The organism is Polyangium jinanense, from assembly GCF_028435365.1.
On record NZ_JAGTJJ010000029.1, the window covers coordinates 1 to 115,343 of the forward strand.

Annotated in this window: 93 protein-coding genes (1 of these 93 running past the window's edge); 43 read left to right on the plus strand and 50 right to left on the minus strand. The window is 68.0% G+C overall.

The window, feature by feature from the left end:
- Nucleotides 1-129: 129 nt before the first annotated feature.
- Nucleotides 130-1,059 carry a class II glutamine amidotransferase gene (locus KEG57_RS33620; protein ID WP_272428224.1) on the minus strand — a complete coding sequence of 310 codons (930 nt, stop codon included), beginning with the start codon at nt 1,057-1,059 and terminating at the stop codon, nt 130-132.
- Nucleotides 1,060-1,175: 116 nt separating this feature from the next.
- Between KEG57_RS33620 and KEG57_RS33625 the strand changes: the two genes are divergently transcribed.
- From KEG57_RS33625 to KEG57_RS33645, 5 genes are all read left to right on the plus strand, one after another.
- Entirely contained in the window at nt 1,176-1,853 is a 678-nt protein-coding gene (locus KEG57_RS33625; RefSeq protein ID WP_272428225.1) for a hypothetical protein, read from the plus strand.
- Between the two features lie 26 nt (nt 1,854-1,879).
- Nucleotides 1,880-2,554 carry a hypothetical protein gene (locus KEG57_RS33630; RefSeq protein WP_272459198.1) on the plus strand — a complete coding sequence of 225 codons (675 nt, stop codon included), beginning with the start codon at nt 1,880-1,882 and terminating at the stop codon, nt 2,552-2,554.
- A 33-nt stretch (nt 2,555-2,587) separates the two neighbouring features.
- On the plus strand, nt 2,588-4,783 hold the full coding sequence (locus KEG57_RS33635) for a hybrid sensor histidine kinase/response regulator (RefSeq protein ID WP_272428227.1): 2,196 nt from the start codon (nt 2,588-2,590) through the stop codon (nt 4,781-4,783).
- A 400-nt stretch (nt 4,784-5,183) separates the two neighbouring features.
- Nucleotides 5,184-6,809 (plus strand): S8 family serine peptidase, encoded by a 1,626-nt coding sequence (locus KEG57_RS33640; protein ID WP_272428228.1) that lies wholly within the window; start codon nt 5,184-5,186, stop codon nt 6,807-6,809.
- A gap of 174 nt (nt 6,810-6,983) precedes the next feature.
- Complete coding sequence (locus tag KEG57_RS33645; protein ID WP_272428229.1) at nt 6,984-8,063, plus strand: hypothetical protein; 1,080 nt, start codon at nt 6,984-6,986, stop codon at nt 8,061-8,063.
- 341 nt (nt 8,064-8,404) lie between these two features.
- Here the strand turns inward: KEG57_RS33645 and KEG57_RS33650 are convergent, their stop codons facing one another.
- Nucleotides 8,405-9,733, minus strand: coding sequence for a TldD/PmbA family protein (locus KEG57_RS33650; protein ID WP_272428230.1), 1,329 nt, complete (start codon nt 9,731-9,733; stop codon nt 8,405-8,407).
- Nucleotides 9,734-9,742: 9 nt separating this feature from the next.
- Nucleotides 9,743-11,335 (minus strand): TldD/PmbA family protein, encoded by a 1,593-nt coding sequence (locus tag KEG57_RS33655; RefSeq protein ID WP_272428231.1) that lies wholly within the window; start codon nt 11,333-11,335, stop codon nt 9,743-9,745.
- 233 nt (nt 11,336-11,568) lie between these two features.
- On the opposite strand from KEG57_RS33655, the gene KEG57_RS33660 reads away from it, so the two are divergent.
- From KEG57_RS33660 to KEG57_RS33670, 3 genes are all read left to right on the plus strand, one after another.
- Complete coding sequence (locus tag KEG57_RS33660; protein ID WP_272428232.1) at nt 11,569-13,911, plus strand: DNA polymerase II; 2,343 nt, start codon at nt 11,569-11,571, stop codon at nt 13,909-13,911.
- Nucleotides 13,912-13,957: 46 nt separating this feature from the next.
- Nucleotides 13,958-14,929: an aldo/keto reductase gene (locus tag KEG57_RS33665; RefSeq protein ID WP_272428234.1), complete on the plus strand. Its 972-nt coding sequence runs from the start codon at nt 13,958-13,960 to the stop codon at nt 14,927-14,929.
- A gap of 395 nt (nt 14,930-15,324) precedes the next feature.
- The gene (locus KEG57_RS33670) at nt 15,325-17,403 is read left to right on the plus strand and encodes a glycosyltransferase family protein (RefSeq protein WP_272428235.1); all 2,079 of its coding nucleotides are present in this window, start codon (nt 15,325-15,327) and stop codon (nt 17,401-17,403) included.
- Between the two features lie 12 nt (nt 17,404-17,415).
- Here KEG57_RS33670 and KEG57_RS33675 read toward each other — a convergent pair whose 3' ends face one another.
- Nucleotides 17,416-18,246: a mechanosensitive ion channel family protein gene (locus KEG57_RS33675; protein WP_272428236.1), complete on the minus strand. Its 831-nt coding sequence runs from the start codon at nt 18,244-18,246 to the stop codon at nt 17,416-17,418.
- A 207-nt stretch (nt 18,247-18,453) separates the two neighbouring features.
- Between KEG57_RS33675 and KEG57_RS33680 the strand changes: the two genes are divergently transcribed.
- The gene (locus tag KEG57_RS33680) at nt 18,454-19,014 is read left to right on the plus strand and encodes a helix-turn-helix domain-containing protein (protein WP_272428237.1); all 561 of its coding nucleotides are present in this window, start codon (nt 18,454-18,456) and stop codon (nt 19,012-19,014) included.
- A 363-nt stretch (nt 19,015-19,377) separates the two neighbouring features.
- Here KEG57_RS33680 and KEG57_RS33685 read toward each other — a convergent pair whose 3' ends face one another.
- Together KEG57_RS33685 and KEG57_RS33690 are read right to left on the minus strand one after the other, a co-directional pair.
- The gene (locus KEG57_RS33685; RefSeq protein ID WP_272428238.1) at nt 19,378-20,076 is read right to left on the minus strand and encodes an OmpA family protein; all 699 of its coding nucleotides are present in this window, start codon (nt 20,074-20,076) and stop codon (nt 19,378-19,380) included.
- Between the two features lie 46 nt (nt 20,077-20,122).
- Nucleotides 20,123-20,695 carry a hypothetical protein gene (locus KEG57_RS33690; protein ID WP_272428239.1) on the minus strand — a complete coding sequence of 191 codons (573 nt, stop codon included), beginning with the start codon at nt 20,693-20,695 and terminating at the stop codon, nt 20,123-20,125.
- Nucleotides 20,696-21,051: 356 nt separating this feature from the next.
- On the opposite strand from KEG57_RS33690, the gene KEG57_RS33695 reads away from it, so the two are divergent.
- Both KEG57_RS33695 and KEG57_RS33700 read left to right on the plus strand, forming a co-directional pair.
- Nucleotides 21,052-22,224 carry a 6-phosphofructokinase gene (locus KEG57_RS33695; protein ID WP_272428240.1) on the plus strand — a complete coding sequence of 391 codons (1,173 nt, stop codon included), beginning with the start codon at nt 21,052-21,054 and terminating at the stop codon, nt 22,222-22,224.
- Nucleotides 22,225-22,238: 14 nt separating this feature from the next.
- The gene (locus KEG57_RS33700) at nt 22,239-23,096 is read left to right on the plus strand and encodes an HAD family hydrolase (RefSeq protein WP_272428241.1); all 858 of its coding nucleotides are present in this window, start codon (nt 22,239-22,241) and stop codon (nt 23,094-23,096) included.
- Nucleotides 23,097-23,456: 360 nt separating this feature from the next.
- On the opposite strand, the gene KEG57_RS33705 is transcribed toward KEG57_RS33700, so the two are convergent.
- Nucleotides 23,457-24,311 carry an HAD family hydrolase gene (locus KEG57_RS33705; RefSeq protein WP_272421536.1) on the minus strand — a complete coding sequence of 285 codons (855 nt, stop codon included), beginning with the start codon at nt 24,309-24,311 and terminating at the stop codon, nt 23,457-23,459.
- A 334-nt stretch (nt 24,312-24,645) separates the two neighbouring features.
- On the opposite strand from KEG57_RS33705, the gene KEG57_RS33710 reads away from it, so the two are divergent.
- From KEG57_RS33710 to KEG57_RS33730, 5 genes are all read left to right on the plus strand, one after another.
- Nucleotides 24,646-26,037 (plus strand): AAA family ATPase, encoded by a 1,392-nt coding sequence (locus KEG57_RS33710; RefSeq protein ID WP_272421539.1) that lies wholly within the window; start codon nt 24,646-24,648, stop codon nt 26,035-26,037.
- Nucleotides 26,034-26,858 (plus strand): HNH endonuclease family protein, encoded by an 825-nt coding sequence (locus KEG57_RS33715; RefSeq protein ID WP_272421541.1) that lies wholly within the window; start codon nt 26,034-26,036, stop codon nt 26,856-26,858. The genes KEG57_RS33710 and KEG57_RS33715 overlap by 4 nt, the downstream gene beginning before the upstream one ends.
- Before the next feature lie 8 nt (nt 26,859-26,866).
- Nucleotides 26,867-27,811, plus strand: a complete 945-nt coding sequence (locus tag KEG57_RS33720; RefSeq protein WP_272421543.1) for a hypothetical protein — start codon at nt 26,867-26,869, stop codon at nt 27,809-27,811.
- Between the two features lie 71 nt (nt 27,812-27,882).
- Nucleotides 27,883-30,024, plus strand: coding sequence for a beta-propeller domain-containing protein (locus KEG57_RS33725; RefSeq protein WP_272421544.1), 2,142 nt, complete (start codon nt 27,883-27,885; stop codon nt 30,022-30,024).
- A 294-nt stretch (nt 30,025-30,318) separates the two neighbouring features.
- Nucleotides 30,319-31,467: a porin gene (locus tag KEG57_RS33730; protein ID WP_272421545.1), complete on the plus strand. Its 1,149-nt coding sequence runs from the start codon at nt 30,319-30,321 to the stop codon at nt 31,465-31,467.
- A 12-nt stretch (nt 31,468-31,479) separates the two neighbouring features.
- On the opposite strand, the gene KEG57_RS33735 is transcribed toward KEG57_RS33730, so the two are convergent.
- From KEG57_RS33735 to KEG57_RS33755, 5 genes are read right to left on the minus strand one after another with little or no spacing between them, the layout of a single operon-like run.
- Entirely contained in the window at nt 31,480-32,487 is a 1,008-nt protein-coding gene (locus KEG57_RS33735; RefSeq protein ID WP_272421547.1) for a sigma-54 interaction domain-containing protein, read from the minus strand.
- Between the two features lie 17 nt (nt 32,488-32,504).
- Entirely contained in the window at nt 32,505-33,563 is a 1,059-nt protein-coding gene (locus tag KEG57_RS33740) for a sulfate/molybdate ABC transporter ATP-binding protein (RefSeq protein ID WP_272421549.1), read from the minus strand.
- Entirely contained in the window at nt 33,560-34,675 is a 1,116-nt protein-coding gene (locus tag KEG57_RS33745; protein ID WP_272421550.1) for a sulfate ABC transporter permease, read from the minus strand. The genes KEG57_RS33740 and KEG57_RS33745 overlap by 4 nt, the downstream gene beginning before the upstream one ends.
- Entirely contained in the window at nt 34,665-35,480 is an 816-nt protein-coding gene (gene cysT / locus KEG57_RS33750) for a sulfate ABC transporter permease subunit CysT (protein ID WP_308215654.1), read from the minus strand. Before cysT ends, KEG57_RS33745 begins: the two co-directional genes overlap by 11 nt.
- Before the next feature lie 15 nt (nt 35,481-35,495).
- Nucleotides 35,496-36,542 carry a sulfate ABC transporter substrate-binding protein gene (locus KEG57_RS33755; RefSeq protein WP_272421553.1) on the minus strand — a complete coding sequence of 349 codons (1,047 nt, stop codon included), beginning with the start codon at nt 36,540-36,542 and terminating at the stop codon, nt 35,496-35,498.
- Nucleotides 36,543-36,688: 146 nt separating this feature from the next.
- On the opposite strand from KEG57_RS33755, the gene KEG57_RS33760 reads away from it, so the two are divergent.
- Complete coding sequence (locus KEG57_RS33760; protein WP_272421555.1) at nt 36,689-37,816, plus strand: cyanophycinase; 1,128 nt, start codon at nt 36,689-36,691, stop codon at nt 37,814-37,816.
- A gap of 6 nt (nt 37,817-37,822) precedes the next feature.
- Here KEG57_RS33760 and KEG57_RS33765 read toward each other — a convergent pair whose 3' ends face one another.
- From KEG57_RS33765 to KEG57_RS33775, 3 genes are all read right to left on the minus strand, one after another.
- Entirely contained in the window at nt 37,823-39,874 is a 2,052-nt protein-coding gene (locus KEG57_RS33765) for an esterase/lipase family protein (RefSeq protein WP_272421556.1), read from the minus strand.
- Between the two features lie 224 nt (nt 39,875-40,098).
- Nucleotides 40,099-40,689 carry an NAD(P)H:quinone oxidoreductase gene (wrbA, locus tag KEG57_RS33770; protein ID WP_272459199.1) on the minus strand — a complete coding sequence of 197 codons (591 nt, stop codon included), beginning with the start codon at nt 40,687-40,689 and terminating at the stop codon, nt 40,099-40,101.
- Nucleotides 40,690-40,796: 107 nt separating this feature from the next.
- A complete protein-coding gene (locus tag KEG57_RS33775; protein WP_272421559.1) occupies nt 40,797-41,495 on the minus strand; it encodes a pirin family protein in 699 nt (232 codons plus the stop codon).
- A gap of 158 nt (nt 41,496-41,653) precedes the next feature.
- Here KEG57_RS33775 and KEG57_RS33780 point away from each other — a divergent pair, with 158 nt between their 5' ends.
- Nucleotides 41,654-43,297, plus strand: coding sequence for a sigma-54-dependent Fis family transcriptional regulator (locus tag KEG57_RS33780; RefSeq protein ID WP_276073332.1), 1,644 nt, complete (start codon nt 41,654-41,656; stop codon nt 43,295-43,297).
- Nucleotides 43,298-43,300: 3 nt separating this feature from the next.
- On the opposite strand, the gene KEG57_RS33785 is transcribed toward KEG57_RS33780, so the two are convergent.
- Genes KEG57_RS33785 through KEG57_RS33795 form a run of 3 tightly spaced genes read right to left on the minus strand, consistent with a single transcriptional unit; the run spans nt 43,301 to nt 46,394 of the window.
- Entirely contained in the window at nt 43,301-43,933 is a 633-nt protein-coding gene (locus KEG57_RS33785) for a hypothetical protein (RefSeq protein ID WP_272459200.1), read from the minus strand.
- 57 nt (nt 43,934-43,990) lie between these two features.
- Nucleotides 43,991-45,037, minus strand: a complete 1,047-nt coding sequence (locus KEG57_RS33790) for a hypothetical protein (protein ID WP_272459201.1) — start codon at nt 45,035-45,037, stop codon at nt 43,991-43,993.
- Entirely contained in the window at nt 45,021-46,394 is a 1,374-nt protein-coding gene (locus KEG57_RS33795) for a serine/threonine-protein kinase (RefSeq protein WP_272459202.1), read from the minus strand. Before KEG57_RS33795 ends, KEG57_RS33790 begins: the two co-directional genes overlap by 17 nt.
- 253 nt (nt 46,395-46,647) lie before the next feature.
- Here KEG57_RS33795 and KEG57_RS33800 point away from each other — a divergent pair, with 253 nt between their 5' ends.
- The 3 genes from KEG57_RS33800 (at nt 46,648) to KEG57_RS33810 (ending at nt 51,020) form a co-directional block, all read left to right on the plus strand.
- Nucleotides 46,648-49,677, plus strand: coding sequence for a hypothetical protein (locus KEG57_RS33800; protein WP_272421563.1), 3,030 nt, complete (start codon nt 46,648-46,650; stop codon nt 49,675-49,677).
- A gap of 102 nt (nt 49,678-49,779) precedes the next feature.
- Complete coding sequence (locus KEG57_RS33805) at nt 49,780-50,370, plus strand: hypothetical protein (RefSeq protein WP_272421564.1); 591 nt, start codon at nt 49,780-49,782, stop codon at nt 50,368-50,370.
- Nucleotides 50,371-50,387: 17 nt separating this feature from the next.
- Nucleotides 50,388-51,020 (plus strand): hypothetical protein, encoded by a 633-nt coding sequence (locus tag KEG57_RS33810; RefSeq protein WP_272421565.1) that lies wholly within the window; start codon nt 50,388-50,390, stop codon nt 51,018-51,020.
- Nucleotide 51,021: 1 nt separating this feature from the next.
- Here the strand turns inward: KEG57_RS33810 and KEG57_RS33815 are convergent, their stop codons facing one another.
- The 3 genes from KEG57_RS33815 to KEG57_RS33825 are packed head-to-tail and all read right to left on the minus strand — an operon-like array spanning nt 51,022 to nt 54,292.
- Nucleotides 51,022-52,200, minus strand: coding sequence for a ferritin-like domain-containing protein (locus tag KEG57_RS33815; RefSeq protein WP_272421566.1), 1,179 nt, complete (start codon nt 52,198-52,200; stop codon nt 51,022-51,024).
- A gap of 29 nt (nt 52,201-52,229) precedes the next feature.
- Complete coding sequence (locus KEG57_RS33820) at nt 52,230-52,991, minus strand: MerR family transcriptional regulator (RefSeq protein WP_272421567.1); 762 nt, start codon at nt 52,989-52,991, stop codon at nt 52,230-52,232.
- Nucleotides 52,991-54,292, minus strand: coding sequence for a ferredoxin--NADP reductase (locus KEG57_RS33825; RefSeq protein ID WP_272421568.1), 1,302 nt, complete (start codon nt 54,290-54,292; stop codon nt 52,991-52,993). Before KEG57_RS33825 ends, KEG57_RS33820 begins: the two co-directional genes overlap by 1 nt.
- Before the next feature lie 243 nt (nt 54,293-54,535).
- Between KEG57_RS33825 and KEG57_RS33830 the strand changes: the two genes are divergently transcribed.
- A complete protein-coding gene (locus KEG57_RS33830; protein ID WP_272421569.1) occupies nt 54,536-55,312 on the plus strand; it encodes a hypothetical protein in 777 nt (258 codons plus the stop codon).
- 1 nt (nt 55,313) lies between these two features.
- Here the strand turns inward: KEG57_RS33830 and KEG57_RS33835 are convergent, their stop codons facing one another.
- Nucleotides 55,314-57,629 (minus strand): M28 family peptidase, encoded by a 2,316-nt coding sequence (locus tag KEG57_RS33835; protein ID WP_272421570.1) that lies wholly within the window; start codon nt 57,627-57,629, stop codon nt 55,314-55,316.
- A 111-nt stretch (nt 57,630-57,740) separates the two neighbouring features.
- On the opposite strand from KEG57_RS33835, the gene KEG57_RS33840 reads away from it, so the two are divergent.
- Both KEG57_RS33840 and KEG57_RS33845 read left to right on the plus strand, forming a co-directional pair.
- The gene (locus KEG57_RS33840; RefSeq protein ID WP_272421571.1) at nt 57,741-59,729 is read left to right on the plus strand and encodes a CocE/NonD family hydrolase; all 1,989 of its coding nucleotides are present in this window, start codon (nt 57,741-57,743) and stop codon (nt 59,727-59,729) included.
- Between the two features lie 63 nt (nt 59,730-59,792).
- The gene (locus KEG57_RS33845; RefSeq protein WP_272421572.1) at nt 59,793-61,682 is read left to right on the plus strand and encodes an OPT family oligopeptide transporter; all 1,890 of its coding nucleotides are present in this window, start codon (nt 59,793-59,795) and stop codon (nt 61,680-61,682) included.
- Between the two features lie 21 nt (nt 61,683-61,703).
- On the opposite strand, the gene KEG57_RS33850 is transcribed toward KEG57_RS33845, so the two are convergent.
- Together KEG57_RS33850 and KEG57_RS33855 are read right to left on the minus strand one after the other, a co-directional pair.
- A complete protein-coding gene (locus KEG57_RS33850) occupies nt 61,704-63,575 on the minus strand; it encodes a ribonuclease R family protein (RefSeq protein ID WP_272421574.1) in 1,872 nt (623 codons plus the stop codon).
- On the minus strand, nt 63,572-63,814 hold the full coding sequence (locus KEG57_RS33855) for an amphi-Trp domain-containing protein (RefSeq protein WP_272421575.1): 243 nt from the start codon (nt 63,812-63,814) through the stop codon (nt 63,572-63,574). The genes KEG57_RS33850 and KEG57_RS33855 overlap by 4 nt, the downstream gene beginning before the upstream one ends.
- Nucleotides 63,815-63,893: 79 nt before the next feature.
- On the opposite strand from KEG57_RS33855, the gene KEG57_RS33860 reads away from it, so the two are divergent.
- Both KEG57_RS33860 and KEG57_RS33865 read left to right on the plus strand, forming a co-directional pair.
- On the plus strand, nt 63,894-64,949 hold the full coding sequence (locus KEG57_RS33860; RefSeq protein ID WP_272421576.1) for a nucleotidyltransferase domain-containing protein: 1,056 nt from the start codon (nt 63,894-63,896) through the stop codon (nt 64,947-64,949).
- Nucleotides 64,950-65,002: 53 nt separating this feature from the next.
- The gene (locus KEG57_RS33865; protein ID WP_272421577.1) at nt 65,003-66,490 is read left to right on the plus strand and encodes an MDR family MFS transporter; all 1,488 of its coding nucleotides are present in this window, start codon (nt 65,003-65,005) and stop codon (nt 66,488-66,490) included.
- A gap of 24 nt (nt 66,491-66,514) precedes the next feature.
- Here KEG57_RS33865 and KEG57_RS33870 read toward each other — a convergent pair whose 3' ends face one another.
- Nucleotides 66,515-67,567: a hypothetical protein gene (locus KEG57_RS33870; RefSeq protein ID WP_272421578.1), complete on the minus strand. Its 1,053-nt coding sequence runs from the start codon at nt 67,565-67,567 to the stop codon at nt 66,515-66,517.
- On the minus strand, nt 67,564-68,796 hold the full coding sequence (locus KEG57_RS33875) for a hypothetical protein (RefSeq protein WP_272421579.1): 1,233 nt from the start codon (nt 68,794-68,796) through the stop codon (nt 67,564-67,566). Before KEG57_RS33875 ends, KEG57_RS33870 begins: the two co-directional genes overlap by 4 nt.
- 285 nt (nt 68,797-69,081) lie before the next feature.
- Here KEG57_RS33875 and KEG57_RS33880 point away from each other — a divergent pair, with 285 nt between their 5' ends.
- Nucleotides 69,082-70,785, plus strand: a complete 1,704-nt coding sequence (locus tag KEG57_RS33880; protein WP_272421580.1) for an alpha/beta hydrolase domain-containing protein — start codon at nt 69,082-69,084, stop codon at nt 70,783-70,785.
- A 9-nt stretch (nt 70,786-70,794) separates the two neighbouring features.
- On the opposite strand, the gene KEG57_RS33885 is transcribed toward KEG57_RS33880, so the two are convergent.
- From KEG57_RS33885 to KEG57_RS33935, 11 genes are all read right to left on the minus strand, one after another.
- Nucleotides 70,795-71,430, minus strand: coding sequence for a DUF4145 domain-containing protein (locus KEG57_RS33885; RefSeq protein ID WP_272421582.1), 636 nt, complete (start codon nt 71,428-71,430; stop codon nt 70,795-70,797).
- A 111-nt stretch (nt 71,431-71,541) separates the two neighbouring features.
- Nucleotides 71,542-72,141 carry a hypothetical protein gene (locus KEG57_RS33890; RefSeq protein ID WP_272421583.1) on the minus strand — a complete coding sequence of 200 codons (600 nt, stop codon included), beginning with the start codon at nt 72,139-72,141 and terminating at the stop codon, nt 71,542-71,544.
- Nucleotides 72,142-72,181: 40 nt separating this feature from the next.
- Nucleotides 72,182-73,207 carry a TolB-like translocation protein gene (locus KEG57_RS33895; RefSeq protein WP_272421584.1) on the minus strand — a complete coding sequence of 342 codons (1,026 nt, stop codon included), beginning with the start codon at nt 73,205-73,207 and terminating at the stop codon, nt 72,182-72,184.
- Nucleotides 73,192-73,497 (minus strand): immunity protein Tsi6 family protein, encoded by a 306-nt coding sequence (locus KEG57_RS33900; protein ID WP_272421585.1) that lies wholly within the window; start codon nt 73,495-73,497, stop codon nt 73,192-73,194. The genes KEG57_RS33895 and KEG57_RS33900 overlap by 16 nt, the downstream gene beginning before the upstream one ends.
- Nucleotides 73,498-73,503: 6 nt before the next feature.
- The gene (gene tssI, locus KEG57_RS33905; RefSeq protein WP_272421586.1) at nt 73,504-76,074 is read right to left on the minus strand and encodes a type VI secretion system tip protein TssI/VgrG; all 2,571 of its coding nucleotides are present in this window, start codon (nt 76,072-76,074) and stop codon (nt 73,504-73,506) included.
- Nucleotides 76,075-76,094: 20 nt separating this feature from the next.
- A complete protein-coding gene (locus tag KEG57_RS33910; protein ID WP_272421587.1) occupies nt 76,095-76,607 on the minus strand; it encodes a hypothetical protein in 513 nt (170 codons plus the stop codon).
- A gap of 30 nt (nt 76,608-76,637) precedes the next feature.
- Complete coding sequence (locus KEG57_RS33915; protein ID WP_272421588.1) at nt 76,638-77,963, minus strand: alpha/beta hydrolase family protein; 1,326 nt, start codon at nt 77,961-77,963, stop codon at nt 76,638-76,640.
- Nucleotides 77,964-77,966: 3 nt separating this feature from the next.
- On the minus strand, nt 77,967-78,881 hold the full coding sequence (locus KEG57_RS33920; RefSeq protein ID WP_272421788.1) for a DUF4123 domain-containing protein: 915 nt from the start codon (nt 78,879-78,881) through the stop codon (nt 77,967-77,969).
- Between the two features lie 16 nt (nt 78,882-78,897).
- Nucleotides 78,898-80,184, minus strand: coding sequence for a PAAR domain-containing protein (locus tag KEG57_RS33925; RefSeq protein WP_272421589.1), 1,287 nt, complete (start codon nt 80,182-80,184; stop codon nt 78,898-78,900).
- Between the two features lie 9 nt (nt 80,185-80,193).
- On the minus strand, nt 80,194-82,038 hold the full coding sequence (locus KEG57_RS33930) for a type VI secretion system Vgr family protein (protein ID WP_272421590.1): 1,845 nt from the start codon (nt 82,036-82,038) through the stop codon (nt 80,194-80,196).
- Nucleotides 82,039-82,256: 218 nt separating this feature from the next.
- Nucleotides 82,257-82,670: a YkgJ family cysteine cluster protein gene (locus KEG57_RS33935; RefSeq protein ID WP_272421591.1), complete on the minus strand. Its 414-nt coding sequence runs from the start codon at nt 82,668-82,670 to the stop codon at nt 82,257-82,259.
- Between the two features lie 265 nt (nt 82,671-82,935).
- Here KEG57_RS33935 and KEG57_RS33940 point away from each other — a divergent pair, with 265 nt between their 5' ends.
- Nucleotides 82,936-84,468, plus strand: a complete 1,533-nt coding sequence (locus KEG57_RS33940; RefSeq protein ID WP_272421592.1) for a right-handed parallel beta-helix repeat-containing protein — start codon at nt 82,936-82,938, stop codon at nt 84,466-84,468.
- On the opposite strand, the gene KEG57_RS33945 is transcribed toward KEG57_RS33940, so the two are convergent.
- The gene (locus tag KEG57_RS33945) at nt 84,428-88,105 is read right to left on the minus strand and encodes an IPT/TIG domain-containing protein (RefSeq protein WP_272459203.1); all 3,678 of its coding nucleotides are present in this window, start codon (nt 88,103-88,105) and stop codon (nt 84,428-84,430) included. The genes KEG57_RS33940 and KEG57_RS33945 overlap by 41 nt on opposite strands.
- A gap of 118 nt (nt 88,106-88,223) precedes the next feature.
- Nucleotides 88,224-89,117, minus strand: coding sequence for an NAD-dependent epimerase/dehydratase family protein (locus KEG57_RS33950; RefSeq protein WP_272421594.1), 894 nt, complete (start codon nt 89,115-89,117; stop codon nt 88,224-88,226).
- Nucleotides 89,118-89,225: 108 nt separating this feature from the next.
- Here KEG57_RS33950 and KEG57_RS33955 point away from each other — a divergent pair, with 108 nt between their 5' ends.
- On the plus strand, nt 89,226-90,236 hold the full coding sequence (locus KEG57_RS33955) for a LysR family transcriptional regulator (RefSeq protein WP_272421595.1): 1,011 nt from the start codon (nt 89,226-89,228) through the stop codon (nt 90,234-90,236).
- 26 nt (nt 90,237-90,262) lie between these two features.
- Here the strand turns inward: KEG57_RS33955 and KEG57_RS33960 are convergent, their stop codons facing one another.
- Complete coding sequence (locus tag KEG57_RS33960) at nt 90,263-91,168, minus strand: LysR family transcriptional regulator (protein WP_272421596.1); 906 nt, start codon at nt 91,166-91,168, stop codon at nt 90,263-90,265.
- 167 nt (nt 91,169-91,335) lie between these two features.
- On the opposite strand from KEG57_RS33960, the gene KEG57_RS33965 reads away from it, so the two are divergent.
- Nucleotides 91,336-92,319, plus strand: coding sequence for an aldo/keto reductase (locus KEG57_RS33965; protein ID WP_272459204.1), 984 nt, complete (start codon nt 91,336-91,338; stop codon nt 92,317-92,319).
- Between the two features lie 55 nt (nt 92,320-92,374).
- On the opposite strand, the gene KEG57_RS33970 is transcribed toward KEG57_RS33965, so the two are convergent.
- The 5 genes from KEG57_RS33970 to KEG57_RS33990 form a co-directional block, all read right to left on the minus strand.
- Nucleotides 92,375-92,665 carry a hypothetical protein gene (locus tag KEG57_RS33970; protein WP_272421599.1) on the minus strand — a complete coding sequence of 97 codons (291 nt, stop codon included), beginning with the start codon at nt 92,663-92,665 and terminating at the stop codon, nt 92,375-92,377.
- A gap of 67 nt (nt 92,666-92,732) precedes the next feature.
- Nucleotides 92,733-93,119 (minus strand): hypothetical protein, encoded by a 387-nt coding sequence (locus KEG57_RS33975; RefSeq protein WP_272459205.1) that lies wholly within the window; start codon nt 93,117-93,119, stop codon nt 92,733-92,735.
- Nucleotides 93,120-93,343: 224 nt separating this feature from the next.
- Nucleotides 93,344-94,195 (minus strand): hypothetical protein, encoded by an 852-nt coding sequence (locus KEG57_RS33980; RefSeq protein ID WP_272421601.1) that lies wholly within the window; start codon nt 94,193-94,195, stop codon nt 93,344-93,346.
- A gap of 393 nt (nt 94,196-94,588) precedes the next feature.
- Nucleotides 94,589-95,413: a hypothetical protein gene (locus KEG57_RS33985; protein ID WP_272421603.1), complete on the minus strand. Its 825-nt coding sequence runs from the start codon at nt 95,411-95,413 to the stop codon at nt 94,589-94,591.
- 42 nt (nt 95,414-95,455) lie between these two features.
- Nucleotides 95,456-96,070 (minus strand): TetR/AcrR family transcriptional regulator, encoded by a 615-nt coding sequence (locus tag KEG57_RS33990; protein WP_272421604.1) that lies wholly within the window; start codon nt 96,068-96,070, stop codon nt 95,456-95,458.
- A 106-nt stretch (nt 96,071-96,176) separates the two neighbouring features.
- Here KEG57_RS33990 and KEG57_RS33995 point away from each other — a divergent pair, with 106 nt between their 5' ends.
- From KEG57_RS33995 to KEG57_RS34010, 4 genes are read left to right on the plus strand one after another with little or no spacing between them, the layout of a single operon-like run.
- A complete protein-coding gene (locus tag KEG57_RS33995) occupies nt 96,177-96,305 on the plus strand; it encodes a hypothetical protein (protein WP_272421605.1) in 129 nt (42 codons plus the stop codon).
- Complete coding sequence (locus tag KEG57_RS34000; protein ID WP_272421606.1) at nt 96,302-96,856, plus strand: Coq4 family protein; 555 nt, start codon at nt 96,302-96,304, stop codon at nt 96,854-96,856. Before KEG57_RS33995 ends, KEG57_RS34000 begins: the two co-directional genes overlap by 4 nt.
- Before the next feature lie 10 nt (nt 96,857-96,866).
- A complete protein-coding gene (locus tag KEG57_RS34005; RefSeq protein ID WP_272421607.1) occupies nt 96,867-98,252 on the plus strand; it encodes a cytochrome P450 in 1,386 nt (461 codons plus the stop codon).
- Between the two features lie 10 nt (nt 98,253-98,262).
- Nucleotides 98,263-98,946, plus strand: a complete 684-nt coding sequence (locus KEG57_RS34010; protein ID WP_272421608.1) for a glutathione S-transferase family protein — start codon at nt 98,263-98,265, stop codon at nt 98,944-98,946.
- A 12-nt stretch (nt 98,947-98,958) separates the two neighbouring features.
- Here the strand turns inward: KEG57_RS34010 and KEG57_RS34015 are convergent, their stop codons facing one another.
- Entirely contained in the window at nt 98,959-99,861 is a 903-nt protein-coding gene (locus KEG57_RS34015; RefSeq protein ID WP_272421609.1) for a 2-hydroxyacid dehydrogenase, read from the minus strand.
- Nucleotides 99,862-100,054: 193 nt separating this feature from the next.
- Between KEG57_RS34015 and KEG57_RS34020 the strand changes: the two genes are divergently transcribed.
- Entirely contained in the window at nt 100,055-101,578 is a 1,524-nt protein-coding gene (locus KEG57_RS34020) for a serine/threonine-protein kinase (RefSeq protein ID WP_272421610.1), read from the plus strand.
- A gap of 351 nt (nt 101,579-101,929) precedes the next feature.
- Here the strand turns inward: KEG57_RS34020 and KEG57_RS34025 are convergent, their stop codons facing one another.
- Complete coding sequence (locus KEG57_RS34025; protein WP_272421611.1) at nt 101,930-102,589, minus strand: hypothetical protein; 660 nt, start codon at nt 102,587-102,589, stop codon at nt 101,930-101,932.
- Nucleotides 102,590-102,686: 97 nt separating this feature from the next.
- Nucleotides 102,687-103,583, minus strand: a complete 897-nt coding sequence (locus KEG57_RS34030; protein WP_272421612.1) for an alpha/beta fold hydrolase — start codon at nt 103,581-103,583, stop codon at nt 102,687-102,689.
- A 66-nt stretch (nt 103,584-103,649) separates the two neighbouring features.
- On the opposite strand from KEG57_RS34030, the gene deoC reads away from it, so the two are divergent.
- The 6 genes from deoC to fmt all read left to right on the plus strand — a co-directional run bounded on the left by deoC (nt 103,650) and on the right by fmt (nt 110,194).
- Complete coding sequence (gene deoC / locus KEG57_RS34035; RefSeq protein ID WP_272421613.1) at nt 103,650-104,594, plus strand: deoxyribose-phosphate aldolase; 945 nt, start codon at nt 103,650-103,652, stop codon at nt 104,592-104,594.
- Nucleotides 104,595-104,603: 9 nt separating this feature from the next.
- Complete coding sequence (locus tag KEG57_RS34040; protein ID WP_272421614.1) at nt 104,604-106,142, plus strand: aldehyde dehydrogenase family protein; 1,539 nt, start codon at nt 104,604-104,606, stop codon at nt 106,140-106,142.
- Nucleotides 106,142-107,107, plus strand: a complete 966-nt coding sequence (locus KEG57_RS34045) for an aldehyde dehydrogenase family protein (RefSeq protein WP_272421615.1) — start codon at nt 106,142-106,144, stop codon at nt 107,105-107,107. The genes KEG57_RS34040 and KEG57_RS34045 overlap by 1 nt, the downstream gene beginning before the upstream one ends.
- A gap of 543 nt (nt 107,108-107,650) precedes the next feature.
- Complete coding sequence (locus KEG57_RS34050; protein WP_272421616.1) at nt 107,651-108,613, plus strand: AAA family ATPase; 963 nt, start codon at nt 107,651-107,653, stop codon at nt 108,611-108,613.
- 7 nt (nt 108,614-108,620) lie between these two features.
- A complete protein-coding gene (locus KEG57_RS34055; RefSeq protein ID WP_272421617.1) occupies nt 108,621-109,244 on the plus strand; it encodes a DUF3226 domain-containing protein in 624 nt (207 codons plus the stop codon).
- Nucleotides 109,245-109,261: 17 nt separating this feature from the next.
- Nucleotides 109,262-110,194 carry a methionyl-tRNA formyltransferase gene (gene fmt, locus KEG57_RS34060; RefSeq protein ID WP_272421618.1) on the plus strand — a complete coding sequence of 311 codons (933 nt, stop codon included), beginning with the start codon at nt 109,262-109,264 and terminating at the stop codon, nt 110,192-110,194.
- Here fmt and KEG57_RS34065 read toward each other — a convergent pair.
- Complete coding sequence (locus tag KEG57_RS34065; protein ID WP_272421619.1) at nt 110,191-111,075, minus strand: formylglycine-generating enzyme family protein; 885 nt, start codon at nt 111,073-111,075, stop codon at nt 110,191-110,193. The two genes, fmt and KEG57_RS34065, sit on opposite strands and share 4 nt — an antisense overlap.
- A gap of 310 nt (nt 111,076-111,385) precedes the next feature.
- Here KEG57_RS34065 and lon point away from each other — a divergent pair, with 310 nt between their 5' ends.
- On the plus strand, nt 111,386-113,836 hold the full coding sequence (gene lon / locus KEG57_RS34070) for an endopeptidase La (protein WP_272421620.1): 2,451 nt from the start codon (nt 111,386-111,388) through the stop codon (nt 113,834-113,836).
- Between the two features lie 142 nt (nt 113,837-113,978).
- Nucleotides 113,979-115,241, plus strand: coding sequence for an FHA domain-containing protein (locus KEG57_RS34075; protein ID WP_272459206.1), 1,263 nt, complete (start codon nt 113,979-113,981; stop codon nt 115,239-115,241).
- 56 nt (nt 115,242-115,297) lie between these two features.
- Here the strand turns inward: KEG57_RS34075 and KEG57_RS34080 are convergent, their stop codons facing one another.
- Nucleotides 115,298-115,343: the 3' end of a hypothetical protein gene (locus tag KEG57_RS34080; RefSeq protein ID WP_272459207.1), read on the minus strand. The gene runs 1,205 nt beyond the window's last position; 46 of the gene's 1,251 nt are visible here — the last part of the coding sequence; its start codon lies off the right edge, out of view; its stop codon occupies nt 115,298-115,300.

Here is a 115,343-nt window from a genome sequence, read left to right on the forward strand (position 1 = left end):
GAAGAACTGCGCATCGCGCAGTTCTTCCACAAAAGGTCCAGCGCTTGCGCTGGTCCGGGTCGAGGGGCGGACAGCCCCCGCGGGGTCCGGGGCAGCGCCCCGGCGCGACGCCTTGCGATGGGTGAAGGATCACTCGACGTCGAGTGGCACGACCTCGACGGAGGGCGGCCTTTCGCCGCCGCGCTTCACGTAGACGAGGTGCTGGAGCGGCACGGCGTGCCAGGTCCCGTGATCCCGCGTGAGCGGCTCGGAGGCGATGATGCACGAGCTTGCGTCCTCGTCTGCCGAGAGCATTCGCCATTCGCCGTCGTACAGGCCGTACGATTTTCCGATCGTGTACCAGATCCGGAGCACCCGCTCCTCTGGCGGGTGGAAATCGTCTCCGAGCCCGTCGTATTGGCCGAGCCCGTACGTATAACAGACGGCGACGAGGTCGTTGCCGTCCGAGAGAAAGAGGTTCATCGGGGAAAACGTGCGGATGCCGAGCTCGCGCCGGATCCCCGCCACGATCCGCAGCGCGGAGGTGACGCCGCGGGCGATGTCGAGCGCGCTGAGGTCCGCGTGCGGATCGGGCAGTTGCGAGAGCAGGAGCGCGTAGAACCACTCGCTGTCGGTCGTCCCGCGGATTGCGCGCGCGATCTCGGGCCGGATCTTCGGCAGGAGCGCGAACTTCATCTCGTCGAACCGCGCGAGTTGCCCATTGTGGGCGAGGGCGAGCCGCGCGCCCTCGAACTGGAACGGATGCAGGTTCTGCTCGTGGATGATGGCGCGCGTGTCGTATGGCACGCCGCGCAGGTGCGCGAGCAGCGCCGTCGCGCGCACCTTCGCTGCGAGCGCGCGCAGGTTCCGGTCATAGATCGCGAGCTGCGTGCTGCGGTAGGCGAAGGGTAGATCCGGGCGCTCCGAGCGCGCGTCCCACGCGAGCAGCCCCGAGCCTGCGAGGTTCAGTCGCGTGTAGAACGCGGCCTGATGCGTTTGGTTCACGAACGAAACATCGGGCTTGTAGAGCAGATCTTCGAGGAAGATCGGCTCGCCGAGGTAGGCGAGGACGCGACACATGGGAGACTCATGTCGCCCGGGACGCCCGCGCTTGCAAGCGCCAACGACGAGCGTTTGCGAGACCGCATCGTTGGGAAGTGGTATCGTCTCGGCCGAAGGGGAAGGGGCGAGGACGCGTGCAGGAGCGACGACGACGCATCGGTGGGGCCGCGGGCGCGCTCACGCTCGCATGCATTCTCATGGGCCCTTTGCCTGCGCGGGCCGGGGATCCTTCCCACGTCGCGCTTTGGCGCATGGAGGTGCACGGCGCGTATCTCCAGGGCGATCAGCGGCTCGGAGCGGGCACGCTCGCGCCGTACAACGGCTACGGGCTCTGGGCGCGGGTCGGCATCTCGGAGTTTCCTTGGAAATGGCTCGGGTACGACGTGCTCGGGCAGATTGGCGTGGTCGGCACGCCGCAGAGCAACTTCGACGTGGTCGCCGAGGCCGCCGTCGCGTTCGCGCCCGCGCGCTGGAAGGGGAGCGTGGATGGCTCGATCGTCCTCGGCGTGGGCGGCGGCTTCGGATTCGAGCGCCCCGTGTGGCTCGGCCGCGGGGGCACGGGGTATCCGCTGCTCCTCGCGCGGCTGACGCTCCTGCCGAAGAAGAAGATCCGCTTCTTTGCATCCTTTCGGTTCACGCCCATCACCCCGGACGACGGCTGGGTGCGCTCCTACGACATCGAGGTCACGGGAGGGTATCAATGGTGGTATCTCGGCCTCCGTGGGCGCATCGACGACGTGACGCAGGGCGATCCCGAGCGGTTGTACCGTACGTACTGGCTCGGGCCGACTGCGGGCTTGGTGCTTCGATGAGCCGCGCTTGGGCAAACGGGTTTTTCTTGGTCGCCCTCCTGCTCGCCGGCTGCGGCCTCGACCCGGTGCGGGTCTCGGATCGGGTCTCGACGCGGGACATGCTCGTCGGCGTGACGGCGCTCGACGACGGCGCGGCGGCGGCGATTGACGTGCGGGTCGGCAGCCCCATCGGCACGGTCGAGCTCACGGGCGGCGATGCGCTGTTCGTCACGGTGGACGGGACCCGCCGACCGATGACCGAGGGGCAAAGCAATGGCGCCCCGATCTATTCGGTCAACCTCGACGCGCTGCCGGGTGATTTCCTCCTCGACCTCGAACGGCAAAACGATCGCGACGTGCACGGCGTCGTCGTCGAGGTCTCGCCCCCGTTCACGCTTGCCGTCGAGGGCCTCACGCAGGACCTCCCGCTCTCGCTCTCCTGGGATGCCGATCCCGAAGGCGGCAAGGTCTCGATCTCGGTCCAGGGCGATTGCATCGACGCGCTCACGCGTTCGCTCGACGAGGACACGGGCGCGCTCGTGATCACGCAGGCCGAGCTCCGCCCGCCGCCTGCGGGGCCGCCTCTCGCGCCTTGTGAGGTCCAGATCACGGTCTCGCGGACGAACACTACCCGCGACGCGCTTTTCTCGACGAACCCCGGCGGAAACGTCACCACGAGCGCCGAGCAACGTCGGACGATCGCGGTCACCTGGACGCCCTGAAGCCCCATCCACGGACGCCCGACATTCCTTCGCATGCGCATTCGTTCGCACCTGCTCCTCCTCGCGTTCGGCGTCATCTTGCCGGTCGCGGCGTTCTCCGGGTACCTGACGGCGCGGCTCGCCTTGCGCGAGCAACAGACCTTCGCGCAAGGCTCGATCGAGCGCCTGCGGTCCACGATGAGCGCCATCGACGCGCAGGTGCAGGGCCAGATCACGGCGCTCCACGCGCTCGCCTCCCTGCGCGCGCTGGAGACCGGGGACATCGCGACGTACCACGAGGAAGCCGTTCGCGTCCTCCGCTCGCAGCCCGCCTGGATCAACGTGATCCTCGCGCGCCCCGACGGCGAGATCGTCGACAACGCGGTCGCCCCGGAGGCATTGACGAGCCACCGGTATCTGGTCGAGCCCGAAGTCGCGCTGCGCGCGGCGACCACGCGCGCGCCGGCGATCGGCTCCATGGTCACGTCGCCCTCCGTGAAAACGCGGGGCGTCAACGTCGTCGTGCCCGTGATCTACGACGGCCAGGTCCGGTACGTCCTACTCGCTTTCGTCAAGCCCGAGTTTTTCCTCACGCCGATCGAAAAACAGCGCATGGGTCAGGGCTGGGTCAGTGGGCTCATCGATTCCCACGGGACGTTCATCGCGCGCGTCCCGGCCATTCCCAAGGAAAAAGCAGGCGGACCGTTCCTCGCGGCAGTCGCCCGCGCGCCCGAAGGGTGGTATCGCGGCCTGACCACGGAAGGGTACGACGCGTATACGGCCCACATCACCTCGGGGTTCACGAACTGGAGCATCGGGCTCGGCATTCCGGCCGAAGAGGTGCTGAGCGGCGCGAGGCGCACGGGGTGGGCGATGGGCGGCGGCATTGCGAGCTCCCTCGCCCTCGCCTCCCTCCTCGCATTGTGGCTCGGCCGGCGCGTCTCGCGCCCCGTCGTCGCGCTCGCGCGGGCGGCGCCTGCCATTGCGACGGGCACGGCCATGAATACGCGCGGCATGGAGCACGTCGCCGAAGTCCGCACCGTCGCCCTCGCGCTGAACGAGGCGGCGGCGGCCGTGCGCGAGCGTCAAGCGCTGCTCGAACGCGAAAAACGAGCCTTGCAGGAGGGCGACCGCGCGAAGGACGAATTCATTGCCATGATGAGCCACGAGCTCCGAAATCCGCTCGCGGCGCTCACCTCGGCCAGCCACCTCCTCGACGTGGTCGATCCGCAGCACCCCGCGGCGAAGCATGCCCGCGAGGTCATCAAGCGCCAGACCAAGCACACGGCGCGCCTCGTGGAGGATTTGCTCGACATGAGCCGCATCGTCATGGGCAAGGCCCACCTCCAGCCGGAGGTCATGAACCTCGCCGACGCGGCGTCCGCGGTCGTTCAAACCTGGCGCTCCTCGGGTCGGTTCGAGCATCACCGCGTCACGCTGCACGCGGAGGCCGCGTGGATCCGGGCCGATCGTTCCCGCGTCGAGCAGATCCTCTCGAACCTCCTCGACAATGCGCTCAAGTTCAGCCCGAAAGGCTCGGCCATCGACGTGCGGGTAAAGGGCGACGATCGCGGCGCCGTGCTCGAGGTCGCCGATCAGGGGCCGGGACTCTCGGCCGCCATGATGGAGCATGTCTTTGATCTTTTCGTGCAAGGCGCGCAGGGGCTCGCTCGCAAATCCGGGGGCATGGGGATTGGCCTTGCCCTGGTGAAAAAACTCGCGGAGCTCCAGGGCGGGAGCGTCTCCGTCGCGAGCGAGGGTGAGGATCGCGGCGCCGTCTTCACCGTGCGTTTCCCTCGGGTCCCGGCGCCCACGACGACGGCCGCCTCGCCGCGCGCGCCGAAAGCGATCACCCCCAGGCGAATCCTGCTCATCGACGACAACGACGACATGCGAAAGACGCTCGCCACGTCGCTCTCGATGCAGGGGCACGAGGTGTGTGAGGCCGCGGATGGAAAGGCCGGCGTCGAGCTTGCCGGCAGCGTCGCGCTCGATGTCGCCGTCGTGGACCTCGGGCTCCCCGAGATCGATGGTTATGAAGTGGCGAGGCGGCTCCGGGCCCATCCTTCGACGCGCCACCTCGGCCTCGTCGCGCTCACCGGATATGGTCAGCTCGAGGACAAGCGCAAGGCGATCGAGGCTGGATTCGACGAGCATTTGACGAAGCCCGTCGATCTGGAAGCGCTGGAGGAGGCGATTGCGTTCGCAGCCTCGCGCGACCGTCCTCCGCGCGACGCCGAGCACGAATGAGCCTGCGGGCGGCGTGCGTCCACGTCGCCATGCGCTGGTCACGTGCGTGACCTGGGTGCGCACGAGATCTGGTTATTACGGGAACCAGGTTTTGCGTACATTTATTTTCGAAATGGAAATCGCTTGCAATGCTGCCCGAAGCAGAATAATGTTGAAGTTCACGCGGGCGGCTCCGGTTCCCGAAGGGGTTTCGTTGGATCTGCGTCACAGCCCACCTTGGTGAGCCCCTCGCGCGTTGACCCAACCACGGCGTGACGCTGCAAGACAATGTCGAGGCGCGCGATTGTACGCGTGACCCACGGACGTGCGCGTGCGGCGCTTCTCGACGTAATGACCATGTCGCCAGTCGTATTTTCGACCGGCGACGGTACCTCATTTCCATATCCCAGAAGGAACCGACATGACGCACAACCTTCGTTATTCCCTCGCGCTCGTCCTTGCTTCGCTCGGCCTCGCCGCTTGCGCCATCGGCGCGGACGAGGGCGAGGAGGACGTGGGAGCCGCTCCGGTCGCCCTCTCGGCCGAGGGCCGGTACATCATCAAGTTCAAGGATTACTCGCGGCGTGGCGCGTCGATCGCGGCCGCGGGCGGCAAGGTCGCGCGGGATCTGCCCGAGCAAGCGGCGAGCGCCGTGTACCTGCCCGACGTCGCCGTCCAGGCCATGGCGAACAATCCGAACGTCGAATACGTCGAGGTCGATCAGCGCCGCGAGCTTTACGGCCAGACGACGCCGTACGGCATTTCGATGGTGCAAGCGACCGACGCCGCTTTCTCGAGCGCGAGCGGCAGCACGAAGGTCTGCATCATCGACTCGGGTTTTCATGCCGGCCACGCCGATCTCCAGGGCCTGCCCGTCACGGGCGAGAGTGGCACCTCGTGGAACACGGATAGCTGCGGCCACGGCACGCACGTCGCCGGCACGATCGCCGCGGTGAACAACTCGCTGGGCGTCGTGGGCGTCGCGCCGGACAACGTCTCGCTCCACATCGTGAAGGTCTTCGACGGCGCCGATTGCGCCTGGTCGTACTCCTCGGATCTCGTGGCCGCGCTGAACGAATGCCGCAGCGCGGGCGCGAAGGTCGTGAGCATGAGCCTCGGCGGAAGCTTCTCCAGCAACACGGAGAACGCTGCGTTCGACAGCGCCTACGCCGCGGGCGTGCTCAGCATCGCGGCCGCGGGCAACGGCGGCAACAACAGGACCTCGTATCCGGCCGGTTATGCGTCCGTCATGTCCGTGGCGGCCGTCGACTCGGCGAAGGCCAAGGCGGACTTCTCGCAATACAATGCCGACGTCGAGATCACGGCACCGGGCGTGCAGGTCCTCTCGACCGTGCCCTGGACGACGCCGACCCTCACGGTGGGCTCGGGCTCGTATGCGGGTTCGATCATCGACGGCGCGGCGGCGAAGAGCGTCTCGGGCGCGCTCGTCGATGGCGGGCTGTGCGACGCGGTCGGCTCGTGGGCGGGCAAGATCGTGCTTTGCCAGCGCGGCACGGTCAGCTTCGCCGACAAGGTCAACAATGCGCAGGCCGGCGGCGCCGCAGGCGCGGTCATTTACAACAACGTCTCCGGCGGCTTCGCGGGCACGCTCAATGGCACGAGCGCGATCCCGGCCATTGGCATCAGCATGGAGGACGGCCAGGCCCTCGTCGCGAGCTCGCTCGGCGCGAGCGGGGCGCTGAACACGGTGCAACAGATCCCGGGCACGGGGTACGAGGCGTGGGACGGCACCTCGATGGCGACGCCGCACGTCTCGGCCGTCGCGGCGCTCATCTGGAGCCAGAAGCCCGCGGCGACGAACAACGACGTCCGCAATGCGCTCACCTCGACCGCGGAGGACCTCGGCGCGGCCGGCCGCGACGTGAACTTCGGGTATGGCCTCGTGCGCGCGAAGAATGCGCTCGATGCACTGCTCAGCGGCAGCGGCGGCGGGCCCACGTGCGGCGCGTCCGGCGCGACCTGCGCGGTCGGCTCGGATTGCTGCTCGGGCACCTGCGGCGTCAAGGGCAAGAAGGTCTGCAAGTAAGCCGCTTGATCAGCGGGGATCCGGCACCCGGATCCCCGCACATTCTTCGCGTTTTTCCCGCCTTCCCTGCATTCGCGCCCCCCCGATGAATTGCCTGGCACCATTCCCCGGTGACGGGCGTGCCCACGCGAAAATATATTTACAAAGGACAAACTCGTTCGATAGGGTTTGCCCATGACTTTCGCGAAATCACGACACCGAGTTTTCCCTTGGCTGGCCCTCGCGGCATTGGCTGTGCCCGCGGCCGCTTTCGCCTCGGCTTGCTCCGGGACCGCCACGCAACCCGCGCCGGAGGACACCTGCACGCCGGACCTCGCATCCATTCAGGAAACGGTCTTCGCGCGGGCTTGTTCACAAGCGGGCTGCCACGCGTCCGTCGAGCCCGCGGGGTTCCTCGACCTCGTATCGCCGGGGCTCGAACAGCGGCTCGTCGGGGCGCCCTCGAAGACGTGCGAAAACAAGCTCCTTGTGACGCCGGGGAATCCGGATGCCTCGTTCCTGATCGAAAAGCTCAGGCTCGCGATGCCTGGTTGCGGCCTTCGCATGCCGCCCACGGGCGCCCTCCCGGCGGACGAGGTCGCGTGCGTCGAATCCTGGATCGCCGGGCTCCCCGAGGGCGGGGGCGGGCCCGACGCTGGACCCGACGGCGAGGCCGACAGCGGGACCGATGCGCCGTCCTGCGAGACGTGCGGCGGCGCGAATTGTGTCGATCTCGCCACGGATGCCTCACATTGTGGCATATGCGGCCATGCCTGCGGCGCCGGCGAAGTCTGCAATGCCGGCACGTGCGCCGCGACGTGTGGCATGCTCGACGTGTGCGGGGCCTCCTGCGTCGATACGCAGACCGACCCGAACAACTGCGGCGCTTGCGGCCACGCGTGCGCGACCGGGCAAACCTGCGCGGGCGGGACCTGCACGTGCGGCAGCGGGAGCGTCTCGTTCGCCAACGACGTCCAGCCCCTCTTCACCGCGAACTGCGCTTCCGCTGGCTGCCACAAGGGAGTCAACGCGCAGGAAGGACTCGATTTGAGCGCCGGAAAGGCGTATGCCGAGCTCGTCGACGTCGCCGCCTCGCAATGCAACGACGGCCGCAAGCTCGTCCTGCCCGGCGACCCCGCGCAGAGTTACCTCATCGACAAGATGATGAATGTCGAGCTCTGCTCGGGGACGAAGATGCCCAAGCTCGGGCTGCTCCCTTCGCCGCAGGTCACCACGGTGGCGAACTGGATCTGCGCCGGCGCGCCGAACAACTGAGAGGGGGTACCGCAGCGTAGCGCCGGGGTTTCACCCCGGACCCGACCAGGGGTTGTCCACCCCTGGACCCGGACCAGCGCAAGCGCTGGACCCGGGGCGACAGCGCGCGATGCGCGCTGTCGACAGGGAAAATGCTTCTGGCGAGCAGGGCAGCGCTGCTGTCTCAGCTGGCAACGCCGCTCGTGGTCTTGCCCCGGGTCCGTCCGAGAAACCGGGCATCGCGCGGTTTCTCGGCCCTCGGTCCAGGCCGTGCCTGGTCCGGGGTGAAGGGGGCGGACAGCCCCCTTCTGGGGTGCGGGGCAAAGCCCCGCGCATCCCTGTGGAACACCCTCTGAGAGGGATCAGGTCCCTGCGACCTGCAGACCGTCGAAGACGAGCGTGGGGGCGCGGCCCGAGGAGTAGAGGAAGGGATCGTTCCCGACGGCGATGAGGCGCTTCCACACGTCGACGTGGCGACCGGCGATGTTCATCTCGGCGATCGGCTCGGCGATCTTGCCGCCGCGGATCACGAAGCCCTGCACGCCGAGCGAGAAATCGCCGGTCGCGTCGTTCGAGTTCCCGCCGAGGAACGACGTGACGAGCAGGCCATCCTTCACGTCGAGCGCGAGCGCGGCTTGTGTCTTCGTGCCGAGCTTCCAGGCGAGGTTCGTCGAGCTGCCCGTGGTCGGGGCCATGCCGAGCTTCTTGCCGTAATACGTGTCGATGTAATGGTTCTTGAGGACGCCCTTCTCGAACATCGGCAATCGCCGCGCGGCCATGCCCTCGCTGTCGAACGGCCGCGTGCCGAGCCCCTTCGGCAGGAGCGGGTCGTCCGCGAAATCTAGTTTGTCGCTGCCGAACGGTTTGCCCACGAACCCTTCCAGGAACGAGCGCTTCTGCTGCAGCGCGGCGCCGCTGAGCGGGCGGAGCAAGTAACTCACGAAGCGGCCCGAGGCGCGGTTGTCGATGATCACCGGCATCACGGCCGAGGGGCCCTTCTTGGAGCCGCGCCGCGCGAGCGCCCGCTCGGTCGCGCGGCGTCCCACGGAGGCCGGGTCGGGCAGGTCCGCGTACATCCGCACATAGGCGTACTCGCCCTCCTCGGGCCGCCGCCCGTCGTCGTCCTTGATGCTCACGTCGGCCGAGATCGAGAACTCCGTGCCCGCGAAGCTCGCTTCGAGCCCGTTCGAATGCACCTGCGTCGTCTCGTTCCGCGCATGGTAGCCATTCGTGGAGACACTCAGGATCGCCTCGCTCCCCTTGACGGATCGCGCCGCCTCTTCAATGCCCTGCGCCGTGCGGCGCAGGTCGAGCGCGGTGATGCTCTCGATCCGCGGATCGGCGAGCGACAGGCCCTCCGGCGCCGCCTTCGAATAAAGCGCGGGATCCGGCAGGCTCCGGTGCGGATCTTTCGCGAGCGTGCGCGTGAGGCCGATGGCGTTCTCCAGGAACGACGCGAGGCCCTCGGGGCGCAGATCACTCGTCGAGCAGGCCGAATACCGCCCGTCGACGAAGAGCCGCACGTCGAGCCCGCGGCTCGTCGCCTCCGTGATCTTCTCCAGCTTGCCGTCGCGCCACGTGACGTCGACCTCCCGCTTCACCCGCGCGACGGCCGCGACTTCGGTCGCGCCTTTTTGTTTGGCAAGAGAAACGGCATCCCTGGCGATCTTCAGCATGGCTTCGTTCGTCATGACGCTCCCTCAGCCTTTCGCGCTCGCCTTGTCGCCCTGGCCGCCCACCGTGATCGAGGAGACGCGCACCGTGGGAAGGCCCTGCGAGACGGGCACGCTCTGCACGTCCTTGCCGCAGGTCCAGCCGCCCTCGTCGATGACGAGGTCCTTGCCGACCATGTCGATGCGCTCGAGCACCTTGGGGCCGTTGCCGATGATGTTCACGTCCTTGATCGGCCGCGTCAGCTTGCCGTCCTCGATGAGGAAGCCGTTCTTCACGTAAAACGTGAAATCGCCGGCGCCGATCTGGACCTGGCCGTTGGAAAAACTCTGGCAGTAGATGCCGCGCTTGACCGAGGACAGGATCTCGTCGTGCTCGTGCGGCCCGGGCAGCATGTACGTCGCGCGCATGCGCGGCATCGGCGGGTGTTGGTAGCTCTGCCGCCGGCCGTTGCCCGTGGGCTTCAGGCCGTAGTGCTTCGCCGAGATGGAGTCGTGCATGTACGTCGCGAGGATGCCCCGATCGACGAGCGTCGTCGTGCCCGCGGGGTTGCCCTCGTCGTCCACGTTGATCGCGCCGCGCGCGTAGGGCTGCGCCGCGTCGTCGACGATGTTCACGAAGGGCTTGGCGATGGGCTTGCCGATCTTGTCCGCGTAGATCGAGGTGCCCTTGCGATTGAAATCGGCCTCCATGCCGTGGCCGATCGCCTCGTGCAGGAGGATGCCCGACGAGCCGGCCGCGAGCACCACGGGCATCTCCCCGGCCGGCGCCGGGACCGCTTCGAAGAGCACGGTCGTCCGCGCGACCGCCTCGCGCACCACGCGACCCACGGTCTCGGCCGAATAAAAATCGAGCCCCCGCCGGCCCGCCACGTTGTAGCCGTTCGTCTCCTTGCGACCGCCTTGCTCGGCGACGCACGAGACGCCGAGGATCGTCATCGGCTGGAAATCCTCGACGAGCCGCCCCTGGCTGTCGGCGATGAGGATCGCGCCCGCCTCGTCCATGAAGGTGACGCTCACCTTCTTGATGCGGCCATCCGCCTTGAAGATCGCCGCGTTCACGCCGTCGAGGATCGGAAGCTTCTGCCCGGGCTTGATGCCGTCCCAGGGCACGTCGAGCGCGTACCTCTGCGGCAGCGCCGTCCCGACCGCGAACGCCGTGGGCACGGGCCGCGCCGGCCCGTCCGCGACCGCCGCCGCCGTCTGCGCCGCGCGTTTGATCGCCTCGCGCGTGAGCTCCTCCGTGTACGCGTAGCCCGTCTGATCGCCGCGCACCACGCGCACGCCCACGCCGAGCTCGACGCGCGTGTAGGCGCGGTTCACCTCGCCGTCTTCGAGCTGCAATCCATTGGTGACGCGGTGCTGGAAGAAGAGGTCGGCGTGATCGGCGCCGCGCGAGAGCGCCTCCGCGAGCGCGTCGCGGATCATCCCCTCGTCCACGCCGAACCGGCTGAAATACGAGACCCGCGGCGCGTCGGCCGAGGGCACGGCCGCGGCCATGGTGGGCTTTTCGAGCGCCTGCCCCGCGCAGCCGAGCAAGAACCCGCTTGCCGAGGCCGCCGCGATGCTCGACGCTCCCATCTCGATGAATTGCCTCCGGTTCAGGCGAAGATCGTGGCCCATCGTTTGAGCTCCAGGTGAAAGTACGGTCACGACGATACACCCACGTCCACACGCGAGCACGCGGATTCAACAGGTGAGCCGCGTTTCGACGTCTCCGTCCGGGTGGTTCGTCCGGGAACTTCGATCCATAACGTCATGCCGCAGCGCGGCACGGCCTGCCGCTTGCAACCAATGCCGTGCCGTGGTCTACAGCGTCGTACCATCGAACGGGTAGACGCTCCGGGACGACGCGTGTGAACGCCGAACGCGGATTCATCCTGACTCCGACCTACCGGATCCACGACGATCGGACCGAGGTGCATTTGTACGCCGTCCTCGCGTGCGGCGAGCCCGCGCTCCTCGTGCACGATCAGCATCGGCCGTATCTGTTCGTCCGCGTGGAGGACGCGACCGTGGCGCGCCGCGTCGCGAGCGAGCGCCTGTCCGAAACGCCCCTCGTCTCGTTCGCCGGAGATCCCGTCTTGCGAATCGAGGCCCCGAACCCCGAGCGTCTCGCCGCGCTTCGATCGTCCCTCGTCGCGAGCGGCGTGATCCCGCTCGAAGCGGACGTGCGTTTCGTGCAGCGTTTCCTCGTGGATCACGGCATCCGCGGCGCCTTCTCCGTCGAGGGCCCTTTCGAGCGCCGCCGCGGCGTCGGGCGCGTCTACGTGAACCCGCACATCGAGCCGGCCTCGTTCGTCCCGCGCCTCTCCGTGCTCTCGTTCGACATCGAGACGAGCCTCGACGGCGCCCACCTCTTCTCCATCGCCGCCGCGGGGCAAGGCGGCGAGCGCGTCTTTCTGATGCAAGGCGGCGCTGCGACGAACTTGCCCGCCTCGGTAGACGTTTTCCCCGACGAACGTTCCCTCCTCGCCGCTTTCTTCGAGCACGTACAAAAAGCCGACCCCGACGTGCTCACCGGCTGGAGCCTGCCCGATTTCGACCTCCCGCAGCTCGTCGCGTTCGCCCGCCGCGCGCGCCTCCCGTGCTCGCTCGGCCGCGCCTCGGGCAACCCCACGATCCGCCGTGATCCCGGCTTCACCCGCGAGGCGCGCGCGTTCGTCCCCGGCCGCGTCGTGCTCGACGGGCTCGCGCTCGTGCGTGGCGCGTTCGTGCGGCTCGACGACTATCGCCTGGAGACCGCGGCGCGCGCCATCCTCGGCCGCGGAAAACTGTTTGGCCCCGAGGGACGCGCCGACGCCATCGAGACCGCCTTCCGCGACGACCCCGCCGCGCTCGCCGCGTACAACCTCGAAGACGCTCGGCTGGTCCTCGAGATCGTGCAGAAGCTCGGCCTCGTCGAGCTCGCCGTCGAGCGCAGCCTGCTCACGGGCATGCCGCCGGATCGCGTCGGATCGCAGATCGCCGCCGTGGATTCGCTCTACCTCGGCGAGCTCCGGGGCCGCGGCCGTGTCGCGCCTTCGGTCGTCCGCGATGACGACCTCGAAGCGACCCCGCTCGCGGGTGGCCTCGTCCTCGATGGAAAACCCGGGTTTTTCCGGAACGTCCTCGTCTACGATTTCAAGAGCCTCTATCCGAGCATCATCCGCACCTTCAACATCGACCCCTTCACCTTCGCAGGCGAGGGCAAACCCGGGGATGCGAGCGTCGTCCACGTCCCCGGCGGTGCGACGTTCCGGCGGGACGAGCGCGGCATCCTGCCCGATCTCGTGGCGCGGCTCGGCCACGAGCGGCAGGAGGCGCGGCGGAGCGGCGACGAGCGACGCGCGCAGGCCATCAAGATCCTCATGAACTCGCTCTACGGCGTCCTCGGCTCGCCCGCGTCGCGCCTCTTTTCGCCGCCCGTGGCGAGCGCGATCCCGCTCGCTGGGCAATGGGTCATCCGCGTCGCGGCCCGCGCCGCCGGCTCGCTCCCCGGCCATCGCGTGCTTTATGGCGACACCGACTCGCTCTTCGTCGACGTGGGCGAGCCCGATCCCGAGAAAGCCGCGGCGTACGCGCACGTGCTCCGCGAGCACATCGCCGGCGAGGTCGATCGCGCGATCGGCCACGCGTTTTCTGTCGAGAGCCACCTCGATCTCGCCTTCGCGAAGATGTACGCGCGGTTTTTCCTGCCCGAGATGCGCGGCCGCGCCGAGGGCAGCAAGAAGCGGTACGCGGGGCTCGTGTATCGACCGAGCGGCGACGGCGAGGTCGAGATCGTCGGCCTCGAAGCCGTCCGGCGCGATACGAGCGCGATCGCGCGCAGGTTCCAGCGCGAGCTTCTGGATCGCGTCTTTCACGATCGCCCCGTCGAGCCATTTGTTCTCGCGTTCGTCGAGGACCTCCGGGCGGGCCGCTTCGACGCGGAGCTCGTCTACCGCAAGGCGTTACGCAAGCCGCTCGACGCGTACACGAAGACCACGCCGCCGCACGTGAAGGCGGCGCGCAGGCTCGGCGGGGACGCGGGCCGCGTCGTCTCGTACGTGGTCACGAAAAACGGCCCCGAGCCCACGCGCGCGCGTTCGTCCCCATTGGACCACGAGCATTACGTCGAGCATCAGATCAAGCCGATCGCCGACGCGGTGCTGCGTCTCTCGGGCGGGCGCGATTTCGACGACGTCACGGGCGCGCGGCGCCAGCTCTCGCTCTTCTGACGTGCCCCGGTGACAGACCCACGCGCGGGGAGTATCGTCCCGCGCCATGCAATACACCCGACTCGGCCGCACGGCCCTCAAGGTCAGCCGACTTTGCCTCGGCACGATGAACTTCGGCCCCCAGACGAGCGAAGAGGACTCGTTCCGCATCATGGACCGCGCCCTCGAGCTCGGGATCAACTTCTTCGATACGGCCAACGTGTACGGCTGGAAGAAGGGCGAGGGCTGGACGGAGCAGATCGTTGGCCGCTGGTTCGCCCAGGGAGGCGGGCGCCGCGAGAAGACCGTGATCGCGACGAAGGTCTACGGCGGCATGGGCGACTGGCCGAATACCTCGCGTCTCTCGGCGCTGCACATCCGGCAGGCGTGCGAGGAGTCGCTCCGGCGACTGCAGACCGATCACATCGACATCTACCAGATGCACCACGTCGATCGCGATGCGCCGTGGGACGAGATCTGGCAAGCGATGGAGGTCCTCGTCCAGCAGGGCAAGGTGATCTACGTGGGCTCGTCGAATTTCGCCGGCTGGCACATCGCGCAGGCGAACGAGGCCGCGAAATCGCGCCATTTCCTGGGGCTCGTCTCGGAGCAGAGCCTCTACAACTTGATCGACCGCACGATCGAGCTCGAAGTGATCCCTGCCTGTGAGCACTACGGGCTCGGCCTCATCCCGTGGAGCCCGCTCAAGGGCGGCATCCTCGGCGGCGCCCTCAAGAAAGAAAAAGAAGGGCGGCTCGCCACCGATTTCGCGCAGAAGAACCTCGCCAAATACCGCGAAAAACTCGAGCAGTTCGAGGCGCTCGCGGAAGGTCTCGGCAAGCCCGCCGCCGACGTCGGGCTCGCGTGGCTCCTCGCGCAGCCCGTCGTGACCGCGCCGATCATTGGACCACGTACGATCGAGCAGCTCGACGGCACCGTGCGCGCGCTCGATCTGAAGCTCGACCCGGCGACCCTGAAGAAGCTCGACGAGATCTTCCCCGGCCCCGGGGGCGCCGCGCCCGAAGCGTATGCGTGGTGAGTGACGGCATCTCGTCTCTTCCTGGGGCCGCCGCGCCGGGGCGCCGCCCCGGACCCCGCGGGGGCTGTTCGCCCCTCGACCCGACCCAGCGCAAGCGCTGGACTCGGGTTGGAAGAACCGCGCGATGCGCGGTTCTTCCACGAGCCGGTGGCAAGACCAGGGACGGCGTTGCCCATCGAAATGGCAGCGCGGCTGTCTCGATGGGCAGCGTCGCTCGCCGGTCTTGCCTCGGCCTGTTCGATGAACTGCGCATCGCGCAGTTCATCGACCCTGGGTCCAGCGCTTGCGCTGGTCCGGGCCCCGGGGCGGATAGCCCCGGGTGGGGCCTGGGGCAACGCCCCAGCGCAGCGCCTCCCAGATGAGACCCATGGTCAGCGATCGAGTACGCTCGGCCCGTGACGTTTCGCCGGGCTGCCCTGTCCTTCCTGCTGTTCGTCCTTGCGCTCGTTTCCTGGGCGCCGCGCGCCCTCGCGCATCCGTACATGCTGCCGGGCGGGCGCGAGAAGGACGTGCTCGCGCTCTTCGCCCCCTTCATGCTCGGCAAGGAGGTCGCCGCGGGGTTCGCGCTCTGGAACGTCTCCATCGAGCCGCAACGGATCGTCGTCGGCCTGCGTGAGCCGAAGGGGCGCGAGGTCCGCGTCACCCTGGTTCACCCCGAAGACGAGGCCACGCGCCCCACGTCCCCGCGCTCGTCGAGCTTCGTGGCCGTGCAGGATCCCACGGAGGATCCCGCGGCCGAAAAGGCGGTCGCGACGCTGATCGAAGCTCTCGCGCGAAACGATCGAGGAGGCTTGTGGATCGAGCCGCCGCGCCCGAAGCCCACGTCGATCGTGCCCGGCGTGACCACGAGCTCGCCGCGCGTGGCGGCGTATTCTGCGGGGCAATGGGGGGATCTCGATGGGATCGTCGCGCTCTTCGGGTTCGTCGTGCTCGCCACGATCCTCGCCGCGCGGCTCACGCGAGACGAGCCTGCGTGGATCCGCGGGGCGCTCGTCGCGATCGTCCTCGCCGGCGCGGCCACGCGGTTCTGGCTCTCGCCGATTTCGTTCCTCGGCGCCTGGCCCTGGACGCGCCTCTGGCCGAACGTGCGCGCCGTCGCCGATGGCCCCGTGCTCGAAGCGATCGCCGCGCGCGCGGGCGGCCCGTTTTACCTGACCGACGTCATCGCGTGGACGAACTTCGGTTACGCGGCCGCGATGCCGCTCGTGCTCTTCGGGCACGCGACGTATCTCCTCCGCGATCCACGCGCCGGCCTCTTCGCCGCGTTCGCCGTCGCCTTCTTGCCGCAGCACATTCGTTTCTCGCGCTGCGAGGACGCGTTCGTCCCCTCGCTCGTGATCACCTCCCTCTCGTTCGCGCTGATCCACGCGTGGCTGCGGGATCCCTCGCGTGTCTTCCGCATCGTCGCGATTGCCTGCCTGCCGGCCGCGCTTTACACGGGGTATCTGCTCCGGCCGCTGAACATCCTGTTCATCGTCGTCTACATGGCCGCCGTCGTCTCGCTCCACCCGGAGACGGCGCCTCCGGTGCGTCGCGTGCTCGGCCTGCTCGTCGTCGCCGGAATGGGCATGCTCGTGTTTCCGGTGTTTCTCTCGACGAACGAGGCGGCCGTGAAGACAGCCCTCTTTTCCCCGGGCTGGCTGTTCGACACGGGGCGCGCGTTTCTCGTGCCGAAGCTCTTCGTGCTCACCGATCCCGCCGTGACGCCGCCCGTGCTCGTGGTGCTGGCGGTGGCCGGCGCGATCCTCGGGTATCGCGCGGGGGAACGCAGGCTCGTCGTGTTTCTCCTCGGCTGGATCGCGATCTTCACGATCGCGCACGCCTTCGTCATGGAGGAGACGATGCGCCCGCGGTATCACCTGCACCTCGTCGTGCCCTTCCTCTTCCTCGGCGCGATCGCGGTGTCGTGGCTCTGGCAGCGGAGGCGCATGGGTGTCTACGTCGCGTGCGGGGCGCTTCTCGTGGCGCCCTTGCTGCATCGGGGGTGGATCCAGGACATCGGGTATACCGAGATGCGCGAGCACGCATTCGTGCAGAAAGCCCGCGAGATCGTGCCCGAGGGCTGCACCGTGATCGAGTACGCCGGCGCGGATGCCCAGGCGAAAGAGCTTCGCTTCGCCCGGATCGGCGCGCGCGCGCGGCGTGATCGCGGCAGCGATCGTTATCGTGTCGTCCCCGCGTTCGCCCCGGGGGTGAGCCCCGAGGTGAAGATCGAAAAGCCGCTCGAAGAGCTGCTCCGTGACCCGCCGGCCTGCCTGTACCTCTACGAGGGCTTGCCGTGTTGGTCCCAGAAAAACGCGGACGAGGCGTACGCGGGGATGTGCAGCGAGCTTCGGCAAACGCTCGACGCGGAGGTCGTGATGCAGGGGGAGGTGCCGCTCGTGATGTACGACCGGCAAAACACGCCGCCCGGTCGCCGCGATGGGCCGAACGTCACATTCTGGTTGTCGCGGGCGCGCGTGGGGGCGAGATAAACGAAGCGGAAATCAGGCGGCGGCCGCCTTCTTGTGCTCGGTGATGACGATCGGGTTCGCCGGGGCCGGGAAGCCGAGCTTGCCGATCTCCTCGTTGATGATCTGGATCGCCGCGGAATACACGGCCCCGTAATGACTCTGGTGGGCGAAGGGCCGCACGACGATCACAGGGCCGGCGAGCGTGAAGGTTTGCAGCTCGACGACCGGCGTCGGCGTCTTCGCGATGTTCGGGATCGTCGCGATCTTCTCCTTGAGCACCGCGATGGCCTTGTTCACGTCGGCCTGGCCCGAGAGCTGCACGGTGAGATCCACGCGGCGGTAGGAGTTCTCGGAGAAGTTCTTGATCGTGTCGCCGAAGATCTTGCCGTTGCCCACGAAGGTCCGGACGTTGTCGGGCGTGTCGATCGTCGTGACGAAGAGGCCAATCGAGTGCACCGTGCCCTCGACGCCGCCCGCGATGACGTCATCGCCGACCTTGAAGGGCCGGAGCACGATCATGAAGACACCCGCCGCGAGGTTCGCGAGCAAGCCCGACCACGCGACGCCAATCGCCACGCCCGCCGCCGCGAGCAGGCCCGCGAACGTCGTCGTCTCGATGCCGAAGATGCTGAGCACCGAGAGGAGGAGCAGGATGTTGAGCAAGACGCCCGCGACCGAGCTCAGATACTTGCTGACCGTGTCGTCGATCTTCCGCGCCCGGAGGTTGCGATCGAGAATGCCGCGCACCGCGCGAATCACGAGGCGGCCGACGATCCAGAGGACGATTGCCCCAAGGATCTTCAATCCCACGTTCATGCCGAGCTGCACGGCCACGTCGATGTATTTTTGAATCGTCTCGTTCATGATGATGTTCCCCGCCAGCAATCCCTGTGCCGGGAACGTATCCGGGACGATCTTCCGTTACAAGGGCTCGATCGGGATGCGCGAGGGGTCTCGATCCGAGGAGGCAAGGCATCACGTCGCGGCCCGAGGTGAGGAGACCTGTCCTCAGCGTGCGCCGAGTCGTTGGAGCTTGCGCCAAGGGGTTGGAATCTGCTCTGCTTCGGGCCCATGGATGGGGATCGGGATCTCGCGGGCCGGCTCGCCAAGAACGTCAAGCAGCTCCGGGAGGCGCGGGGGCTCACGCAACAGCAGATGGCCAAGCTCGGCGGGGTGCCGCGCGCGACATGGGCGCACCTCGAGTCCGGCGAGGCGAACCCAACACTCGCGGTGCTGAACCGCGCCGCATCCGCGCTCCAGGTGTCAATCGAGGAGCTCTTGAGCGCCCCACGGAGCGTCGCGCGTCACTATGCCCGCGAGACCTTGCCCGTGCGCACGCCGGGGCAAGCCCTGGTGCGGAAGCTCCTGCCGGACGCCATTCCCGGGATGGAGATCGATCGCATCGAAGTCGCCCCGTCCGGCCGAATGACGGGCGTCCCGCACACGCCGGGGACGCGTGAATACCTCACGGTCGAGGCAGGCGAGATCCAGCTCTGGGTCGCAGGCGAGAAGTTCCAGGTCGCCGAAGGCGACGTCGTGGTCTTCCGCGGCGATCAGCGGCACTCGTACCACAACCCAGGCCGCATCCCGGCCGTCGGGTACTCCGTCGTGGTGCTGGCGCGGGGGGATTGACGCTCGGTTGTCCTGCCAGACGTATCCTCTGGGAGCCGTGTCGCTGGGGCGTTGCCCCAGGCCCCACCGGGGCTATCCGCCCCTGGACCCGGACCAGCGCAAGCGCTGGACCCGGGGTCGATGCACTGCGCAACGCGCAGTTCATCGAACAGGCCGAGTCAAGACTGGCGAGCGACGCTGCCAATCGAGACAGCCGCGCTGCCATTTCAACTGGCAACGTTGTCCCTGGTCTTGCCACCGGCCCGTTGGAAGAACTGCGCACCGCGCAGTTCTTCCACCACGAGTCCAGCGCTTGCGCTGGTTCGGGTCGAGGGGCGAACAGCCCCCGCGGGGTCCGGGGCAGCGCCCCGGCGCGGCGGCGATCTACTGGCAGGTATCCCCGGCGACGCGTCCGCCGCCGTCGACCGGCATGTTCATGACGGGCCGGCCTTTGATCGCGGCCACGACGAATTCCATGCGCCGGTTTTGCTTGCGCCCCTCCTCGGTGCGGTTGTCGGCGATGGGCTTTACCTCGCCGAAGCCCACGGCGATGAGCCGTTTGCAATCGACGCCGCGCGACACGAGCGCCCGGGCGAGGGAGAGTGCGCGGCGGCTCGAGAGCTCGAGGTTCATGGCCGAGCTTCCGAGGCTGTCGGAATGGCCTTCGATGCGGAGGAGCGTGAGGTCGGGTTTGGCTTGGAGGAATGCGGTCACGAAATCGAGGGCTGGCCCGCTCGTGGGCTTGAGGCTGTCTTTGCCCGTGTCGAATTCGATGGGCTCCTTGACGACGAGCCGGCCGCCTTCGAGCGCGAACGAGCCGGGGCTCGTGGGCCCGGCGAGCCATGGCGAGGTTGCGGGGTTTTCTGCGGGATTGCTCGGCGCGGGCGGCGGCTCCGGTTTGGGCTCGGGGTCGGGCGCGGGCGGATCCTCGGCCGCGAACGCCGCGGAGGGCGCAGGCGGCGGCGCCTTCGGGGTGTCCGTGAGGACCACGGGCGGCGGCTCGGGCGACGGGTTCGTCGCGCCGCACCCGGGTCCGAGCGCGGTGAGGACGAGGGGCAGGGCGAGAAAACGAGGCGAGCGCACGAAGGGAACGATGCGCTTTGGAGGGTGGGACGGGGAAGGAAAATCGTCAGCGGGTGAGGTTCACGGTGTATGTGCCGTATTCGGACGTCGCGGTCCCGGTGATCTTCGTCGTCCCCGGCTTGCGCTCGATCTTCATCGGGTCGGCCATCGTGGGCTGAAGCTCGCCGCTGAGCGTGAGGTCCAGCGTCACGCTTCCTTCGAGAGCGCCCGACATGGTGAACGAGCCCTTGAGCGTGCCGTTGAGCGTGCCATCGGGAATGCCGGCAAGCTTCAGGTCGAGGACCGGCGCCGTGCCCGAGGTGTTATACGTGACCTCGCCGTCGTCGGAGTAATCCTTCAAGGCCTCGTTCAGGGTCATGGTCTTGTTGGGCGAGTCGCCTTGATCCACCTTGCCGCTGATGGTGATGGTGCCCGTCCTGTCACCATTGGCCATCTGCGGGTCGATGTTCGCGCTCGACGCGGCGTTGAAGCCCTGGAAGCCGAGCTGCATGGCCTTGTCGATCGATTTGTCGAGGCTTTCGTAGGCGCGGCGCGCGTCCTCCTCGGAGGCCACGTCGTCGCCACAGCCGGCGAGCCCGAGGACGAGGGCGAAAAGCGGCAAGAACATGCGTCGTTTCAAGGTCGTCACCTCCAGGGGCAGAATACACGCCCCGCCTCGAAAACGTGTATAATCTTTTCAAATTCGGGCGATAACTTCATTGACCAGGATCGCTTGCCGTCCTCGACGCATCGGTATCAAGACCTTGCCAGCTGAAACAGCAGCGCTGCCTTGCCTGCTAGGAACCTTCTCCCTGTCGACAGCGCGCATCGCGCGCTGTCGCCCCGCGTCCAGGGCTTGCCCTGGTCCGGGTGCAGGGGCGGATAGCCCCTGCTCGGGTCCGGGGTGAAACCCCGGCGCTACGCCGCGGGAACCCCCGGCTCGTCCGTGCCGGTCGATCTTCCAACACACACCCCGTTCGTGGTACGCGCCTCCGCATGACGAACCTCGTGGAGTTCGGGACGCCTGCTGCGATGCCGCCGTCGGAGCGGCGCCTGCTCCTCGTGTTTGATGGCGGCAACGCGCCGGGGTACGCGTCGGTCGCTGTCGCGCTCACGGAGGAGGCTTCGCGGCGTGGCTACGAAGTCTGGGCTGCGACCGAGGGCTTCCGCTCGCTCACGCACGACGCGACGAGCGAGCCTCGCTTCGAGCGGCTCATCGTGAGCCGTCGGGAACGTTACGCTCTGCTTGCCAAGGGCATCCCTGCGCGCAGCATGGGCCGCCGCGTCCTCGACGCGGGCAGCGACTTCCGCAGCGAGCGCTACCTCGGCTTCCACGACGGGCAAAACCGCCGCGCGGCTGCGGACACCCTACGAACGCAGGGGTTTTCCCACCTCGTCGGCGTGGGCGGCAATGGCACGTTCGAGGGCCTGCGCGCGCTGCTCGGCGAGATGAACCCGCGCCTGCCCACGGGGTTCATGAACGTCTCGATCGACAACGACCTCGCTGGGGATCGGGCGATCGGCTTCCTCACGGGCGTCGAGGCGGGCGCGACGATCGCGCGCGGGCTCTACGAGGACGCCTACACGCACAAGCGGATCTACCTGCTCGAGATGATGGGCAACCGGAGCGGCCGGCATGCGCTGCACTGCGGCGTGGCGGCGCGCGCGCACCTCATCGTGCTGCCGTTCTTCCAGTTCCCGGATGCCGTGCTGCGCGAGACCGCGGCGGCGCTGTCGCGGGCCGACTACGCGCTCGTCGTGGTGGCCGAGGGCTACGAGCGCGAGCGGCGGGCGCGGGAGATGCCTGGCGCGAGCGCGAGCGAGTTCTTGCGACGGCAGCTCGAGGCGGCGGGGCTCGCCGATTCGGCGCAGAAGCGCGTGATCGCCGAGCCGTTCAGCCGGTATTTGCGCGGCGTGCGGCCTGCGTTCCTCGAGATCTCGGCGGCCTACGTCAAGGCGTCGCTCCTCTTCGATGCGTTCGAGGAGGGCCGGACGGAGGTCATGCCCTTCGTGCTCGCGTCGAACGACGTCGGCGTGCGCCCGTTCCACCTCGTCGCGCGGGAAGACCGCGTGGAGCGAGCGTTCCTGCCGCTGCTCGCGCGGCTCCAGATCCCCGGCTTCTCCACGTGGATCCGGGACAATTTCACGAGCGAGAAGACCAGTCTCTGAGCAGAGGTAGCGTCGTGACAACGAAATGCATCATCCTCGATTTCGACGGCACGTTCACCGACGTCGAGCGAGAAGCCGCCCCGTTCGTGGACGTGTACCGGGATGCGGTCTTTGATCTCCTCGGTCGAGAGGACGTTGCTGTCTGGGAAGAACGCGCCGCCGAGATCGCGCGAAATCCCGGCCGTTACGGCTGGGTCCACGACGGGCGTATCGTCGCGCCCGCCGGGGCCGATCCGTACATCCGCTCGACCACCATCGCGCAGCTCCTCTTCGAGAAGCACGGCGTGCTGCGCGGCGAAGCGACCCGCGCGGCCGTGTTGACGGTCCTGTATCACCTCGCCTACGAGCACACGTTGACCGCGTTTCGGCCGCGCGCGAAGGAGGTCCTCGAGGCGCTCGCGGCGTCGGGTCTGCCGACGTTCGTCGTGACGAATGCGCGCACGGAGGCGGCGCTGAAGAAGCTCCGGACGCTCGCGCCCGAAGGGCTCTCGAAGATCGAGGTGCACGGCGACGCGCGCAAATACGTGGTGGCCGAGCCCGAGACCGAGGACGCGCGGTTCTCCACCGTGCCCGCGGAGATTCGCTTGCCGGGCCTCGAACGGCCCGTGTATCCGCGGCGCGGCCGTTACTGGGAGACGATCGCGCGTATCCTGCAAAAGACGCGGGTTGCGCCCGAGGAGGTGCTCGTCTGCGGCGACATCTACGAGCTCGACCTCGCGCTTCCGCTCGCGCTCGGCATGCAGGTGCACATGGTCACGGGCCCGCGCGCGCCCGCGGCGCACGAGGTCGCGCTGTTCGAATCGCTCGGCGCGCGCGCGAGCCACGGCGACGATCTCGGACAGATCCTCGCGCGGGTCGGGCTCTCCGGTTGACGCGCGGGCGAAGACCCAGATTGGGGACGCCGCGCCGGGGCGCTGCCCCGGGCCCCGCGGGGGCTATCCGCCCCTCGACCCGGACCAGGGCAAGCCCTGGACTCGGGTTGGAAGAACTGCGCGATGCGCAGTTCTTCCACGGGCCGGTGGCAAGACCAGGGACAACGTTGCCAGGCACGGCGGTCTTGGTTGGCAGGGCCTTCGCTGGTCTTGCCTCGACCTGTTCGATGAACTGCGCATCGCGCAGTTCATCGACCCCGGGTCCAGCGCTTGCGCTGGTCCGGGTCCAGGGGTGGATAGCCCCTGGTGGGGCCTGGGGCAACGCCCCAGCGCGGCGGCCGTGCTCGAGCGGACGCTCCTTCAGCCCTGCGCGGGCGCGTCTTCGGCCCGCTTTCGGCTCGAAACGAAGAGCCTTCGCGTTGCGATGGGCGTGAGCCTCGGGATCGACGGGTCCCGCTCGTGCGCGCGATTGAATACCTTCATCACGCGCTCCATCTGGGAGAGGCAAATGCCGTCTTGTAGGTCGAGATCGGCCTGCGTGATCGGACCCTTGGTTCGCGCGCCGGACGCGAGCTCGCCGGTGGATTTCACCTTCGCGGCCATGTCCTCGAACGCGATGATCTGCGCGGTGTCGAGCCCGCCGTCCTCGAGCTGCTTGGCCGCCTTCGACAGGGGGTTCTGCCGGATGTCCTTCGCGACCTTGAGGAGGGACGTGAGGGATTGGGCGAGCGTCGTGAAATCAGTGACGCGGCCGGTCGCTTTCGTGACGCGCTCGTCGAGCCCCGGTTCGAGGTGGGAAACACCGTCGAGCGCGGTGACGAGGCGATCGCGTTCTTCCATTCCATCTCGATAGGCCTGGTCGGCGACGGCAATGGCAGCGGCGCGGCTCGCCTCGCGAGCGTCCGTGGCTCCGTCGAATTGGGCCACCATGTCGGCGAGCTTCTTCCCTTCATGCACGAAGACCTTGAGGAGCGGCTCGGAGAACCCGAGGAGGTGCCGCTTTTGCGCGGGCGTGGCCTTGGGCCAGAACTCGCCGACGATGCCGCCGAAACGAACGAGGTCGGTGAGGATCTTCTCGCTGCGGATCTGCGAGCCCCGCTCCATCAAGTCGGCGTGGGGGATCTCGACAGCATAACGTTCCGTTTCATCCTGAGTAGGTGCGGACACCATCGCGAGGACGGAGGCCCAGGTGTAGGTGGGGGTGGATGTAGTCACGCTTGCCAAGGTAGCCGAGGGAGATCTCGAAGGAAAGGGGGAAGATTACGGAGAGGACGCGCGGGGGGGACGGGGGAGAGTGTTGCCGGTCACCGGAGACGGGATCTCGGTGGCTTGGGACGGGATCGCGGTGGTGGGTGACGGGATCGCGGTGGTGGGTGACGGGATCGCGGTGGAGAGGTGGGCTGGAGGCGCCGGGTTCAGGATGCCCGGGCGGTGGAGGGGGCGGGCGGGGCCGAGGGGCGTGGACGCGGTGGGGGAGTCGCGGGATGCGGCATGCGTCTCCCTTCGGGGATTGACACCAGCGAAGGAACCATGACTAACCTACGCAGCCATGCACATCCGCAAGATCCAGATTGAGAACATCCGATGTTTCGGGGCGGGCGAGCGGGGAGTGCATCTCGATCTGAGTCGTCCCGACGGATCGCTCGCTGGATGGACGGTGTTCGCTGGGCGCAATGGGACCGGCAAGACAACGCTCCTACAAGCGATAGCGCTCTGCCTGACGGGCCCTTCCGAGGCACGACAGCTCCTGCCGTCCTTCTCCACGTGGCTTCGAGGCGGCGCACGGGAAGGGAAAGTCGATATCGAGTTCGAATTCGATGACGCCTCTCTAGGGGAGATACTTCCCGGGAGCGGCGGGCGCTTCGAAGCGGCTCTTTTCTGGGAGCGCAATGGGGGGCGGGAGCCCGTACTGCAGTTTCGCGGACCGAGCATCGAGGAAGGCGTCACCGGGAAGGCGGAGCTTCTGGGTCCCTGGAAGTGGGACGCGGACCGCTGGTTCTGGTGTGGTTATGGTCCAGGCAGACGGCTTGGGGGCGCGAGCATCGTACCGGAACGCGGAGCTTCCCACAAAATAGGGCGTGTCGCTACCTTGTTCGATGAGGAAAAGTCCCTCGTCGAGGGGCTCGACTGGTTGAGGGAGTTGTACTCGGATCGGTTGGATCTGGCGGAGCGTGCGCGGAACGCAGACGCCAGTCGAAAATCAGAATTGGAGCGCCTCGCCGCCGAGCTTCGAGTGTTGCAAGAAAACGTCATCGGTTTGCTGAACGATGGCCTTTTGCGCGATGGCATGCGCGTCGTCGAGTTCAACCGAGAAGGTTTGTGGGTCGAGCAGGGCGGCGTGAGCCTGGCGCTACACCAGCTCAGCGGCGGCTCTCGTTCCGTCGTCGCCCTCGTGTTCGACATCCTGCGTCGCATGCATGAATGTTTCGGTGAGCTCCGCATCGAGCACGACAAGGAGCATAACGTCATCACCGTGCCTTATGAGGGCGTGATCCTGATCGACGAGATCGAGTCCCATCTTCACGTCTCCTGGCAGCAAAGCATTGGATTCTGGTTGAAGCGACATTTCCCGAACGTTCAGTTCCTGGTGACGACACATAGTCCGTTCGTGTGCCAGGCTGCCGATCCCAACGGCCTCGTGCGCCTCGCCGCCCCGGGCGAGAAGCGCTCCACGGAGATCATGCCGGAAGAGACGTATCTGCGGGTCGTCAACGGCGGCCCCGACGATGCCGTGCTCACGGACCTCTTCGGCCTCGAGACGGTGTACTCGGAGTCCGCAGAGGAGCTCCGCAGCCGCATCTCCAGGCTCGATGTCAAGCTGATCCGGGGAACTGCAACCGCGGAGGAGAAGGAAGAGCGTGACCACCTCGTCAAGATGTTACCGGGCGGCGGAAGCGCGATGGTCGAGCAAACGCTCCGAAAGCTGGAGGCGTTGGGGTGAGGAAACTCGACCGATTGCCGTTGAGCAAAGATGCCCAGTCGAGGCTGGAAAGCCGCACCAAGCAGATCCGCGAGGCCGCCTCGGACCACGAGGATGACGAACAGCGCTTTCTCGTACAGAAGAAAGAGGCCCAGCGTCTATGGGCACAGGAGAACACGGTCGCGTTTCTCGAAATTGAAATGGTGCTGAAGAGGATGGCTCCCGACGAGGGCCGCTGCATGTATTGCCAGTACAATGAAGGCAGCGCCATCGACCACTTCTGGCCGCTAGCGGTGTTCCCCGTTCGGGCATACGATTGGCATAATTATTTGTGGTCTTGCTCCGTATGCAATAGCAACTACAAGGGCGATCGCTTCCCTCGTGATCGGAACGGCTATCCTCTTCTCCTCGACCCGACGGTAGATGAGCCTCGCGACCACCTTTATCCGGCTCCCAGCACGGGGCAGGTCAGGCCTCGGACATGCAAAGGTGCCAAGAGTATCCGCACGTTGGGCCTCAATCGCGGGATGCTCTGCAAGGACCGGAAAGCTGCATGGGACACCGCACAGAAGGTGGTCGAGCTCTATGCGCGATATTGCGCCGAAGGAAATGGCGACGGAGCTGGAGCCTGCAAGTCGGATTTGCAGCGGCACCCGCTGTCGAGTGGATTGCGAGACCTTCTCGGCATCTTGAAGACACCTGGAGCGAAGCACTTCATCGGACCCCGGTGCCTCGCGGCCCTTCGAGACCATCCTGAAATCGAGCAATGGGTCCAGCCCGCAGGACAGGAGGCAGCGTCGCAGCCGACGCTCGCGGTGGACGCGCGTAACGCGACGCGGTAGCCTGCGCCGTGCCCGAGGATCGCCCCCCCGTACCCCGACAATCCCAAGCCCCCGCGCTGCTCGCGCTTCTCCTTTCCACCGCCGCCTGCGGCCGCGTCGGCTACCGCGCCCTCGAACCACGCCCGAACGCTGGCCTCTCCACACGCGCCGCCCGCATCTCGGCCCGTGTCGAGCGTATCCACGTCGGGTACTGGCAACAGAGCGCGAACACGCGCGTCGACGTGCACGTCGTCAACGAGGGGAAAACGCCCCTCCACGTCGAGCCCGAGAGAATCGATCTCGCCGTGCTCGGGAGGCCGTCCGCGCTCGTCGACGCCGCCGTCCAGGAGGGCGACAAGGACCTCGATCCCGGCGAAGGTGGCACCTATCGCCTCACGCTCCCGCGCGCGCCGATCGAATCTGGCGCCCCGTACGTCCTCCGCCTCCATCCTGCCGTCAACGCCCCTGCCGACGCGATCGAACCTTTGCCCCTCGTCAATCCGGCAAAGCCTCATCTCGGGTATGGCCCTCCGGCTGATTCCACGTGGGTCTTCGTCGCCCGCATCGGTGGCGGCGCCATTCGACGTGATGACGTCACGGCGGGGCTCGGTGGGATCGAGGTCTTCACCGGGCCCCAGTTTGGTCGATTCTCCTTTGGCCTCAGCGCGATGATCGGCGCGGGCTCGATCGGCGGTGAGGTGCGTTATCGTTTCGAGCCGGCGAAGGTGCTCGCGATCGTCCCGTTCGCCGGGTACGGGTATTATCCCATCGCGGGGATCGTTGGCCTGAATGTGGGTCACGGCGGCCGCGTCGGCGCTGAGCTCCAGTTCTCGCTCGGTAAGGCCACGCGCTTCGGCTGGGCCCGGAGCGGCGGACGCATGGGCCTCTTCGCCCATGCCGGGCCCGTCTACCTGCGTGTCGTCGATTCGGTGGGCATCGCTGCACAGGGTGGCCTCACCTTCGGTTTTTTCTAGCGTCCTTCCAATCGGAATCGCCCCGGACATCTGGTAGCATGGTCTGTCGGATTGCTTCGGAGGTCTCCTTCATGACGCGTGACAGGCTCTGGTTTCTTTTCCTCGCGGCCGCCGTTTCCTCCGCGGGCGCGATCGCCGCTTGCGGCGGCGGCGGCGATACGAGTGGCGGCGCGGCGGGCAGCGGCGCTTCGGGTCCGGACGCGGGTTCGTCGTCTGGCGGCGGCGGTTCGGGCGGTGACGGTGGCTTGTTCAATTTCCCGGACGGCGGCGAGCAGGCGCTCGTGATCGAGCCGCAGGATCCGATCCTCGACGTGACCGGCGCGCCCGGCTCGCTCCCCTTCAACGCGAAGCTCACCGACGGCTCGAACCCCGGCGCTGTCGATTGGTTCCTCGACGATGTCACCGTCGGAACGATTGGCACCGACGGTGTCTTCGCTTCCGGCGGCTTCGTCGCGGGCAAGGCCAAGGTCACTGCGAAGAGCGGGCAGCTCGAAGCGAGCACGACGATCACGGTGCGCGTGAAGATCGCCGACAATGCCGGCAATCTCTCGACCGACGATCAGACGAAGCTCGACACCGGCGGCAATGCCGATCCGGGCTTCCGGTGGCTCTATCCGTACGACAAGACGGTCTTTCCCCGTGGCCTCGCGGCCCCCACGCTTCAGCTCGCCGGCAATGCGGATGCCGTGCTCGTGAAGATCAACGTGGGCGATTTCGAGTACAAGGGTTACTTTGGCGCCTCGGCCCCGGCGCGCGTGGACCTGCCCGCGGCCGTTTGGAAGGGCGTCACGCAGAGCGCCGGCCCGAGCGACATGGTCTCCGTCACGGCCACGAAACTCGCCGGCGGCGCCGCGACCGGCCCCGTCACGCAATCGTGGCGCATCGCGCAGGGCAGCTTGAGCGGCATCGTTTATTACAACACGTACGTCTCGAAGCTCGCGAACGGCGGCGCGGTGATGCGCATCAAGCCGGGCTCGAATGCGGAGGTTCTTCTCGGCGGATGCAACGTCTGCCACTCCGTCAGCGCGAATGGAAACGTGCTCGCGGCAGGCGTCTCCTGGGGCGACGGCAACCCGCTCGACAGCGCGACCTACGATCTCTCGCAGGACGGCACCGCCTCGCAGCGCTACCTGGACACCGACGGCCGCAAGTTCTCCTTCGGCGGGCTCACGCCGGACGGGACGTACATGATCACGAACGGCATCCCGGCGAGCGGTTCGCCCGTCCGTGGTTTGGCCGGGGATTACCCGTCGCGGCTCCTCGACACGAAGACGGGCGCCGACGTGGGGGCGTCCTCGTTCACGAGCGCCGTGAAATACGCGCTGACGCCGACGTTCTCCCCGGACGGCAAGCACGTCGCATTCACCTGGTACGACGCCAGCCCCGGACGAACCCTGGCCATGATGGACGTCGACCTCGCGCAATCGCCGCCGGCGTTCTCGGCGATCAACGAGCTTCTCACCGTGCCCTCGGGCATCGTCGGCTGGCCGAGCTTCACGCCCGACGGCGGCGCGGTGCTCTACCACGCGGGCGATCGCTTCGACACCGCGGGTGGCGGCGCGACGCCTTCATACGCCGAGGTGCTCCTCGTCGAGACGGCCACGAAGGCGGTGAACAAGCTCGCGGCGCTGAACGGCTACGACGCGAATGGGCAGTTTTATCTGCCGTTCGGCGACGCCGAGGAAGCGCGTCTGAACTACGAGCCGACGATCCTGCCCGTCGCGGTCGGCGGGTATTACTGGGTCTTCTTCACGAGCCGGCGCGTCTACGGCAACACGATCGGCCCAGGCGGCACGGTGCCGGAAGGCGACAACAAGTGGGGCACGTACGTGAACGGCGCCGAGACCCCGAGCCCGCGCAAGAAGCTCTGGGTGGCCGCGATCGACATCGATTACCAAGGCAAACCCGATCCGAGCCACCCCGCATTCTACCTGCCCGGTCAGGAGCTCGAAGCGGGCAACATGCGCGCATTCGCCGCGCTCGAGCCCTGCAAGGATCTCAACCAGCCTTGCGAATCCGCCGCCTCGTGCTGCAACGGCAACGTCTGCCGTCCGGCCGACGTGAACGGAGACGGAACGAAGGAGCTCGTCTGCGTGCCGCCGCCCGTGAACGAATGCGCGCAGGAGGGCGAGTCCTGCGAGACCGCGGCAAACTGCTGCACGCCCGGCTCCTTGTGCATCAACAATCGCTGCGCGGCCCCCACGCCGAAGTGAGGTCGAGGCGCACGCCTCCGGCCTGATCCACCACGGAACCAGGGCGGCTCCCGGCGCACCGGGGCGCCGCCCGTCACGTCACCCAGCATATTTCACGGGCAGCCGTGAGGGGTCACGGGTTCTCTGGACGCCCGTCCGTTTCAGCGGATGATGCGTCGGAAGAAACCGACGCGTCTTTCCTGGCATGCAAGATGCTCATCGGTTTTTTGCATGTCGTCCCTGAGAAGACGCTTGGTGTCGTGTGGCGCCTTCGCTCTGGGAGTGGCGCTCGGGCTGCCCGGGAGCGCTGCTGCGGTGGAACCGAAACCTCCGGTGGAGATCTCCGGCTCCCCCGGCAATGGGGTGACGGTCAAGGTCGGGGACGTGTTCTCGTTTAATGCCCGGAGCCGGATCCAGCTTCGCTACCAGATCAACGTGCCTCCTGCGGATGATCAGGGCGAGCGGGATTTCCAGCAGATCGTCAACATCGGGACGGCGCGCCTCTGGTTCTCTGGCCACGTCTATCGGCCTGAGCTGACATACATGATTCAGCTCGCCATTGCTGGACGTGACTATCGTGACGGCGCGACGTCACCGATCTTCGACGCCTATGTCGACTGGAAGATCCACCGCGATTTTAATGTGCGAGCCGGGCAGTTTTTCGTTCCGTTCGATCGATTGCGGACGGTTCGCGAGTTCGCGCTGCAGATGGCCGACCGGCCGGTGCCCGTCGCCGAGTTGACGCTCGACCGCGATGCGGGCATCACGTTTTATTCGGAGAATTTTCTGGGGAAAGAATCGCCGGTCGCGTGGCGGCTCAGCGCTTTTGGCGGAGGTGGGACGAACCTCACCACGTCGCGAGAGCCCGGTGTGCTCCTCGTGGGGCGGCTCGAGCTTCGTCCGCTCGGCAAGATCGACGATGATTCCGAGGGCGATCTCGACCGCAGGAAGAAGCCGGGCCTGGCGCTCGGCGGCGCGTTTGCGGCGAACTACAATACGAACCGGTTGCGGAGCACGACGGGCGCGACGTTCCTCGGGGGAACGACGGATTATCTGCACGCTGCCGCCGATCTCGTGTTCAAGTGGCGCGGGTTCGCGCTCCAGGGCGAATATTTGTGGAAACGCGCGGACGTCGATCGGATCGAGTCCACGGACGAGGACGGCAATCCGCGCACCGAGTATACGCGTTCGGGCCAGGGCACCGTGTTTCAGGCCTCGTACGTGTTCGATCCGCCGATCGAGATCGTGGCGCGGTTCTCACGATTGTACGCGTTCGGAGGGACGGACCCGAAGCTCGTCTCCGAGGTCGAGAGCCGCGGACAGGAGATCGGCGTCGGGCTCAACTATTACTTCAACAAGCACAAGATGAAGCTGCAAGCCGACTGGATCGCCCGGATGCCGCACGATTTCGATTTCGAGAGGGCGAACCACGCGGCCCACCTCCTGCTCGACGCGACGTTTTGAGGGATGCTGCGCCTAGCGCTGCATCGAGGGGGGGCCAGCGGAAGGCTCGCGGAAATGCGACCACTCGATGCCGAGCTTGCGCATGCGCGCGCGCAGCGTGTGCGGGTTGATGCCGAGCAGGCGCGCCGCGCCGAACGGGCCCTCGATGCGGCCGCCGCGCGCGGCGAGGGCGCGGCGAATGTGCGCGGCCGTTGCCTCGTCGAGGGTGACGATTTCCTCTGCGTCGCGGACAGGTGTCGAGGGGCGCGAGGGCGGTTTTACGGTCGGGCCCCCGAGCGCGGCCGCGAGTTCGAGTCGCTTGCCATTGCCGAGGATCGCGCCGCGTTCGATCACGGCCGCGAGCTCGCGCACGTTGCCCGGCCACGTGTATCGACGGAGCAGCTCGATGTCGTCGGGTGTCGGCGTGAGCCCGGGTCCGCCGAGGCGTTTGCCCGCGCGCTCGGCGAAATGCGCGGCGAGGGCCGGGAGGTCTTCCATGCGGTCGCGCAGCGCGGGCAATCGAATGGGGAAGACGCTCAGGCGATACCAGAGGTCCTCGCGGAACGTCCCTTCGGCCACCATGCTTTCGAGGTGCCTGTGCGTGGCCGCGACGATTCGCACATCCACGTGGATCGTCTCGTGGCCGCCGACCCGCTCGATCGTGCTCTCCTGGAGCACACGGAGCAGGCGCACCTGCGCCGCGCGTGGCAGTTCGCCGACTTCGTCCAGAAAAAGCGTGCCGCCGTCCGCGCGCTCGAACCAGCCTTTGCGTGTGCCCACCGCGCCGGTGAATGCCCCACGCTCGTGGCCGAAGAGCTCGGAATCGATGAGCTCGGAGGGAATGGCGCCGCAATTGACGCGTACCACGGGCCCATGCGCGCGTCGCGAGCGCGCGTGGATCGCCCGCGCGATGACCTCTTTGCCGGAGCCGGTCTCGCCCAGCACGAGCACCGGCGCGTCCGTGGGCGCCACCTGAAGGACGCGCTCCATCACCGGTTTGAGCCCGGAGGATTCTCCGATCACGAACTCGCTCATGTCCATGGTTTCCCTCGGGAGGTTCAGATCTCGTAATCGGGCACGAAGACGCGCACCCTGCGTGGGGCGACATGGACGGTGTCGCCCGAGCGCAGCCCGAGCGCGGCGAACCGCTCGGGCGTGAGCTCCACGTTGATCAATTGATTCGAGTCGAGCGCGCGGAGCTCCACCTTGGTCCGGGATCCGGTCGGATTCACGTGCAGGACCTTCGCCGCGAGGCTGCCTGCATCGGTGGGATGACGCTCGACTTCGAGCTCGTGCGGCCGCACGTAGACGGCGGCGTCGCGCGCCTCGGGATGTTGGTAATCGGGGTACGCCACCGTGAGGCCCGAGACGACGGCCTGGCCGCGCTCGACGCGGCCGTGGAACACGTTCACGTTGCCGAGGAAGTCCATGACGAACGCATTCGCGGGGCGCTCGAATACGTCGGCCGGCGTGCCGACCTGCTCGATGCGGCCTTCGTTCATGATCACCACGTGATCGGCGACCTCGAAGGCCTCTTCCTGGTCGTGCGTGACGAAGACGCTCGTGACCTGGATCTCCTCGTGGAGCTTGCGCAACCATTGCCGGAGCTCCGTGCGCACCTTCGCGTCGAGCGCGCCGAACGGCTCGTCGAGCAAAAGGACGTTCGGCCGCGCCGCGAGCGCGCGGGCGAGCGCGACGCGCTGCCGTTGCCCGCCCGAGAGCTGCGCCGGATAGCGTGAGCCCAGGCCTTCGAGGCGAATCAACTTGAGGAGCTCGTCGACCCGGGTTTGTCGTTCCTGCTTGGGCACCCCGCGCACGCGCAGGCCGTAGCCGATGTTCTCGGCGATCGTCATGTGCCGGAACAGAGCATAATGCTGGAAGACGAAGCCTACTTTTCGATCGCGGGCCTCGTAATCGGTGATGTTCTCGTTGTGGTAGAGGACCGTGCCCCGGTCGGCGACCTCGAGGCCCGCGATGATTCGTAACAGCGTGGTTTTTCCCGAGCCGGACGGGCCGAGCAGGGCGAGGAGCGAGCCGCTCGGGACGTCGAGGCTGACGTCGTCGAGGGCCCGGAAGCTGCCGAAGTTTTTGGATACGCCCTGGATGCGGATGCTCATGGATGCGCTCCCGTGCGGCGGCCCTCGTCGGATTGCGGGATGCGATCTTCGAGCTTGCGCTTGACGACGAGCGTCAAGATGGCGAGCAGCGTCAGCACGGACGCGACCGCGAACGATCCCGGCATGTTGTACTCCTGGAACAGCTTTTCGATCCGGAGCGGCATGGTGTCGGTCTCGCCGGCGATGTGCCCGGAGACCACGTACACCGCGCCAAACTCGCCCATGGCGCGGGCGTTGCACAGAATGATGCCGTACACGAGCCCCCATTTCACGTTCGGCACCGTGACGTGCCAGAACATCTGCCAGCCGCTCGCCCCGAGGCTCAGCGCCGCGAGCTCCTCGTCCGCGCCAATGGCGTTCATGACGGGGATGAGCTCGCGCGCCACGAAAGGAAAGGTCACGAATGCGGTGGCCAGGACGAGCCCCGGCGTGGCGAAGATGATCTTGAGGCTCTTGTTCGAGGGCCACACCTCGAAGGCCTGCTGCCCGAGGACGAGGAGCACGAAGACCGTCGCACCCGCGAGGGCCAGGGCGAAGGGAGGCGTTTTCCAGAGGCCACGCCGCGCGCGCGGGTGGCTCGGCCGAAAGACGAAATAGGCGACGGCGAGGAGGAGGACGAGGAGGGCCGCGACGAGGTACGGCATGATCGCATGGCCGTCGCGGCGGAGGAAGGCACCGAAATAGCCTTGCAGGCCGAAGATCAGCACGAACATCAGGCCGGCGACCACGGGGGAGACCGAAAAGGGCAGGTCGATGAGGGCCGTCAGCAACGTGCGTCCCGGGAAGGAAAACCGCGCGATTGCCCAGGCCGCCGCGACGCCGAAGACCACGTTCGCCGTGACCGCGATGGGGACGACGGTGAGCGTCAGGCCAATCGCGTGGCGCGTGTCCGGATCGTCGACGAGGTTTTTCCAGTAGACACCCGCGCCCTCGGCCAGGGCCCCGGCGAATACATGGGCCACGGGAATCACGATGAGCACGCCGACGACGGCGACGGCGAGTCCGGTGAGGCTCCATCGCAGCCACGCGGGATCCTGCTGCGCCCGCCGGATCTTCGCCGCTGTGGCCTTCGTTCGAGGCGCGTTGCGGACCTCCGCCGTCTCAACGGTCATGGCGCCGGCTCCAGCTTTCGAGGAAGTTGATCACGAGCAGCATCGAGAACGAAATGACGAGGAGCACGACCGCGATGGCCGTCGCCTCGCCATACGCGAACTCCTCCAGGCGCGCGACGATCAAGATCGGTGCGATCTCCGTCTTGAAGGGCATGTTCCCCGAGATGAAGACGACCGAGCCGTATTCGCCGATGGAGCGGGCGAATGCGAGGGCAAACCCCGTGATCAACGCCGGATAAAGCGTCGGAAGGATGACGAACGCGAACGTTTGCCAACGCGTCGCGCCCAGCGAAGAAGAGGCTTCCTCGGCCTCCGGATCGATGTCTTCGAGAACCGGCTGTACGGTCCGCACCACGAAGGGCAGGCCGACGAAGACCAGGACGAGCACGATCCCGAGCCGCGTATACGCCCCGCGGATTCCGAGGGGGACGAGGTATCGACCGAGCCAGCCACTTTCCACGTACAGGCTCGCATAGACGAGCCCGCCCACCGCGGTCGGCAACGCCAGCGGCAGGTCGACGAGCGCGTCGATGATACGTTTGCCCGGGAACGTGTAGCGCGTGAGGACCCAGGCGATGAGGCCGCCGAGAACAACGTTCACGAGCGCGGCGACGAACGAGGTCCCGAAGGTCAGGAGATAGGCGGCGCGCGCGCGCTCGGTCCACACCGCGCCCAGGAAATCGTGCAGCGAGAGCGACCCGGCCTTGACGAAGACGGCCGTGATCGGCAGGAGCACGAGCAGGCCGAGGTAAAAGACCGTATACGCCAGGGTCAGGGAAAACCCCGGGAGCACTCTGCGGTTCACGCTCGCCATCCGCGGCTACTTCTTCGGGCTGTAGATGGTGTCGAAGACGCCGCCCTCGCCGATGAACTGCTTGTGCGCGTCGGGGAAGTCTTTCGCGATCTCGGTGATGGCGAAGAGCCGGAGCTCCGGAAAGATCTCCGCGTGTTTCTTCAGGATGGCCTCGTTCGTCGGCCGGTAGAAATGCTTTGCTGCGATCTCCTGACCCTCGTCCGTGTACGCGAATTTGAGATAGGCCTCGGCGGCTTTGCGGGTGTTCTTGCGGTCGACGTTGCCGTCGACGATGGCCACGTGGGGCTCGGCGCGGATGCTGATGGGCGGATACACGAGCTCGAGCTCGCCCTTGGCTTCGCGTACTTCGAGGTGGGCCTCGTTTTCCCACGCGAGGTGGACGTCGCCGATCTTCTTCTGGACGAACGTGGTCGTCGCGCCGCGCGCGCCCGAATCGAGGACCGGGACCTGCTTGTAGAGCTCTGTGACGTATTTGATCGCGTCGTCGCGGGAGCCGCCGCGCAGGACCACGGAGCCCCACGCGCTGAAGAAGGAGAGGTAGCCGTTGCCCGAGGTTTTCGGGTTCGGCGTGATCACCTCGACGCCGGGCTTGATGAGGTCCGGCCAATCCTTGATTCCCTTCGGATTGCCCTTGCGCACCACGAAGACGACCGTGGATGTATACGGCAAGGAGCGCGAGGGGAACTCGTCGACCCAGTTCGGCTGGATGAGCCCCTTGTTGCGGATCGCGTCGGTATCGAGGAAGGAGGCGAGGGTGACGACGTCCGCTTCGAGCCCGTCGATGACGGCGCGCGCCTGCGTGCTGGATCCGCCGTGCGATTGCTTGATGGTGACCTTCGTGCCCGATTCTTTCTCGTAGGCGGCGATGAACTTCTCGTTCAGATCCCGCCAGAGCTCCCGGGTCGGGTCGTACGAGACGTTCAGGAGCTCGACCTCCTTGGCCGCGCCCCCAGGCTGTGACTTGCCGCAGGCCAAGAGCCCGAGCGCGCCCACGATCAAGGCGGTGATCGCCGCACGTCGGCCCGCCTTCCCACCAGTCGGAATGTGCGCCACGATGACGAGGGTATGTCCGCTATAACGGACGTGTCCAGTGAAATTTGCATGCTGTCCGTCATGGCGGATGATATTGTGTGGTGTGGGACACTGCGCAAGCGACGGCGTCGATTGACGTGGGGTCGTAGTCCGGGTATTCGGGGGGAATGCCGACGCGCACCGAAAAGCTCGCCGCCTCGCTGGTCGTCCTCTTGCTGCTCGCCGGTTGCGGGGGCGGGGAAGGAGGCGCGGGCGGCAGCGGCGGCGCAGGCGGAAGCGGAGGCGCAGGCGGAAGCGGCGGCGCGGGCGGAAGCGGCGGCGCGGGCGGAAGCGGCGGCGCGGGCGGAAGCGGCGGCGCGGGCGGTAGCTCCGTGAGCCCCGAGCCGCCCGCGGAGCTCGAGCATTACGTGACGGGCAACGACGCGGACGCCGACGTGATCCCCGCGGGGCCGGGCCTCGTCTTGATGGGCGGCTCGACGGACGTGGACGCCGCGTTCACCTGGTGGAAGCCACGTATCGCGGGCGGCGACATCGTCGTGATCCGCACCTCGGGCGCCGACGGGTACAACGAGTATCTGCAGGCACTCTCCGCCTCGGATTCGGTCGAGACGATGCTCGTCACGAGCAAGGAGCTCGCGAACAGCGAGTACGTGAAATGGCGCGTCGAGCACGCCGAGGGCGTTTTCATGGCCGGCGGCGATCAGGCCGATTACGTGAACTTCTGGCGAGGCACGGCCCTCGCCTCGGCGATCACCTCGGTCTGGCAGCGCGGCGGCGTAATTGGTGGTACGAGCGCAGGCTGCGCGGTGCTCGGCGAATTCGCCTTCGCGGCCTACGAGGGCACCGTGTACTCGGACGAGGCCCTGCTCGATCCGTACAACGTCTACATGACGATCGAACGTGATTTCTTCGCGTTCCCGCCGCTCGCCGGGTTCATCACGGACACCCATTTCGTGCCTCGCGATCGCATGGGCCGCCTCGTCGGCTTCCTCGGGCGGATCCTCGCGGACGGCTGGGCCCCGAAAGCCAAGGGAATCGGCGTCGACGAAGAGACCGCCGTCGTGATCGATGCCCAGGGCAAGGGAGAAGTGATAGGGGAGGGGAAAGCGTATCTCGTGGTGGCGAACGACAAACCCACGACCTGCGAGGCCGGAAAGCCGCTCGTGTATTCGGGGTTGTCGTACCACCGGCTCGCGGCCGGCGATACCTTGGAATTCCCGTCGGGCGAAACGAGCGTGCCCGCCGAGCCCCTCAGCGCCGCGAACGGCGTGACGAGTCCGGCAAACCCGTACTGATTCGAATCAGGGCAGCGCCTTGAACTGCGTGATCATCTTCGCCCAGACCGCGGGCGTCACGCCGACCTCGAGGTGGCCGTAAGGCACGCCTTCCTGCTTCGACTTGGCCGTCTTGTTCGTGCTGGTCCAGCCCTGCGTGAGCTGATCCCGCGCCGCGACGCTCACGTCGAAGAGCACGCCGTCGCCCTTGGGATCACAGGTCGGGCAGGCCATGCCGTCGATCTCGAAGACCTGCCCGCTCGTGCCGCCCGAGGTGCCGTGCAGCACGTACAGGTAATCGAGGCTCGTGCTCAGGCCCCGCGCCCGGAGCCTTTCGATGAGATTGCCGCCCATCTCCATGACGGCCTTGATGCCGATGCCGTCCATCAGCTTGTACTGCGCATAGCCGAGCGAATACGACTCCGCCGTGAGGCTGTCGTAATAGAGGTGCTTGGCGCGGCAGGCGGACGCGGGATCGTACGCGGTGGCGCGGCAGGTCGTGTGCCCTGCGTCATCCATGATCCAGCCGGCGCCGCCGAAGACGTTCGCCGGGTTGTAGTTCGTCTTGATGGCGATCCAGTCGCGCCACTTCGTCTCGTCCGTGTCGAGCGTGGACCAGTCGTAGCTCACCGGATCGTCCTGCCGGTTCGGCAGCGGGTAATACGGGCGCAGATCGTAGGCGACCTGCATCTGGCCGAGGTACGCCGAGACGAGCTTGCCCTTGTCGTCGACCGAGCCCCACAGCGCCAGGTTGTACTTGTCGAACGTGTAGCCCGTGGCCGAGGCGCCTTGCTCGGTGTTCAGCGTCTTCAGCGACTTCGGAGCGAGGGGGAGGCCGGTCGAATCGAGGCCCGTGATGTTCGACGTGTAAATGCGGCGCCAGTAATCGAGCCACGTGCCGCCGCGGTTCTCGCAGACCGAGTACGCATACGGGTTCGGGAAGATGTCGTTCGGCGAGTCCGCATACCCCCACGTCACGCATTGCACGGCGGACATGTAGCTCCACGTCACGGGCCCCTGGCCGAGCGGCGCGTTCTCTGCCGTGCTGTAGATGAGCAGCGGGTTGAACGGGTGGCGGAAGTTCAGGTCGATACCGAGGTGCGGGCCGGAGAGCGCGACGTACGTGCGCACGTCCTTGCGGAAGTTCGGCACGCCCTTCGACTGGAGCGCGGCGAGCTGCTCGAAATACTTCGGGCCCCAGTCGGTCCAGAGCGCGGGGCTCTGCATGTAGAGGTCCGCCGCGACGACGCCCTTGCTCCAGGCGACGAGGTTGACCTTCGGCTGGCCCGTGAGCGAGCGGATGCGCGAGAGCGCGTTCGCGATGTGAATGGCCTGGTTGAAGTTGTCGCCGTGGAAGTTGCCGAACGTCGTGGCGTACGTGCAGAACCCTTCCGCCTCGAGCGCGTGCACGAAGCCCGTCGCCTGTGTCATGCCGGGGTAGAGCTTGCCCGTGCCGTCGTTGCCGCTCGGCCGGAGCCAGACGTTTGCGTTCTGCATGGCGCCGTGCACGAGGAGTACGGGGCTCTTCGTCTTGTCACACTGATCGAGCGCCGTCTTCGGGCCGTGATGCAGGAGGACGAAGCGGGCCTCGGGGCGCGTGGGGCCCTTGTCCGGACAAGCGGCGGCCGAGGTCGAGCCGACGGTGCCGGCGCAGGCGTTGTTGTAAAAGAGGTTGAACCCGTCGACGAGCTGCTGGTTCAAGGCGCCGAAGTAGGTGCGCAGCGGATAGGTGGAGTCCTCGAACGTGTCCTGCCACCGCCCCTTCGCCGTGCGCAGGTTGTAGCCCTCGGTGCGGAACTTTTGCCGACCTTGGAGGAGCTCGATCTTGCCCCAGGACCAGCTCGGGGGCGTGATGGATCCGACAACCCCGTAGCTCTGCGAGAACGTCGTGGTCGCGGGGGGATCGAAATAGGCCTCGTAATCGGAGATGAACGTGATGGCGGAGGAGACGTCGCCGATCTCGTCGTCCTCGTCCTGCGCGAGGTCAGAGTCGGACGACGCCACGCAGCCCATGGCGGAGAGTGCCGCGACGAGGGCCGTGAGCGCAAACGAACGACGGGGAAGCGAAGATTGCAGCATGGAAACCTCCTGGGCAGCGCCCGCCAGGGAACCCGGGTTGTGCAACCGCAGCAACCACGGGTCGTCCATGCCTATCGGTGTTGCGAGGGGTTTTCAAGCATCGTTCGAACCGGAAGGTCCGTTTGATGCTGCGCCTGCGAAGAAGTGTCGGTAGGGAAGCAATTGCCGCACTGCAAAACGACGCCCAGTGTGCGTGCTGCGATGCAGCATGGAGCGGCGCGTCGTCAGCCGCGGATCTTCTTCGCCATTTCGGCGACGCGCTTGCCGAGGTACTTCGCGTGCGCGATGTCGTGCTCGGTGGGCGCGCCGTTCGCCGTGACGGAGGGGCCGTAGGGGTTGCCGCCGGACGCGAACACGAGCGGATCGGTGTAGCCGGGCGTCACGATGACGCCGCCCCAGTGGTAGAACGTGTTGTAAAGCGCGAGCAGCGTCGACTCCTGCCCGCCGTTCACGTTCTGCGCCGAGGTGAAGCCCGCATACACCTTGTTCGCGAGTTTGCCCTGGAACCAGAGCCCGCCCGCCGTGTCGATGAACGACTTCACCTGCGCCGACACGTTGCCGAAGCGCGTGGGCGTGCCGATGACGACGGCGTCGGCCCAGTCGAGGTCCTCGAGCGAGGCCTTCGGCTCGTTCTTCGTCTTGTCGACGAACGCGCGCCACGCGGGGTTTCGGTCGATGGCCGCGTCCGGCGCGGTCTCGGCGACGAGACGGAGGCGCACCTCGGCCCCCGCCGCGCTCGCGCCCTCGCCCACGGCGTTCGCCATGGCGTGGTTGGTCCCCGTCGACGAATAATAGATGATCGCTACGTTCGGCATGGTGGCTATCTACTCCGTCCAGTCGGATAGTCGGATGGTCGGGGGTTCGGGGGCGTAGCTCGGCTTGTCCGAGCTACGCCCCCGACCATGGAAAGGCGCGTACGGTATCACGCAAGGTCGAAGAGGAGCACCTCTCCTTTTCCGAGACCGGTGAAGACGAGCTCCTTCTCCCCGCTCACGGCCGCGCCGTCGCCCGCGCGGAGCACGGTTCCGCCGAGCTGCACTTCACCCTTCGCGACGTGCACGTAGGCGTGCCTGCCGTCCGCGAGCGTGTGGCGCGCCTCTTCGCCCTCGGAGAAAAGACCGGCATAAACGCTCGCGTCCTGATGAATCGTGACGCTGCCGTCGCGGCCGTCGCGGGAGGCGATGAGGCGGAGCCGGCCCTGTTTGTCCGCGTCCGAAAAGTTCTTCTGCTCGTAGCTCGGCGCGATCCCGCGCGCCTCGGGCACGATCCAGATCTGCAAGAAATGGACGCGGTCCTTGCGCGAGCCGTTGAACTCGCTGTGCGTGACGCCCGTGCCGGCGCTCATGCGCTGCACGTCGCCCGGCCGGATGACCGAGCCGGTGCCCATCGAGTCCTTGTGCTCGAGCGCGCCGTCGAGCACGTACGAGAGGATCTCCATGTCGCGATGCGGGTGCGTGCCGAAGCCCTGCGCCGGCGAAACGCGGTCCTCGTTGATGACGCGGAGCGACCGGAAGCCCATGTGGGCCGGATCGTAATAGTTGGCGAACGAGAACGTGTGGTACGAGTCGAGCCAGCCGTGGTTTGCGTGTCCGCGGTCTTCCGAGCGTCGCAGCGTGATCATGGTGGTCTCCTTCGGTCCCCGGCTTCGTGCGGGGCGCTGTCCGTTCGCCCATCGAGCTTTGCACGACCCGGGCCAAGCCGGGGCAGGCGCTTTTTCCGCGGGAAACGCGAGGCTCGTTCCTCCGGGGCTCTCAAAATGATAGACTCGCGGCTCTCAAGATGAAAACCACGGGCATGCGGGCCGCCGATCTGCGGCTCTCCGATCTGTTCTCGTTCAGCCCGAAGGGCGGCGTCATGCGCTTCGCGGGCGAGCGCGTGCTCCTCTTCGACGCCGTGGCGCTCGGGCTCTTGCGCAAGCAGCTCATCGAGAGCTTCGGCTACCACGCGGCGCGCGCAGTGCTGACGCGTTTCGGCTACGGCCACGGCTGGCGGACGGCGGAGGCGCTGCGCGAGGAGATCCCCTGGGCCGACGAGCGTGAATGGCGCATCGCGGGCGGGCGGCTCCACCGGCTCTGGGGGCTCGTGACGTTCGAGCCGGTCGAGCCCGCGGGGCGCGAAGGGCCCGAGCCTTTCGCCGACGCGATATGGCACGATTCGTACGAGGCCGAGCAACATCTCTTGCACCTCGGGCAAGCGACGGAGCCGGTGTGCTGGACGCTCGCGGGATTCGCGAGTGGATACCTGAGCCGCGTGAATGGTCGGCCCATTTTCGCCCTGGAGGAGTCGTGCCGCGGGAAAGGTGACGCCGTCTGCCGGATGATCGGGCGGAGCCGCGAGGAATGGGGCGACGCGATCGAGCCGCACCTGCCGTTTTACGAGACGGACTGCCTCGACGCGTCGCTTCGGCACGTGCAGCGAGCTTTGCGGCGGGCCGAGACGCGGCTCTTGCGCGCCGAGCGGTTGCTCGCGGCGGGCGACGACGAGGCGGAGGTGCCGGGGATCGTTGCGCGGAGCGAGGCCATGCGAGGCGTGGTTGCGATGGCCCGGCGGGTCGCCCGGACGAACGCGACGGTGCTCTTGCTGGGCGAGAGCGGCGTGGGCAAGGAGCGGATCGCGCGGCTCGTGCACGACGCGTCGCCGCGCGTGGGCGGGCCGATGGTGGCGATCAACTGCGCCGCGGTGCCGGAGAGCCTGCTCGAGAGCGAGCTCTTCGGGCACGCGAAAGGCGCATTCAGCGGAGCCGTGACGGAGCGGGCGGGGCTTTTCGAGGCGGCGCGGGGCGGGACGTTGTTCCTCGATGAGGTGGGCGAGATCCCGCTCGCGATGCAGGCGAAATTGCTGCGGGTGCTGGAGGAGCGCGAGGTGCGGCGGGTGGGCGAGAACCGGACGCGACCCATCGACGTGCGGATCGTGGCGGCGACGCACCGGGATCTCGCGGCGGCCGTGGCGCAGGGGCGTTTTCGGCAGGATCTTTATTTTCGGCTGCGGGTCGTGGAGATCGCGATTCCGCCGCTCCGGGAGAGGCCGGACGACATCCTGCCGATCGCGCGGCGGCAGCTCTCGGAGGCGGCGGCGCGGGAAGGGGAGGCGCCGAAGGAGATCGGCAAAGCGGCGTGCCGCGCGCTGTTCGAGCACGCCTGGCCGGGCAACGTGCGCGAGCTCGTCAATGCAATGGAACGGGCGCGGATCCTGTCGGAGGGGCCGACGATCGAAGTGGTCGATCTGCCGCCGGAGATCGGAGGCACGGCGGCTGTGAGCCCGAGCGGAAAAGATTTTTCGCCGCGCCCGCTGGCCGAGGTCGAGCGGGAGCACATTCTCGCGACGCTCGCGGCCGAGGGAGGCAACCGCAAGGAGGCCGCGGCGAAGCTCGGGATTGGCGTGGCGACCCTGTATCGAAAGCTCAAAGAATACGCCGAGGGCTAGGCGTCACTGGCAAGCGCCGCCCAGGAGATCCGCGCCGAGGCATTGCCCGCTCTCGCAATCGGCGTTCGCGTAGCAGTCGACGCCCGGCCCGCCGAGCTTGCAGATGTTCGCCTCGCACGTACCGCCGAGGCAATCGGCGTGCGTCTGGCACGCCTTGTCGTGCCGGCACGGATGACAGACGTCGCCGCCGCAATCGACGTCCGTTTCGTCGCCGTTCTGGATGCAATCGCCGCAGCTCGGGCCCGCTTCGCCCTCCTCGCCGCACGTGACGCGTCCGTCCGCCGGCGCGCAGAGCTGCCGCACCGAGCAGAAATGGCTCACGCAATCCGACTCGACCCCGCACGCAGCGCCGTCCTGGCACGCCGGACACGAGGTGCCGCCGCAATCGACGTCGCTCTCGTCTCCGTCCTGCACGCCATTGCTGCACGGCGCGGCGCCGCCTTCGCCGCCTTCGCCGCCTTCGCCCCCTTCGCCGCCCCCCGCGGCGTCGCTCTCTTCCTTCGCCCCGGCCCCGTTGTTCCCGCTGCCATCCGCGTTCGCCGGGTCCTTCCATGCCTCGATGCCGAGGAGGTCGGCGCAGCCGGTCACGGACAGAAGCAAACCCAATCCCGCTGCTGTGAAGAAAATGGAACGCATGTTCAGTATTCTACCGAGCGGAGGCAACGCGCCGCAAGGTAACTCGCAGCGGTCGGATCAGAATTTTCCGATGAGAAGCGCCCCGCCCCCGGTTCGATCGGCCCAGGGCGCCACTTCGTACTGGAAACCCGTTCGCGATGCGGGTTTGGGTGCCTCGGCGCGCTCGGGGAGCAAGGCGAGCACGAGCGCCGTCACCGCGCCCGCCGCGCCGATGCCAAAGGCGACGTTCGCCACCGTGGCAGACCGGAGCGCGTCCTCGCGGAGCTCGCGCCCGCGCTCGCAGGAGGCCGCCGTCGTGCAGGACTCCTGGATCGAGATCGACGCGGCATTCCGGCTCCCAGCCGAGAGCGCGAAGGCCGCCGCGACCGAAAATCCCGTGAGCCCCACCCCGCCCGCCACGATCGCAAAGACCTTGCGCGGGCCAAGTCCCTTGGAGGTCGAAAGGTTTGAGGTCCCAGGATCCAGTCGCGCCGGATCTTTCTTCGGTGTGTCGACGGGCGCGGGGCGATTGCCGTCGGGGACCTCGACCTCGGCGATCTTGCGCGGCTCGGCCGTGACCGTGGCCCGGAACTCGGGCCGGCCCGGAAGGCGCGCGACGATCTCGTACGTGCCGGGATCGATGGGCTGGGCGACCCCGAGCTCGTCCGGCGAGAGGCGCACGCCGTTGCGGAAGACCGCGATCCCTTCAGCGCCCTTCGGCAGCCGCACGAGCAGGCGCGGCAGCTCCGGTTCGAGCGCGCTCGCGCGCTGCCGGGCAAACGCGCCGCGCTCGTCGTTCACGGCCTCCGCGCGCCGGGCCGTCTCGCCGTACTCGCGCCAAGCGGTCGCGGTGCGGCCCTCCTGCTCGTGGCAGGCCGCGAGCAGCCCGAGCGTGCCGATGGCCGGATCGAGCGCGTCGCTCTGGGCGAGTTTCGTGCAAGCCTCGACGAACGCGCCCTGTTCGAGCAGGCGCTTGCCGTCCTGGAAAAGGGTCTCGGCGAGCGTCGCAGCCGCGGTGGGATCCGCGGGCGACGTGAGCAGGGGCTCTTCGTCCGCGCGGGCCGCGGCGGGCACGAGGGCGAGAAGCGACGCAGCGACGAGGACGAACCTATTTGCGCTTGCCACCAAAAATCCCCACGGTTTGCTTGATTGTTTGCGTTTGTTTCGAGGTCTTCGTCGTCGTGGGCGACGTCTTCGTGGACTTCGCCGTGCTCGTGGTCGTCGTCGTGGGCGACGCCGCGGAGGCGAGCGGCTCCGCGGCCGTCGGAGGCGGCGCGGGCGGCGTCGTCGGCTCGGGCGCGCGCGCAGCGGGCGTGGCCTCGGGCGGCGTCGTCGCGGCTGCGGGCGGCGCTGCCTGTTGCGTGATGACGACGAGCGAGACGACGAGGGCGGTGGCGACGAGGCCCGAGGCCGCGAACAACGCCGCGCGTTTTTTCCGGCCCCGGACGTTGCTACCGAAGTCGACAGAGCTCGTGAGGCCCGCGTGCGTATGGGCGAGCGCGCGCGGGAGCGTGACCGCTTGGTCCGTGGGCACGCGCGAGGGGCGCGGCGGTGCGGCGGTCTCGACGCTCGCAATGCCCGCGAGCATGTGGACGATACGCGTGGCCCGCGCGCTCGCCTCGGGGCCGCCGAAGGGCGCGATCGCCTCCGCGAACGCGCCGAGGTCCGGGAACCGCTCGTGCGGACGCTTCGCGAGGGCGCGCAGGATCGCCTCTTCGAGCCGAGCCGGCACCTCGGGGCGTTTTTCGCGCACGCGCGGCGGCGGCTGCGTGGCGATGACGACGATGAGCTGCGTGATGCTCTCGGCCTCGAAGGGCGGCGCGCCCGCGAGCATCTCGTACAGGATCATCCCGAGCGCGTGCTGATCGCTGCGTGCGTCGACGTTCTTCGTCGACTGGATCTGCTCGGGGGACATGTACTGCGGGGTGCCGAAGACCGCGTCGGTGCCGGTGATCGAGGCGCTCTGCCCCGGCGCCTCTTTCGAGAGGCCGAAATCGAGCACCTTGAGCACGCGCGGGCGGAGCGGGCGCTCGGCGAGGAAGAGGTTCGCCGGCTTGAGATCCCGGTGCACGAGGCCCTGCGCGTGCGCGGCCGCGATGCCCTCGCAGGCCTCGAGCGCGAGGTCCGTGGCCTCGGTGACGGGGAGTTTTCCACGGCGCGTCAGCTCGGCTTCGAGGTCGTGCCCGTAGAGCCGCTCCATCACGAGGTACGGCGTGCCCGTCTCCGTTTGCCCGACGTCACTCACGCGCGCGATGTGCTCGGAGGGCAAGGTCGCGGCGATGCGAGCTTCACGGAGGAAGCGCGTCACGACGTCCGAGGAAAGCACGAGCGACGGGTTCAGGAGCTTGATGGCGACGGTCTGGCCGAGCGCGAGGTGCGTGGCTTCGAGGACCACACCCATCCCGCCGCTGCCGAGTTCTTGCTCGACACGGTACTTGCCCAGCAGGATGGTCCCGGGCAGCGGCGCCACCATCATACTCATCACGGACGCTATCACGGCTCGTGTCCGGCCGAAACAAGGTCGTCGCGTATGCGTCGGGACGGACGTGTCGGAAATCTGTCACCCGCATCCGCGCGCGGGTGTCCGCGGACGAACCGTTGCCATTGGCGACGCACGGGGAGGGGCCGCCGGCGGAGGCTCGAAGGGCCGGACGACGCCGAAAAAGGAGGTGTCCGCGATTTCCGACGCCGGTTGGTTCGTGGACAAAGGCCCGAATCCGTGTTTCATGATTGACATGCCGAGTCGAGCTTACCGCACCACGATGGGCCTCCTCTTTTCCTCCGCCTGGCTCAGCCTCGCGGCATTTCAAGCGGTTTCGTGCGCGGAAGGGGGAGAGGTCGGCACGGGCGCGGCCGGCGCGAGCGGATCGCAGAGCGGGAGCGGCGGCCGCGGCGGCGACGGGGGCAGCAGCGGGACCGGGGGCGACGGCGGTTCCGCAGGCATGGGGGGCGCAGGTGGGACAGGCGGCGCAGGCGGCGGCGCGGGCATGGGCGGAGCCGGCGGCGTAGGCGGAGCCGGCGGCGCGGGCGGCGTCGGTGGCGTCGGTGGCGAAGGCGGCGGCGGCGGCGGCGGCGGCGGTGCCGGGGGTGGAGGCGGCGCAGGGGGCGCGGGCGGCGCGGGCGGCGGGCCCGTGGTTGGGCTCGAGCTTTGCGTGCTGAATGACGCGGGCCCGGAGGGCGCTTGCGCGAGCCCTGAGGAACTCGCGTATGGCGTCGTACCCGCGGGGACGACCCGGATGCGGCTCTTCCGCGTGGACAATGCCTCGAACGCGACTGCGTCGTTCGCGTCGGTGAACGTGGCGAACCCCGACTTTTCCGTCGCGGTGGTCCGGTACGTGCCCGATGCGCCGAACCCGCCGATTCGCGTGCCCGTCACGTTGCCGTTCGACCGGCCGCCTGGCACGTCGCTTCATTTCGAGGTCACGTATACCTCGCCCGGCCTCGCCGAGCCGCTCGATCCGCTCGACGTGCAGGTCACGGCGACGATCGGCGGCGCCCCCACGCCCGACGTCCTCGTGCCCATCGTCGGCACCGCGGAGGGCTGCCCGCAAGGCGAGGCCGTCTGCGACGCGGATCCGACGAACGGCTGCGATACCGACATCATGACGAGCACGGACCATTGCGGTGGCTGCGACCAGGCGTGCAGCTTGCCGAACACCACCGCCGTCTGCGTGGCCGGATCCTGCAAGCCGGGCGCGTGCACCACGGGGTTCGGGGATTGCAACGACGTGGCCGGCGACGGCTGCGAGACGGACGTGACGAGCAACGTGCAGCATTGCGGCGCCTGCAACGCCGCCTGCGATCTCCCGAACGCGACCGAGGCGTGCATGGGGGGCACCTGCGTGCCGGCCGCCTGCGCCGCGCCGTTTGGCAATTGTGATCAGATCCCCGGCAATGGCTGCGAGACGGATCTGCAAACGAGCCTGGCCCACTGCGGCGCGTGCAACGCGGCCTGCGACCTCGCGAACGCCTCCGAGTCCTGCGTGTCCGGCACCTGCACGCTAGGCGCCTGCGACGGCGGGTTCGGCAACTGCGACGGCATGAGTGCGACCGGCTGCGAGACGAACGTGCAGACGAGCCTCGCCCATTGCGGCGGGTGCAATGCGGCCTGCGACCTCGCGAATGCCTCCGAGTCCTGCGTGTCCGGCGCCTGCACGCTCGGCATGTGCGCCGTGGGATACGGCAACTGCGACGGCATGCCCGCGACCGGCTGCGAGACGAACTTTCTCAACGACGCGTCGAACTGCGGCGGCTGCAACAACAACTGCGGGATGCTCATCCCCAATGCGCAATCGACGTGCTCGGCCGGCATGTGCCAACTCGTCTCCTGCTTGCCCGGCTATTTCGACGTCGACGGCTCCTCGCAGAACGGCTGCGAGTGCCAGTTCGTCGGGGCCGATCTGCCCGACGACGGTTTCGCCGACACGAACTGCGACGGCATCGATGGCGACGCGTCCGCGGCCGTGTTCGTCGCGAAAACCGGCAGCGACCTGAACCCCGGCACGCGCGAGTCCCCGATGGCCACGATTTCCGCCGGGATCTCGAAGGCGGTCGTGCTCGGCAAGAAGCAGGTGTACGTATCGCAGGGGCTCTACGACGGGCGCATCGTGCTGGCGAACGGGGTATCCTTGTACGGCGGGTACTCGGCGCAGAACAACTGGGCGCGGAGCACGGCCTACGTGGCCACGATTCAATCGAGCACCGTGCTGAACGGCCGCGTGAGCGCGGTCGAGGGCAAGGACCTCGTCACGGCGATGACCGTCGACCGGATGACGATCCAGACGCTCGACACGAACACGGCGGGTATCTCGAATTACGCGATGTATTGCAACAACTGCACGTCGCTCGTCCTGAAAAACAGCTCGCTCTCCGCCGGCGCGGCGGGGCCCGGGGCGGCCGGCGCGGCGGGGACGGCCGGCGGCATCGGCGGCAACGGGGCCGCAGGAGGGCCCGGCGGCTGCGATTCGAGCTCACCGGCCGCCGGCGGCTCCGGTGGGACGAGCGTGTGCAGCCGGACCGGCGGCCTCGGTGGCAAGGGCGGCGACGCGGTCGCCGGCGGAACGGGGCTTTCGGGCGTCGGAGGCACGCCCGGCGGAATCGGCGGCTCGGCGGGCAACACGGGAACGGACGGCGGGGGCGGTCAGAATGGCGCGGCGGGGACGAACGGCGGGAACGGGGCGGGCGGCAGCGGCGGATCGACCGCGAGCCTGTTCTGGGTGGGCACCGCGGGCGTCATGGGCGTGACCGGCACGCACGGCAATGGCGGCGGCGGCGGCGGCGGCGGCGGCGGCCAGACCGGGCCGTTCGTCATCAATGGCACGGGCAACGGCGGCGGCGGCGGCGGCGCGGGCGGATGCGGCGGCACCGGCGGCACCGGCGGCGGCGCGGGCGGCGGATCGTTTGGGCTCTTCGTCATCAATTCGAACGGATTGGTCCTGTCGGCCAATACGATCAAGAGCGCGAAGGGCGGCAATGGCGGCAGCGGCGGCGCGGGTGCCGCGGGCGGGGCCGGCGGTGGCAGCGGGACGGGCGCGGCGACGTGCACCGCCGAGGTGGGCAAGGGCGGCAATGGCGGCACCGGGGGCAAGGGTGGCAATGGCGGGCACGGCGGCGGCGGCGCGGGAGGCCCCTCGTTTGCCGTGTATCGTGTCGGCAGCGCCCTGGTTTCGGTTACCGGCAACACGCTCACGCCCGGCACGGGCGGCTCCGGCGGCACCTCGCCCGGCAACGCGGGCACCGCGGGCGCGTCCGGGCAGGTGCTCTGAGCACGTTCCCGCGCCTTTTTCCCGAGGGCCAAGGTTTACGGCCGGCGCGCCCGTCGCCTAGACTCGCGCGCCGGGGCGCTCGTGCGCCCGAGGGAGGTGTCCGTGTCCATTCGTTCGTTGCCTGCGATATCGCTGGTCGCGGTGATGCTCTGCGCTGTCGGGTGCAACAAATCCGACCCAGCCGCCGGCGGAGAGGTGAAGCCCGAATCCCGGGCCGGTGCCGAGGGGAAGGCCGCGTCGGGGCAGAAGCCCGCGGACACGGACGCGGCGAAGGCGCTGCTCGAACAGTTCTTGAAGCCCGGCGTCGATCACGCGGCGCTCACGAAGCCGCTCGAGCCGACGGCCGAGGATTACAAGGCCGTCTTCAAGGAAGAGGCCGCGGGCAAGCTCGAATCGCATTACAAGAAGATGTGGTCCGACCCGAACGCGGCCATCAAGCCGAACGAGGGACAAACCCAGCTCCTCCTCTACTCGGCGACGACGGAGGAGATCGCGGCGGGCGATGGCGACGGCCCGAATTTCCCCGGCGGATACAAGAAGGCGGTGGAATCGATGAAGCCGGGCGTGCGCTGGTATCGGTTCAAGTTCGTCAAGCCTGGCGAGACGCTCGGCATGGCATTCGACGGGCTCACGTTCGTGAATGGCAAATGGCGCTTCTTCCCGAAGCCGTGGCGCGGGCTCGAGGGATCGTGATGGGCACGGAGAGACACATGATCAAAAAAGAATGGATGTTTCTGTTCCTGGGGCTCTCGGCGGCACTTTCCGGCTGCAGCGGCGGCGAGGGAGGCTCCGGGACGAACGAGCCGGCCGACGTTTGCGCGCCTTTCATGTCGGAGGCCTCCGCGGGCGAGGTCGAGATCGTCGTCCGGAACGACCGCTCCACGCCCGTCTACCTACGCAACGGTATGTGCGACGCGCGGTTCTCCCTCCAGCCGCTCGGGGCGCCGGCGGGGGAGACATCCCGAAGGGCCGAGCTCACGGTCCTCGACGTCACGTGTGACGACGCCCGAACGCTCGAAGCGTTCCCGCTCGATTGCTTCGACTCGTCGTTGCCTCCGATCGCGCCAGGCGCGACGGTGACGTTTCCCTGGAAGGGCCTGCTCTACGAGCGCGTCGGCATGCCGGCGAGCTGCTACAACGAGAAGGCGACCCCGCCCCTACCGTCCACGTGTTCCCAGGGCTTCGCCGTCGCGCCGGGCATGGTGGAGGCGACGATACCGCTCTTCGCGAACGCCATGGAGAACTGCGAGGGCGGCTGCCAGACCGGGCTCGATCCGTTCGAGGTCAAAGGAACGTTCAGCTACCCCGACGAAAAGACCGTCACGATCCCCGTCCCGCCCTGACTCAATGTAGATCCGCGAGGAGCTTGTCCGCCGTGAGTTGGTCGGCGGCGAGCCCGCCGAAGTACTGCATGAGACCCACCTCCTCGTACCGCGGCATGATCCGCGGCGAGAGCAGGCCGATCTCGCGCAGGTTCGGCACGAGGCGGCTGAACATCACGGTCCGGAACTCGTTCATTCCCTTCGACCGGTACACCACGTTTCGCCACTCGGCGCGCGTCATCCGGCCCTCGAACCACTCCTCGTAGACCTCGTACGCGGCGAAGCGGTTGCGCATGAGCAGCGCGATCTCGAACGACCAGTCCTCGCGCTCCTGCCGCTCGCGCTCCGTGATGTGCTTCGTGAAATGCTCGCGCAGCGCGCACACGCCGTAATGCACGTGCCGCGCCTCGTCCTGGATGACCATCTTGAGGACCTCCTTCAAGAGCGGCTCCTTCGTCTCCTTGTACAGCGTGCTGAACGCGCCGAGCGCGAGGCCCTCGACCATGATCTGCATGCCGAGGAACTTCATGTCCCAGCGGCCGTCGGTCATGAGCGAGTCGATGATCACGAAGAGGTTGTCGTTGATCTGGTAGAGCTTGTTGAGCTTCGTATCGAGGTAGCGATTGAAAACCTCGACGTGGCGGCCCTCGTCCATCACCTGCGTGGCGCCGTAGAGCTTGCCGTCGAAGAACTGGACGGCCTCGGTCACCTGCGCGGCGGCGAAGAGCGCGCCCTGCTCGCCGTGCAAGAACTGGCTGAGCATCCAGGCGCACATGCTGTAGCCGAGCTCCGCCCGCTCCTTCTTGTCGAGCTTGATGCCGAGCGCCTCGATCTCCTCGAAGCAGAGGAACTCCTCGGGGATGAGCGGTCGCGTGGGATCGAGCGGGTCGACGCTGATGTTCCAGGGCAGGTCGTCGCCGTTCCACTGGCCGACCTTCGCGCGGCGGTAGAGGTCCGCCATCTCGGGCTGATCGTTCGGATAACTCCAGTCGAAATGAGCCGTATGCGTCGCGGGCATGTCCGTCGGCGTGCCTTGCTTGCCGCGGTGCAGGAGCAGGCCCCGCACGCTCGAGGGGCCGAGCGCGGTGAGCACCTTGGGATCCCTCACCGAAAACAGGACCTCCATGGCCTCGAAATACGCGTCGATCTGCGATTGCATCCTCGGCGGGAGGAACCTCGTGAGCCGGCTCGTGTCGAACATGGTGTGTCTCCTCCGAAAACCGTTGCACCTCAAAGTGTCGCGAGGAAATTCCTCGCCAGCGCGTCGTGGTAGCGGACCAGAAATGCGTTGATGAGCGGCAGCGCCCGCTCGACCATGGAGGCGGCCTGCTCGGGCGAGAGCGAGGAGAGGCGCTCGGTGAGGAGCTTCGCCTCGCGGGCGAAGAGCGCGCCCATGGCCTCCTCGTACATCAGGATGTCGCGCGCAGAAAAGCCGATCGACTCGTCGAAGCCGATCCGCCGGAGCTCGGCGAACGTCTCCAGGATCCACGTGTCGTCGCTCGCCACGACGAGCCGCGCGCGGCCCGAGGCGTCGTGCTCCTCCGCGGCCGCGATGAGCCCGAGCTCGACCATGTCCTCGAGATCTTTCCGCGAGAGGCCGAGCTTCTGGATGAGCTCATGGGCGTCCGCGGTCGTGGGTTTGTCCGCGCGCGCGCCGAGCGTGGCGCTGAGGCGCGCTTTCACTTCGTGCACGAACCTGCGCTGCGCGGGGCTGAAGGCCTCGTCGCGTTCCTCGAGCAGGGCCTTGATGGCGCGCAGGGGGAGGAAGCGCTCGTGCTGGAGCTTGCGCACGAGGAGGACGCGGGCGAGGTGTTCCTCGCCGTAATAGGCCATGTTGCGGCCGGTCTTGTGGCCCTCGGGCACGAGGCCCTGCTGGATGTAGAAATGAATGACCTGCCGCGGCAAACCCGTCCGCTCGCAGAGGTCCTTCATGCGATACGGATAGGCCTCGCGGTCCACGGCGGGACCCTTGCTCGCGAGCGCAACGTCCATCACGGGACTTCCACCGTGCACGGCGCCGCCGCGCGGGACACGCACGCGAGGACGAACCCCTGGCTTCGCTCCTCCTCGTGCAGGCAATTCGGCTCTTCGCTCGTCACGTTCCCCGAGAGGAGCTTCACTTTGCACACGCCGCACCCGCCCATCGTACACGAGAACGGCATGGGCAGCGACGCGGCCAGGCCCGCTTCGAGCAGGGTTTGTCCGGGAGCGGCGGAGACGGTCTTCGTGCGGCCGCGAAGGCGGATCTCGACCGGAGCGGAGGTCGTCGGGAGTGCGGGCGTGGTGCGGCGCGCGGGCGCGGAGAATCGCTCCTCGTGGATGCGGGCGGGAGCGACGCCGCGGGCGAGGAGGGCCTCGCGCGCCGCGACCATCATCGGCTCGGGGCCGCAGACGTAATACGCGGTGGTGTCCGCGTCGAGGTCCGAGGACGCGGCGATCGCGTCGAGCTCGCGCGTGACGTTGTCACGATCGAGGAGGCCCGTGCGTCCGGTGAAACCCGCGGGCGGATCGGAGAGAACGTGGCGGAGCGTGAAGCGGTCCGCGTGGGCTCGAGCGAGGGATTCGAACGCGTCGCGGAAGATGATGTCGGCCTCGCCGCGGTTTCCGTACACGAGGGAAACGCGGCTTCCGGGCTCGCGGGCGAGCGTGGTCCGCGTGATCGAGGCGAGCGGCGTGATGCCGCTGCCGCCCGCGAGGAGCACGAGGTGCCTTCGCGCCGCGGGATCCGGCGTCACGGTGAAGTTGCCCGAGGGGCCGAGCACGTCGAGGACGTCGCCTTCCGCGACCCGCTCGTTCAGGTGGTTCGAGGCGCGCCCGTCGGGCATTCGTTTGATGGTGATCGTCACCTCGGCGGCGGCGCCGTCCTCGTCGGGGAGGCTCGAGATCGAATAAGCGCGGCGGAGAACCTCGCCGCTCGTGAGCGTGACGAGCACCGTGAAGAACTGGCCGGGCACGAACGAGATGCGGCGGCCCTCGGGATCGGTGAGCGTGAGCGAGACGGCGTCCTTGGTCTCGCGTACGACGCGGGTGACGCGGAGCCTTCGCGGCGTGATGCCGGCGCTCGACTCGGGCGTGACGGCGAAAAGGTGCCGGGCGAGTGGCGCGCGGATCGCGTAGGGCGGGGGGCGCGCGCCGGTGAAGTCGCTCAAGACCGTGCGTACGTCACGCACCAGCGCTTCGAGCCGGACGACGACGGTGGCGGGCAGGAGAGCCGCGGGGCCGAAGCCTCTTCGCGCATCGTTCCCCTTCTGGCTCTCGCTCTCGCTGCCGTTCCGGGCCTTGTCGAGCTCCATGGCTCGCTTGTACCCCCTCGAACTGCAAAGTGTCAAGTGTCACTTGACACTACGCGCTCACGGCGGGCGTCGTGCAGCTCTCGGGGGCCGGGATGATTGGGATCGGGGATGAGGCACGAAATCGACGGAACGACGATCCGAGCGGCAAAAACCGGCCATAGATGCTTCAGGTTCGTACCATCGGCGCTGGTTCGTCGGCGGGACGTGTTGTCATCCAGCCTGCATCATGCTTTGCTCGATACCGTGAGTTACCTGTTCGTCGCGTACCTGTACGACAAACGTCGCTGCTCGGCGAAGGTCATCGTGGATCCGTGGGCCGACGCGGAGCCGGGCTTCGCGGGCGAGAGCCTCGTGCGTGTCGCCGTGAGCCCGCGCGTCGAGGCGGTGTTCTACTTCCCCGGGAATTTCCGGCTCAAATCGCAGGCATTCTCGTTCGGCTGCGAGGTGTTCCTGGTCGACGACTGGGCCACGGCCCCGGCCGAGGCGCTCCGGAGGGCCGGCGCGCGCGATTGGCAATACGTGGCGTGGGCGTCCTCGGACATGAGCGACTACGACGTGGCCATGCGTTTCACGCCCGACGGATTCGACGGCCGCGCGATGATCGACGGGGAGGGCGAGCGCATCGCGATCGACAAGGGTGTCATCCAGACGTACGAAAAAAAGACGATCGCCGCCTCGCCGCAGGAGCTCGGCTTCGGGACCGAAGGGTTCGACGAGGAGGCGTTCGAGCGCGCGCTCGTGGAACGAGAAGAGCCCTTCCGGCCGGGTCTTCTGGTGCACGATACGCTCGGCGTGACACGCGGGAAGGTGATCGACGCGCTTCACAACGTGGCCGATGGGCAAGGCGAGGCGCTCTGGCCCAAGGGCGGGCCGCTGGATACGCAGGCCCTTCGCCGCGCGGCCGCGGAAGCCGAGGATTCGTTCGTGCCGGCGCTGCCGCTCTGGGAGCATTTGCGCGGCGAGGCGATGAAGCCCGAAAGCGGGCCGAGGAAAAAGAGGGCGCGGATGAAGGCGGGCTGATTCAGGGGCCCGGGCCGAAGGGGCGCTCGACGGCGACAAACGTCGAGCCGGCGATCCAGAAGGGCATCGGCATCACGTCCGCGGGCATCGGCGCGCGGAGGAGCTCTGCGGGCAAGGCGTACGTCCGATCGACCACCCGCACGGTCGCGGGCGCGAAAGGCGTGATGTCGAGGGACCATTCGATGCCCTCCGCGGGTAAACCCTGGAAGGTAAAACCCCAGGGATCGTCGGTTGTCGCGCGAAATCCGTTCGGCTCGTCCACGCGGCGCCCGTCGATGGTCGCGCCGCGGAGGGGCGCCTCCGAGGTGACCGAGACGAGGACGAACGGCGCGTTCCGGCCCGAGCGAATCCGAAAGCGGAGGGTGCGGATTCCATCGTGAAGGGTGTCGCCGAGGGATTCGAGCTGGGGAGGCGGGACGTCGAGCGGCGGCGCCTCGGCCTCGTGCCGGAGCGTGCCCTGGCCGGGAAGGGAGAATCGCGGGGCGCGGCGCGTGGCTTCGGGGATGTGCAACGTCGTCCAGGGAGCCGGCTTTTCTTCCGTCGTCGTCCAGACGGCCGCGCGGCGACCGGCGTCGAGGGCGTACGCGAGGCACGCCGGGCGGGGCTCGGAGGGAGAGAAGGAGTTTGTCGCGACGGACAGGCCCAGCGTGACGGCGCATGCGCCGGCGAGGCCGAGGGCGGGTTTTCGCGACGCACCCGCGCCGAGGACTTCGAGCAGCGGGGCCAAGAGGCCCGCGAGGAGCACGACGACGGCGACGGCCGGCGCGGCCCGCGGCAAGCCGAGCGCGATGAGGAGGAGGTAAGGGACGGGGACGACGAGGACGAGCGCCGGAAGCGCGGAAAGCAGGAGCCAGAGGCCGCTCGACGGCGATTCCGGCGAAGGGCGCCTTTGCCAGACGAGCAGGCCCGTAAGCGATGCGGCGAGCGGGAGGGCAAAAAGAAAACTTGCGCCCGGGAGGAGCGCGGCCGTCGCGAGGGCGAGGAGGAGCCAGGCCGCGGCCGCGCCGAGCGCGAGCTCGAACGGGGAGAGGCGTGCCCGGAAAAACCTATAGGCGGCGGCATATACGGCGACGCCGAGCAGGGCGATGGCGATTCGCGCGAGGCCCGGATCGAAGGGGTCGCCGCGGAAAGCGCCCCACGCGGGCGTGAGGGCGCGGAGCGCGGCGACGAGCCCGGCCGCGAGCGCGGCCGCGGCCACGAGCGAGGCGAGGAGCGTGCCGAACCCGGCAAGCACACGCGCGGGGCGCGCTTGCCCACGCCGCATGGCGAAAACGAGCGCGAGGACGAACAGGGCCACGGGGATCATCGCAATCGGCAGCGCCCACGCGCGGCCGTAGACGACGAGGCCGAGGCCCGGGACGTCGAAATAAACGACCGGCTCGGCCCTGAGGGTCGTGAGATCCAGGTCCCCGAAGCGCCGCGCGAGGGCGAATGCGAGCATTCCCTCGTGCGCGAGGGTCCGCCGGTCGAGGTGCGCCGGGTCGTCGACGGGCGCGTGGTAATGGGCAGCGCCGTCGGCAAACGCGAAATTCATTCCAGGCACGCCGGCGCGCAGAAACGGAAAGATGTCGGTCTGGTGGCCGAGGCGGCGCGCGATTTCGGGGAAGAGCGACGAGGCGACCGGATCGGGCACGGCGTCCGCGAAATGCCGCACGAGCGCGCCGGCGCCGGCGCTCGTCTCGATGAGCCCGACGGGGCCTCGCGTGCCACGCCCGTCGAAGTTCAGCACGAGGCCGATGTCGCGGAACGATGGGTGCTCGTGGACGAATACGTTCCCGCCGAGGACGCCGGCTTCCTCGGCGTCCGTGAACAGGAAAATCATGTCGTTGCGGAGCGTGGGGCCCTCGCGGAGGGCGCGGGCCGTCTCCAGCAGGACGGCGACGCCGCTCGCGTCGTCGGCCGCGCCGGGGGCATTGGGGACCGAGTCGTAATGGGCGACGAGCGCGAGGGCCGGGCCACGCTCACGTCCAGGCAAACGCGCGACGAGGTTTTCCACGCGGGAGACGTCGTACGGCACGCCCCAGTGTGTGCCGAGCGCCGTGGCACGCTGGATTTCCACGGAGATGCCGAGGCGCGTAAGCTCGTCGCGGATGAAGTCCCGCGCGGCGTCGTGGCCCGGGGTGCCCGGAGGTCGCGGCGCCGCGGCGATGCGCGTGACGTGGGCCGCGGCGCGATCGACCGAAAAAGCCTGCGGCGTCGTGCTCGCCGGTGGGTCTTTCGGGACGAACCCGAAGATCCGGAAGGCGACGATCCCGAGGAGGGCGAGGACGAGCGCGGCGCGGAGGGCCCCCGGGTGCTCTTCCGGCTTGTTCACCATGTCCCGACCCTACCACCCCGGAGGTGCGGCGCACGTCGATTGAATTTTGGTCACAGCGGCTACGGGCGAGCGTCTATCCTGTGCCCCCCCGGCGCTCCCAGGAGGTCGTTCGTGTCCGCTCGTGTTTCTCTCACCCGCACATACCCGCTGGTCCTCGCGCTCCTCGCCTCGCCCGCGTGCCATGTCGAAGAGAAGGCCGCCCCGACGCCGCCGCCGCTCCCCGCGCCCGCCGCCGCGCCCGCGCCTTCGAGCGAGGGCGAGCAGCGGGACGCGCGCGCGGAGTTCATCCGGTCGAGGTATACGAAATACGAATATCGCATTCCCATGCGCGACGGCGTGCGGCTCTTCACGGTGGTGTACGTGCCGAGCGACGCGAGCCCGTCACGGAAGTATCCGTTCCTCATGATGCGCACGCCCTACTCCGTGGCGCCATACGGGGCCGATCGGTATCGCGGGCGTTTTCTCACCGAGGCCTTCGAGAAGGAGGGCTTCATCTTCGTGCATCAGGACGTGCGCGGCCGCTACATGTCCGAGGGCGAGTTCGTGAACGTGCGCCCGCACCTCGACAAGAAGGGGCCGAAGGACATCGACGAGAGCACGGATACGTACGACACGCTCGAGTGGCTGACGAAAAACGTGGCCGGGAACAACGGGCGCGCGGGCATGCTCGGGGTGTCGTATCCGGGGTTTTATTCGTCGGCCGGCGCGATCGACTCGCACCCTTCGTTGAAGGCGGTCTCGCCGCAGGCGCCGATCGGGGACTGGTTCCGCGGCGACGACATGCACCGGCACGGCGCCTTCAATTTGCAGCTCGCGTTCCATTTCTTCGGGTCGTTCGACAAACCGCGGCCGAAGCCCAAGGAGGACAGCGAGGACGACTGGGAAGGGGTCGACTACGGGACGCCCGACGCCTATCGGTTTTTCCTCTCCGCGGGGCCCCTGTCCGAGGCCGAGGCGAAGCATTTCAAGGGTGATCGCCCGTTCTTCCGCGACATCGTGGCGCACCCGAACTACGACGCGTTCTGGCAAGCCCGGAACATCCTGCCCCACCTGCGCAACATCAAGGCCGCCGTGCTCGTCGTGGGAGGATTTTTCGATACGGAGGATCTCTACGGCCCGCTCGCCACGTACCGCGCGATCGAGGCACAAAACCCGGGCGCGAAGAATTCGATCGTGATGGGGCCGTGGAAACACGGGGGCTGGTACCATACGACAGGGGACAAACTCGGCGACGCGGATTTCGGGTTCGCGACGTCGCCCGTGCTCCAGGATCTCGAGTTCGCGTTCTTCAAGCACCACCTGAAGGACGGGCCGGATCCGGAGCTCGCCGAGGCGCTGGTCTTCGAGGGGGGCGCCAATCGCTTCCGGCGGTTCGACGCCTGGCCTCCGCGCGAGGCGAAGAAGGGGCGGCTTTATTTGCAAGGCAGCGGCGCGCTGTCGTTCGAGCCGCCGAAGAACGGGGAGGCCGAGAGCGACGAATACCTGAGCGACCCCGACAAACCGGTGCCGTACACGCAGGAGATGTCGAATGGCTGGTCGTCGAGCTACATGGCCGAGGATCAGCGCTTCGCGTCGCGACGGCCCGACGTGCTCGAATATCGCTCGGAGCCGCTCGAGCGGGACGTCACGCTCGCGGGCCCGCTCGAAGCCGAGCTCTGGGTGAGCACGACGGGGACCGACGCGGACTGGGTGGTGAAGCTCATCGACGAGAACCCCGGAAAGATGCCGGGATTCAAGAAGGAAGACCGGTGGGACGGCAAGAAGGACCGCGGCGGACAGCAGATCCTCGTGCGCGGCGAGCCGTTCCGCGGACGGTTCCGCGAGAGCTACGAGACACCAAAGCCGTTTGTCCCGGGCGAGCCGACGAAGGTGAAGTTCGCGGTGAACGACGTGTTCCACACGTTCAAACGCGGTCACCGGATCGTGATCCAGGTGCAATCGACCTGGTTCCCGTTCATCGATCGAAACCCGCAGAAATTCGTGCCGAACATCTTCGAGGCCAAACCAGGTGATTACACGAAGGCGACGCACCGCGTCTATCGATCCCAGGCGATGCCGAGCGCGCTGGAAGTGACGCTCCTCCCGGCGCTGGACGAGTAGGTTTTTCTTCGCACCTCGAACGTTTCTCCGGTACGCTCGCGCCGCCGATCCGCGATGAACACGATGAACCCCACCGCCCCGCCCGCCGCGCCCGCTGCCTCGACGGAAAACACGCCCGCGCAGGACCCCGAGCAACAATGGCTCGATACGGTCTATCGCAAAGGGGAAAAACAGCTCACGCCGCGCGCGGTCGTCGCCGGGATGCTCATCGGCGGGGTGATGTGTTTGTCCAACCTCTACGTCTTTTTCAAGACGGGCTGGAGCCTCGGGGTCACGTTGACCGCCTGCATCCTGGCGTTCGCCCTCTTCGAGCTCTTGCGCGCGGCGAAGCTGACGAAGGGCGAGTTCACGATCCTGGAGAACAACGCGATGGGCTCGGTCGCGTCCGCGGCCGGGTACATGACCGGCGGCGGGAACATGGCGGCGTTCGGCGCGTTGCTCATGGTCACGACGATGCGGCCGAGCGCGGTCTGGTTGATGCTGTGGTTCGGCGTGATCGCGGCGATGGGCGTGTTCGCGGCGATCCCGATCAAGCGGCAGCTCATCAACAAGGAGGCGCTCGCGTTCCCCACGGGGACGGCGACGGCCGAGACGCTGCGCTCGATGCACGTGGCAGCACATCACGGAGACGCGGGCGCAGAAGGCGCGGGCGCCGGCAAGGCGAAGGCGCGGCTGCTCGGGATCGCGGGGCTCATGGGCGCGATGCTCGCGTTTCTGCGCGACGCGAAGGAGGCGTGGATCAACCTGCCAAGCACGATCGCGCTGCCCTTCACGATCGCGGGGCGCGCCGCGAAGGACTGGACGATCGCGCTGAACTGCGAGCTCGTGATGGTCGGCGCGGGCGCGCTCATGAGCTTCCGCACGGCGTGGTCGCTCCTGCTCTCGGGAATGGCCGGCTACGCGATCCTCGCGCCGCGGCTCGCCGCGGAGCACGCGATCAAAGAGGTGAGCTACAAGGCGATCGTCGGATGGACGCTCTGGCCAGGCGCCGCGATCCTCGTGGCCTCGGGCCTGACGAGCTTCTTGCTCGATTACAAGAGCATTGTCCGCTCGTTCCAGGGTTTGTCGGGGATATTCACGGGCGGCGCGAAGAAATCCGAGAAGGAGGAGCCGATCGCGGAGGTGGAGTGCCCGGCCTGGTGGTTCCCCGCGGGGTTTGCCGTGCTCGCGCCGATCGTGATTCTCTTGATGGGGTTCCTCTTCCAGATCCCGTTCTGGGCCGGGCTCATCGCGGTGCCGCTCGCGGTCGTGATGGGGTTCGTCGCGGCGCGCGTGACGGGCGAGACGGACGTGACGCCGACGAAGGCGCTCGGGCCGGTGACGCAGGCGATCTACGGGCTGCTGACGCCTGGCAACCTCGCCGGCAACATCATGAGCGCGAACGTGACGGGCGGGGTCGGGCTGCATTCGGCGGATTTGCTGACCGACCTGAAGAGCGGGTGGCTGCTCGGCGCGAGCCCGCGGCAGCAGCTCAAGGGGCAGCTCTTCGGCGTCGTGGCGGGGGCGCTCGTCGTGGTGCCGGCGTTCTGGCTCATCATGCCGGACCCGTCCGTGCTCGGCAGCGAGGAGTGGCCCGCGCCTTCGTGCCTCGTGTGGGCCGGCGTTTCGAAGGCATTCGCGGGCGGGCTCGGTGGTTTGCCCCCAGGGGCGGATCGGGCGATGGTGATCGGGCTTCTGCTCGGCGTCGTGCTCGCGCTCGCGGAGCGATTCGCGCCGAAGAAGCTGCTACCATTCGTGCCCTCGCCGGCGGGCCTCGGCATTGCGCTCGTGATCCCGGCGAGCAACGCGATCTCGATGTTCATCGGGGCGACGATCGCGTACGTGCTGCGCAAGACGAAGCCGGCGCTCGGCGAGCTGCTCACGGTGCCGGTGTCGAGCGGGTGGATCGCGGGCGAGAGCTTGATGGGTATCGCGATCAAGCTGCTGGTGGTGGCGGGGGTGCTGCAGAAGTAGGCGGGAGCCGGGGGACTGCGGTCAGCCCACGGGGACGAGGTCGATCCGGCCGAGCTCCTCGTGGACGGCCGCGACGGTCGCCTGGATGCGGTCGCCCACGGCAAACCGCTGGCCGTGGCCGATGAGGGCCTGCGCGGCGAGATCGGTGCGGAAGGGGCCGCCGGGGAGTGCTTCCATGGCAATGGAGCCCATCGCGCCCGTGCCGGCGATTTGTACGAGAAGGCCAAACGGCTTGATCGCGATGATGTTGCCCGAGACCTGCTCGCCGAGGCGGCTGGCATAAAGGCGCGCGACGAGCATGCGGTGACGCTCGGCCTCGGCTTTGCCCGCGTTCTGCGAGGAGCGATCACAATCGGCCGCGAGGACGGCGAGCCCGGCGCGGATGTCCTCGTAATCGCGGTGGCCTTCGAGGTACCGCTTGAGGATGCGGTGCACGACGAGGTCGGCGTACCTGCGGATCGGCGAGGTGAAATGCAGGTAGAGCGGCGCGCCGAGGCCAAAATGCGGGCCGGGATCGGGCGTGTAACGCGCCGGGCCGAGGGTCTGGCCGAGCACGGTGCGGATCGCAGGCTCGAAGCGCGCGCCGGCGATCTGCGTCTCGAACGCGGCGAGCGAGCGGGCCGAGAGGCGTGGGCCGAAGCCGGCCTCGATGCCGAAGTTGTGCGCGAGCTGCGCGAGCGTGCGGACGCGCTCGGGCGAGGGCTCGTCGTGGACGCGGTAGATGCCGGGGAGGCCACGTGCGACGAGCCATTCCGCGACGGCCTCGTTCGCCGCGACCATGAGCCGCTCGACGAGCCTGTGCGCAGGGGTCTCACGGCGCGCTTCGATCGCGATCGGCTCGCCCGTGCCGGCGTCGAGCTCGATCTTCGCCTCCTCGCGCGCGAGGTTCACCCCACCCCGCGCGGCGCGAACGGCGCTGAGGCGCGCGACCGCGGTGCGGAGCCAGCGGAGCGTGCTCTCGACGGCGGGCGGGACGCCTTCGGCGTGGCTTTCGGACAGGAACGTGTCGACAGCGTCGTACGTGAGGCGCGCGCGCGAGCGGACGAGGCTCTCGTAGACGTCGACCGAGGTGATGCGACCCTCGGGATCGATGCGGAGCTCGGCCGTGAGCGCAGGCCGGTCCTCGCCCTCGACGAGGCTCGCCGCGCGCGACGAGATGGCCTCGGGGAGCATCGGGAGCACGCGGCCCGCGAGGTAGACGCTCGTGCCGCGCAGGCGCGCCTCGCGATCGAGGATCGAGCGCTCGGGGACGAAGACGTCGACATCGGCGATGGAGACGAGCACGCGGAGCGCGCCGCTCGCGTCGGCCGGGTACGCCGAGAGCGCGTCGTCGATGTCGCGCGTGGAGGCCGCGTCGATGGTCACGGTCGGGACGCTCCGGAGATCGCGCCGCCGCTCCATGGGGATTGGCCGCGTGGCCGCTTCCTCGGCAGTACGATCGAGGGTCTCGGCGAAGACCGCGCGCAGGCCGTGCCGCGCGATGCAACGCTCGACGCCGAGATCGGCGCCTTCGGGGACGACACGCGCGACGACGAGGCGATCGCCCGAGACCTCGGCCACGACGTGCGTGCCCTCGGCGAGCTCGTTCGTCGTGTCGAGCGGCCAGTCCGTGTTCGCCACGGAGCGATCGATCCGCAGGTAGCGTTTGCCGCCGCGGAGGACGACGCTGCCGAAGACCTCGGCGCGGGCGCGGCTGACGAGCGCGAGCTCGGTGGCGACGAAGCGGCCGTTGCCTTCGGACGTGAGCCGCGCGGTTACGACGTCGCCGTCGAGGAAGGGGTTCAGATCCGGGGGGGCGATGAACGCGGAGATGGGCGTCGGCGCTTCGACGACGAGGAAGCCGAACCCTCGTGGATGAACGGAAATGCGCCCGCGTGTCGTGCCGTCGCTCATGTGCCGTCAGGACCGTCGCTCTCGGCTTGCCCGCGGCGCCACCGGAGCTGCATCTCGATCTCCTCGGCGTCGCCCTCGGCCTCGTGCTCGATCGAGAGCTCGGCGTCGTACGGGACCGTGACCCGCACGCCGCCGACCTGAACGCGGAACGGCTCGCCTCGCTCGACGGCATCGGCGACGCGGCGGAGCAGCGCGACGAACTCGTCCCTCGTACGGATGCGCGTGACGTCTCTGGCCATGGGCGGAGGATAATCGGCTCATCGTCGCGATGTCCATCGGAGGCATGTGCTAGTGTCCGGCCCCCTCAGGAAAACCGGAATGGAAGCGAAATCCGAGGTGATCCAGCGGCTCGAAGCGAAGGCGAACCGCGCCTTTCCGCACGTGCTCGCCGCGCGTGACCTCTCCGCGCGGACGCTCGAAAGGCTCCGCGAGCTCCTCCGCGGGCACGATCCGGAGGACGCGAGCATCGTCGTCTTCGGCTCGTTTGCCCGCGGCGAGTACACGCCCGGCAGCGACATCGACTGGACGCTGCTCGTCGACGGGCGCGCGGACCGGGTCCACTTCGACGAGGCCGTCGCGATCACGCGTATCCTGGACGCGGCGAAGTTCCAACCGCCGAGCCCGTTCGGCGTCTTCGACAACGTGTCCTTCAGCCACCCCTTGCTGCACCTCATCGGGGGCCACGACGACACGAACCGCAACACCACGCAGCGCATCCTGCTCCTGCTGGAGTCGATCGCGATCGGCCAGAGGGAGGCGCTCGATCGGGTCGTCGACCTCGTGCTGCACCGCTACGTCTCCGATGATCGTGGTCTCTTGTTCTCCAAGCGTTCGAAGCTCGTGCCGCGCGTCCTCTTGAACGACATCATCCGGTACTGGCGCACCATCACCGTCGACTTCGTGAACAAGCAGGGCTTCAAGGGCGGCTGGGCGCTGCGCAACATCAAGCTGCGCATGAGCCGCAAGTTGCTCTTTGCGAGCGGGATGCTCGCGTGCTTCGCGCTCGAGCTTTTTGGCAAAGGCGAATTCCGGCGTGGTGAGGGCGGCATCGATCCAGCGCGTGTCGTCCGCTACCTCCGCGAGCGGCTCCGCCTCTCGCCGTTCGAGCAGATGTGCGAGGTCCTGCTCCGGCCTACGATCTCCGTCGAGACCGCGCAGAAGGTGATGGGCTCGTACGATGCCTTCATGGCCATCCTCTCGGACGAGGACAAACGCCGGCACCTCTCCGATCTCCCGTTCGAAGCCTTCAATCAAGACGCGCTCTGGAAGGAAGCGACGAACTTGACCTATACCTTCCAGGATGGGCTCGATCAGGTCTTCTTCCTGGAGGACGAAGAGATCGCGGGCCTCGTGCGGCAATTCGGCGTGTTCTGAAGGGAGCCGTGGTTGCAGAGGTGCCGGCGGCGGAGTAACCACACGGCCTTCCCATGTCGGTTCCAGATGAACGACGCACGCACAGAGGCCTGACGATCGCGGGCCTCGTGCTCTGCCTCGCCATGGCCGCGCTCGAGGCCACCGTCGTGGCCACCGCGATGCCCACCGTCACGGGGGATCTCGGCGGCATCCAGTATTATTCGTGGGTCACGAACGCCTACCTGATCACGTCGGCGATCACGGTCCCCATCTTCGGCAAGCTCGCGGATCTGCACGGCCGAAAGCCCGTCTTGCTCGCGGGGATCGCCATCTTCCTCCTGGGCTCGGCGGCGAGCGGCGCGGCGCAGTCGATGCCAGCGCTCATCGTGTCCCGCGCGATCCAGGGGCTCGGCGCCGGGGCCATGCAGCCGATGCCGATCACGATCATCGCGGACATCTTCGGCATCGAGGAGCGCGCGAAGCTGCAAGGTTTCTTCGGCGCGGCGTGGGGCTTCTTCGGGCTCGTCGGGCCGATCATCGGCGGCGTGATCGTCGAGAACGTCTCCTGGCGCTGGGTTTTCTACATGAACCTGCCCTTCGGCGTGGCCGCCGCGGGCCTTCTCGTGACGGCCTTGCACGAGCGCGTGGAGCGGAAGAAGCGCCGCCTCGATCTCGCCGGCGCGGCCCTGCTCGCGAGCTTCGTGACAGCGCTGCTCCTCGCGAGCTCCGGGGTGCACGGCTCCGGCGCGTGGAGGTTCGTCCTCGCCACGGTGCTCTCCTTCGCGGCCTTCATTGCTGTCGAGCGTCGCGCCGAGGAGCCGCTCCTGCCGCTCTCGCTCTTCACGCGCCGGGTGATGGCGCTCTCGTCCGCGATGGGCGCAGTCATCGGCGGTGCGATGATCGCGATCCTCACGTACGTGCCCCTGTTCATCCAGGGCGTGCGCGGCGGGACGCCGACCCAGGCGGGCAGCTCCATCACGCCCATGCTCGTCACGTGGCCGATCGCGAGCTCACTCGCTGGGCGGCTCCTTCCGCGGGTGGGCTTTCGCGCGCTCGTTCGCCTGGGGATGGGCTGCACGGGGGCGGCCGCGGTCGCGCTTCCCTTCATCGCCGAGCAAGGGCCCCTCGCGCTGCGCGTGGTGACCGGGCTGTTCGGGTTCGGGATGGGCTGCGCCAACACGGCGCTCGTCATCGCGGTGCAGACCTCGGTGCGCTGGGAGCAACGTGGCATCGCGACCGCGAGCACGATGTTTTTCCGGACGATCGGCGGCGCCGTCGCGGTCGGCGTGATGGGTGGCGTGATCGTCGCGGCGCTCGGGAAGGACCCGTCGCTCCCGAAGGACGCGGCGAGCCAAGCGCTGTCACGGGAGGGGATGTCCACGCTCGGTCCCGACGTCGTGCAGCGGATCTCCGGCCTGCTCGATGCGGGCCTCGGGACGGTCTTCTGGATGATCGCGGGGCTCGGTTTCACCGCGTTCGTGGCGGCCCTGTTTTTCCCGGACGTTCCGCTGGAGACGATGACGTCGAAGCCGGCTCCCGCGTCGGCGCCTCCTGCGCATTGATCGTTTGACCACCAAATAGATCGTTCAGGGGACGGGCGCCGTCGTCGGGGCTCGCCGCGAGCGTGGCTGGATCTTGGTCACGCGCGGGTTCGGCGTGAGATCGAGCCCGAAGGCGATGCCGAGGCTCGCGCGCACGTCGTGCAGGGGGGCGAGCTCGAGCGCGGGGGGAACGAGGCGATAGCTGCCTTCGAAGAAGGCGGAGATCGGCTCGTCGTTGATCGCGAGGATCGTCCGCTCGACGCGGCCGTAGCCAAGCGCGCCGAGCTTCCAGGTGCGCTCGCTGGTCCAGTGCGGGGTGATCTCGGCGCGGGTGTCGAGCGAGAAGAGCCCGTCCTGCGTTTCGAAGCGGAAGCGGAGCGAGCCGGCCGTCCCGGGGGCGACACGATGCACGAGGCGAGGGCGCGCGATCGAGCCCTCGGGGCCGGTGCCGCGTTGCGGGCCGTAGACGTCGAGGTCGTACCGCACGCCTACGCCGATCTCGATGCTGCGGCCGGGATGGTTGGAGCGCAAAGGATCGAGGTAGGCGGTGGCGCGGGCGACGGAGACGCGGAGGAAGGGGATCGCCGCGCCGTCCGCGGCGCCCGTGGGCAGGGCACGCGGGACGGTGACGCGTCCGATCTCGCCATCGAAGCCGATATCGAAGGGGAAGGGGATGCTGAGTGGCGGCGAGGAGGGCAGGACGATGCGTGGCGCGAGATCGTGGCGGTGCGCGGCGGCGCCGTAGAGCGTGGCGTCGAAGGAGGGCATGTCCCCGAATGGGCGGACGAAGGGCGCGATGAAGCCCGAGAGAATGCGTTGATCGAATTGCCATTCGACCCGCGAGGGGCCCTCGCCGAAGGCATAACGACGGCGCACGGAGATGCCCGCGTGGACCTCGAGTGCAGGGGTGATCCGGCCGTTTTCGTTGCGCGCACCGGATGAGGCCGCGCCGAGGCGAATGCGGCTTTCGGGATCAAAACGAACGCGGAAGGTGCGGCCCTTGGGCGAATGACGAAAGTCTCCCTCGTACGCCGCGGCCATGGGCGCGGTGGTGATGGCGATCGCGGCGATCGCGGCGGTGAGGGAGCGTCGGATCACGGGTCCTCGAAGGCGGGCATCGGCTCGAAGACGCGCGGCGGGGCGCCGAAGGACATGCGCAGGCCCGCGAAGAAGCGGAGCTCGACCGCACGCACGTCACGCACGAAGTCGTTTTGCGTGCGGCCCTCGGCCGCGAGGCGGGCCGAGATCGGCTGGTCGTTGATCGCGACGAGCACGCCCTCGTACGCGAACGATCCCGCGAGGCGATTGACGCTCTCGCCCGTGAGGTCGCCCGAGACGATGGTGGGGCGGCGGAAGGTGAGATCACTGAAGAGATAATGCAGGCCGCCCTTGCCGAGGCTGATGCGCGATTCGATCGCGGCCGTGGGTCCGATGAAATAATTGCCCGATTTGCCGGAGACGATCTTCCGATCCTGCCAGTGCGCGCCGAAATCGCCGCCGAGTTCGATGCGGAGGTGGCTGTACATGTCGTCCGATTGCCAGGGGTTCCAGGCGACGTGGAACTCGCCGAACTCCATGTCGAGGGCGTCCCGGAACGAGGGCTGGCGATCGAGGACGGAAAGGACGCGGAAGCCGAAGCCCATGCGCGGCAGGATCGGGTGGACGTCGGGCTCGCCGAAGAAGGTGCTGATCCAGAAGAGCGGGCGCCTGTGCTCGTGCTGGTAATCGTAGGAGAGGAGTGTGCCGCGGAGCTCGAGGTCGGCGAAGGTCGCGCTGCCTTCGAGGATGCGGAGGTCGTGACGGGCTCGCTTTCGCGGCGAGAGAATGCTGAGGTGAATGCCCATCTCGGCGTTCGCCCGGGCAAACGGAAAGCCCGCGGGGACGGCGAAGCCGCGGCTCGATTGCAGAGTGGGAGCCCAGCCGACGCCGATGTAGAAACGGTTCAGGAGGTCGAATTTGACCTGAAAAGCCCGGCCACTCTCGCCGCGCGCGTAGCCCGGCGGGGCCTCGGCGACCGCGGGGACCATGCGTGCGCGGCGCGCGAGCTGCCGATATTCGTCGTCGCTGTGCGCCGAGCAGGGCTGGACCTTGTCGAGCGGATCGCCGATGCCGACCATCTCGCCGGGAGCGGCGAGGCACGTCTCTCCTTTGGCGTCCTGCGTGCATTGGACGCGGAGCGTTTTCCCCTCCTTCAGATGATAACAGCTCACGGGCTGGTCCCAGCGGAGCGCTGGCGGAGCGTCGTCCGCCGCGGCAGGCGCCGCGAACGCGAGGAGCGGGGCGGTGAGCAGCGCGGAGAGGATGAGGCGTCGGGGAGGTGATCGCACGGTGTTACCTCGTGGCGAAGGCGCCGGCGCGCGAAAAAGAGATCGCGGCATCCAGCAAGCTATCACGAGAGAAGCACGCGGCGTGCCCGCAAGAGGGCAGGGGAGGGAGGAAGGACCTGTCCATTCCGAAAGTGCAGAACATCGACGACGACCGGCGGAAATTCGACAGGGTCTGCGAAGGCGCGGACGCGGCTCGGCGCGGGATCCTGCCAACACGGCTGCGCACGTGGCGCCGTGCCTTTGCCGACATTGAACGGTCCGGGGTGTCCTTGCTAGATTCGGCCGATGACGAAGACCTTCCGATCCTTGGTTCGACGGGCAAACACATTCCAGGCGGCCGTGGCCCTCACGGCGGTATCCCTCACGGGGTGCAGCGACGATCCGGCGCAAAACCCGCCCTGCGTGGGCGATGCGTGCAATCCCCCCGAGCAGACGTGCGTGCCGACGATGGACTTCGAGGGGCTCGACGGCGGGCTCACGGAGACGCTGCGCAGGTTCTACAATGGCAGCGGCGACGGGGGACTCGCGCACATCACGTACTGGAGCCTCAAGGCAGGGACGCCCGAATTCGACGATCTTCCGGCCGAGGAGCAAGCGAAGGTCAAGAAGATGCAGGCGAGCGTCCTGCATTCGCTGAAGCTCGCGCCAAAGGACGACGTGGCCGGCATCGAGGTCACGGGCACGCTTACGGTGACCGAGGGCGGGGTCACGCGGACGCAGGAGATCGTGCTGAAGATGCCGAATGATTGGAACGGCAAGCTCGTGGTGGCCGGGACGCCCGGGACGCGCAATGAATTCTCGAACGATGGGACGATCGTTCCCTGGGTGCTGAAGCGCGGGTATGCGTACGTGGCCGGGAACAAGGGAATGACGAACGGCGGGGCCGATGGGAACGCGACCTTGCTCTCGAAGACGCACCCGACGCAGCACTGGGGCGCGATGATGCTGGATCTCGCGGCGTGGGCCTCGACGTCGATCGAGATCGTGACGTGCAAAGCGCCGACGCATGTGTATGCGGTGGGGCTCTCGAACGGCGGATACCAGGTGCGGCGCGCGCTGGAGCTCGATCACGAGCGCGAGAAGGCCGGCGGGAAGCGGATCTTCGCGGGCGGGCTCGATTGGTCGGGCGCGTACTGGCCCGACGCGCGGGTGCTCGACAAGGACAAGGACGGGACGGTGACGCCGGCCGAGTATGCCGCGGCAAACCACCTCGTGAGCACGAACGAGCGCGCGGCGCTGGCGATGAAGTGGGCCTACGATCCCGCGACGCTCTCGACGCCGGCCGCGTACACCGAGATGCCGCCGTTCTCGGGGGCGCAGGATGCGATGATCGCCGCGGGTTTCGGCGCGCCGTCGGCGACGATCTGGAGCGCGTACAACACGGCGTTCGATTCGCTGAAGGCGTCGCTCCCGCAATTCAAGGGGATCGGGTACTACAACTTCACGGCCTATTACTTCAAGGCGGAGCTGCTCGGCCACGATCTCACCGAGAGCGCGGCGTATAGCTGCTTCCCGCCGAACGACATGGATCCGCCGCCGTTCTACGCGTTCCTGACCTCGGCCGAGGACGCGGGCTGGACGCCGGAGAGCGTGTCGTTTGCCCTGAAAAACGCGAATACCGGCGAGTTCTCGGCGCCGCTCGTGAGCATCCACGGCGACGCGGACGGGCTACTCGGGGTGATCGCGAACGCGGAGGCCTATCGCGACGCGGTGACCGCGTACGGCGATCCGGACATGTACCGGCTCTACGTGGTGGCCGGCGGCGGCCACGTGGATCTGCATTCGGACGGGGTGCTCGATTTCGATTTCGACGGTACGCCGGCCGAGGAGGGCGCCCAGGACAAGTTCACGATCCTGCAGCCCTACGCGGAGCGCGCATTCGACGCCCTCGTGGAGTGGGCCGAGAAGGGCACGGCGCCGCCGCCGAGCAAGACGCTGGCTACGGATTTGGTGAACGATCAGCTCGACGCGTCGAAGATCGAGCTCTGAAGAGGACCCTCAGGAGGGCCGCTCCGGCGCATCCGCTGCGAGCCGCCCTCGCTGGCGCCGCGCCTGCATGCGCCGGAACTTCTCCCGCAGGTGATAAAGCGTCTCCAGGAGCGCGCCCAGGAATTCGAGCGCCTCTTTTGCGTCCTGGTGCGAGGCCTTCGGATCCGTGGGCAGCACGCCGACGTCGCCGAGGAACCGGAGCTCCTCGCCCCAGCGGCAAAGCTCCTCGCTGATGAGGCCCTTCGTGTAGAGCGCCCGCAGGCCGTCGAGGAAACGCTCGTGATCGGGCGCGAACTCGCGCACCACGACCTCCAGCGTGCGCCGCGCCATGACCGCCGTGGCCATCCACGCGCCGGCCGCCTCGCACCGCAGCGTCTCCTGGTACGACTCCATCACCCGCGGCGGGAGCTCGAAATCGATGGGCCGGAGCACCGAAGGCCAGAGCTGCCGCGGCTCCGCGGCCGCGCCGTCGGTTTCGTGCTCGTATTCGACGAGCCCAACGCGGTTGCAGCGGGCGCAGTGGCCGAAGACGTAGTCCTTCGAGGTCCCGTCCTGCTGCTGGTACTTGTGCTCGCCGTGGTGCACGAGCTGCACCTGCATGCGACACGCCTGGCAATAAAAGCTCGGGTTGCGCTGCGTCGACATGGCTACTCCTCGCGACGATGGATGCCCACTCTTTCACGGAGGCCCGCCGGGAGCAATGCCCATTCCGTGCCCGACGCACCTCGGCGCCCCCCGTGCGCGGGCCCCCCTGGGCTACTCGTCTTCCGGCTTTCCGTCTTCGTACTTCGGCGCGAGCGGCGCGCTCTGCCCCTTGGGGTCGAGCAGCTCGAAGGTATTGACGCAGAGGCCGAGCGGGACGACCCACACGTCCCATATGTCGAGCGGCGCCATTCCGATGAGCGCGAACAGGCGATTGCCGTCCTCGAACATCGTGATGCGCAGTCTGAGCTTGCCGAAATCACTCGCCTGCACCGCGACCGCGTCCGCGGCCCAGCCGAACGGGAACTTGTTCAGCTTCATGCGCTGGAGCGCGAGCTGCTGGAGATAACATTGCCGCTCCAGCCATTCAGCCACATTGCCCTTCTTCGGCGCGGGGCGGACGCCGACCGTGAAGAGGATCGGCGGGAGCATCTCCTTCGCCGCGCTGAAGAGCGCGAGCGGGGCGAACTCGGACTCCTTGGAGAAGTCGATCTTGGACGCCGGCGCGGGCTGCTGATACCAGCCGTCGGGCAGGAGAATGCTGAAATCGAGATCCGAGCGAGGCTGCCGGACCGTGACGGTAATGCAATCCTTCAGCTCTTCCGCGTTCGGGAAGACGCCTTGGGTCGGGAGATCCGGATCGTCGAGCGCCATGTCGAGCTCTTCCTTGCTGGAATCGAGTCTAGCACCTTCGTCACGAGGGATCGTCGAAGACGAAGAGGTGCGCGAGGCCCTCGCCGTCGACGGCGATCGTGCGGCCATCGAACAGGCGGGGCGTGCCGATGATCTCGTCCGGCTCGGCGAGCGCGGCGAAGGTCTCGCGCTTGACGTCGAGCAGGATGAAGCGGGTCGTCGCCGGGCGCTCCTCGTCGCCGGGCTTTTCCGTGCGGAAGAAGGCGACAGAGCGGGCGCTCTGCGTGAACGTGGGCGTGCGCGCCGGGTCGAGGTAGCTGCTCTCGTAAAGGACGTGGCCCTCGCCTTCGAGGCGCGGGACGACGATGAGCGCGGTTTTCTCCTGGTCTTCGTGCACGCAGAAGAGGCCGAGCGTCGCGCCCTTGGGTGACCAGAAAGGCAGGATGTGGACGTTTCCGCCCGGGATCTCGGTGAAGATCGAGGTCACGACCGCGTTTTTCTCGCGCTTGACGAGCCAGACCTCGGAGATCTCCTCGCCCTCGCGCCCGGCCGTGTATACGATGTGCTCGCCGTCGGGCGAGACCACGATCTGCGCAGGGAACGAGGGATCGGCGTCGTCCTCGAAGGGGCCGAGCGCGCGCGGCTCTTCCTCGTCGAGCCCATACCGAAGCAGCGATTTGCGATAGGGATCCGCGACAAGGATGGCTTTGCCACCGGCTGTCCAGCCAAACCCCGTCCCTTCCACGCGCCGGATCTCGCCCGGCGCATCCGCACTCGCCCAGCCGACGGTGCCGCGCGCGCCATGACCGAGGAGCGGCGCGACGCGATACGCGATGTGCGAGCCGTCCGGGGAAAATGCGAGGTCCTCGACGCGGCCGGGCTTGAAGGGGACGAGGAGCCGGACCGAGTGGGCATTGTGGATCTCGCCGATCCAGATTCCGGTTTGTCCCTCGGGACCGTCTTCGCGGACAAAGGCGATACGATGGCCGGAGGGCGCGAGCCGGCAGAGCCGCAGGACGGCGTCGCTGGGCACGGGCGCTTGGAGCGTGCGGTGCTGGTAGCGGAGTCCGGCTAGTTGGGTGGCCATGCCGTGAAATATCCGTTGAGCTCGTGCAGGCGTTCGATGAAATCAGCGAGGTCCGGATCGGGCGCCGGCTCGAGCTCGCGGACGGCGAGCAGGCCGATCGTGATGGATTCGCGCTCGTCCTCGGTGGGCGTGCGGTCGTTCGCCGTCATCGATTGCATGGCGGCGAGCTGGCGGGCGATGGATTCGTAGGTGACCGAGCGCGGGGCGCCTTGGAAGCGCGCCTCGGCCTCGATCTGCGTCTGCGCGAGGACGTCGAAAAAATCCTTCCGGTTGTCGAGCGGACGGTTCATGCGGGATCAGGCGGCGGGCTTCACGCCGATTTCGTTGATGTTCGAGTTGTTGCCGATGTAATACTGGGTCGCGCCGCCCGGGGTCATCACCGGCTTGTTCTTCACGCTCCACGTGTCGAGGATCTTCGCCGCCGTGGTCTTCAGGTAGGGCGTGGACGGCGGAATGGCATACGGCTTCGCGATCTTCTCGACGACCGTGCCGTCCTGCTTCGTTCCCATCCAGCCAATGCCGAGATCGGGCGGCGTGGCCATGGAGCTCGCGAAGTAATTGCCCTTGAACCCGCCCGGGACCTGCCATTGCGTGAGCCGCTTCGGCGCCGGCGGCGGCGGACCCACGGAGAGGGGCTCCTTGAAATCGACGCCCCTCATGTGACTCAGGATCTCGTTGATCTCCTGCGGGTAGTTGTAATTGCGCACCTTCCCGAGGGCCTGGTCGAATTTCTGGCCGTTGTCCTTGTAGAAGTGGAGCGCGATCTTCTTCCGGGCGGCCATCTGCGCGACGCTGCTGCCCTTCTCCGCGGCGATCTTGAACATCTGCGGCGTCGGGGGCCGGAAGCCGATGATCTGGCGCTGCATGGCCAGGCGCACGGCCTTGGGCTTGGGCTGGCCAAACGTCTCCAGAACCGCGCCGAGCGTGCGACCCTGGGGCCTTCGCGCGCCGTCGCTCGCGCTGCCCTCGACCTTGGGCGCTCCCCCGGGCACGCTCTTCGTATTGACGTAGACGTGTTTGCCCTCGATGATGACGTCTCCGCCCGATTTCAGGACGACGTTGCGATCGGCGAGCAAATTGATGTTCGCGTCGTCGAGGATGCTCGTGCCCTTGCCCGTGGTGAGCGAGATCTTCGGGTGGACCGTCTCGATCATCGTCTCCTTGAGCACCATCGTGGGCTCGTTCGGTTTGTCCGGGTCTTTCTCCCGGAACTCGACCATGGCGGCGACGCTGCGCTGGCCGACCATGACGTTGTCGACGGCGCCGATGAAGGAGCTCCTGTTTGCGCCCACGAAGATCGAGCGATTCGCGCCCGTCCGCTCGTTTTCGTTCGCCTTGACGAGCTTCGAGAGGTTTCGCTGGGCCTGCATGTAGAGCACCTCCTTGCCCGCGGCATCGTCGAAGGTGATCTCGTTCCAGCCCTCGGATTTCGGCGAGGACTGCGATTTCCACGTGCTCACCGTCCGCTGCTCGGGGAGGTTGAAAGGCACGGGCGCGACCTTGTTGTAGGCGCGGCCGAGAAGGACGGGTTGATCCGGATCCCCTTCGAGGAAGCCGATCAAGACCTCCTGGCTCACGCGCGGCAGGACGATCATACCGAACGCGCCGCCGGCCCAGCCCTGGCTCACGCGAATCCAGCAGGACGATTGATCGTCGTATTGCCCGTCGCGATCCCAGTGGAATTGCACGCGCACGCGGCCGTGCTCGTCGGTGTGGATCTCCTCGCCCTTCGGGCCGACGACGATCGCGCTCTCGACGCCCTCGACGACGGGCTTCGGCGTGACCTTCATCGGCCGGAACCGCGTCTTCTCCTCGACGAACGCGGCATACCCGGAGAGCGTCCACTCGCCGTCGTGCGTGCCTTCGAGCGAGACCTCCGTGCAGAGGAAGCGGCCCGCCGAGACGTCGCCGCGCGGGTGATTCTCGATCTTGAAGAGCAGCCCCGGCGCGAGGTCGTACGCGTTCGCGTCGAACTGGAGCTCGCGCTTGCCGCGGCGCGCGGCCGCGAGGTCGATGTCGGCGACAAGCTTGCCCTCGGGGTCCGCAGGGACGCGCGGCTGCTCGCGCCGATCCTTGACGAGCCCGGCGGGCGTGTACCGGTAAAGCTCGTAAAAATCCTCGGGCTTCGAGGCCTTCTCGGCGTCGCCGAGGAGGTGGAAATCGGGGCGCACGAAGTCGTAATCGCGGAAGCTCGCCGCGCCGGGGCGAATGCGGTGCGCGATCTTGACGTTGCGGACGAACTCCTTGCGCGCGTCCTGGTTCGGCGCGTACACGAAGGGCAGGATGGGGCGCTCCTCGCCCGCCTCGGGTTTGTCCGAAAGGATCAGCTCGGTCGTGTACGTGCCGGCGTTGCCGCCGCCGACCTGCTTGAAGAAATAGGAGATGCCCTCCTCTTCGAGCAGGCGGCTCACGAAGTCGTAATCGCTCTCCTCGTACTGGACGCGATATTCGTGCTCCTGGTGCTCGTCGACCGTCTTCATCTGGTGGACGATCGAATACTCGTCGAGGATCTGCTTGACGATCGCGGGGATCGTCATGTGCTGGAAGATGCGGTTCCGCTTGCGGAGCCTGAGGAGCCACATCTGCGGCACGATCCGCACGAAATAGGTCGAAAGACCCGTCGGCTCGGCCTGCACCATCTGAATGTGGCTGGCGACGCCGGACCACGCGCGCGGCCCCGAGAGCGGGCCGCCCATCATCAAGAATGCGGCAGGTCTCCCGACGAACCCCTCGAGATCGAGCCCTGGCAGGCGCGAGCGCGCGAGCACGCCCACGTCGAACGAGCCAGAGATCGGCTCCCGGACGGAGAAATGCCGCACCGAGAGGGAGTCTTCATTGTTTTCGAAGGCAAGCTCCAGCAGCGCCATGATCGGCCTCTTCGGTTACGTCAGATCGTGTCGTCCGGATCGTCTTGCTTCACGGGGCGCAAGGGCGGGAGCGCGCGACCGTGCGTGATGTCCGCGACGCGCGCGAACCAGCGCGTCGTCCACGTGGCGGCGAGATCCCTGAGCTTCTCCATGCCCTCGTCGAGTATCTCCCGCGTCGTCGTGGCGAGGGGGAAATCCTTCTTCAGGAAATACATGCGTTTGTCCGGGTCGAGGTGGAAATACCCTCCCCCCTGGTCGAAGAGCCCGCCGATCGCCGGATCGTTGAGCGCGCGGCCGACCTTCATGAAGGCGTCGATCTGCGCCTCCGGCGCGCCGTCGCGCCACGCCTTCGCCACGAAGACGCGCCCGACGAGCGCGTCCTTCTCGGGCTCGTGCCGGAAGCCGAACTCGCCGAACGAGATGTCCCCGTTCGCATCGAACGCCGCGTCGTAGCGGTTTTCTTTGCGCGCGTAGAACTGCATGAGGGCCTCGGCCCTGTCCCGCCCCGGCGGCATCGCGCTGTTCGTCGCCATCGTCGTCCCTTTGCCTTCCGCCTCGGCGCCTTATTTGTTCTTGCCGCAGCCGCAGGTGTCGCCGGTGTTCCGGTTCTGCTGCTGGTAGGCCTTGAAATAAAGATCGTCGTCGATGCCGTGGTATTCGGTCATCCCCGGCAGCCAGTGCTTGTCGAGGTTCTTGCCGTTCGTCTCGAAATCGGCAGCCTGGCCGCGCTCGCCCGAGAACGTGACGACGTTGCCGCCGCCCGCGTACTTCGCGTGATTGCTCGGATTGTCGCCGAGGCCGAACACCATCGGCGTCGCGTCGTTCACGTGCACGTAATGCGTGTACTTCGGCCCGTTCACCCATTGCGGCGCCGCGGAGCCGAAGCTCGTGACCTTGACGTTCTCGTCGAGGCCCGCGTTCGGCGAGGGCGAACCCGCCTTGAGCGTGTTGTTCGCGTCGTAGAGCGCGAGGCTCGTGACGGCGCCGCCCTGGCTATGGGCGAAGATCTCGACGGGCCGCCCCGACTCGCGCTCGGCCACGACGAGGTCGCTCAGCGTGTTCACCGCGGGGTTTCGTCCGTCCGTCGTGAGGTCCTTCTTGCCCGCCGCCGCCTCGCGAATGAGGCGCCGATCCTTCGAGGTCTGCTGCGCGTCCTTGGCAAACCCTTCGGTGGCATTGTAAACGCCGACGACGGTGGCGCACGTCATGTCGCCGAGCTGCTTCAGCGTCTCGCAATGGGTGGTGCGCGTCGTATTGATGCCGTTGACGTAGAAGATCGTGCGCGGAGGTTTGCCCTCGGTGCATTTCGCGCAGCAATCCTTCGTCGCCTGCGAGGTGTTTCGCGCAGGATCGTCCGGCCGTTCTGGGTCGTAGGCCGAATGGGTCGCCGACGATGGGTTGTAGCCGCTTTTCTTCGCGTTTTCTATATCGGCCCGCGTGACCTCCTGGCCCTTCTGGGTGAGCGGCACGCATTTGCCGTTCACGTAGCCGAAGATCGCGCCGTCGTGGTCGACGTCCTTGCCGGTGCACGCAATACAAGGCTGGGCCGGGGGTTTGCCCGTGAAATGCTCCTTGGCCTTCGCATACGCGTCGCTGACGGCCTTCGCGCCGGAGTCGAGCGCGTCCTTGCCCGCGCCGAGCACGTTGTACCCGGCGTCCGCCACGGCCCGCGTCGCGCCCCGGACCCCTTCCTTGACGGTGTCCTTGACCGCGACCGCGGCATTGCCGACGGCCTTCGCGCCCGTCACGACGGCATTGCCGACGGCCTTCGCGCCGCTGACGATCCCGTCGCCAATCATCTGCGCGCCACCCGTGATGGCGCCGGCTGTCTTCTTGGCCGCGTTCGAGGCCGCGCCCAAAGCTCTCTGCAATAGACCGCCACCAGGCATGACTCAGGTCTCCTCGAGCGTACGAAGAAGCTTGCGCGTGAAGTCCGAGATCCACGCGGCCTTGTCACCGGACGAGAGGTGCTTGGCCGCGAGCGTCTCCGCCACGGCCGGCATCGCCGTATCGAAATCACCGCCGAGCGCCCAGGCCGTGATCACGTACGTCACGAGCTCGAGCTCCGTCGTGAAGCCGTGCAGCGTGCGCGCACGATCGATCTGTTCGGCGACGAAATACTTGAGCGAAGGCCTCGGCTCCTCCCGCGCGTCCGGAAACTGCGTCTGGAGGAAGTTCACCGTGCGATCCGTGAAGCGCTCCTCCGAGGCCTTGGAGAAGGCGCGCATCTGCGCCGGGCGCAGCTTGTAGAGGACGTCCTCGCGCTTGCGCGGCGCGCCCTCGACGAGGCGTTTCCAGAAGAGCGCGCCGAGGCCGTCTTCCGTGGGGATGCCGTACTCGCTCACGGGGCCGTAAAAATCGTCGAGCTCCTGCGCGGTGCAGCAGTCGAGCCACGTGACGAGCACGCGCGGATCGTAGAAGCGGAAGTTCATCTTCGTGCCCGCCGGCGACTGGACCAGGAGGTAGCGGCGGAAGTGACGACGCACGCCTTCGAGGTTCGTGTCGGCGATCGCGAAGATGCAGAGGCTCGGATCCTCGGTGAGGCCCTCGCGCAGCCAGGTCCAGGTCGAAGGATCGACCTGGAAGAGGTACGGCGCGGCGTCGGCCCACTCGCTCGCGTCCTTGGGTTTGTAGAGACAGACCGCGGCGTGGGGGCCGGCTTGCGTGGCCTTCTCCGCGACGAACGGCGCGTCCGCAGCGTCGACCGCGGCGAACAGGCGGCCCGATCGCGTGAGGCGCTCGATGCCGTCGGCGAAGGCCGCGGTCGTGACGAGAGGGGACTCGTGCTCGTTCATGCCGTTGTCCATCAAGCCTCGTTCTCCCTCAGAAGTCGCACTTGATCGGCGTGAACGGCGCCGCCGCGCGTTTCGCGGCCTTGAGCGTCAGCGCCTGGGACTTGTTGCGGATGCCGACCGCGTCGACGATGACGCCCGGCGGTTGATCGGGCGGTGGCGCGCCGGGAACGTACGGAGGCGGGGTGCCGCCGATGAGCACGGTCATGCAGCCGATCGCGATCGGATCGATGCCCGCGACGCCGGGGACGCCGGGCGCCTTCGGGGGCTCCTTCTTCTCCTCGGCGGGGCCGATCTCGATGTTGAGCTTGAAGCCGAGGCCCGCGAGCAAGGCGCCGACCTTCGCGCCGAACCCCATCTGGAGCTTGCCGTCGCGGTAGCCCGCGTACGCGCTCGCGCGCGCCTCCGCGGTGAGCAGCGCGCCCGAGGCCTCGCCGCCGATGCTGACGTCGAGGTTCACGAGCGGGATCGTGAACGTCTTCTTGCCCGAGGCTTTGCCCTCGACGACGGACGCGCCCGCGCCCGCGCCCGCCTCGACATACGCGGACTCGACCTTGCCGTTCTTGACCTCGAACTGCCCGCCCGCGGCCGCGTCGGCCTTCGCGGTGAGGACCTTGGCCTCGCCCGAGACTTCACCCCAGCCCTTCGCGTCGCCGGCCTTGCCCGCGGCCGCGAAGAGCGAACCTTCGATCTCGGCCTTGCCGCCGGCGTTCGCCTTCATGTTGCGAACGTTCTCGATCTCGGCGGTTGCCCCGATGGAACCCTTCGTCGAGCCGGAGAAGAACTGCGCGTAGTTGTCGACGGGTTTGCCGTCGGCGCCCTTGGGCACGGTGGTCGCGCTCCAGAGCTCCTTGTTCGCGCCGAGCGCGACCTTGGGCTTCCACGCTTGATCCTTCGGATCGCGGCCGTGCGCGACCTGATCGAGCGCCTTGTCGCCGGCCTTGTTCTTCGCCTGGTCCCAGGCTTCGCCGAGCGTCTTGCCCGTGCCCTCGCCCTCGGTGGCGTACTTGTTTTCCTTCGTCGCGGACCCGTCCGCTTTGAAGGTCCACTTCGCCTGCTCGGGTTTGGCCGCGTCGCCTCCGCCGACCGCGGTGGAGGGCATCATGCAGGTGCACGCGTCGCCCACGCGCGCGGCGCCGACCTTGTTGATGAAGACCGTGAACGACGTCTGCGTGACGGGCCCGGGGCCGTGCAGCGGACAGACGTGTTTGTCGGTCAGGCGCGCGGCGGGCATCCCGCCGATGGTGACGTCGGGCGAACCCTCGGCGAGCACGCCGCCGTGCACCGTCAGATCGCCTTTGCGTGCGGCTTGCGGCATGGCGGTCTCCTAGCAGTTGATCTTCACGAACGGGCCGCCGTGGATGACGACCTCGCCACCCGCGTTGAGCTTGATGTCACCGTCGGCCTTCAGCGTGATCGTGGCTCCGTCGAGCGTGATCGTGGCCTTGCCCGTGGTCAGCGTGATCTTGCCGTCGACCATCTCGATCATGGTCTCTTGCTTCTCGACGTCGGGGTTGCCCATGGCCTCGACCTTGAGGTCCTTGGGTTTGGCCATGATGAGCGCGTACTTCGAACCGACGAGCGTGGTGTCGACGGCGCCGACGACGCTCGAACGGTTTGCCCCGACGACCATCGTGCGGTTCGCGCCGGTGCGCTCGGTCTCGTTGCGCTTGACGAGCTTCGAGAGATCACGCTGCGCTTGGACGAAGAAGAGCTCCTTGCCCGCCTTGTCCTCGAACATGATCTCGTTGAAGCCGCCGGTCGTCGGCGAGCTGTTCGTCTTCCAGGTGCTCTTCGTCTTCTCGTCGGGCAGCTTGTACGGGACGCGGTTCTTGCCGTTGTAGAGGCGGCCGACGATGACGGGTTCGTCGGGGTTGCCCTCCCAGAAGCCGACGAGGACCTCCTGGCCGATGCGCGGGATCGTCATCATGCCGTACGCGGCGCCGGCCCAGCCCTGGCTCACGCGGATCCAGCAGGTCGAGTTCTCGTCGTACTTGCCGTCGCGATCCCAGTGGAACTGCACGCGCACACGGCCGTACTCGTCGGTGTAGATCTCCTCGCCCTTCGGGCCGACGACGAACGCGCTCTGGATGCCGTTGATCTTGGGGCGCGGCGTGCGCTGCGCGGGCCGGTGCAGGACGTCGATGAACGTGGCCTCGCCGGAGAGCGTCCACTCGCCGTCGGGCGTGCCTTCGTGCATCGCCTCGAGGACGAGGAGCTTCTTGCCCGGATCGAGGTCCTCGCGCGGGTGGTTGTCGATGCTGAAGATCACGCCCGGCGCGAGATCGAAGGCGTTCGCCTCGTACGAGACGACGCGCTTCGTGCGGCGCTCGGCTTCGAGCAGGATGTCCGCGCGGCGCTTGCCTTCCTTGTCGTCGGTGAAGGCGCCGTGCTCGTAGACGTATTGCTCGAAGAAGTCTTCCTTCTTGGTCTTCTCGGCCTCGCCGCGGAGGAGGAACTTGGGTTTTTCGAAGTCGTAGTCGCGGATCACCGCGGCGCCGGGGCGAACCTGGTGCGCGAGGTGGACGCGGCAGATCCACTCGTTGTTGCCGGGCTGGTTCGGGTTCTCCGCGTGGCGGATGGGCTTGCGCGCCTCGCCGCGCGTGGGCGCGTCCGCGAGGTGGAGCTCGCTGACGATCTTGTCGCCGTTCATCGCCTGGCCGAACCAGTACGAGATGCCTTCTTCCTCGAGCAGGCGGCTCACGAAGGCGAAATCGGTCTCGCCGTATTGGACGCGGTACTCGTGCTCGGGGTGCGGCTCGGTGAGCTTCTCCTTGGGCGTGATGCCGTACTCGCCGAGGACCTTCTTGACGATGTCGGGGATCGACATCTTCTGGAAGATCCGGTTGCCCTTGCGCTGCGTGAGCAGCCACATCGTGGGCACGATCCGGATGAGGTAGGTGGAGAGTCCGAGCGAGGTGCCGGTCGGCGGCTCGACGTCGATCTGCTCGGCGTGGCTGACGACGCCGGTCCAGCCGCGTGGCACGTTCAAGTTGCCAATCGCGAGCAAGCCTCCGGCCTTGCCGACGAGCGATTCGAGGTCGATGTCTTCCTTCGGCGAGCGCGCGACGATGCTGGCGCTGAAGAGCGTCGAGATGCCTTCGTGCACCGAGAAGTGCCGCACGGAGAGGCTCTGCTCGCCGGACTCGAAGGAGAGATCGAGGATCGCCATTGGCACAGCCTACGAAAAGCATGGCGAAGCATGCAAGGGGGCCGAGCCATGCGAAGGCATATCGACACCCCGCGTCATGGGCGTCGATGAGCTATCCGTGAAAAATGATGCCGACGGTGTAGATTGGCGGGGGGTGGAGGGACTTGTCGTGACCGGGCCTTCATTCGCCGGGGCGCGGTGGTCCGGCACGCTGAGGCAGAAGGGCTGGATCGACAGGGTCAGCGAGCAGCGTCGCGGAGCTGTTTCTTGAAGGTGAGGCGGACGATGGGGACGATGGTGGGATCGTTTTGGATTTCGCGTTCGAATTGGAGGACGTCGTAGTAGCCGCAGCGGCTCTTGCCGGGGTATTCGCGGCAGGCCTGGGGGCGGCCTTCGTAGATGGTGCAGCCGCGGGTCTCGGGGTGGAGGAATTTGCAGGATTTGCCGAAGAAAGGATCTTTCTTCCGGCGGAGGATGCGGCCGCCGAAGCGGTGCACGGTGAAGCGTTTCTCGGCGACCTCGGGCGTGAGGCCGAAATGGGCGGCGAGCCGCTTGACGTCCCGCGCCGTCACCTCGACGCGCTCGTAGATGGAGCAGCAAAATGCCACGCACTTGGTGCAATCGTATTGAACGCGCGTTCGTCCGGCGGCCACGGCTGACTCCAGGGAGAGTTGGAATTGGATGGATGCCGCGTCACGCGACGAGGCGGCGCGAGTCTAGGCGCATCGAAGGCGCGGGTCGAGGGGGTTCGTCCGAGCAGGCGATGTGGGCAAAATCACGCAGCCTAGACGAACTCATCCCGTCCCCGGTGCTCTCCCGCGCGTCCTGGGCGGCCAGGTTTGTGCGTTGTGTCGCAATTCGTCGTGACGGGGTCGAATGCGGGCGCTACCTTTCAAGGACTCACGCGGAGGTGCTGTCATGCGCGTTTTCTTGAGCGCCGCTCCGCTTGTCTTGCTGCTTGCGTGCTCGCGCCCGGCCTCGCCCGGCGACCACGGCGAGTCGGCCGATGCGGCTTCCGCGCCGCCGCAAATGCAGAACCTGGCGTCGATCGGGCCCGCGAAGACGAGGCCTCTGTCGCCGCAGGGCGGGCGGCGATTCCGGGTCTCGCCGCTGGGAAACGACGCAAACGATTGCTCGGAGAGCAAGCCCTGCCGGGAAATCCAGCGAGGCATTTCCCTGGCGACGGCGCCCGGCGACGTGCTCTTCGTGGAAGACGGGGAATACGCGCGGTTCACGGTGGACGGGCTGCGCGGCGAGCCGGGCCGGCCCATCACGATCTTCGCGATCGGCAAGCGCGCGGTCGTCCGGCCGGATCCTGATTGCAAGAACAAGAACGCTTGTCGGGACAACATCATTCTGCGGAGATCTCACCACGTCGTCCTCGACGGGATCTCGTCGTACGGCGCGCCGCGGGCCGCGGTGGCGGTGTTTTACGGGACGAATGTGGCGATCCGGAACGGGACGTACTTCGACAACGGTCGATGGGGGATCTTCTCGTCGTTCGCGGACGATCTCGTGGTCGAGAACAACGAGGTCCGGCGGAGCCGGCGCGAGCACGGGATCTATCTGTCGAACAGCGGCGACAGGCCCGTGGTGCGGGCGAACGTGCTGCGCGACAACGACGGCTGCGGGATCCAGATCAACGCCGACATGCGCGAGAGGCCCGAGTTCGACAAGTCCGGCAAGAGTTTCTACGGCGGCGTGGCCGACGGGCTCGTGACCGGCGCCGCCATCGAGCGGAATCTCATCATCGGCAATGGCGCCGGGCTGCTCGCGAACAACAAGAAGCGCAAAGGCGCGGGGATCAACCTCGACGGCGTGCAGGATTCGATCGTCCAGGGGAACGTGCTCTACGACAATGCCGCGTCAGGCATCGTGGCGTTCGGCGACGCGGATGGAAGCGAAGAGGACGCGGAGGAGGACGGGGACGGTCGCTTCGGGCCGAAGGGGCTTTCGATCGTGCACAACACGGTGGTGATGCCCGAGGGGGCGCGGAGCGCGCTGCAGGTGCGATTGAGCGCAGGGCCGAACGTGGTGCGGAACAACATTCTGTATCATCGGGACGCGCGCCGCGCAGGGCTCGAGCTCGTGACGGAGAAGGACGCGAAGCTCGTGGAGAGCGACGGGAACGTCCTTGATCGAGTGGCAATCGGGGAGAGGGTGCGGCCGCTCGAAGATTGGCGAAAGCAGCTCGGCAAGGACGGGCATTCGCTGTCGCTGCCGCTCGCGCGGCTCTTCGTGGATCCGGCGCGGGGCGATTACACGCTTTTGCCCGCGTCTCCGGCGGCGCGGGCGGCGACGGCGGATCCGGTGGACGAGCACCAGGATTTCATGGGGAAACCACGGATGAGGCGGGAGAAGGGGCACAGCATTGGCGCCTGCGAGGTGGCGCCGGCGGAGCCGCAAGGGGTCAGGGCATCGCCAGTCGGACCACGCGCTCACCAGCGATGAGGACGAGGTCCTTGCCGTCAACGGTGACGGCACGGACGCCGCGCGGCGCAACGGAGAGGGGCGGCGCGCCGTCGGCCGCGAGGCGGCCCGGCGCGCCGCTGCCGAAGACGTGCGCAAAGTGGCTCGAAGGCCCGATCGCGCCACTCGCATCCGGCTCGACGACGACGAGCGTGTGGCCGAAGTCGTTCGCGATCACGAGCTCGCCCGTCGGGAGGAAGGTGATGTCGCTCGGGCGATTGAGGCGCAGGTCGGAGAGGGCGCCGGGCTTGGCGACGCCGTAGCGCTGGCTGTCGCCCGGGATGACGTTTTCCGCGGTGAAGGGGCCGGCGGCGGGGATGCGGCGGACGGCGTTGGAATCGTACGAGGCGACGTAGAGGTCGCCGTTCGGCGCGAAGGCGATGCCGCTGATGTTCGGGCCGAGGCTCTGCGGGACGTCGTCGACGTAGCCGGGCTCGAGCGTGACGCCGAACGTGGTGATGGCCTGGTTCGTGATGTTGATGATGCGGAGGTAGTTCGCGTCGGCGAAGTAGAGCGCGCCGTTCGGGCCGATCGTGGCCTTGCCCGCGCCGGTGTTGATGGCGACGCGCGCAGCCGTGGCGAGGCCCGCCGCCTGCTGCTCGGCGGTCGTGGCGGCGCGGCCGTCGCCCGCGACGACGGAGAGCATGCCCGTCGCAAGGTCGATCTTCGACACGCGCGGCAGGCTCGCCTCGAGGAGGTAAAGCGCGCCGCCCGCGAGATCAAAGCCGCGCAAAGAGGCGAGATCGGAGGCGAGCGCCATCCCGTTCGGGCCGATGGTGTTGCCGGTGTAGCCCGTGCCGGCGAGGGGCATGAGCAAGTTCGTCGTGCGATCCTGGGCCACGACGCGCGCGTCCGAAGTGTAGATGTAGCGATTGTTCGCCGCGTCGACGCGGATGGAGCTCAGGCTGTTCAGGGCGCGGAGCGAGAGGCCGGGCAGGTTGTCGATCTTGGTCGGGCCCGTGCCGGCGACGGCCTCGACGAGCCCCGGATTGCCGGCGGCGTCGAACAGGACGCGGCGCAGGCGGCCCTCGGCGAGCACGAGGAGCGAGCCGTTGCGATCGACGAAGGGGCGCGAGAAGAGCGCGAACGTGGCGCTCTTCGCGGGGCCGCCGTCGCCCGTGTAGCCGGCGTTCGGGATGGCCTTGCCCATGTCCCAGCTCCCGGCGACGAAATCGATGCAGTCGTTCTCGTCGAGCGCCGTCGCCAGGTTCCCGCCGGCCGGGCGAATGCGGCGGATGAGGCCGTGGCGGCTGCCGACGAGCAGGTCGCCGCGGACGGGATCGACGATGACGCCGCTGTTGATGCCGAGCGGCGTGGTGATCGCGGGGCAACCCTCGGCGGGCAGGCTCGAATTGTTGCCGTTGCCCGCGAGGTGCACGCTCTCGACGTACATCGGATCGCCCACCGGCGGGCGGTTCGCGGGGATCTTGCGGAGCTGGATGGACGTCGCCGTGTAGATGCTGCCGTCGGCGTCGAGCGTCACGGTGAGCGGATTGACGGCGCCGATGTTCGCGATCTGATCGACCGCGTCGGCCGCGATCGTGACGCCCCAGGCCGTGGTGGCCGTGCCCGTGGTGTTGATCGCGCGGATCGTGCCGTTGCTGTTGTCCGCGACGAGCAGGATCGAGCCGTCGGCCGTGAAGGCGAGGTCGGTGATGCCGTTGAAGCTCGCGCTGAGGCGGTTGCCGCCGTTGCCGCCGTTGCCGCTCGACGCGGTGCCGGCATAGTCCGTGACGGTGCCGTCGGTGCGCTTGGCCCGGAAGATGCGGAAGCCCGACGCGAAATACGCGTCCTGCGTGACGGGGTGGATCGCGACGGCGGCGACGCCCTCGGGCGCCTGCGCGACGGTCTGGATGGTCTTCGGCTGGATCGTCTTGCCGAACATCGTGACGGGCATCGAGCCGTTGTTGATGACGCGGACACGCTTGCGATCGGCGATGTAATAGTTGTTGGCCGCGTCCGTCGTGACGAACCCGCCTTCGATCGAGGCGAGCAAGGGATCCGCGCCGTCGCCGATCTCGTTCTCCTCGGGGCCGCCGCCGGCGAGGATCTTGTAATCGCCCGAGACGCCGAAGACGCCGGCGTTCGTGGTTTGTCCGGCCGAATCGATGAGGATCTCGGCCGGGCCGAAGTCGACGGCCGGGACTTCCACGACGAGCCGATCGGGCTCGGCGGAGAGGACGACGGCGTCCACACCGTCGAAGGTGACCTTGTTCATCGCGGCGTCCGCGGCGAAGCCCGTGCCGCGGAGGACGAGCGCGCTGCCGGGAGCGCCGCCGGCCGGGGTCGTGTCGAGCACGGAGAGGACGGGCGTGGTGCCGGTGATCGTGGCCGCGACGTAGCTCCGCGCAGGCAAGCGCCCCGGGGCGGCGAGGTTCAACGGGCCGGTGACGGCGTCCGCGGGGACGGTGACGACGACCTGCGTGCCGGCGGCGTTGATCGAGGTGACGGGCGCAGGCGCGGCGGCGCCGGCAAACGTGACGGTGAGGTCGGCGGGCGAAAGGCCGACGAAGCCAGCGCCGGTGAGGGTGATGTTCTCGCCGGGTGCGTGGGGCGCGTCGAAGCCGGTGACCGCGAGCTCGGCGGGGATCGAGGCGTCGGTGATCGTGAGCGGGAGCCAGTTCGAGCGCAGGCCGTTGACCTCGATGGCGATGGCGCCGGTCGCGAGCGTGGACTCGGAGTTGCCGACGCCGAGCGCGAAGGCGAGGTCGCCGGGAGTTGCCTGGTTCGTGACGATCTTGCGGCGCGTGCCGCTGCGGCCCGGGATCGCGAGCTGGTTCGCCTCGACGGACGCAGGGTCGAAGCCGAGGCCCTGGACCTTCAGCGTGGAGGAGAGTTTGGCCTGCGTGACGTCGGTCGAACCGGCGACGGGCAGGTGGGTGAAACCCGGGGAGAACGTGGCTTGCGGCGTGCCGTCGAGGGTGAGCGTGACGACGCGGGTGCGGGCGACGGCGGCGGGCGTGGTGACGCTGAGGGTGCCGTCGTCGAGGACCATGACGTCGGCGGCCGGGACGTTGCCGAAGAGAACACCGACGGCGCCGATGAAGCCGTAGCCGCTGATCGTGACGAGCTCGCCGCCGGCGGCGCTGCCGGCGGCCGGCTGCATGCCGATGATGGCGACGGCGGGCTCGACCTCGATCGTGTAGTCCTGCGTCGCCTTCTGGCCGTCGGGGCCCGTGGCCACGAGCGAGACGACCTGCGGCCCTTCCTGGCCTGCGGCGGGCGTCCACGTGACCTCGCCCGTCGCGGCGTCGACCTGCATGCCGTCGGGCTTGGTCGTGAGCGAGTAGGTGATCGTGTCGCCAGGGAGGGCGTTTTCCTGAACGGCCTGCGACGCGTAGAGGTAGGGGTCGCCGACGCGCGCAACGAGCACCGGCGTCGTGGTGAACGAGACCGGGCCGCGCATTTCTTCGTGTCCGCCGGCGCCGGCGCTCCCACCGTTGCCGCCGGAGCCGCCGCTCCCGCCCATGCCGCCGACGCCGCCCGCGCCGCCGCTGCCGGCGGGGTTCGTCGTGCCGGAGGTCGAGGGCGCATCGTCGGAGCAACCCGTCGCGAAGGCGGCGAGCGGGAGGCTGATCAGGAACGCGAGCGAGAGTCGGCTTTTCGCGCGGGAACGCATGGCGTGCTCCTCCTGTGACGGAAGGGAAGGATCGAGGAGGATAGAGCGGAGACGCCGGCGGCAGAAGGGGGAGGATGACAGCAGAGGACGATTCCCGTGTGCCTGGACGAGCTCCGCTTCACCGAACCATGTCGTTCGTCACCCAATCGATGACGGAGCCATGCTGCGGGTTCCAGCCGAGCTCGCGGCGGGCTTTTTCGGAACGGACGCGGCTGTTCGAGCCGAGCGCGAAGACGGCGAGCTCACGGCCCCACCGGGCGATCGCCTGATCGGCGGGCCACGACTCCGCCGCGCCAAGCCCGAGGGCCTTGCCGATCGCGCGGACGAGATCGCCGAAGGAGGCCTCGCCATTCTCCACGTAGTAAAAACTCCCTGCCGGCGCCTTCTCCAGCGCGAGCAGATAAAGCTCGGTCATGTCGGCGATGTGGACGTTCGACCAGATGTTGAGGCCGCGGCCGATGTAGCGCGGGATTCCGCTCTCCTTTGCCTGGGCGCAGAGCGGCGGGATCTGCACGCTCTGGGCGGGCGGGCCCAGCGTGTGGCCGTAGATCAGGCTGTTGCAGAGCACGACGGTTCGCACGCCGGGGGCGGCCTCGACGATGCGCTTGTTCAATGCGACGCGGTGTTCCTTGTCCGGCTCCGGCACGACCTGCGTCTCCTCGGTGAAGATCGCACTCGACGGTTCGCCCATCGCTTCGTCGCCAACGAGGCTCGTGCCGCTCGTGTGGAGGAACGGTTTGCCCGAGCCGGCAAGTCCGGCGAGCAGTGCGATGGCGGCGCCCTCATGGTCGCTGTCGGCGGCATTGATGACGGCATCGGCGGCCTTCGCCTCGGCGGTGAGCAATGCGGCGTCGTCGAGCGTGCCGAGGACGGGGTCGATGCCCTTCGCGCGCACGCCTTCGACCTTCGCAGCCGAACGGACGAGGCCGCGCACGACATGCCCCAGGGAGGCGAGCCGCGCGGCGACCGAACCACCGATATAGCCGCTTGCACCGGTCACGAAGATCTTCATGCAACACTCCTTTTCTCGAGGCCTGGACGATGGAATCACCGCGGCCCTTTGACAATCCGCCGCGCATGCGCATGACATGTGAATCCCTTTCACAAGGCAGGGGTCGAGATGGACAATCGCATGGGCGAGATGCGGGTCTTCGTGCGGGTGGTGGAAGCCGGCAGCTTCTCGGAGGCGGCGCGTCAGCTCAGGATGACGCCGTCGACCGTGAGCAAGCTGGTCGGCCGGATCGAAGAGCGGATGGGCGTGCGCCTCGTCGAGCGCTCGACACGACGCCTGTCGTTGACCGACGAGGGCCAGGTCTACTTCGAACGAAGCGGCGCGCTCCTCGGCGAGCTCGACGATCTGGAAAGGGAGCTCGCGCAGGGAGGTGCGCACGCGAGGGGGACGGTGCGCGTCAACGCGTCGGTCGCCTTCGGCGTGCGCGGGCTCTTGCCGCTCTTGCCGGGTTTCTGGGAGGCGTATCCGGAAATCGTCGTCGACGTGTCGCTGTCGGACGAAATCGTCGACCTCTACCTCGATCGCACCGACATTGCATTTCGCGTCGGCGCGCTCGGCGACTCGAACCTGGTCGCTCGAAAGGTCGGCACGGCACGCCGCCGGATCGTCGCTTCGCCGGCCTATCTGAAACGACACGGGACGCCCCGGACCGTCGAGGATCTCGAGCGCCACAATTGCCTAGGCTTCAACTTTCGGCGGTCGGCGCCGGTGTGGCCCATGCGGCAGGGCGGTCGTGTCGTCGACCGAACCGTGCGCGGCAGCTTGCTCGCCAACAACGGCGAGACGGTGCGCACCATGGCCCTCGCGGGCGTCGGATTGGCGCGGCTCGCGGACTTCCACGTCGATCCCGACATCGAGAGCGGACGGCTCGTCGAAGTGCTGGCGGACGAAGAGCACAGCGACGTCGAAGACGTGCACGCGCTTTATCTCGGGGGGCAGCGCGTGCCACAACGCGTCCGCGTGTTTCTCGACCACATGGTCCCGCGGTTGCAATCGTTCATGGCGCGTGGCGGAGACGATCGCCACGGTCGGGACGCCTCGTCAGGTCCGCGGGGCGGCTCGCGTGAGCGGTCGCGAAAGGCCCGCACGCCCCCGCCTCGTGCGGCTGCGTCGCGATGAAGTCGCGCGGGCGGCGCGTCGTCGTGTCACTTCGCGCGCACGAGCAGCTCCTTGGCCACGTCCACGAAGAGGCGCAGCGCCGGGGAGCATTGCGCGCGGCTCGGGTAGTAGAGGAAAAAGCCGGGGACCTTGGGCGCGTAGGGCTCGAGCACACGCTCGAGCCGCCCGGTGCGTAGCTGCTCCATCACCATGGGCTCGAAGGCGTATGCCAGCCCCAGGCCTTCCTCGGCCATGGCCACGCCGAGCTCGCTCTCGTTCGTGACCACGCCTCCGCGCACCGGCACGCGCCAGTTCCTGCGACCCCGCTCGAGCTCCCATGCGTAGAGCGCCCCGGTGGTCTGCATGCGGAAGGTAATGCATTCGTGGCGCAAGAGATCCTCGGGGCGCTGCGGCGTCCCGTGGCGCGCGAGGTAGCTCGGCGCGCCCACCACCACGAAGCGAAATGCGTCGGTGAGCCGCACCTGCACCATGTCGCGCTCGATGGCCTCGGTCAGCCGCACGCCCGCGTCGTAGCCCTCCGCCACGATATCCACGAAGCGGTTTTCGAGGACGACCTCGACCTCGATCCGCGGGTGACGGGCGCGGAAGGTAGGCACCAACGGCGCGATGATGAAGGGCACCGCCGCCCTCGGCACCGACAGCCGGACCCGGCCCACCGTCTCTCCCGGCTGCGCGGAGACCTCGGTGAGGGCGGCGAGCGCCTGTCTCATTGCCGGGCCGGCGCTCTCCACGAGCCGCCGCCCTGCATCCGTCAGCGACACGCTACGCGTCGTGCGGGCCAGGAGCACCACGCGTAGCTGCTCCTCGAGCTGCCGCACCGCCTGGCTCACGGCGGACCTGGAGACGCCGAGCTCGCGCGCCGCGCTGCTGAAGCTCTGCAGGCGCGCCACGGCAAGGAACGCCTGGAGCTGGGGGAAGGGCGCCGTGTTCATGCGGAGGATCCGGCTTCAAGCGCGCCTCATTGTCAAGCATGGGTTAACAGCCCGTTGGCTCCCCGGCGCCTAGTCCTCCGCGGGACCGGGGCGTACGTTTCTTCGTGCACGGGGACGGAGCCGAGTCGAAGGCTTATTCCGCCGCCGGTCCGACAGGAGAACGTTCAATGCAGAAGCGCAAACTTGGAAACAGCCATCTGGAAGTCTCGGCGATCGGCCTCGGCTGCATGGGACTGAGCTTCGGCTACGGTCCAGCCACGGACAAGCAGGAGGCGATCTCGCTGATTCGAACGGCCGTCGAGCGCGGCGTCACGTTCTTCGACACGGCCGAGATCTACGGCCCGTTCACGAACGAAGAGCTCGTGGGCGAAGCGCTCGCTCCCTTCCGCGAGCAGGTGGTGATCGCCACCAAATTCGGCTTCAACGCGGACGTGGGAGTGTCTTCCCTCAACAGCCGACCCGAGCATATCAAGCAGGTCGCGGACGCGTCGCTGAAACGCCTCCGGACCGACCACATCGATCTGTTCTACCAGCACCGCGTCGACCCGGATGTGCCGATCGAAGACGTCGCGGGCGCGGTGAAGGAGCTGATCCAGGAGGGCAAGGTCAAGCACTTTGGCCTCTCCGAGGCTTCCGCCAAGACGATCCGCCGCGCCCACGCGGTCCAGCCGGTCACGGCGGTACAGAGCGAATACTCGCTGTGGACGAGAGGCCCTGAAGCGGAAGTGCTGCCGACCCTCGAGGAGCTCGGTATCGGGTTCGTTCCATTCAGCCCTCTGGGCAAAGGCTTTCTGACGGGCAAGATCAGCGAAAACACCACGTTCGCGAGCTCCGACATCCGCAACATCATCCCTCGATTCACGCCGGAGGCAATGAAAGCGAACCAGGCCTTGGTCGATCTGCTGGGCCAGGTCGCGGAACGGAAGAAGGCGACCCCGGCCCAGATTGCTCTGGCATGGCTCCTCGCGCAGAAGCCATGGATCGTACCGATCCCCGGCACCACGAAGCTGCACCGCCTGCAGGAGAACATCGGAGCAGAAAGCGTCGAGCTTTCGCCTGACGATCTCCGTGAGATCGAGAGCGCCGCCTCGAAGATCACCGTGCATGGGGCTCGCTATCCCGAACACCTGGAGAAGAGGACCGGGCTCTGAGCAAGGCGGGACGGGGGCGGCAAGGGGAGCTGATGCGATGGAACGCGTCGTGTAGCTAGCCTTCCGCGTTCGGCGTCTGCTTTGCCTTTGCGGCCTGCTTCGCGCGCCGTCGCGCGGTCGCCTTCTCGGCCGCCGCGAGGAGCGGGGCGCGAATGGCGTCCACGGCGGCGGCGGGGGCGCTCGATTGTTCGAGGTTCGTGAGCACGGCCTTGGCGACCTTCGCCCAGGCGCGCCTCCGCTTCCGGATCTCGGCCGGCGAGACGCCATTCTTTTGCGCCTCGGCGGCGGCCTGCGGCTTTTGATTCTCGATGGCCCCGAGCTTCTGGCCTGCGTCGCCGAGCTGCACTTCGGGTCTGATCCGGGATCGAATCAGAGGGGAGACACTCGACGTCATCGAGCGGGAGGCCCGCGCCTCACTTCCCGGCGAGGCACTCGGGATTGCAGCGCTCGGCGATGCAACCGTCGAGTCGAGTGGCCTCGTCGGAGGGCTCGAAGAGCTGGCCGCACGTGGCGAGGCAGGCCTGGATCATCGCAGCACGGTCGCTGTCTTCGAGCACGGGCGTCCCGGCGGGGGGCGGCTTGCGGCATCCCATGCGGCACCCGAGCGCTTGGGCCGCGCTGGGGGTGAAGGCCACAGGCGGAGAACAGCAACGAGACTTGACGCACGGAGCGCAGGACTCGGACAGGCTCTTCGTCATCGTGCACGCGGCGACTGATTCGGGGCTCACCGGCGCCGGGCTCGCCTCCTCGATGGGCATGCTTGTCGAGGCCGAGGTGGGCGCGGGGGTCGGGGCGGCCACGGGGCTCGGCTCCGAACCGCCACACGCGACGAGGAAAACTCCCAGCAGGGGTACAGAATGAAGTTTCACTCGCCCACGCTAGCACTCTCGCGCTGGTGCTGGACCGGCGGAGCGCGATTGGCGGGGAACCATGAGCCCAAAGCAAAACACGAGGAGCAATCCGAGATATACGGCTCGGGCCCGCATCGGTGCGCACGCCCCCGCGCCGCGAAGTTCGTCGAGGATCAGGGCCAGAGCTCGAGCGTCACGGATTCGTGGGAAAACCCCACGACCTCGACGCCGAGGCTTTCGAGCTGGAGGAGCAAGCCGAACGGCGATTCGAGATCGGCAAATGCACGGCCGACCGCAGCCGGATCCAGGAAGAAACGCGCGCCCAAGGACCTCGGCTGCGGCTCCACGCGACTCCCTTGCGCGACGAGCTTGCGCCACGAGAGCTCGCCGACGGCCGCGACGCATGCGCGGGTCCACGCCCCCCACCAGGTTCGTGGAATCGGGACGTCTGCGAGCCCGCCGGGGACCTGCCGCATCAGCTCGACCATGAGAAGGAGGGCCGCTCGCTCCGGCGGCCGCTCCCGATGGATCCCGGTCCTCCAGACGGGGCGGCGGATCGATTCGCGGCGGCCTTCGGAGAGAGCCCTCGTGCTTCGACCGAGCGCATCCAGGGCGCGCGTGGCCGCGAGCGCGAGACGTTCGGCCTGCGCGACGAGCGGGGCGAATCGCGAGAAAGCAACGGCGTCCTGCGTCGTGATCGGGTGGTGCACGGCGCGCGCGGGCGGAACGCCGGGGCTGCGGCAAAGCGCGATGGAGACGGCGCAGGCGCGCATGCGTCGCCGGATCGAGCCGGGCGCGCCGCCGATGCCCACGCCGTGCAAATGAAAGAGCCGCAGTGGGTCGTCCTCGTATCCCTCGCGGGCGCGATGCATTCGGAGCCGATCCCAGGCCTCGAATGGATCCCGCGTCGACGAGGCGATGCGGCCCGTGAGGTCCCGTCGCTCGGGCGTGTCGAGCTCGAGGCGCGCCACGGCGCGAGGCCATACGCCGGTTCGAACGGCTTCGGCGAGCGCCTCGACGCTCATTCGAATCCGTAACGCACCAGCGGGAGATTGAGATGCGGCGAGCGGCCGGGGATGGGCGAAACGTCCGCAAACACGAAGGGTTCGCCGTCGATGCACTCGAGCGGAGTGCGTGGCGTCTCGTCGGTTGCATCCATCGGTCCTCTTGTCGGCTCGCTCACGAACGGCTCGTTCCGCGCCCCGTGGAGATCATCGCTGCGGCGGTCGCACCTTCGCATGGTCGCCTGGCTCCTCCCCCCGCATCTTCGGGGAAAGCATCCTGTGAGGATGAGACCAAAACAATGGTTCTCCGAGGTCGGGATCGAAAGGCCCGCAGCTTCGGGTAGACTGCCCCCCATGTACACCCCTTCCATCGCCAACAAGAATGACTCGTCCTGGTTGCTTCGGCCATGACCCTCACCATCGAATCGACCCTGGGCCTATGCGCTTCGCGCGGCAGTCGGACGGACGATCGACGTCGGCGCCGGAGCCGGAGAGGGATTGCTCGTCGTCGCTGACGGAATGGGGGGGCCCTGCACGGGGTGGCTCGGCGCACGCCTGGCCGTGCGTGCGCTCGTCCAGCCATTCACGAGCGTTGGCGCGGAGCTCCGGTTCGTGGGAGCCGCCGAGGGGTTCCCCGACAACTGTGACTGGGCCGGCGCGATGCAATTGCATCGAGGGGCCGAGCGCGTGTACGAGGCGTGCGCGGCGGACTTCGGAGATCCGGCGGCGCTCCCGCGTGATCTCGCTGCGATGTTCTCGGAGATCGACCGGGTCGTGGCCAACGTCCCGAAGCATGACCGTATCTACGGCCTCCTGGTCGGGTGTATTGCCGCCACCGTCGAAGGCGCTCGCGTGCGTGGGATCCACGTGGGGATCGGGCGCGCGCTCCTGCTCCGCGCGGGCGCCCACCACTTCGAGAGTCTCGTGGTCGAGCATTACCTGCACCTCGTCGCGGATCGCATGTCGCAAGCCCGCGACATCGACCCGGCGCAGATCCCGTTGAACATCATCGCCAACGGGCTCGGGGGACTCACGCAAACCGGGGTGGGCGTCGACCCATTCGATGTCGAGCTCGGCGCGGGCGACCTTCTCCTCCTCTGCTCCCAACGAATGGACGTCCCCGAAGAAGAAGTGGCCCGCATCGCGAGGGCCGCCGTGGACGATGGTGCTCCGCTCGAGGAGCTCGCGCGCACCCTCGAACGCCGCTCGGCCGCCGTGTTCGACGCTTCCGAGGCGCATCGCGCCGTGGACGTGGCCTTCGCGATTGCGCTTGCGAGGCTCTCACATTCGAGGAGAATTCGGTCCGATGGGCGAGCCGACCGGCGCGCGCGGGACGAGGCCGTGGATCAAGAGCTCGAGCGCCCGTGCCATACGCCGATCTCGCGCGCGGCCCGATCCATCGTCCGCGAGGACGGCCGAGAGCATGGCGAGCACGTCGATCACGTCGGCGAGGGTGAGGTCGTCGCGGACCAGCCCCGCCGCGCGCGCGCGCTGCAGTGGCACCGTGAGCAGCCGCGTCACCCGGGGCACGAGGGCCTGGAGCGCGTGCTCGCCCGGTCCACGCAGCAGGGCGGGCACCAATGCGTGGGTCTCGGTGTGCCGTTCGACGATGGCCGAGAGTAGCTTCATGAAGGCGTCGGGACGATCGCCGTGCTCGTGGGCGAGCGCCTCGAGCTCGCAGAGATCATCCTCGACGATGGCGGCGCCGAGCGCGTACCGGTCCGGGAAGTTCCGATAGAGCGTCGCCCGCCCGACGCCGGCGTGACGCGCGATCGCATCGAACGGCGCGTCGAAGCCGGCCGAGGCGTACACCGCGCGTGCTGCAGCGACGATCCGCGCGCGGTTCTCCTCGGCGTCTTTCCGGCGCGCCGGTCTTTTTTCCGTGGGGCTTTCCACCGCGCGACTCTACCCCGAAGCCGAAGTGGACACCACTGTCCACTTCGGATATGCTCGAACCACGAGCGCCGGAAGCCAGGGCTGCTCGCCGCTGAAGGAGTGCTTCATGAACGACGACACGCTGCCGACCTTGCCCGCGAACGCGTCGATCTTCACCCGCATCCGCCTGGCCGTCCACGCGCTCGGCGTCCTGGCCAATGACCCTGGGCACACGTACTACGCGGTCCGCTGGTGAACGCGTGCCTCGATAGCGAGACGTACGCGAAGCTGGCCGAGACGTGGCGCGAGATTCCCGAGGCCCGCCGGCTGCTCGACGAGCGCCCGACGTTGCAGGGCCGCGAGCTCGACCTCGAAGCCCTCGCGCGCCTGCCGAAAGGCACGCTCGGCCACGAATTCGTGCGCTACTTCCGCGACAATGGCATCGAGCCGTTCATCACCACGTTCCCCGTCGCGAGCGACGTCGATTACCTCAGCAAACGCTACCGCGAGACGCACGACCTGTTTCACCTGATCACCGGTTATGGGACCGACGAGCCCGGCGAGATGGAGCTGCAGGCCTTCGTGCTCGGCAACCTCGGCGTCCGCCAGGCGGTGCTGATCCTGGCGTATTCGGTCCCGCGACAGCTCAAGCGCTCGGGATTCAAGGATTTCAAGGCGTACCTCGGCCGGCTGCGCGCGGCCTATTCGCGTGGCCGCCACTCGCGCGAGCTGCTCAGCGTGAGCTACGAGAAGCTGTGGGAACAGCCGGTGTCGACGCTGACCGACCTCTTGTGCGCCCCTGCGTGAGGGCCTGAGCATGCGGCCCCCCGGTCCCGGACTCTTACAGTTCATCCACGGCGTTCGCACCCTCGGATTCCTCGACTTCGTGGGGAAGCAATGGCGCGAGCACGGAGACGTGTTCCAGGTGCGCATCGGCCGGCGAACGCTCGTCTTCGCCATGCACCCCGACGCGGTGGAGCGCGTCAACATCAGCCATCGGCAGAACTACGACAAACTCGGCAGCTACGACGGGGTGCGGAAATACCTGATCGGCAATGGCATCGTCGCGAGCACCGGGGATCTCTGGCGCCGGCAGCGCAAGTTGATGGCGCCCTTCTACACCCCAAAGGGCGTGCAAGCTTATGCCGAGCTGATGATTCGCGATGGCGCCCGCCTCGTGGAGCGCTGGGAGGCGCTCGCCAGCAAGGGCACCGAGGTGGAGATCGCCGAGGAAATGACCAACGTCACGGCCTCCATCATTCTGAAGGCGATGTTCAGCACCGAGACGATGGAGTCGATCCACCAGATGAAGGACGCGGTGGAGACGATGCTTTCCTTCGTCAACGACCGGATGGCGGGCCTTTCGCTCCCCGATTGGTTGCCTACCTCGAAGAATCGCAAATACCTCGCAGCGCGGGAGCGGGTGCATCGTTCGATCAGCGCGCTCATCGCGCAAAGGCGCGGCACCGACGAGGCGTCCTGGCCCGACGACCTCCTCTCGCGGCTCATGAAGGCGCGCGACGAGGAGACCGGACAGGCCATGTCGGAGACCCTGCTGCGCGACGAGTCGATCACCACCTTTTTCGCGGGCCACGAAACCACCGCGCGCACCATGACGTTCGCCTGGTACGCGCTGGCGACGAACCCGAAGGTGACCGAGCGCCTGCACGAGGAGCTCGATCGCGTGCTCGGCGGACGGACGCCGACCGCGGACGAGCTGCGGCAGCTTCCGTATACGCTGCAGGTCGTCAAGGAGGTGCTGCGGCTCTACCCGGCGGCGCCCTTTTACGTGCGCGATGCCCTCGCCGCCGATCGGATCGCCGGCTTCGACGTGCCCGCGGGCGCGGCGGTGATGCTGTCGCCGTATTACACGCACCGGCATCCAGAGATCTGGGAAAACCCCGAGGTATTCGACCCCGATCGCTGGACGCGCGAGCGAGAGGCCGCCCGTCACGGCTACGCATACCACCCGTTCGCCATCGGTCAGCGCATTTGCATCGGCAACAACTTCTCGCTGCTCGAGAGCCACCTGCTTCTGGCGATGCTCGCGCAGCGCTTCACGCCTCGATTGCGCGCCCGCTTCGAGCCGCGCTGGACGATGCAGGGCACCCTGGGCATCACCAATGGGCTGCCGATGGTCATCACGCCGCGCCGACCCGCAACACCCGGCCGCGTGGGTGACCTCGACGGGCGGTCCGGGTAAACTGCCCGCCGTGTACACCCTCTACATCGCCAACAAGAACTACTCGTCCTGGTCGCTTCGCCCGTGGATCCTGCTCCTGGAAGCAGGCATTCCCTTCGAGGAGCGTTTGCTCCGGTTCGGCGACGAGGCCGCCTGGGCGCCGTTCCGCGCGATGACGCCAGCGGGGAAAGTGCCGACGCTGCTCGACGGCGAACGCGTGGTGTGGGATTCGCTCGCCATCGCGGAATACCTCGCCGAAAGGCACCCCAGCGTGTGGCCCCGCGACGAAGCCGCCCGCGCCTGGGCGCGCTCCGCGGCCGCCGAGATGCACGCAGGATTCGGGGTGCTGCGCGAGAAGTGCAGCATGAACATCGGCATTCGCGTGCGCTTGCACGAGACGCCGCCCGCGCTTTCGCGCGACGTGGCGCGGATCTCGGCGTTATGGACGGAGGGGCTCGAGCGCTTCGGCGGGCCGTTCCTCGCCGGGGACACGTTCACGGCGGTCGACGCCTTCTTCGCGCCGGTGGTCTTCCGCTGGCAGACGTATGGACTGCACTTCGGGGAAGCGGCTGCGGCCTACGCGACGCGGATGCTCGAGCGTCCGTCGATGCGAAGGTGGTACGACGAAGGGATCGCCGAGACCTTCCGCGACCTGTCTCACGATGAGGAGTGCCGCGCCGCCGGTGTGTGGACCGCGGATTTCCGGGCGAGCTGAGCGCTCGGCACCTCACGCAATCCGATGCAGCAACGGCTCGCCGCGAAGGAGGCGGTGGACGTTGCCCGCGACGATGTCCGCGATCCGCGCGAACGCCTCCTCCGTCGAGCCCGCGACGTGCGGCAGGACGACGACGTCGTCCCGACGATAAAGCGGATCCGCCGGATCCCAAGGCTCCTCCCAGAACACGTCGAGCCCAGCACCGCCGAGCCTGCCCGTCTCCAGGGCATGCAAGAGCGCGTCTCGATCGACGATGGGGCCCCGCGCAACGTTGACGAGCAGGGCCCCGGGCTTCACGCGCGAGAGAAACGTTTCGCCCACGAGGCCACGCGTCCTCGGCGTGAGCGGGCAATGGATGCTGATGACGTCGGCGCGGGCCGCGAGATCGAGGACATCCTCGGGGGACGTGGTGCTACGCGCGGCGAGGATACGCATGCCGAGGGCCTCGGCAATGCGGGCGAGCGCCGCGCCGGAGCGGCCGAGGCCGAGGATGCCGAGCGTGCGGCCCGCAAGCTCGATGCCGAGCGGCGCGCCGATGGAGCGCTCGGCGAAAGCGCGGCTCGCGCAGGGGAAGCGGCGCGCAAGAGCGAGGATCAAGAAGAGCGCGGCCTCGGCGACCGATTGTCCATTCGTGCCAGGCGCGTTGCACACGGGAACGCCCCGGGCGCGCGCCGCCGCGAGGTCGATGCCCTCGGTGCCAACGGCCGGCTGCTGGATGAGGCGAAGATTGCGCGGCGCGGCAATGACGTCGGCATCGAGGCGAGCGTTCGAGGGCAAGAGGACGTCAGCGTCCTCGACCTGGCCCGCGAGCGGCAAGCCCGGGTCCCACGCGCGCAGCGTGACGCCGAGAGGCAGCCGCGCGCGGATGGCGTCGACGATGGGGAACCAGCCCGTGCCGCAGAAGACGATGTGCACAGGGGACGGTTACCGCCATCGAGGCGGTCGCGCACGCGCGGAGGCGTGCCCCGTCGTCCGAGGCGGTCTTCGTGCCCCCGCCGTGTGTGGAAAAAGATACAGGCTTTTCCGTACGTCAGCGGGTCGGGCTCGTGGTCTCGATGCGCAACCTTTTGCCGGTTCGACGTCGGTTTCCGTTAGCATGGTCGATCGTATGGATCTGGCTCCGGGCTCAATCATCGCGGGACGGTACCGGGTCGACGCGCGTGTCGGCGCGGGCGGCATGGGCGAGGTGTGGGCCGGTGAGCACCTCGCGATCGGCATGAAAGTGGCGATCAAGACGCTGCTCGCCGCCGCTGCCTACGATCGCGAGGTGGTCGCGCGTTTCCGCCGCGAGGCAAACCTGCTCGGCCGCATCCGGAGCGATCACGTCGCGCGCGTCGTCGACTTCGTCGAGGATCCGAGCGTCGGACTCGTGCTCGTCATGGAGTACATCGAGGGCCAGCCGCTCTCGAAGGTGCTGCAGCAGCGAAGGCTCTCCGTCGAGGAGGCGATCGACGTGGGCTGTCACGTGGTCGACGCACTCGGCGATCTGCACCGCGCGCACGTGATCCACCGCGACATGAAGCCCGGCAACATCATGATGGAGCCGCAGCCGAACGGCAGGACGCGCGCGATCATCGTGGACTTCGGCATGGGCCGCATCGAGTCCGGCGCAGGCGAAGACCTCGAGCAGACGAACCTGACGCGCGCAGACATGGCGCTCGGGACCCTCGAGTACATGGCGCCCGAGCAGATCCTGAACTCGCGCGACGTGACCGCAGCCTCGGATCTCTACGCAGTCGGAGCCATGCTCTACCGCGCGATCGCAGGGCGCCACATCTTCGGCGACGCGCAAGACGCGGAGCTCGCGCGCGCCAAGCTGATGACGGACGCCCCGCCGCTGCAGACAGGGCGAAACGATCGAATCTCGCAAGGGTTCGTCAACGTGGTGATGCGCGCGGTGCAGCGCCGGCCGCAGACGCGCTACCAGAAGGCCGAGGACATGCTGAACGAGCTGCGCGCGCTGCAAGACGCAGTGCGCGCAGCGGCCTTCGAGAGCAGCGCGGCGCGGCATCTGCTCGGGCCGACGAGCATCCCGAACGCGCGGCCCTCGCAGACGTCGTACCCGGGATACGCCGCGACGCAGACGCCGCTGCCGTACGCGCAGCAGCAACCGCCGGTGCAAGCTCCGCAAGCGATGATGCAAGCGCAGGATCGGCCCTCGCTGCCGGGCGGGCCGATCTCGCGGCCAAGCATGAGCGGCCCCGCGCCCATGTCGGTCCCCGCAGCCTCTCCGCGTCGTGGCATGTCACCCGCGGCCGTCGTGGGCCTCGTGTTCATCGCGCTCGCAGCAGGCGTGGCCGGAGCCGCCGCGTTTTTCCTGAACGCGAGGCCCCCCGAGCCAGCCCTTTCCACGGCAGCCGCCACGCCGTCGCAAGCGCCCGTGCCAAGCGCGACCCCCACGCCGACGCCGCAAGCCCCCGCGCCGTCCGCAGCCGCGCCAGCGCCAGGCGCCGAAGGCGATGGTATCGACGTCGAGCCCGCCGCGACCGCGCCGCAGCAAGCGCCGAGCCAGAAGCCCGCGGCGACGCTCGGGAGCGGCGCGTCGTCCGCGAAGCCGTTCGGCACAGGCACGGCGAAGGCGCCCGCGTCGACGGGCACGGCGCCGAAGGTCGGCAATATCAACTTCCCCTGAGAGGGGCTCGACAGGAGCGTGGCGCCGGGGCGCTGCCCCCGGACCCCGCGGGGGCTATCCGCCCCTCGACCCGGACCAGGGCAAGCCCTGGACTCGGGGTGGAAGAACTGCGCATCGCGCAGTTCTTCCAACGGGCCCGTTGGACCGCGTTGCCAGTCGAGAGGGCAGCGCGGCTGTCTCGGTTGGCAGGATCGTCGCCGGTCTTGACTCGGCCTGTTCGATGAACTGCGCGAAGCGCAGTTCATCGACCCCGGGTCCAGCCCCTGGCTGGTCCGGGTCCAGGGGCGGATAGCCCCGGTGGGGCCTGGGGCAACGCCCCAGCGCAGCGGCATCCGCGACGCGGTCGATCGTTCAGTTGCCGTCGTTCGAGCAGGCCAGGAACTGCATGCCGCAGCCGTTCGAGGAGTTGTCGAGCAGGCAGTTCTCGCAGTCGGATGCGGGGACCTGGTTCGACATGCACGCCTCGCCGCACACCGACGCGCAGGCGCCGAGGCACTTGCAGTCGGTGAAGGCCTCGTAGAGCGGGACGGACGCGGGGCAGAGCTCGGGCGGCATCTCGTCGAGCAAGAACTGCTTGCACGACGCGCACGTCGAGCCGCCGCCGGCTCCGCCCACGCCGCCAGTGCCGGCCACGCCGCCGCCTCCGCTGGCTCCGCCGACCCCGCCGAAGCCGCCGACGCCCACGGCAACCGAGGGCCCGGGCACGCCTGGTTCGGGGGAGCAGGTCGCGAAGTTCGAGCTGTCCTCGGTCACGTCGTAACAGCACGTGTCGCCCTCGAACGCGCCCTCGCTGTCGACCGAGGAGATGCTGCTCGAGCAGAAATCACCCTGGAAGAAATCGAGCGCCTCGCCCTGCGAGGGGCAGGAGCCTTCGAGCTCGGTCCAGTAGAAACAGGCGCGATCGGTCCCGCATCCAGAGCTCGACACCGTGAGGAGCAAGCCGGTCGCGAGTGCGAGCGAGAGGAGGGGGAGCGGCAGCGAAGAAAAAGAAAAGAAGCGCGGGTATCGCATGCCGTCCAGCGTGGCGCCTCGCGCTCGAAAATTCAATCGTGGCGCGGGGGAGGTTCGCGCCCATTCCGCCTAGCGGTGTTCCCTCGTTACGTGGAGCTCAGCGCAGCGGGGCCGGCCGGCTCTCGGGCGGCGAGGCGAAGAAGCGGAGCAAGCGCTCGGCGAGCACCTCGGGCGCGGTCCAGTGCATCATGTGGCCGGCTTCGGGCAGATCGACGTGCAGCGTGCTCGGGATGCACGCAAGCCGCTCGGCCTCGTCGGGCAACCGCAGGCCGTTGACGCCGCCGCTCACATAAAGCGTGGGCGCCGTGATGCGGCGGAGGAAGCACTTGAAGGACTCGAGGTGGAACGGGACCGGCGCCGTCGTGCGGTGCATGGCATCGTAGGCCCAGGACAAACGGCCCGAGTGGGTGCGCGTGAGCAGGCGCGCGCGGCTCTCGAGGATCGCGCGCGGGACCTGCGGGTGCCTGCGCGCGAGGCGATCGAGGGCCTCGTCGAAGGAGCCGACGGGGCGCGGGGTGCGATCGAGCGAGCGCATGTCGTCGAGCCAGGTGCGCATGCGATCGACGGCCGTGCTCGGTTCGGAGGCGGGCGCGCCGAGGCCTTCGAGCAGGACGAGCTGATCGACGCGCTGAGGCCTCGCGCCGGCGAAGAGCGCGGCGATCGTGCCGCCCATCGAGTGACCCACGAGCGCGAGGCGCTTCGGCGCGAGGATGTCGAGCAGCGACGAGAGGTCACTGACGTAGTCGGGGAAGTGGTAGTAGCCGCCTGCGCCGACGGAGTCGCTCTCGCCGAACCCGCGAAGATCGGGCGCGAGGACGTCGTGGCCGGCGCGCGCGAGGGGCTCGGCCACGAGATCCCACGTGGCACCCGAGTCCAGGTATCCGTGGAGAAGCAGAACCGTCAGGCCGCTCGGACGAGCGCTGGCGGGCTGAAAACGATGGATGTAGAGGCGGATTCCATTGACGAAGACGAGGCCCGACCCGCTCTGCACCATGCCACCCTTAGCAGGGATGCCGCGGCGCGGATAGTTCTGCTAGCGTCCCGGCCCGGAGGCCGGTCGATGGCTGCAGAAGGCGGCAATGGCAAGGGCGCGGTAGGGCCGAGCGGAGTGCGGACGTACCCCGATTTTTCGGCGCCCACTGTGGACAAGGTGATGGTCGAGGAGCGCGCGGCGGCTCTCGGCAAGCGCAGCATCAAGAAGGAGGCGAAGGTCGCGGGACTCTTGCTCTCCATCGCGATGATGGATCTCACGACCCTCGAAGGGAAGGACTCGCCGGGCAAGGTGACGCAGCTCTGCCAGAAGGCGATGCGGCCCTACGCCTCGCCCGAGGTACCGCCGTGCGCCGCGATCTGCGTGTACCCGAAGCTCGTGCCCGTGGCGAAGCAAGCGCTCGCCGGATCGAGCGTGAAGGTCGCGAGCGTGGCGACGGCGTTCCCGAGCGGGCTCTCGGCGCTCGACGTGAAGCTCGACGACGTGCGGCGCGCGGTCGCGTGGGGCGCCGACGAGATCGACATGGTGATCGATCGCGGCGCGCTGCTCGCCGGGGAGAAGACGCGCATCTTCGACGAGATCGCGGCGACGAAAGAGGCGTGCGGAGCGGCGCACCTCAAGGTGATTCTGGAGACGGGAGAGCTCGGCACGTACGACCTCGTGCGTGAGGCGAGCCAGATCGCGATGCTCGCGGGCGCGGACTTCATCAAGACGTCGACGGGCAAGGTCACGCCGGCGGCGACGCCCGCGGTCACGCTCGTGATGCTGGAGGCGATCCGCGACTTCTTCTACGCGACGGGCAAGCGCATCGGCATGAAGCCGGCGGGCGGGATCCGCACGGCGAAGCAGGCGCTCCATTACCTGGTGCTCGTGAAGGAGACGCTCGGGGACGCCTGGCTCACGCCGGATCTCTTCCGCCTCGGCGCATCCACGTTGCTCAACGACGTGCTCATGCAGCTCGAGAAAGAGCGCACGGGCGCCTACCAGTCAGGCGATTACTTCAGCAAGGACTGAGGAGACACGATGACCGCCAAGGAAACGATCGCCTCTGCGACGAACGGCGAGACCCACGCGGCCCCGTCGTCGCCCGCTCGCCCAACGCATGGAGCCGCGCTCGAGTTCGGCAAGGCGTGGACCTACGCGCCCGCGCCCGAGGCCGCCGATCACGTGCGGATCGATCCGCGTTACGAGCTCTTCATCGGCGGCAAGTGGGTCGCGCCGTCGTCGGGCAAGTATTTCGACACCGTGAGCCCCTCGACCGAGCAGAAGCTCGCCGAGGTCGCCGAAGCCAACGAGCGTGACGTCGACCTCGCCGTCAAGGCTGCGCGAGCTGGGTATGAAAGGTACTGGTCGAAGCTCTCCGGGATCGAGCGCGGCAAGTACATCTACCGCATCGCGCGGGTGATCCAGGAGAAGGCGCGCGAGCTCGCCATCGTGGAGACGATGGACGGCGGCAAGCCCATCAAGGAGTCGCGCGACGTCGATCTGCCGCTCGTGGCAGCGCACTTCTTCTATTACGCGGGCTGGGCCGACAAACTCGCGTACGCGTTCCCGGGTCGCTCGCCGCGCCCGCTCGGCGTGGCGGGGCAGGTGATCCCCTGGAACTTCCCGCTGCTCATGGCCGCGTGGAAGCTCGCGCCCGCGCTCGCCGCGGGCAACACGTGCGTGCTCAAGCCCGCGGAGACGACGCCGCTCACGGCGCTCTTGCTCGCGAAGATCATCGAGGAGTGTGATCTGCCGCCGGGCGTGGTGAACATCGTGACGGGCGCGGGCGCGACGGGCGCGGCGGTCGTCGCGCATCCGGACGTGGACAAGGTCGCGTTCACGGGATCGACGGACGTGGGCAAGCGGATCCAGAAGGCCCTGTCCGGCACGAAGAAGAAGCTCACGCTCGAGCTCGGCGGCAAAGCGGCGAACATCGTGTTCGCGGACGCGCCGCTCGATCAGGCGGTCGAGGGGATCATCTCGGGCATCTACTTCAACCAGGGGCACGTCTGCTGCGCGGGATCACGCCTGCTCGTGGAGGAGGGCGCATTCGAGCCGCTCCTGCAAAAGCTCCGTGATCGCATGCAGACGCTGCGCGTGGGGGATCCGCTCGACAAGAACACCGACGTCGGCGCGATCAACTCGAAGATGCAGCTCGACAAGATCCGCGAGCTCGTCGACGCGGGTGAGCGCGAAGGCGCCGAGCGGTTCTCGACGCCGTGCGAGTTGCCGACGCGCGGCTACTGGTTCGCGCCGACGCTCTTCACGGGCGTGTCGCAATCGCACCGCATCGCGCGCGAGGAGATCTTCGGGCCGGTGCTCGCCGTGATGACCTTCCGCACGCCCGACGAGGCGATCGAGAAGGCGAACAACACGATGTACGGCCTGAGCGCGGGCGTCTGGACGGACAAGGGCTCGAAGAGCTTCTGGGTCTCGCAGCGGCTGCGCGCCGGGGTCGTCTGGGCGAACACGTACAACAAGTTCGATCCGAGCTCTCCGTTCGGCGGTTACAAGGAGAGCGGCTTCGGCCGCGAAGGCGGCCGGCAAGGGCTCTTGCCGTATCTCGAGGTGGACTGATGGCGCGCGCGAAGGAGAGCAAGGTGAAGGACAACGAGCGCGCGCCTCTGCAGGACGACGTGAACGGGAGCGAGAACGGGTTCGTCTTGCCCGAACGCCTGCGGGTGAGAAAAGCCTACAAAATGTTGGTCGGCGGGCAGTTCGTTCGATCGGAGTCGGGCAGGTACATCCAGGTGGCGGATCCGATGAGCCTCGGAGGGACGAAAGAGAACGTGCCGTGGGCGTCCCGCAAGGACGTGCGCGACGCGGTCGTCGTGGCGCGCGGCGCGTGGGAGGGCTGGTCTGGCCGAACCGCGTACAACCGCGGGCAGATCCTCTACCGGCTCGCGGAGATGCTCGAAGCGCGGCAAGGCGAGCTCGCGCGCGCGCTCGAGCGCGGCGGGCTCGATGCGTCGCGGGCGGCGACCGAGACGGCGGCCGCGATCGATCGCGTGGTCTCGTACGCGGGCTGGGCGGACAAGTACCAGAGCTTGTTTTCGAGCCTGAATCCGGTCGCCGGGCCGCACTTCAACTTCACGGTGCCCGAGTCGATGGGCGTGGTCGGCGTCGTTTCGCCCGCGCGTCCGGCGCTCCTCGGGCTGCTCGGCGCGGTCCTGCCGATCATCACGGCGGGCAACACGGTCGTCGTGCTCGCGAGCGAGGAGGATCCGCGCACGGCGCTCGTGCTCGGCGAGGCGCTCGCGACGAGTGATCTGCCGGGTGGCGTGATCAACGTGCTCACCGGCCGCGCGGCCGAGCTGCTTCCGCACCTCGCGAAGCACATGGAGGTGGCGGCGCTCGATCTGCACGGCGTGACGCCGGAGCTCGCGCGCAAGGCGGAGGAGGCGGCCATCGTGAACGTGAAGCGCGTGCGGACGCGATCGATCGACGAGGCGGCCTGGTTCGACGCGGACGGCGCGACGAGCCCGCGCTGGATCGAGCGGTTCGTCGAGATGAAGACGATCTGGCATCCCTCGGGCGCGTAAGCGCAAACCTCCATCCACCGGCATCCCCACCAGCGCTGCGCCGACGCGATCCGAAGGGTTCCGCTTGCGCGGCGTGTCTTGCGTGCATGCGAGACACGCGGGGCCATGTGCGCGGGGGGGCTTGCGCCGGCGCAAACGCTGCCGGCTGCACTCGACGGACCCGCTTGAACGTGCGCAAGCGGGGTCAGCGCACACGTTTGGGTGCGCTTGCGCGCGCACAAGCGCATCCGTGACATGTGTTTGGGGTGTCTTGCATCGGCGCAAGGCACTCCAAACAGTCGCGAGGGCACTGCTTGCGTGGGTGCAAGGGACGTCGGCGACGCCCGAGGGGTCGATTTGCGTGCGTGCAAGACACGCCTCGCAGAGGAGGTGTGGGGTTTTGCGCCGTGGAGCCCTCGGTCGGGAGCCTGCACGCTGCGTTTTTGCGGGGGTGTTCAGCGGCTCTTGTCCGACGAGGGCGGAGGCTCGTCAGGACGTTCGTTGCGCTCGGCCGGCGAGGGGCTTGCCGCTGGGCGGGTGAACGGGCAAGGAACGACGAGGCGCATGTTCCAGTCGATCGAGATCGAACGGTTCCGTGGCTTTTCCCGCCTCACGCTGGAGGATCTCGGTCGCGTCAACCTCGTCGTTGGTGAGAACAACACGGGGAAGACGTCGCTGCTGGAGGCGATCACGCTGCTCGCGAATCCCATGCAGATGTTTGATCTGCATCGGTTGTATCGCATCGACCGCCACCAGGAGGCTGACGCACGGTTTTTCGATTGGGTGCCGCAGCATGGTGCTGGGGACGCTGCGGCCTGCCTTCGGGTGACGTCACCGAAATCCGAGCTGCGTGAGTTTACCATCGAGAGGGGCTTCCACTTCCAGCACAAGCTCGGTGAGGGTGAGCAAAGTGAGTTCTCATCCGACAAGCACCCGATCTTTGTACGCGGCAAGGGACCATTTCGACGTCTGCGTGCGCATGCGGTCTCCGTGCAGCACCGCGTGCCCGAAGCGCTGGTAGACGCCTTCGCGGCAGCAGTGCGAGCGCCCGAAGACGAGCGGCAGTTGGAGTCTCTGCTCGCCTCCGTCGATAAGCGCATCCGCTCGGTGCGGCTCGACGCTGCCTCTTCCAAGCCCTTCATCGCCGTCGACGTCGGCCTTCGTGAGCGCATCCCCCTCTCGCAGGCAGGGCAGGGCATCTACAGGCTCGTGGCGATCTTCTCGGAGCTGCTCGGCGGCAAGCCGGACATCTGCTTCATCGACGAGATCGAGAACGGCATCCACTACACCGCGCTCCCCACGGTCTGGAAGGGAATCGCCGAAGTCTCCGAGCGCCTCGGCATCCAGGTCTTCGCCACGACCCACTCCCGCGAGTGCCTCATCGCCGCGCACGAGTGTTTCGCTGCGCGAAACAGCTACGACTTCCGCGTGATCCAGCTCTATCGCATGGAAGGCGCGGCGGAAGGGCGCACCCTGGACCGCAAGCACATCGAAGCGGCCATCGCCGGGGACATCGAGCTTCGTTGAGACGGTGATGACAACCAAGAAACCGACGCTCGAAGCGTGCGATCGTGTCCTGATCGTCGAGGGCTACGGCGATCTCCTGTTCTACGCCGAGGCGCTCGAGGCGATCGGCAAGCTGGACGGCGTCTTCATCAAGGAGATGAACGGCAAGTCCGAGCTGACCACCAAGCTGGAGACGTTCCTGAGCCGGAAGCTCCTCGCCGCGAAGAAGTGCATTGGCGTGATCGTCGACGCGGACGCGGACCTTTCGGGTACGTGCCGTTCGCTTGAATCGGTGCTCACGAGGATCACGGGGCAGGCGGTCAGGCATGCCGACTGGACGCAGGGCACACCGAGCATCGGGCTCTTCGTCGTCTCCGGCGACGGTAACACCGGCGAGATCGAGTCCCTCGTCTGGCGAGCGTGGTCGAACGACCCCGAGAATGCTGGACCCAGGACGTGCGTCGAGACGTTCCTCGCCTGCATGGACGGCCAAGGTCATCGGGCAAAGAGCCCCGACAAGGGACGGATCAGCGCGCTCCTCTCGGTGCTCAGCGACGAGGACCCCCGGCTGGGCCCCGGCGCGAGGGATCGCGTCTTCGATTTCTCCCGTCCCGAGTTCCAGCCCCTCATCGACTTCCTCCGCCGCCTCTGAAGCGCTACACCCCGCCCGTGCGCGCTCTCTTCTTCGGCACCCCTGCCATCTCCGTCTTCGCGCTCGACGCGCTCCACGCGATCGCCGAGATCCCGCTCGTCGTTTGCCAGCCCGATCGACCTGCGGGTCGCGGCCTCGAACTCCGTGCGCCGCCGGTCAAGCAGCGCGCCCTCGAGCTCGGCCTGCGCGTCGAGCAACCGCTCAAGGTCAAAACACCGGAGTTCGCACGCCTCATCGCGGAGACGAACGCCGACGTCGCGCTCGTCATCGCGTACGGCCGCATCTTGCCCAAGGCCGTGCTCGAAGCGCCTCGCCGCGGCTGCATGAACCTGCACGCCTCGATCCTGCCCAAGTACCGCGGCGCGGCCCCGATCACGTGGGCGATCGTGAACGGCGAGCGCGAGACGGGCGTTTGCCTCATGCAGATGGACGAGGGCATGGACACGGGCCCCGTCTTCTCCACGCACCGAATCCCGATCGGCGAGGACATGACCGCCGACGAGCTTTACGTCGAGCTCGGCGAGCTCGCGGCGCGTGTCGTGCGTGAAGATCTTTTCCGCGCGGTATCCGGAGACCTCGTTGCGCGGGAACAGGATCACGCGGCGGCGACGATGGCGCCGATGCTCGAAAAGGAGCACGGCCGCATCGATTGGTCGAAGCCCGCACGCGCGGTGCACGATCACGTCCGCGGCATGACCTCGTGGCCCGGCGCGTTCACGACGTGCGCAGGCAAAGGGCTGAAGGTGCTCGCAACGAAGGTGGCCACCGAGCAAGGTGTGCGCGGCACGCCCGGCGAGATCATCGCCGCGGACAAATGGGGCGCGGAGGTCGCATGCGGCGCGGGCACGATCACGCTCGTGCGCGGGCAACTCGAAGGACGGAAAGTTCTGTCCGCGCAGGAGCTCGTCGCCGGTCGCGCCCTCGCGAAGGGCATGACCCTCGGCGCCTAGCCAGCGCGCTTCTTCCGCTTCTTCTTCGCCGGCTTCGGCTTCGGCTCGCCTTCGTCTTTCGTTCCGTCGCCGCCGCTCGGCGCCTTCGTCGCATCCGAAAGCTTCCCGGGATCGGCGCAGCAGCGGAAGCCCGTCTCGTAGAACGTGAACGACGGCTCGTGCGCGTCGTTCGTCCCGCGGCAGCCCGTCCACGGCTTCGCCCAGAACCCGCCCATCAGCGCGCCGGGGAATTTGCGTCCGGGCCGCGTCGCGACCCACTCCTCGACGTTGCCCATCATGTCGTAGATGCCGAACGGCGAGACGCAGCTGAGGTACGAGCCGCTCGTCGCACCTTGCCAGAGCTTCTCGAGCTCCTTCTTTTCGTCCTCGCCTCCGGCCGCGAGCGCCCGCGCGTCGAACGGCCGCCACGGCTTGTCGCTGTTGCATTGCGTCCGGTTCACCTGCCAGCCGTACGCGAGCGGCCTCCGCTCGCCGCCTTCGCAGGCGAGCTCCCACTCCTGCTCGGTGCAGACGCGTTTTCCGCGCTCGCCGCACCAGCGCTCGGCCATCCGGAACGACTGCATGACGAGCGGACGCGCGCCGCGCCGGTTCGGCGCCTCGAACTGATCCATGCAGACGCGGACGTCCGTCCGGGTCCCTTCCTCCCCCGTCAGACCCTCGAAATAAGCGAAGCAATGCGTCGTCTTCGCGTCCTTGCGGGGGTCTGTGCAGAGGTGCTGGACCTCGTCGGCGTGTGTGCCCGTGACCAGGCGCATGTCGCTCGGGCACTCGGGGTTCGGGCCTGGATCGAGCGAAGGCGCTGCGGGGACGTGCAGCAGGAAGGCAGCGAGGGACAACGTCGCGAGGACCGGATCGAGCAAGCGGCGGACTCCCGGGCGCATGGTACCCGCCCCGGACGGGGGCGCTAGCCGTGGCGGGCTCTTCAAAGCTCGGAGAAGACCCTACGGGACCCCCGTGGCTCCCGAGAGCGGATGAAATCTCCCGCAGAGCCCTGGCATGGCGCGTGCGTCGTGTCTACGTTGACCGCCGCCTCCGACACCCCGCTCGGGCGCAGCTTGCTCCACGGGGCTCGGGAGGACATCAAACCGATTGACGCTATTCGTGAGCTGGCCTCTGTAGGGTCCAGCAATTGCCGCCGATGCCGGTCGGAGCTGCTCCCGTCCCGGGTAGCTTCGCAGAGGAGATCGTCTCATGTCGGAAAAGAAAAACCCGCCGAGTCAGCCGCGTTCCGAGGAGGAGGTGGTCTTCGGCGACGAGCTCCCGGTCCTCCCCATCCGCAACGCCGTGCTGTTTCCGGGAGCGGTCGCGCCGTTCGACGTGGGCCGTGAGAAGAGCGTCGCCCTCGTCGAAGACGTCGACAACCTTCCCGGGCCGGTGATCGCGATCTTCGCGCAGAGGGATCCGTCGACGGACGATCCCGCGGCGGAGGATCTTTACCCGGTCGGTTGTGCGGCCCGCGTCCTCAAGGCGCTCAAGCACAGCTCCGGCAACTACTCGCTCATCCTCCAAGGCCTGACGCGGATCCGTCTCGAAGGCGTGGTCACGATGTCGCCGTACATGAAGGCGAAGATCCGTCGCATCGACGAGCCCGCGACGGAAGACGTCGAGGCCGAAGCGCTCGCGATGAGCCTGCGCGACATCGCCAAGCAGGTCATCCAGCTGATGCCCGAGCTGCCGCGCGAGGCGGGCTCGCTGATCGATTCGATCCAGGCGCCCGGCGCGCTCGCGGATCTCGTGGCGGCGAACCTCGACGCGCCCGTCGAGGAGAAGGCGCAGCTCATCGAGACCGTGGACGTGAAGGAGCGCATCCGGAAGGTTCTGCGCCTGCTCACGCGCCAGCTCGAGATCCTCAAGATGCGCGAGCGCATCAACTCCCAGATCAAGGAGGAGATGGGCAAGAACCAGCGCGAGTACGTGCTCCGCCAGCAGCTCAAGGCGATCAAGGAGGAGCTCGGCGAGGACGACGGCGATCAGGGCGATCTCGACGGCCTCGAGGATCGCATCGCGAAGGCGAACCTGCCCACGGAGGCGGAGACCGTCGCGAAGAAGCAGCTCAAGCGCCTGCGCACGATGCAGGTGGGTTCGGCCGAGTACACCGTGGTCCGGACGTACCTCGACTGGATCCTCGACATCCCGTGGACGCAGTCGACGACGGACAATCTCGACATCTCGGCGGTGCGCAAGGTCCTCGACGAGGATCACTACGGTCTCGAGAAGGTGAAGAAGCGCATCCTCGAGTACCTCGCGGTGCGCAAGCTGAAGCAGGACAAGAAGGGACCGATCCTCTGCCTGCTCGGGCCTCCCGGCGTCGGCAAGACCTCGCTCGGGCGCTCCATCGCGCGCGCGCTCGGTCGGAAGTTCCACCGCGTCTCGCTCGGCGGCGTGCACGACGAGGCGGCGATCCGCGGCCACCGGCGCACCTACGTCGGCGCGCTGCCCGGCCAGATCATCCAGGGCATGAAGAAGGCGAGCACCGTGAACCCGGTCTTCATGATGGATGAGGTCGACAAGATCGGGCACGACTTCCGCGGCGACCCGTCCGCGGCGTTGCTCGAGGTGCTCGACCCGGAGCAGAACAACACGTTCGCCGATCACTACCTCGAGATCCCGTACGACCTGTCGCACGTGATGTTCGTGGCCACGGCGAACACGGCCGACCCGATCCCGCCTCCGCTCCGCGACCGCATGGAGATCCTCGAGATCCCCGGCTACACGCGGCGTGAGAAGCTCGCGATCGCGCGGCAGCACCTCCTGCCGAAGCAGCTCTCGGATCACGGCCTCACGCAGGAGCAGCTCGAGATCACCGATCGTGCGCTCGAAGAGATCATCGATCGGTACACGCGCGAGGCGGGCGTCCGTTCGCTCGAGCGCCAGATCGCGAGCGTCATCCGCGGCGTGGCGGTGAAGGTCGCCGAGGGCGAGACGCAGAAGCGTCGCGTCGACAACGAGGACGACCTGCACGAGTTCCTCGGCGCGCCGAAGTACACGAGCGAGGTCGCCGAGCGCACGGCGGACACGGGCGTGGCGACGGGCCTCGCGTGGACGAGCGTGGGCGGCGAGATCCTCTTCATCGAGGCGACGCGCATGTACGGCACCGGCAAGCTCCAGCTCACGGGGCAGCTCGGCGACGTCATGAAGGAGAGCGCGCAGGCAGCGCTGTCGTTCGTCCGGACGAATGCCTTGAAGTACGGCATCCCGAAGGACTTCCTCGACAAGAGCGATCTGCACATCCACATCCCCGCGGGCGCGATGCCGAAGGACGGACCGAGCGCGGGCGTGACGATGTTCACCGCTCTCGTCTCGCTCCTGACGGGCCTCAAGGTCCGGCACGACGTCGCGATGACGGGCGAGATCACGCTGCGTGGTCGCGTCCTGCCGATCGGCGGCCTCAAGGAGAAGGTGCTCGCGGCGCACCGCGCGGGGATCAAGCGCATCATCGTCCCCGAGCGGAACCGCGCGGACCTCGAGGAGGTGCCGAAGGAGGTCGTCGACGAGCTGCAGTTCTTCTTCGTGAGCCGCATGGAGCAGGTGCTCGAAGCGGCCCTCGAGTCGATGCCGCAGCCTGTGCCGGAGGGGACCGAAGAGGCCCGCGACGGCGAGAAGAAGGACGCCGAGAAGCAACCGACGGCCAGCAGCAACTGACGCAGGTTTGTCGGCAATGAACATCGGGGGCGGTGCTCGCGCATCGCCCCCGATGTCTTTTTGTGGCGCCGATCCCCATGCTCGCCCGACGTTCGCGGAGCGGGAGACCCGCGGCGGACAAAAATGTTAGTGTGGCGGGCGGATGAAGCCCTGTCCCAGCTGTCAGTGGATGCTCAAGGACACGGACTCGGTCTGCAACATGTGCGGAGCGTCCGTGGGGGGTGGAGCAGGCGCACCGGCGCCGCCTCCGATGGGTGGAGCGGGGGCCTATGCGCCTCCGGGGCCCCCAGGGATGGGCGGCGGCTACCCCGCGCCTCCACCGAAGATCAACCCGGGCGGGATGGCGCCTCCGCCGCCCGTCACGCCCGGAGCCTATCCGCCGCCGCCCATGGCCGGAGGCGGGATGCCGGCCGCGAGCGCGTTCTCGTCGGCCGACGTGGACGACAGTCCCATGCGCTCGCCCTGGGCGCGCGAGGCGCCGAAGCCCGCGCCGCAACAGCCGATGGGCGCGCCGCCCGGGATGCCCGCGGCCCCGGGCTTCGGAGCGCCGCCCGCACCCGGCGGGATGCCGTTTGGCCAAGCGCCGCTCGGCGCGCCGCCGATGGGTGCGCCGCAGATGCCCGGCGCGCCTTCGTTCGGACAACCTCCGCCGATGGCGCAGCCGATGGGGCAGCCGATGGGGCAACCGATGGGGCAGCCGATGGGCCAGCCCGCGCCGACGTTCGGCAATCCAGGCATGTCCGCGCCGCCGATGGCAGTGCCGCAGATGGCGCCGCAGATGGCGCCGCAGATGGCGCCGCAGATGGCGCCGCAGATGGCGCCGCAGATGGCCGTGCCGCCGATGGTCCCGCAAGGCGGGATGGGCGCGATGCCCGCCGCGCCGCCGCGCCTGACGGGGCCGGGTCAGCTCGGCGGGGTCGCGCCGCCGCCGATGGTGGCGCCGCCGCCGATGATGTCGCCGGGCGGTCTGGGAGGCGGGCTCGGGCAGCCGCCGATGGTCGCGCCGCAGATGGTTTCGCCGGGCTCGTTGTCAGGGCCCGCGGCCGCGCCGCCGGGGGCGGTGACGCCGTCGGGGCAACGCGTGCTCGTCGGCTTCCTCGTGACGTTCCAGAACGATCCGGGCGGCAGCTTCTGGCCGATCCACAGCGGCCGCACGCAGCTCGGTCGGAGCGGCGGGGACAGCGGCGTGGACATCGCGGTCTCGGACGGCAGCACGTCGTCGCGCCACGCGACGATCCACGCGGATCCCGCGACGGGTCAGGCGTTCGTCGAGGACGACAACTCGCGCAACGGGACGTTCCTGAACGAGCAGAAGCTCGTGCCCGGCGATCGCCGCCAGCTCCGCGACAACGATCGGCTGCGCCTCGGCAGCACGACGTTCGTGGTCAAACTGCTCGTGTCCTAGAGAATTTTCCGGCGCGCGTGGGAGCAGGTTTCGCCCCCACGCGCGCCCTGCGTGTCTCAGGGCATGCCGCCCGCGCCGCCGGCACCACCGGCACCACCGGCA

Coding starts and splice junctions, on each gene's coding strand:
- KEG57_RS33915 (WP_272421588.1), bottom strand. CDS start 77,963: ATGCCTGGTGGCGGTCTATTGCAGAGAGCTTTGGGCGCGGCCTCGAAC.
- KEG57_RS33665 (WP_272428234.1), top strand. CDS start 13,958: ATGCAATACACCCGACTCGGCCGCACGGCCCTCAAGGTCAGCCGACTT.
- KEG57_RS34025 (WP_272421611.1), bottom strand. CDS start 102,589: ATGCGATACCCGCGCTTCTTTTCTTTTTCTTCGCTGCCGCTCCCCCTC.
- KEG57_RS34020 (WP_272421610.1), top strand. CDS start 100,055: ATGGATCTGGCTCCGGGCTCAATCATCGCGGGACGGTACCGGGTCGAC.
- KEG57_RS33785 (WP_272459200.1), bottom strand. CDS start 43,933: ATGCGTTCCATTTTCTTCACAGCAGCGGGATTGGGTTTGCTTCTGTCC.
- KEG57_RS33845 (WP_272421572.1), top strand. CDS start 59,793: ATGAACCCCACCGCCCCGCCCGCCGCGCCCGCTGCCTCGACGGAAAAC.
- KEG57_RS33825 (WP_272421568.1), bottom strand. CDS start 54,292: ATGGAGCTCGACAAGGCCCGGAACGGCAGCGAGAGCGAGAGCCAGAAG.
- KEG57_RS33855 (WP_272421575.1), bottom strand. CDS start 63,814: ATGGCCAGAGACGTCACGCGCATCCGTACGAGGGACGAGTTCGTCGCG.
- KEG57_RS33650 (WP_272428230.1), bottom strand. CDS start 9,733: ATGACGAACGAAGCCATGCTGAAGATCGCCAGGGATGCCGTTTCTCTT.
- KEG57_RS34045 (WP_272421615.1), top strand. CDS start 106,142: ATGGCGCGCGCGAAGGAGAGCAAGGTGAAGGACAACGAGCGCGCGCCT.
- KEG57_RS33635 (WP_272428227.1), top strand. CDS start 2,588: ATGCGCATTCGTTCGCACCTGCTCCTCCTCGCGTTCGGCGTCATCTTG.
- KEG57_RS33795 (WP_272459202.1), bottom strand. CDS start 46,394: ATGAGTATGATGGTGGCGCCGCTGCCCGGGACCATCCTGCTGGGCAAG.
- tssI (WP_272421586.1), bottom strand. CDS start 76,074: ATGGCGCTGCTGGAGCTTGCCTTCGAAAACAATGAAGACTCCCTCTCG.
- KEG57_RS34030 (WP_272421612.1), bottom strand. CDS start 103,583: ATGGTGCAGAGCGGGTCGGGCCTCGTCTTCGTCAATGGAATCCGCCTC.
- KEG57_RS34040 (WP_272421614.1), top strand. CDS start 104,604: ATGACCGCCAAGGAAACGATCGCCTCTGCGACGAACGGCGAGACCCAC.
- KEG57_RS33880 (WP_272421580.1), top strand. CDS start 69,082: ATGACGAAGACCTTCCGATCCTTGGTTCGACGGGCAAACACATTCCAG.
- KEG57_RS33835 (WP_272421570.1), bottom strand. CDS start 57,629: ATGGTGAACAAGCCGGAAGAGCACCCGGGGGCCCTCCGCGCCGCGCTC.
- KEG57_RS33745 (WP_272421550.1), bottom strand. CDS start 34,675: ATGACCGTTGAGACGGCGGAGGTCCGCAACGCGCCTCGAACGAAGGCC.
- KEG57_RS33765 (WP_272421556.1), bottom strand. CDS start 39,874: ATGCTGCAATCTTCGCTTCCCCGTCGTTCGTTTGCGCTCACGGCCCTC.
- KEG57_RS33895 (WP_272421584.1), bottom strand. CDS start 73,207: ATGGCCACCCAACTAGCCGGACTCCGCTACCAGCACCGCACGCTCCAA.
- KEG57_RS33900 (WP_272421585.1), bottom strand. CDS start 73,497: ATGAACCGTCCGCTCGACAACCGGAAGGATTTTTTCGACGTCCTCGCG.
- KEG57_RS33620 (WP_272428224.1), bottom strand. CDS start 1,059: ATGTGTCGCGTCCTCGCCTACCTCGGCGAGCCGATCTTCCTCGAAGAT.
- KEG57_RS33985 (WP_272421603.1), bottom strand. CDS start 95,413: ATGCGCCTCGGAAGCGTCGAACACGGCGGCCGAGCGGCGTTCGAGGGT.
- deoC (WP_272421613.1), top strand. CDS start 103,650: ATGGCTGCAGAAGGCGGCAATGGCAAGGGCGCGGTAGGGCCGAGCGGA.
- KEG57_RS33850 (WP_272421574.1), bottom strand. CDS start 63,575: ATGAGCGACGGCACGACACGCGGGCGCATTTCCGTTCATCCACGAGGG.
- KEG57_RS33780 (WP_276073332.1), top strand. CDS start 41,654: ATGAAAACCACGGGCATGCGGGCCGCCGATCTGCGGCTCTCCGATCTG.
- KEG57_RS33815 (WP_272421566.1), bottom strand. CDS start 52,200: ATGTTCGACACGAGCCGGCTCACGAGGTTCCTCCCGCCGAGGATGCAA.
- KEG57_RS33680 (WP_272428237.1), top strand. CDS start 18,454: ATGGATGGGGATCGGGATCTCGCGGGCCGGCTCGCCAAGAACGTCAAG.
- KEG57_RS33775 (WP_272421559.1), bottom strand. CDS start 41,495: ATGATCACGCTGCGACGCTCGGAAGACCGCGGACACGCAAACCACGGC.
- KEG57_RS33740 (WP_272421549.1), bottom strand. CDS start 33,563: ATGAGCATCCGCATCCAGGGCGTATCCAAAAACTTCGGCAGCTTCCGG.
- KEG57_RS33965 (WP_272459204.1), top strand. CDS start 91,336: ATGCAGAAGCGCAAACTTGGAAACAGCCATCTGGAAGTCTCGGCGATC.
- KEG57_RS33960 (WP_272421596.1), bottom strand. CDS start 91,168: ATGAACACGGCGCCCTTCCCCCAGCTCCAGGCGTTCCTTGCCGTGGCG.
- KEG57_RS33925 (WP_272421589.1), bottom strand. CDS start 80,184: ATGCCGCAAGCCGCACGCAAAGGCGATCTGACGGTGCACGGCGGCGTG.
- KEG57_RS33860 (WP_272421576.1), top strand. CDS start 63,894: ATGGAAGCGAAATCCGAGGTGATCCAGCGGCTCGAAGCGAAGGCGAAC.
- KEG57_RS33810 (WP_272421565.1), top strand. CDS start 50,388: ATGATCAAAAAAGAATGGATGTTTCTGTTCCTGGGGCTCTCGGCGGCA.
- KEG57_RS33890 (WP_272421583.1), bottom strand. CDS start 72,141: ATGGCGCTCGACGATCCGGATCTCCCGACCCAAGGCGTCTTCCCGAAC.
- KEG57_RS33675 (WP_272428236.1), bottom strand. CDS start 18,246: ATGAACGAGACGATTCAAAAATACATCGACGTGGCCGTGCAGCTCGGC.
- KEG57_RS33735 (WP_272421547.1), bottom strand. CDS start 32,487: ATGGACATGAGCGAGTTCGTGATCGGAGAATCCTCCGGGCTCAAACCG.
- KEG57_RS33930 (WP_272421590.1), bottom strand. CDS start 82,038: ATGGCGATCCTCGATCTCTCCTTCGAGTCCGGCGAGCAGAGCCTCTCC.
- KEG57_RS33945 (WP_272459203.1), bottom strand. CDS start 88,105: ATGCGTTCCCGCGCGAAAAGCCGACTCTCGCTCGCGTTCCTGATCAGC.
- KEG57_RS33955 (WP_272421595.1), top strand. CDS start 89,226: ATGGACAATCGCATGGGCGAGATGCGGGTCTTCGTGCGGGTGGTGGAA.
- KEG57_RS34055 (WP_272421617.1), top strand. CDS start 108,621: ATGACAACCAAGAAACCGACGCTCGAAGCGTGCGATCGTGTCCTGATC.
- KEG57_RS33655 (WP_272428231.1), bottom strand. CDS start 11,335: ATGGGCCACGATCTTCGCCTGAACCGGAGGCAATTCATCGAGATGGGA.
- KEG57_RS33865 (WP_272421577.1), top strand. CDS start 65,003: ATGTCGGTTCCAGATGAACGACGCACGCACAGAGGCCTGACGATCGCG.
- KEG57_RS33820 (WP_272421567.1), bottom strand. CDS start 52,991: ATGGACGTTGCGCTCGCGAGCAAGGGTCCCGCCGTGGACCGCGAGGCC.
- KEG57_RS33920 (WP_272421788.1), bottom strand. CDS start 78,881: ATGGACAACGGCATGAACGAGCACGAGTCCCCTCTCGTCACGACCGCG.
- KEG57_RS33950 (WP_272421594.1), bottom strand. CDS start 89,117: ATGAAGATCTTCGTGACCGGTGCAAGCGGCTATATCGGTGGTTCGGTC.
- KEG57_RS33760 (WP_272421555.1), top strand. CDS start 36,689: ATGCCGACGCGCACCGAAAAGCTCGCCGCCTCGCTGGTCGTCCTCTTG.
- wrbA (WP_272459199.1), bottom strand. CDS start 40,689: ATGCCGAACGTAGCGATCATCTATTATTCGTCGACGGGGACCAACCAC.
- KEG57_RS33725 (WP_272421544.1), top strand. CDS start 27,883: ATGACGCGTGACAGGCTCTGGTTTCTTTTCCTCGCGGCCGCCGTTTCC.
- KEG57_RS33980 (WP_272421601.1), bottom strand. CDS start 94,195: ATGAGCGTCGAGGCGCTCGCCGAAGCCGTTCGAACCGGCGTATGGCCT.
- KEG57_RS33695 (WP_272428240.1), top strand. CDS start 21,052: ATGACGAACCTCGTGGAGTTCGGGACGCCTGCTGCGATGCCGCCGTCG.
- KEG57_RS34075 (WP_272459206.1), top strand. CDS start 113,979: ATGAAGCCCTGTCCCAGCTGTCAGTGGATGCTCAAGGACACGGACTCG.
- KEG57_RS34065 (WP_272421619.1), bottom strand. CDS start 111,075: ATGCGCCCGGGAGTCCGCCGCTTGCTCGATCCGGTCCTCGCGACGTTG.
- KEG57_RS33645 (WP_272428229.1), top strand. CDS start 6,984: ATGACTTTCGCGAAATCACGACACCGAGTTTTCCCTTGGCTGGCCCTC.
- KEG57_RS33885 (WP_272421582.1), bottom strand. CDS start 71,430: ATGTCGACGCAGCGCAACCCGAGCTTTTATTGCCAGGCGTGTCGCATG.
- KEG57_RS33940 (WP_272421592.1), top strand. CDS start 82,936: ATGCGCGTTTTCTTGAGCGCCGCTCCGCTTGTCTTGCTGCTTGCGTGC.
- KEG57_RS33710 (WP_272421539.1), top strand. CDS start 24,646: ATGCACATCCGCAAGATCCAGATTGAGAACATCCGATGTTTCGGGGCG.
- KEG57_RS33800 (WP_272421563.1), top strand. CDS start 46,648: ATGCCGAGTCGAGCTTACCGCACCACGATGGGCCTCCTCTTTTCCTCC.
- KEG57_RS34050 (WP_272421616.1), top strand. CDS start 107,651: ATGTTCCAGTCGATCGAGATCGAACGGTTCCGTGGCTTTTCCCGCCTC.
- KEG57_RS33995 (WP_272421605.1), top strand. CDS start 96,177: ATGAACGACGACACGCTGCCGACCTTGCCCGCGAACGCGTCGATCTTC.
- lon (WP_272421620.1), top strand. CDS start 111,386: ATGTCGGAAAAGAAAAACCCGCCGAGTCAGCCGCGTTCCGAGGAGGAG.
- KEG57_RS34005 (WP_272421607.1), top strand. CDS start 96,867: ATGCGGCCCCCCGGTCCCGGACTCTTACAGTTCATCCACGGCGTTCGC.
- KEG57_RS33910 (WP_272421587.1), bottom strand. CDS start 76,607: ATGGCGACGAACAGCGCGATGCCGCCGGGGCGGGACAGGGCCGAGGCC.
- KEG57_RS33640 (WP_272428228.1), top strand. CDS start 5,184: ATGACGCACAACCTTCGTTATTCCCTCGCGCTCGTCCTTGCTTCGCTC.